Source organism: Paraburkholderia phymatum, assembly GCF_038900715.1.
In the GTDB taxonomy this organism is placed as follows: Bacteria; Pseudomonadota; Gammaproteobacteria; order Burkholderiales; family Burkholderiaceae; genus Paraburkholderia; species Paraburkholderia phymatum_A.
In genome coordinates, this window is sequence record NZ_JAYMRZ010000034.1 from 1 (window position 1) to 82,720 (window position 82,720).

69 protein-coding genes and 1 pseudogene are annotated in these 82,720 nt (G+C 64.3%); 33 read left to right on the plus strand and 37 right to left on the minus strand.

All coding sequences use genetic code 11. The annotated features are described in order from the left end of the window. Positions 1-127 precede the first annotated feature (127 nt). Positions 128-547, minus strand: coding sequence for a PaaI family thioesterase (locus tag VSR68_RS38305; protein WP_342944725.1), 420 nt, complete (start codon positions 545-547; stop codon positions 128-130). A gap of 214 nt (positions 548-761) precedes the next feature. Here VSR68_RS38305 and VSR68_RS38310 point away from each other — a divergent pair, with 214 nt between their 5' ends. Then, positions 762-1,421, plus strand: coding sequence for a ParA family protein (locus tag VSR68_RS38310; RefSeq protein ID WP_342944726.1), 660 nt, complete (start codon positions 762-764; stop codon positions 1,419-1,421). A gap of 76 nt (positions 1,422-1,497) precedes the next feature. Here the strand turns inward: VSR68_RS38310 and panD are convergent, their stop codons facing one another. The 4 genes from panD to VSR68_RS38330 all read right to left on the minus strand — a co-directional run bounded on the left by panD (position 1,498) and on the right by VSR68_RS38330 (position 4,243). Then, complete coding sequence (panD, locus tag VSR68_RS38315) at positions 1,498-1,884, minus strand: aspartate 1-decarboxylase (RefSeq protein ID WP_201659202.1); 387 nt, start codon at positions 1,882-1,884, stop codon at positions 1,498-1,500. 115 nt (positions 1,885-1,999) lie between these two features. Further along, a complete protein-coding gene (gene panC / locus VSR68_RS38320) occupies positions 2,000-2,833 on the minus strand; it encodes a pantoate--beta-alanine ligase (protein ID WP_342944727.1) in 834 nt (277 codons plus the stop codon). 351 nt (positions 2,834-3,184) lie between these two features. Then, positions 3,185-4,057 carry a ScpA family protein gene (locus VSR68_RS38325; protein ID WP_342944728.1) on the minus strand — a complete coding sequence of 291 codons (873 nt, stop codon included), beginning with the start codon at positions 4,055-4,057 and terminating at the stop codon, positions 3,185-3,187. After that, positions 4,058-4,243, minus strand: coding sequence for a DUF3460 family protein (locus tag VSR68_RS38330; RefSeq protein ID WP_342944729.1), 186 nt, complete (start codon positions 4,241-4,243; stop codon positions 4,058-4,060). Between the two features lie 393 nt (positions 4,244-4,636). On the opposite strand from VSR68_RS38330, the gene VSR68_RS38335 reads away from it, so the two are divergent. Both VSR68_RS38335 and VSR68_RS38340 read left to right on the plus strand, forming a co-directional pair. Then, positions 4,637-6,418, plus strand: a complete 1,782-nt coding sequence (locus VSR68_RS38335; protein ID WP_428983683.1) for an autotransporter assembly complex protein TamA — start codon at positions 4,637-4,639, stop codon at positions 6,416-6,418. A 43-nt stretch (positions 6,419-6,461) separates the two neighbouring features. Then, the gene (locus VSR68_RS38340; protein WP_342944731.1) at positions 6,462-10,913 is read left to right on the plus strand and encodes a translocation/assembly module TamB domain-containing protein; all 4,452 of its coding nucleotides are present in this window, start codon (positions 6,462-6,464) and stop codon (positions 10,911-10,913) included. Between the two features lie 68 nt (positions 10,914-10,981). On the opposite strand, the gene VSR68_RS38345 is transcribed toward VSR68_RS38340, so the two are convergent. The 4 genes and pseudogenes from VSR68_RS38345 to VSR68_RS38360 form a co-directional block, all read right to left on the minus strand. Then, on the minus strand, positions 10,982-12,061 hold the full coding sequence (locus VSR68_RS38345) for a hypothetical protein (RefSeq protein WP_342944732.1): 1,080 nt from the start codon (positions 12,059-12,061) through the stop codon (positions 10,982-10,984). 139 nt (positions 12,062-12,200) lie between these two features. Then, positions 12,201-12,848 (minus strand): annotated as a pseudogene (locus VSR68_RS38350) (adhesin); the annotation flags it as partial. Positions 12,849-13,165: 317 nt separating this feature from the next. Next, positions 13,166-15,352, minus strand: coding sequence for a methionine--tRNA ligase (gene metG / locus VSR68_RS38355; protein ID WP_342944733.1), 2,187 nt, complete (start codon positions 15,350-15,352; stop codon positions 13,166-13,168). 672 nt (positions 15,353-16,024) lie between these two features. Continuing rightward, the gene (locus tag VSR68_RS38360; RefSeq protein ID WP_342944734.1) at positions 16,025-16,675 is read right to left on the minus strand and encodes an OmpA family protein; all 651 of its coding nucleotides are present in this window, start codon (positions 16,673-16,675) and stop codon (positions 16,025-16,027) included. A gap of 279 nt (positions 16,676-16,954) precedes the next feature. Here VSR68_RS38360 and apbC point away from each other — a divergent pair, with 279 nt between their 5' ends. The 8 genes from apbC to VSR68_RS38400 all read left to right on the plus strand — a co-directional run bounded on the left by apbC (position 16,955) and on the right by VSR68_RS38400 (position 24,834). Next, positions 16,955-18,043, plus strand: coding sequence for an iron-sulfur cluster carrier protein ApbC (gene apbC, locus VSR68_RS38365; RefSeq protein ID WP_342944735.1), 1,089 nt, complete (start codon positions 16,955-16,957; stop codon positions 18,041-18,043). Positions 18,044-18,272: 229 nt separating this feature from the next. Then, on the plus strand, positions 18,273-18,803 hold the full coding sequence (locus tag VSR68_RS38370) for a superoxide dismutase family protein (protein WP_342944736.1): 531 nt from the start codon (positions 18,273-18,275) through the stop codon (positions 18,801-18,803). Between the two features lie 306 nt (positions 18,804-19,109). Next, positions 19,110-19,679, plus strand: coding sequence for a dCTP deaminase (gene dcd, locus VSR68_RS38375; protein ID WP_087734426.1), 570 nt, complete (start codon positions 19,110-19,112; stop codon positions 19,677-19,679). Positions 19,680-19,762: 83 nt separating this feature from the next. After that, a complete protein-coding gene (locus tag VSR68_RS38380) occupies positions 19,763-22,045 on the plus strand; it encodes an arginine/lysine/ornithine decarboxylase (protein ID WP_152757943.1) in 2,283 nt (760 codons plus the stop codon). Positions 22,046-22,047: 2 nt separating this feature from the next. Continuing rightward, positions 22,048-22,785, plus strand: coding sequence for a lysozyme inhibitor LprI family protein (locus VSR68_RS38385; RefSeq protein ID WP_428983684.1), 738 nt, complete (start codon positions 22,048-22,050; stop codon positions 22,783-22,785). A 293-nt stretch (positions 22,786-23,078) separates the two neighbouring features. After that, positions 23,079-23,759, plus strand: a complete 681-nt coding sequence (locus VSR68_RS38390) for a CsgG/HfaB family protein (RefSeq protein WP_342944737.1) — start codon at positions 23,079-23,081, stop codon at positions 23,757-23,759. 26 nt (positions 23,760-23,785) lie between these two features. Next, positions 23,786-24,154 (plus strand): DUF4810 domain-containing protein, encoded by a 369-nt coding sequence (locus VSR68_RS38395; RefSeq protein ID WP_342944738.1) that lies wholly within the window; start codon positions 23,786-23,788, stop codon positions 24,152-24,154. Positions 24,155-24,156: 2 nt separating this feature from the next. After that, positions 24,157-24,834, plus strand: a complete 678-nt coding sequence (locus tag VSR68_RS38400; protein WP_342944782.1) for a DUF799 domain-containing protein — start codon at positions 24,157-24,159, stop codon at positions 24,832-24,834. Between the two features lie 66 nt (positions 24,835-24,900). Here VSR68_RS38400 and VSR68_RS38405 read toward each other — a convergent pair whose 3' ends face one another. The 3 genes from VSR68_RS38405 to VSR68_RS38415 form a co-directional block, all read right to left on the minus strand. Beyond that, positions 24,901-25,821 carry a bestrophin family protein gene (locus VSR68_RS38405; RefSeq protein WP_342944739.1) on the minus strand — a complete coding sequence of 307 codons (921 nt, stop codon included), beginning with the start codon at positions 25,819-25,821 and terminating at the stop codon, positions 24,901-24,903. A gap of 154 nt (positions 25,822-25,975) precedes the next feature. Next, positions 25,976-27,382 carry an argininosuccinate lyase gene (gene argH, locus VSR68_RS38410; RefSeq protein WP_342944740.1) on the minus strand — a complete coding sequence of 469 codons (1,407 nt, stop codon included), beginning with the start codon at positions 27,380-27,382 and terminating at the stop codon, positions 25,976-25,978. Positions 27,383-27,535: 153 nt separating this feature from the next. Next, a complete protein-coding gene (locus VSR68_RS38415; RefSeq protein ID WP_342944741.1) occupies positions 27,536-28,351 on the minus strand; it encodes a helix-turn-helix transcriptional regulator in 816 nt (271 codons plus the stop codon). A 430-nt stretch (positions 28,352-28,781) separates the two neighbouring features. On the opposite strand from VSR68_RS38415, the gene VSR68_RS38420 reads away from it, so the two are divergent. Beyond that, entirely contained in the window at positions 28,782-29,534 is a 753-nt protein-coding gene (locus VSR68_RS38420; protein WP_342944742.1) for a class I SAM-dependent methyltransferase, read from the plus strand. A 771-nt stretch (positions 29,535-30,305) separates the two neighbouring features. Here VSR68_RS38420 and ppc read toward each other — a convergent pair. Beyond that, complete coding sequence (ppc, locus tag VSR68_RS38425) at positions 30,306-33,374, minus strand: phosphoenolpyruvate carboxylase (RefSeq protein WP_342944743.1); 3,069 nt, start codon at positions 33,372-33,374, stop codon at positions 30,306-30,308. Between the two features lie 365 nt (positions 33,375-33,739). On the opposite strand from ppc, the gene hemC reads away from it, so the two are divergent. The 3 genes from hemC to VSR68_RS38440 are packed head-to-tail and all read left to right on the plus strand — an operon-like array spanning position 33,740 to position 37,970. Further along, on the plus strand, positions 33,740-34,723 hold the full coding sequence (gene hemC / locus VSR68_RS38430; RefSeq protein WP_342944783.1) for a hydroxymethylbilane synthase: 984 nt from the start codon (positions 33,740-33,742) through the stop codon (positions 34,721-34,723). After that, positions 34,723-36,777 carry a fused uroporphyrinogen-III synthase HemD/membrane protein HemX gene (hemDX, locus tag VSR68_RS38435; RefSeq protein ID WP_342944784.1) on the plus strand — a complete coding sequence of 685 codons (2,055 nt, stop codon included), beginning with the start codon at positions 34,723-34,725 and terminating at the stop codon, positions 36,775-36,777. The genes hemC and hemDX overlap by 1 nt, the downstream gene beginning before the upstream one ends. Positions 36,778-36,779: 2 nt before the next feature. Continuing rightward, on the plus strand, positions 36,780-37,970 hold the full coding sequence (locus VSR68_RS38440) for a heme biosynthesis protein HemY (RefSeq protein WP_342944744.1): 1,191 nt from the start codon (positions 36,780-36,782) through the stop codon (positions 37,968-37,970). A 124-nt stretch (positions 37,971-38,094) separates the two neighbouring features. Here the strand turns inward: VSR68_RS38440 and VSR68_RS38445 are convergent, their stop codons facing one another. The 3 genes from VSR68_RS38445 to VSR68_RS38455 all read right to left on the minus strand — a co-directional run bounded on the left by VSR68_RS38445 (position 38,095) and on the right by VSR68_RS38455 (position 41,961). Beyond that, on the minus strand, positions 38,095-39,411 hold the full coding sequence (locus tag VSR68_RS38445) for an MFS transporter (protein WP_342944745.1): 1,317 nt from the start codon (positions 39,409-39,411) through the stop codon (positions 38,095-38,097). 254 nt (positions 39,412-39,665) lie between these two features. Beyond that, the gene (locus VSR68_RS38450) at positions 39,666-40,424 is read right to left on the minus strand and encodes an SDR family oxidoreductase (protein WP_342944746.1); all 759 of its coding nucleotides are present in this window, start codon (positions 40,422-40,424) and stop codon (positions 39,666-39,668) included. A 97-nt stretch (positions 40,425-40,521) separates the two neighbouring features. Then, on the minus strand, positions 40,522-41,961 hold the full coding sequence (locus tag VSR68_RS38455; RefSeq protein ID WP_342944747.1) for an aldehyde dehydrogenase family protein: 1,440 nt from the start codon (positions 41,959-41,961) through the stop codon (positions 40,522-40,524). A gap of 343 nt (positions 41,962-42,304) precedes the next feature. Between VSR68_RS38455 and ppa the strand changes: the two genes are divergently transcribed. Next, positions 42,305-42,832: an inorganic diphosphatase gene (gene ppa, locus VSR68_RS38460; RefSeq protein ID WP_087734441.1), complete on the plus strand. Its 528-nt coding sequence runs from the start codon at positions 42,305-42,307 to the stop codon at positions 42,830-42,832. A gap of 76 nt (positions 42,833-42,908) precedes the next feature. Here ppa and VSR68_RS38465 read toward each other — a convergent pair whose 3' ends face one another. From VSR68_RS38465 to VSR68_RS38475, 3 genes are all read right to left on the minus strand, one after another. After that, complete coding sequence (locus VSR68_RS38465) at positions 42,909-43,238, minus strand: H-NS family nucleoid-associated regulatory protein (protein WP_342944748.1); 330 nt, start codon at positions 43,236-43,238, stop codon at positions 42,909-42,911. Positions 43,239-43,406: 168 nt separating this feature from the next. Next, on the minus strand, positions 43,407-43,715 hold the full coding sequence (locus VSR68_RS38470) for a GIY-YIG nuclease family protein (RefSeq protein ID WP_342944749.1): 309 nt from the start codon (positions 43,713-43,715) through the stop codon (positions 43,407-43,409). A gap of 9 nt (positions 43,716-43,724) precedes the next feature. Then, a complete protein-coding gene (locus tag VSR68_RS38475; protein WP_342944750.1) occupies positions 43,725-44,897 on the minus strand; it encodes a GNAT family N-acetyltransferase in 1,173 nt (390 codons plus the stop codon). A gap of 433 nt (positions 44,898-45,330) precedes the next feature. Here VSR68_RS38475 and VSR68_RS38480 point away from each other — a divergent pair, with 433 nt between their 5' ends. Next, positions 45,331-47,388: an NAD(+) synthase gene (locus VSR68_RS38480; protein WP_342944751.1), complete on the plus strand. Its 2,058-nt coding sequence runs from the start codon at positions 45,331-45,333 to the stop codon at positions 47,386-47,388. A 131-nt stretch (positions 47,389-47,519) separates the two neighbouring features. Next, complete coding sequence (locus tag VSR68_RS38485; protein WP_087734445.1) at positions 47,520-47,858, plus strand: P-II family nitrogen regulator; 339 nt, start codon at positions 47,520-47,522, stop codon at positions 47,856-47,858. A gap of 236 nt (positions 47,859-48,094) precedes the next feature. Here VSR68_RS38485 and VSR68_RS38490 read toward each other — a convergent pair whose 3' ends face one another. From VSR68_RS38490 to VSR68_RS38510, 5 genes are all read right to left on the minus strand, one after another. Then, entirely contained in the window at positions 48,095-49,246 is a 1,152-nt protein-coding gene (locus VSR68_RS38490; RefSeq protein ID WP_342944752.1) for a porin, read from the minus strand. Between the two features lie 575 nt (positions 49,247-49,821). Next, positions 49,822-50,607 (minus strand): ABC transporter ATP-binding protein, encoded by a 786-nt coding sequence (locus tag VSR68_RS38495; protein ID WP_342944753.1) that lies wholly within the window; start codon positions 50,605-50,607, stop codon positions 49,822-49,824. A 30-nt stretch (positions 50,608-50,637) separates the two neighbouring features. Then, entirely contained in the window at positions 50,638-51,351 is a 714-nt protein-coding gene (locus VSR68_RS38500; protein ID WP_342944754.1) for an ABC transporter permease, read from the minus strand. Next, complete coding sequence (locus tag VSR68_RS38505; RefSeq protein WP_342944755.1) at positions 51,348-52,037, minus strand: histidine ABC transporter permease HisQ; 690 nt, start codon at positions 52,035-52,037, stop codon at positions 51,348-51,350. Before VSR68_RS38505 ends, VSR68_RS38500 begins: the two co-directional genes overlap by 4 nt. A gap of 330 nt (positions 52,038-52,367) precedes the next feature. After that, the gene (locus VSR68_RS38510; RefSeq protein ID WP_342944756.1) at positions 52,368-53,144 is read right to left on the minus strand and encodes an ABC transporter substrate-binding protein; all 777 of its coding nucleotides are present in this window, start codon (positions 53,142-53,144) and stop codon (positions 52,368-52,370) included. Between the two features lie 545 nt (positions 53,145-53,689). Between VSR68_RS38510 and VSR68_RS38515 the strand changes: the two genes are divergently transcribed. Next, positions 53,690-54,397 (plus strand): pirin family protein, encoded by a 708-nt coding sequence (locus tag VSR68_RS38515; protein ID WP_342944757.1) that lies wholly within the window; start codon positions 53,690-53,692, stop codon positions 54,395-54,397. 191 nt (positions 54,398-54,588) lie between these two features. On the opposite strand, the gene VSR68_RS38520 is transcribed toward VSR68_RS38515, so the two are convergent. Continuing rightward, positions 54,589-55,140 carry a periplasmic heavy metal sensor gene (locus VSR68_RS38520; protein ID WP_342944758.1) on the minus strand — a complete coding sequence of 184 codons (552 nt, stop codon included), beginning with the start codon at positions 55,138-55,140 and terminating at the stop codon, positions 54,589-54,591. Positions 55,141-55,363: 223 nt separating this feature from the next. Between VSR68_RS38520 and VSR68_RS38525 the strand changes: the two genes are divergently transcribed. Together VSR68_RS38525 and VSR68_RS38530 are read left to right on the plus strand one after the other, a co-directional pair. Next, complete coding sequence (locus tag VSR68_RS38525; protein WP_087734452.1) at positions 55,364-56,089, plus strand: response regulator; 726 nt, start codon at positions 55,364-55,366, stop codon at positions 56,087-56,089. Then, positions 56,073-57,404 (plus strand): ATP-binding protein, encoded by a 1,332-nt coding sequence (locus VSR68_RS38530; RefSeq protein WP_342944759.1) that lies wholly within the window; start codon positions 56,073-56,075, stop codon positions 57,402-57,404. Before VSR68_RS38525 ends, VSR68_RS38530 begins: the two co-directional genes overlap by 17 nt. A gap of 107 nt (positions 57,405-57,511) precedes the next feature. Here the strand turns inward: VSR68_RS38530 and VSR68_RS38535 are convergent, their stop codons facing one another. Continuing rightward, positions 57,512-57,778: a hypothetical protein gene (locus tag VSR68_RS38535; protein ID WP_087734453.1), complete on the minus strand. Its 267-nt coding sequence runs from the start codon at positions 57,776-57,778 to the stop codon at positions 57,512-57,514. 157 nt (positions 57,779-57,935) lie between these two features. Then, positions 57,936-59,615: a diguanylate cyclase gene (locus VSR68_RS38540; RefSeq protein WP_342944760.1), complete on the minus strand. Its 1,680-nt coding sequence runs from the start codon at positions 59,613-59,615 to the stop codon at positions 57,936-57,938. A gap of 694 nt (positions 59,616-60,309) precedes the next feature. Here VSR68_RS38540 and VSR68_RS38545 point away from each other — a divergent pair. Together VSR68_RS38545 and VSR68_RS38550 are read left to right on the plus strand one after the other, a co-directional pair. Further along, positions 60,310-62,064, plus strand: a complete 1,755-nt coding sequence (locus VSR68_RS38545) for an ABC transporter permease subunit (RefSeq protein ID WP_342944761.1) — start codon at positions 60,310-60,312, stop codon at positions 62,062-62,064. Between the two features lie 22 nt (positions 62,065-62,086). Next, complete coding sequence (locus VSR68_RS38550; RefSeq protein ID WP_342944762.1) at positions 62,087-63,430, plus strand: nitrate/sulfonate/bicarbonate ABC transporter ATP-binding protein; 1,344 nt, start codon at positions 62,087-62,089, stop codon at positions 63,428-63,430. A 131-nt stretch (positions 63,431-63,561) separates the two neighbouring features. Here the strand turns inward: VSR68_RS38550 and VSR68_RS38555 are convergent, their stop codons facing one another. The 3 genes from VSR68_RS38555 to VSR68_RS38565 all read right to left on the minus strand — a co-directional run bounded on the left by VSR68_RS38555 (position 63,562) and on the right by VSR68_RS38565 (position 66,133). Further along, positions 63,562-64,080: a hypothetical protein gene (locus VSR68_RS38555; RefSeq protein WP_342944763.1), complete on the minus strand. Its 519-nt coding sequence runs from the start codon at positions 64,078-64,080 to the stop codon at positions 63,562-63,564. Between the two features lie 44 nt (positions 64,081-64,124). Continuing rightward, entirely contained in the window at positions 64,125-64,712 is a 588-nt protein-coding gene (locus VSR68_RS38560; protein WP_428983685.1) for a hypothetical protein, read from the minus strand. A 362-nt stretch (positions 64,713-65,074) separates the two neighbouring features. Continuing rightward, positions 65,075-66,133, minus strand: a complete 1,059-nt coding sequence (locus VSR68_RS38565; protein ID WP_342944764.1) for a sigma-54 dependent transcriptional regulator — start codon at positions 66,131-66,133, stop codon at positions 65,075-65,077. Between the two features lie 510 nt (positions 66,134-66,643). On the opposite strand from VSR68_RS38565, the gene VSR68_RS38570 reads away from it, so the two are divergent. The 6 genes from VSR68_RS38570 (at position 66,644) to otsA (ending at position 71,754) form a co-directional block, all read left to right on the plus strand. Then, entirely contained in the window at positions 66,644-66,961 is a 318-nt protein-coding gene (locus VSR68_RS38570) for a DUF883 family protein (RefSeq protein WP_342944765.1), read from the plus strand. A 71-nt stretch (positions 66,962-67,032) separates the two neighbouring features. After that, positions 67,033-67,290, plus strand: a complete 258-nt coding sequence (locus VSR68_RS38575) for a hypothetical protein (protein WP_342944766.1) — start codon at positions 67,033-67,035, stop codon at positions 67,288-67,290. 316 nt (positions 67,291-67,606) lie between these two features. Continuing rightward, a complete protein-coding gene (locus tag VSR68_RS38580) occupies positions 67,607-69,013 on the plus strand; it encodes a sigma-54 dependent transcriptional regulator (RefSeq protein WP_342944767.1) in 1,407 nt (468 codons plus the stop codon). 459 nt (positions 69,014-69,472) lie between these two features. Further along, entirely contained in the window at positions 69,473-69,730 is a 258-nt protein-coding gene (locus tag VSR68_RS38585) for a hypothetical protein (RefSeq protein WP_342944768.1), read from the plus strand. A gap of 190 nt (positions 69,731-69,920) precedes the next feature. Continuing rightward, entirely contained in the window at positions 69,921-70,133 is a 213-nt protein-coding gene (locus VSR68_RS38590; protein WP_342936428.1) for a hypothetical protein, read from the plus strand. Positions 70,134-70,332: 199 nt separating this feature from the next. Continuing rightward, entirely contained in the window at positions 70,333-71,754 is a 1,422-nt protein-coding gene (otsA, locus tag VSR68_RS38595) for an alpha,alpha-trehalose-phosphate synthase (UDP-forming) (RefSeq protein WP_342944769.1), read from the plus strand. 151 nt (positions 71,755-71,905) lie between these two features. On the opposite strand, the gene VSR68_RS38600 is transcribed toward otsA, so the two are convergent. The 7 genes from VSR68_RS38600 to VSR68_RS38630 form a co-directional block, all read right to left on the minus strand. Further along, a complete protein-coding gene (locus VSR68_RS38600; protein ID WP_342944770.1) occupies positions 71,906-72,496 on the minus strand; it encodes a hypothetical protein in 591 nt (196 codons plus the stop codon). A 198-nt stretch (positions 72,497-72,694) separates the two neighbouring features. Beyond that, complete coding sequence (locus tag VSR68_RS38605; protein ID WP_342944771.1) at positions 72,695-74,137, minus strand: MFS transporter; 1,443 nt, start codon at positions 74,135-74,137, stop codon at positions 72,695-72,697. A 225-nt stretch (positions 74,138-74,362) separates the two neighbouring features. After that, a complete protein-coding gene (locus tag VSR68_RS38610; protein WP_342944772.1) occupies positions 74,363-74,872 on the minus strand; it encodes a YbhB/YbcL family Raf kinase inhibitor-like protein in 510 nt (169 codons plus the stop codon). 264 nt (positions 74,873-75,136) lie between these two features. Then, a complete protein-coding gene (locus tag VSR68_RS38615) occupies positions 75,137-75,583 on the minus strand; it encodes a very short patch repair endonuclease (protein ID WP_342944773.1) in 447 nt (148 codons plus the stop codon). After that, positions 75,583-76,881, minus strand: a complete 1,299-nt coding sequence (gene dcm / locus VSR68_RS38620; protein ID WP_342944774.1) for a DNA (cytosine-5-)-methyltransferase — start codon at positions 76,879-76,881, stop codon at positions 75,583-75,585. The genes VSR68_RS38615 and dcm overlap by 1 nt, the downstream gene beginning before the upstream one ends. 310 nt (positions 76,882-77,191) lie before the next feature. Then, the gene (locus VSR68_RS38625) at positions 77,192-77,515 is read right to left on the minus strand and encodes a hypothetical protein (RefSeq protein WP_342944775.1); all 324 of its coding nucleotides are present in this window, start codon (positions 77,513-77,515) and stop codon (positions 77,192-77,194) included. A gap of 493 nt (positions 77,516-78,008) precedes the next feature. After that, entirely contained in the window at positions 78,009-78,299 is a 291-nt protein-coding gene (locus tag VSR68_RS38630) for a hypothetical protein (RefSeq protein ID WP_342944776.1), read from the minus strand. Positions 78,300-79,135: 836 nt separating this feature from the next. Here VSR68_RS38630 and VSR68_RS38635 point away from each other — a divergent pair. The 4 genes from VSR68_RS38635 (at position 79,136) to VSR68_RS38650 (ending at position 82,464) form a co-directional block, all read left to right on the plus strand. Beyond that, positions 79,136-80,041: a hypothetical protein gene (locus tag VSR68_RS38635; RefSeq protein WP_342944777.1), complete on the plus strand. Its 906-nt coding sequence runs from the start codon at positions 79,136-79,138 to the stop codon at positions 80,039-80,041. 334 nt (positions 80,042-80,375) lie between these two features. Continuing rightward, on the plus strand, positions 80,376-80,714 hold the full coding sequence (locus VSR68_RS38640) for a hypothetical protein (RefSeq protein WP_342944778.1): 339 nt from the start codon (positions 80,376-80,378) through the stop codon (positions 80,712-80,714). A gap of 41 nt (positions 80,715-80,755) precedes the next feature. After that, a complete protein-coding gene (locus VSR68_RS38645; RefSeq protein ID WP_342944779.1) occupies positions 80,756-81,676 on the plus strand; it encodes a hypothetical protein in 921 nt (306 codons plus the stop codon). 200 nt (positions 81,677-81,876) lie between these two features. Next, entirely contained in the window at positions 81,877-82,464 is a 588-nt protein-coding gene (locus VSR68_RS38650; protein WP_342944780.1) for a recombinase family protein, read from the plus strand. Positions 82,465-82,720: the final 256 nt, after the last annotated feature.

Below are 82,720 nucleotides of genomic sequence, written 5' to 3' on the forward strand. Positions count from 1 at the left end.
TGCGTCCGGCCCTGACCAGTTCCACCATCTGCGCCCGAAATTCTGTCGGGTACGGCGTACGAGTCTTGCCCATTTCGGCACCTCCTCTTGAAAAAGAATAGGTGTCCGTTCTTGCGGGTCAATCTCATTAGTACAGCACCATTTGCGTACACCGGAACAGCGCCATCGTCTTGCCGTTCGGATCAGTCACCGTCGCGTCCCACACCTGGGTGCTGCGCCCCAGATGCACGCCCTTCACGACCGCGCGGATCGTTCCTTCCGTCGACGTCCCGAGGAAGTTGCTCTTCAGCTCGACCGTCGTGAAATTGCGCGCGTTGTCGGGCAGATGCGCGAGGCACGCGTAGCCGCACGCGGTATCGGCGAGACCGATCACGGTGGCCGCGTGCAGGAAGCCGTTCGGCGCGAGAAGCTCGCTGCGCACGGTCAGCTCGGCCGTCAGCGTGCTTTCGGCGAGGTCGATCACGCGCACGCCCAGCAAGCCGGGCAGCGTGCCTTTCTGGCGCTCATGGAGCCGGTCGATCGTGTAATCGCTGCGCAGTTTGCTCATAATCCTGGTACTCTCGAAAAAAGGGAGGGAAGCGTCCCTCGGATGCGTAGGGACTTCGACGCGACAGGTTTTGCCGATATTATCAACGGCTGGAATAATCGGCCCACACCGAGCCAAAGCGCCCATGCCGTATCAACGGGCCGCGCAGCGCGGGCGGGCCGGAAGTCGAGCGGCAAACCGGCTGGCAGCGCCAGCCATCTTCCCGGGAGAATTCATGACGGTGATCGTGGTGGCGAATCCAAAGGGCGGTGTGGGCAAGAGCACACTGTCGACCAATCTGGCTGGCTATTTCGCGGCTGAGGGCCAATGGGTCGCGCTCGCCGATCTCGACCGGCAGCAGTCCGCGCATGCGTGGCTCGATCTGCGCCCGGAAACGCTGCCGGCCATCGAAACGTGGCACGTCGATCCGGACGCGCCTGCCAAGCCGCCCAAGGGTCTCGAGCAGGCTGTCGTCGATACGCCCGCCGGGCTGCACGGCAACCGGCTGAACGTGGCGCTGTCGCTCGCGGACAAGGTGATCGTGCCGCTGCAGCCGTCGATCTTCGACATTCTCGCGACCAAGGAATTTCTCGAGCGGCTCGCGAAGGAAAAGGCCGTGCGCAAAGGCGCGATCGAGATCGGCGTGGTCGGCATGCGCGTGGATGCGCGCACGAAGTCGGCGGACCAGCTGCATCGCTTTGTCGAGGGACTGGATCTGCCCGTGCTCGGCTACCTGCGCGATACGCAGAACTACGTGCAACTGGCGGCGCACGGCCTGACGCTGTGGGACGTCGCGAAAAGCCGCGTCGAGAAAGACCTGGAGCAGTGGCAGTCGATCACCGCGTGGCTCAACGGGAAAGGCTCGGGCGGGAAGGGGAGCGGGAAGAAAGGCTGAACGCGGCTTTTCGATCCGATAGCCGCTTCAGCCTTCGTTGCCACCTTTGTTGCCAGCCCCGTCGCTGGCGACCAGATCAGGTCCAGCTTTGCGTCGGCACGTGATCGCGGCTGCCCTTGATAGCGTTGTTTTCGTCGACGAACACGAGATCCGGCTTCCAGCCCGCCTTCAGCTCTTCTTCGTCGACGTTCGCGAACGCCGCGATGATCACGAGATCGCCCAGTTGCGCGCGCCGCGCCGCCGAGCCGTTCAGCGAAATCATGCCGCTGCCGCGCTCGCCCTTGATCGCATACGTCGAAAAGCGCTCGCCGTTGTTGATGTTCCAGATGTCGATGCGCTCGTTCTCGACGATGTTCGCCGCTTCCAGCAGGTTTTCGTCGATCGCGCACGAGCCTTCGTAGTGCAGCTCGCAGTGCGTGACCACCGCGCGGTGAATCTTCGACTTCAGCATGTTGCGTTGCATGGCTAATCCTTTGGCGTTGCTACTGCTTTGACCGCTCTGGCCGCTTGGGGCCACTTGAGGCCACTTGAGGCCGCGTTTGGCCTTGCCCTAGCGCGAACTGGCGCCGCGGTTGAGTTCAGATTTCGAGGTTGTCGATCAGTCGCGTCACGCCGAGCTTCGCGGCGGCGAGCACGACGAGCGGCGCGTCCAGTTCGTGCGCGGCAGGCGCGATCAGGTTCGAGCGCTTGCGGATCGCGATGTAGTCCGGCTTCCAGCCGCGCGAAGCCAGCGACGCCATCGCCTCCTGCTCCAGCTTCGCGAAATCGCGGCTGCCCGACAGCACGGCTTCGCGCACGCGGCCGAGCGTGACCGCGAGCATCGGCGCTTCGGCGCGCTCGGCTTCGCTCAGATAGCGGTTGCGCGAGCTGAGCGCGAGGCCGTCGGTGTCGCGCACGGTTTCGGCGGCGATGATGTCGGTGGGCAGCGCAAACTGCTCGGTCATCGCGCGCACGATCATCAGCTGCTGATAGTCCTTCTTGCCGAACACGGCGACGCGCGGCTGCACGCACGACATCAGCTTCATCACGACCGTGCAGACGCCCGTGAAGAAGCCAGGCCGGAACTCGCCTTCGAGAATATCGCCGAGGTCGTGCGGCGGATGCACGCGGTATTCTTGCGGCTGCGGATACATGTCGCGTTCCGTCGGCGCGAACAGCACGTAGACGTTTTCCTTTTGCAGCTTCTCGATGTCCGCTTCGAGCGTGCGCGGATATTTGTCGAAGTCTTCGTTCGGGCCGAATTGCAGGCGGTTCACGAAGATGCTCGCCACGACCGGGTCGCCGTGCTGGCGCGCGAGGCGCATCAGCGACAGATGCCCTTCGTGCAGGTTGCCCATCGTCGGCACGAAGGCGGTGCGGTTCTGGCCGCGCAACTGGTCGCGCAATTCCTGGATCGAGCTGATGACTTTCATGATCGGGCGGTGTTGTGAGCCATTCGGGCCGCTAACGGCGGTTGGATGGCTCGCGGTTGTCTCGTTTGCGCGAAATGTCGCGCGCTTTCGTGATATCCACGCAGAGCCGGCTGGGCCGGCTTTGAAGCCTTCAAAGCGCGGGATTGTAGTGGATTTGTTGTTGTGGTGCACCAGATCCGGGCGGGGGGTAAACGCCTGGCCTGGCGCCGGATCTCGACCCTGGTTTTGGGGCCGCAGCCGCTGCCGGGAGCGCGTCTGTTGGAGCGCCCAGAAGGCCCTGCTGCAAGTGCGCGGACGGCTACGGCGGGAGTATGACGCAACGCTCGTTCCCCGCGCCGACGACGCCGCCTGTCAGGCCGGCAGGTAAGCCAGCCGCACGTAAATCGGCGCGAACGGCTCGGCCTGCGTGATCTCGATCAACGATTCACGCGACAGCTCGAGCATCGCAATAAAGTTCACGACGACGACGGGTACGCCGCGCGTCGTGTCGAACAACTCCGAAAACTCCATGAAGCGCGCATTCTGCAGCTTGCGCAGGATCACGCTCATGTGCTCGCGCACGGACAACTCCTCGCGCGAAATCTTGTGATGCTGGACGAGCTTGGCCCGTTTGATCACGTCGGCCCACGCGGCGCGCAGGTCGTCCGTGTTCACGTCCGGGAAGCGCGGCGAGATGCTCTGCTCGATGTACACCTCGGCGCGCAGGAAGTCGCGGCCGAGCTGCGGCAACTGGTCGAGGCGCTGCGCCGCGAGCTTCATCTGCTCGTATTCGAGCAGGCGGCGCACCAGTTCGGCGCGCGGGTCTTCCGCTTCCTCGCCCGTGTCCGCCTTCTTCACGGGTAGCAGCATGCGCGACTTGATCTCGATCAGCATCGCCGCCATCAGCAGATATTCGGACGCGAGTTCGAGATTGGTCTTGCGCAGCTGTTCGACATAGCCGAGGTATTGGACCGTCACTTCGGCCATCGGAATGTCGAGCACGTTGAAGTTCTGCTTGCGGATCAGGTACAGCAGCAGATCCAGCGGGCCTTCGAAGGTCTCGAGAAAGACTTCGAGGGCGTCCGGCGGGATATACAGGTCCTGCGGCAGCTTGAAGAGCGGCTCGCCGTACAGGCGAGCGAAAGCGATGCCGTCGACGGTGTCGGGCGTCGAGTCGGTAGCGGGCGTGGCGAGCGCTGCGTCGGACTTTTCCGTTGCGGCGCGGGCCTCGTCGGCGGTGGTCACTTAGAAGTTCTGGTAGTAGACGTACGGCGTCTGTTTTACGCGCGCAGCCTGATTGGACGCGCGTTCGTCGAGGTCGATCGGCTGCTTGTCCCACAAGAGTGAGCGGCCGCGACGCTGCTCTTCCTCCAGAGTGGGCTTTTGCTGCTTCAGTTGGTTCAGGAACTGCGTGATATCCGATTGATACATGGCTCGACGTCCGTGAATGAAGGTGACGGCGCCCGAAAGATGGCCTGGAAGGCGGGGCCGCCGATGCAGAACAGGATTTTACCGCAAGCCCGGGCAGGTCAAGCGAAAAGTCAGCGGAACCGCGAGCGGTCTGTGACGTCCAAGGCGGGCACCCGTGACATGCGTCGGGCATGCGTCACGGTGCGTTTGCACGGGCTGACGTCGCGCGTTCGATAAATTGCGCGCCAGCGCCGATGTGGTCAAATAGCGGGGGTTCCCCTGCGCCTTGACTGGCCGGGTGTCGGCATTCTTCAACAAATCGTCAACAAGAGCCGGAGGTCGTGTTTGGCGGGGTGGGCCATCGAGCGGTCATGCAAACGCCGCACCGAAATCCAGGTACAAGACCGTGCCGCGATGCACCACGCATCGTATGCGGCGGCGCTGCTGCGCGCGTGCGTGTCATGCGGGCTCTGCGTGCTGCTGCTGCTGACGGCTTCGCACGCCCACGCCGCGCGCGCGAAGCCGTCGTTCAAGGTCGACGTCGAGGCGGAGCCGCGCTCGCTGCGCAAGCTGCTTGAAGAGCATCTCGACATTTCCCGCTTCGCGAAACGCGACGACATCTCCGCCGAGCAGTTCGATTTCCTCGTGACGGCGACGCCGCAGCAGGTGCGCGATCTCGCTTCGACGCAAGGCTATTTCACGCCCGTCGTGCGGACCGACGTGCGCACCGTGGACGACAAAAAAGAGGTGCACGTTTCCGTCGATCCCGGCCCGCGCACGACGATCTCGTCGATTTCGCTGTCGTTTCGCGGCCCGGTGCTGACGGAAGACCCCACGCAGGAAAACGCGACGCGTTTTGCTTTCTCGCTGCACGAAGGCGATCCGTTCACGCAGTCGGACTGGGACGACGCGAAGGACGCGGCGCTGAAGGCGCTCCAGGCGCGCCGCTATCTGGGCGCGAAGATCGCGCGCTCCGAGGCGCGCGTCGACCCGCGCACGCACGAGGCGAAACTGTCCGTCACCTTCGACAGCGGCCCGACCTTCACGATGGGCAAGCTTGACGTGTCGGGGCCGCGGCGCTATCCGGAGCGCATCGTCGAGAACGTCAATCCGATTTCGCCGGGCGAAGTCTACGACGTGCAGCGCGTGACGGAGTTGCAGCGCCAGTTGCAGAACACGCCGTACTACGCGAGCGTCGCGATCGACGTCGGCAACGATACGGAAAAGCCGCTCGAAACGCCCGTACACGTGAAGGTCAGCGAGTACCCGTACAACAGCGTGCGCGGCGGCGTCGGCTATTCGACGGACACGGGCGCGCACATTCAGGGCTCGTATTCGTATCTCGACACGTTCGGCGCGGCGTGGCCGTTTTCCGTCGCCGGGCGGCTCGACCAGATCCAGCAGTACGGCGAGGTGAAGCTCGCGATGCCGCCCGGACGCCGTGGCTGGACCAATAGCGCGATTGTGTCGTACACCAGCACGGACGTGTCCGATACGCGCATCTACAGCCTGCGCGCGGGCGTGCAGCGCACGCGCACCTCGCAGTACATCGACTACGCGTACTCGATCCTGTACTACCAGGACCGGCTGGACCAGAACATCCAGGCGCCGACGACGAGCCGCGCGCTCGTGCCCGCCTGGTCGTGGACGCGCCGCAATACCGACGATGTGCTGTTCCCGCGCTCGGGCAACCTGCTGCACGTCGAGGCGGGCTTCGCGGTAAAGGGTTTCCTGACCGACCAGACCTTCATTCGCGGCTATGCGCGCGGCCAGCAGTACGTGCCCGTCGGCGTGCGCGACCTGATCCTGTTCCGCGCGGAGCTGGGCGGCGTATTCACGAGCGGACCGTCGAGCGGCGTGCCGGCGTCGCTGCTGTTCCGTGCGGGCGGCTCGAATTCGGTGCGCGGCTACGGATATCAGAGTATCGGTAACAACGTCGGCGGTTCGATTCTGCCGACCAAGTACCTGGTGACGGGCACGTCCGAGTATCAGCACTGGTTCAACCGCGACTGGGGCGCGGCGGTGTTCTTCGACATCGGCACGGCCACCGATACCTGGGGCGAAAAGGTCTTCTATCCGGGCGTCGGCGTGGGCGCGCGCTGGCGCAGCCCCGTCGGTCCCGTGAACGTCGATCTCGCCTATGGCATTCGCAACAAGAGCGTGCGGCCTTATCTGACGCTCGGCATCGCCTTCTGATTTCCCACTGAACTCACACCGAACCCGATAGCCATTCCCAAGCATGACGACGGACCCATCCGCGAATCCATCAGAGAACTCGCCAGGCGGCAACCCGCCGGGCGGCGAGCCGCCTCGCGGCCCGGATGGGTCCGGCACGCCGCCGCCCGAAAACAAGCCGCGCCGCGGCAGGCGGCTGTGGAAGGCGATCGTCTGGGGGATCACCGTGCCCGTCGTGCTCGTCGCGCTGATCGGCGGCGCGCTGTATGGCGTGTTCGTCACCGAGCGCGGCACCGCTTACGCGTGGCAGGCGGCCGTGAAGCTGCTGCACGGGCAGCTCGAAGGCAAGCTCGACGGCGGCGCGATCGCGACGGGCCTGCACCTGCGCGACGTGCGCTGGCGCAGCCTCGACGGCAGCGGCACCGATATCCGCATCGACCGCATCGACGGGCGATGGGCGCTGTCCGACAAGCCCTGGCGCTTCGTCGTCGATTATCTGCACATCGGCACGGTCGACGCACGCATCGCGCCGTCCACGTCGAAGTCCGAGCCGATGAGCCTGCCCAAGGATCTGCGCGTGCCGCTGCAACTGGCCGTGCGCAATCTGAGCGTCGACAGGCTGATCCTGCACGAAGGCGGATCGACGTCCGAATACGCGCGGCTGCAATTCCACGGGCGCAGCGACGGCCGGCATCACGAGGCGTCCGTCGACCGGCTCGACACGCCGTTCGGCGCGGTGACGGCGGCGGCGAAGCTCGACGGCGTGCGGCCGTTTCCGCTGACGGGCGACGCCGGCTATTCCGGCAAGGTCAACGACGAGCCGGTGCAGGTGCGCGCGCATCTGTCGGGCACGCTCGAAACGCTGGTCGCCGAACTCGACGCAACGGGGATGAAGCTGGCGGGCCATGCGCGCGTCGAGGCGACGCCTTTCGCCGATGTGCCGTTGCAGCGCGCGACGCTCACTTTCGATCACGTGAATCCGCAGGCTTTCGCACCCGGCGCGCCGCTCGCCGATCTCGCCGTGCGTGCCGAGTTGCAGCCCGTACAGCGCGACGCGGCGGGGCATGAGCCAATGCTTGGGGCGGCGAGTGAGGCGGCGAGCGGCGCCAGCAGCGTGGGTGCGGCGAGCGTGGCGGGTCCGGCGGCGACCGCAAGTTCGGCCAGGGCGGCGAGCCCCGCCAGCGTCGCCAGTTCCGCTCATCCGGCAAGCGTAGCGAGCGCCCCCACGCCGGCATCGCAGCCCGGCGCGCGCGCCTTCGCCGTGCAAGGGGCGGTGTCGATCGTGAACGCGAAGCCCGGCTCGATCGACCAGCACCTGCTGCCGTTGATCGACGCGCATGTCGACGTGAGGCTCGACGCGCAGGCACAGCGCCTCTCCAACCTGAACGTGCGGCTCGTGAAGGACGCGACCGTGACGGGCGGCGGCACGCTGACGGGCAAGCGCGGGCAGTTCGATCTGCAAGTGGCGAAGCTGGACCTGAATGCGTTGCAGGCGAGCGTGCGCCCGACGCAGTTCGCCGGGCCCGTTTCGATCCGGCTGAACGACGATATACAAAGCGTCACGCTCGACCTGAACGATCCGAAATCGGCGTTGCGCGCGCAAGGCAAGATCACGCTGGACCCGGCGCGCACGAGCTTCAACGACGTGCGCATCACGTCCGGCAAGGGCCGCATCGACCTGAACGGCGCGATCAAGCGCGACGAGCACTCCACGTACAACCTCAAGGCGACGCTGACGGATTTCGATCCGCTGACGCTGACCACGCAAACGCCGTCGCGCGCGGCGCCGGCCGGCAAGGGTGGCGCAGGAAAGGGCAAGTCGGGTAAAGGCCGCAACACCACGACGAGCGCGCCTGAATCGCCCACGAAGGTACCCACGACGGCACCGACGACGGCGTCGACGAAAGCGTCGTCGAAAGCGTCGGCGAAAACACCCACGAAAACACCCACGAAAACACCCACGAAAACACCCACGAAAACACCCACGACGGCACCCACGAAAACAGCGGCGCATTCACCGGCGAAAGCCCCCGCGTCGCGCAAGATCGAGGCGCGCGTGAACGGCACGCTGTCGGCGGCGGGCGTGCTGGGCCCCGTGTTCACGACGAAAGCCGAGTTCCGCCTCGGCGAAAGCGTCTACGACGGCCTGCCGATGACGGGCAGCGGCACCGTGCAACTGGCCGGCTCGCGCATCCTGCCGAGCCGCGCGAATCTTTCCGTCGCGGGCAATCAGGTCGATCTGCAAGGCAGCTTCGGCGCGCGCGGCGACCGTCTGCGCTTTCACGTCGACGCGCCCGATCTCGAACGGCTCGGCTTCGGGCTCGCGGGTCTCGTCGCAGCGCAGGGCGACGTGACGGGCACGTTCGAGCATCCGAATGTCGCGCTCGACTACAAGGCGGAAAACGTCGTGTTCGCGTCGAACAAGCTCGGGCACGCGGAAGGACACATCGAATTGCGCGATGGCGCGAACGGCGCGATGGTCTTCACGACGGACGCGCGCGACGTCAGCACGGCCGGTGTCGAGCTGAACACGCTCACCGCGCGGCTGAACGGCACGCGCGCGAAACACACGCTCGATGCCGCCGCGAAAGGCACGCTGCAAGGCCGGCCGCTCGACCTGGCGCTGGCTGCGAACGGCAAGCTCACCGACGCGCGCGACGGCACGCACTGGGACGGCACCGTCACGCGCCTGTCGAACAAGGGCACGCCCGCGCTGAACATGGAATCGCCGCTCACCGTGAGCGCGGGCGGCCAGCGCGTGACGCTCGGCGCGACGCGGCTGACGCTCGAAGGCGCGGTGCTCGATCTGAAGTCGTTCGCGCTCGATCACGGGCGCATCCGTTCGGCGGGCACGCTGACGGGCGTATCGGTCGCGCGGATGCTCGAATTGCGCCAGGAGTTCACTGGCGTGCCGTCGACGCTGAAAACCGATCTCATCTTCGACGGCAACTGGGACTTCGCGCTCGCCGACACGGCGACGGGTCATATCGAGCTGAAGCGGCGCGGCGGCGACATCACGCTCGAAGTGGGGCGCGGCTACGCGCCCGTCGGCATCGGCGACGTCGCCGTGCGCGCGGACTTCAGCGGCGGCAATCAGCTGAACGCGACCGTGCATGCGCTGGCGAGCCGCATCGGCGTGGTCGACGCGTCGGCGCATACGACGCTCGTGCCGCGCGACGGCGTGCTGACGCTCAATCAGGAAGGGCCGCTCACGGGCAGCATCAACGCGAACGTGCCGTCGCTGAAGACGACGGGCGGGCTGTTCGGGCCGAGCTATCTGCTCGACGGCCATCTGGCGCTCAAGCTCGCGCTCGGCGGCACGGTCGCGAAGCCGAACCTGTCGGGCTCGCTGATCGGCGACGGACTGTCGGCGACGCTCGTCGACCAGGGCGTGCAGTTGAAGGACGGCGTGGTGCACATCGCGCTCTCCGAAAATCTCGTCGATTTCCAGCAGGTCGAGTTTCATGGCGCGTCGGGCACGCTGCGCGCGACGGGCCGCGTGCGGCTCGACAACGCCGAGCCCGATCTGACGGCGAACATCATCGCGGACAAGCTCGAACTGTTCGCAGCGCCGGACCGGCAGCTGACGATGTCGGGCAGCGCAAGCGTGGCGAATGCGGGTGCACAAGGCGGACTCGCGATCAACGGCAAGTTCGTCATCGATCACGCGTTGTTCGACATGCCCGAGAAGGGCGAGCCGCGTCTCGGCGACGATGTCGTGGTCGTGCGCGCGGATGGATCGGTGGCGGGCGGCAAGCCGCAGGAAACCGGCAATTCGAACAAGCCGGTCGGCGCGTTTGCGCCGCGCGCGAACATCGATATCGATCTGGGCCAGAAATTCCGCTTCCGCGGCCAGGGCGCGGACGTCGGCCTGCGCGGCACGATCACCGCGTTGAGCGCGCCGAACATGCCGCTGCGCGCGGTCGGCAACGTGCGCGTCACGGAAGGTTCGACCTATACGGCGTTCGGCCGCAAGCTCGGCATCGAAAACGGCTTCTTCACGTTCAACGGGCCGGTCGCGAATCCCGGCATCAACATTCTCGCGATGCGCCGCAACCAGCAGGTCGAGGCAGGCGTGCAGGTGACGGGCACGATCCAGTCGCCCGTCGCGAAGCTGGTGTCGGAGCCGAGCGTGCCGGACAACGAAAAGCTCTCGTGGCTGCTGTTTGGACACGGCACCGACCAGGGCAACAACGTCGGCCAGCAGAGCACGATGACGACGGCGCTTGCGCTGCTCGGCAGCGCCAGCGGCAAGCGCATCGCGCAGGAGTTCGGGCTCGATGAATTCTCGATCGGCCGAAGCGAGGTGGGGCTGACCGATCCGCAGGTCGTGATGGTGTCGAAGGCGATCAGCGAGTGGCTCGTGATCGGCTATGAACAGGGCCTGCAGTCGGCGAGCAACGCGATCAAGGCAACCGTGAACCTGACGCGCTACTGGTCGGTGGCCGCGTACGGCGGCACGTTCCAGGGGATGGACTTGCAGTACACGCGGCGCTTCGACAAGCTGCGGTGGTGATCAAAAAAAGGCCGGCACGCTGTACGAGCGGCCGGCCGTTTCGAGAGCGGACAGTTGGCGGCGATGCGTCAGCGCGCGTCTGCCTGCCGTTGCGCATTTACCAGCGCCTGCACGATCCGGCCGAACGCCTCGGGCCGTCCCTCGAAAATCCGCTCGACCGCCTTTTCTTCGATCAACCGGCGCCGCAGCATCTCGCGTTCGGCGTGCTGCGTGGCGAGCCGCACGGCGGCGCGCACGTATTCGTCGATCGAATGCGTGGTCAGCCACGCGGGCATGCCCGCGCGTCCGAAAAGGCCGCTGTCGATATGCTCGAAGACTTCGGCGCCGCACAGATTGACGCCGGGCAGACCGAGCGTGAGCGCATCGACGATGCCGTTCGTATTGCCGAACGGAAACGGGCTCACGAACATGTCCATCGTATTGATGATCTTGAGGTAGGCCGGATAGCCCATCCCGCCGTACACCAGCACGTTTTCGCGCGGCAGTGCCGCCTCGATCAGCCGGCGCACGTAGGCGATATCGAGACCTTCGGCCCACGACGTCATGAAATGGAAGCGCACGGGAATCCCCGCCGTTTCGATGATCCGCCGGCACGCGCCGAGAAAGCGCGGATTGAGCTTCATCGCGCTCGCGGTGACGGCGATGTCGATGAACTCGCCGCGCTCGGGAATGCCAGGCGTGATGTCGGTGAGCAGTTTCGACGGCACATACGGCTGGCCGTCCTTCGGCAGGCGCATCAGCTTTTCGCTGAAGCACGCGGGATCGCCGACGAAATCTTCCTCGACGCTCACGTAGTCGATGCACGACGCGTGCATCGTCGCCGGATGGCCGAGCGCTGCGATCTGTAGCGGCGCGACGCGCACGTTCGTCATGAAGATCGTGTGCGGGAACATGCCGACGCTCGGCATGTACAGCACGGCGGGCGGATTGTCGCGCGCGAAGTTCTGCACCTGCCGCACGATCTCGCCGACATATTCCGGATGCTCGAACGGAATGAATCGGTCGAACACGGCGCGGCCTGCTTCGTCGACGTGCTGCGCCTCGCCGAATGCGACGACTTCGAAGCGCTCGCGCGCGGCGAGCATCGTGCGCGAATGCGTGCGATAGATCGAATGGCCGCCGTTGAACCATTCGAGCACGACGATCATCAGCGGCTTGCGCTCGGCCTGTTCTTCCGGCGCGGGCGCGCGCGACGTCCGCCTCGTGGGCGAGCAGACCGAGCGAGTCGAGTTTCCTGCGCACGAACTGGCTGATGCCGCGCTTCATCGCATGACGGTTCGGCAGATCGGAATAGCTGCAATGCATGTACGCGCCGCAGACGGCCGCGCCCGGCAGATCGTCGAGGTCGTCGATGGTTTCGAGCGCGCCGGGCAGCCATTCGATCAGGCGCTCGCGCTTTGCATGCGCCGCCGGCGAGATCACGACGGCCGAACCCACGATCGACATGCCGAGGCCCGTCGCGAGCACCGGCTCGCTCCTGGCCAGATCGGCCAGATCGATTTCGTACTGCGATTCGACCGTGTACAGAACGATCTGCTTTCTGATCAGCGCTTTCGCGCTGTCGGCATCGTCCGACGATGGCGCGTGTTCGAGCAGCGCGCGCAGGATGTGATCCGTGCTGCCGTAAGCCGACGCGACGAACAGCATGTTGAGCCAATGACGGCTCGTGAAAAGCTGGTTGAACTGCTTGTCGCTCAGGCGGAATTGCGGATCGGCGAGGAGCGTCGTGAGGGCGTCGGCGATGCGTTGCAGCGTCGCGGCTGCTTCCTTGCTCGCCGGAAGATTCGGATCGGCGAATGCCAGGTCGACGCCCGGCAGCCGGCTGCGGTTCGAAATGAGTGTGTTGATCAACACGATCAGCGCTTCGTGCGCGGCGTCGTAGTCACGGGAAGCAACGAGGGCTTCGAACTGGTCGAGGGAGAATTCAGTGCTCATGTCGGTGGTCGATTCGGGATGACGAGGGGCTGTGTCGTCGCGTTGAGATGCCCGCTCTGAAACGCTTGTCGCGTCAGCGGAAACGCCGGCAGTCGGGCGTCCGACAAACCGATCGCAATTTTCGAAGAATTCGATTGAGCTGAATGTAGGAACACTCTTATTTTGAGAAAGGATTCGGCTGCGGAAGCTGTTCCGTCTCGGCTTGCGTGGTCTTGCGCGGCCCGTCACCGCTGCCGGAGCCAGGACGAAAAAAAAGCACGTCCGAAGACGTGCTTTCGTGTACGGCGTGATCGCGCCAAAAGCGCGATGTGCTCGCGTTACTTGACGCGCATGCCGGGCTTCGCGCCGCTGTCCGGCTCGAGCACGTAGATGCCCGGCTCGGCCTTCTCGTCGGCGGCCGATGCCGCGAGCACCATGCCTTCGGACAAGCCGAATTTCATCTTGCGCGGCGCGAGGTTCGCGACCATCACCGTCAGCTTGCCGACCAGCTGCTCGGGCTGATACGCCGACTTGATGCCCGAGAACACATTGCGCGTCTTTTCTTCGCCGACGTCGAGCGTCAGTTGCAGTAGCTTGTCCGATCCTTCGACCGCGCGGCAATCGACGATCTTCGCAATGCGCAGATCGATCTTCGCGAAATCGTCGATCGAGATGATGCCGCTGTCGTCGGGCTTTGCGTGCGCGTCGCCGTGGGTGGCTGCCGTCGCTTTCGCGTGCGCCTTGGCCTTGGCCTGCGCCTGAGTCTTGTCGGCTTCGGCCGCCGCGCCAGCCGCCGGCTGCAGCGAGCTGCGGTTCGCGGCGAGCAGCGCCTCGATCTGCTTCGGATCGACGCGGGTCATCAGGTGCTTGTACGCGTTGATCGCGCGCGCGGAACTCAACGGCTTGTCTGCATCCGTCCATGTCAGCGGCTTGACGCCGAGGAACGCCTCGGCCGCTTCGACGACCTTCGGCAGCACCGGCTTGAGCGCCAGCGACAGCAGACGGAACGCTTCGAGCGACACGCTGCACGTCTCGTGCAGCGCGACGGCGTTCGCCGGGTCCTTCGCCTGATCCCAAGGCTTGGCTGTATCGACGTATGCGTTCACGGAATCGGCCAGCTCCATCGTCAGGCGCAGCGCGCGGCCGTAGTCACGCGCTTCGTAGTGAGCGGCGATCTGCGGAATCGCTGCGCGCAGCGACGCCAGCAGCGGATGCTGCATCGCGCTGTCCTGCACGCGGCCGTCGAAGCGCTTGATCAGAAAGCCGGCTGCGCGGCTCGCGATGTTCACGTACTTGCCGACGAGATCGCTGTTCACACGCGCCTGGAAGTCCTCGAGGTTCAGGTCGATGTCTTCCATCGTGCTGTTCAGCTTGGCCGCGAAGTAGTAGCGCAGCCATTCCGGATTCATGCCCGTTTCGATCACGCTGTTGGCCGTGATGAACGTGCCGCGCGACTTCGACATCTTCGCGCCATCGACGGTCAGGAAGCCGTGCGCGAACACGTTGGTCGGCGTGCGATGGCCGGAGAATTCGAGCATCGCGGGCCAGAACAGCGTGTGGAAGTACAGGATGTCCTTGCCGATGAAGTGATACTGCTCGGCCTTCGAGCCCTTCTTCACCCAGGCGTCGAAATCGACGCCGCACTTTTGCGCGAGATTGCGGAAGCTCGCGTAGTAGCCGACGGGCGCATCCAGCCACACGTAGAAGTACTTGCCCGGCGCGCCCGGAATCTCGAAGCCGAAGTAGGGCGCGTCGCGCGAGATGTCCCAGTCGGCGAGCTTGGCTTCGCCCGCGTCGCCGAGCCATTCGCGCATCTTGTTGGTCGCTTCCTGCTGCGCGAGGCCGCCGACCCAGCCGCGCAGGAACGACTCGCAGCGCGGGTCCGACAGCTTGAAGAAGTAGTGCGTCGAAGTCTTCTTGATCGGCGTCGCGCCCGACACGACCGAGTACGGGTTGATCAGCTCGGTCGGCTGGTACGTCGAGCCGCACACTTCGCAGTTGTCGCCGTACTGGTCCTTCGCGTGGCACTTCGGGCACTCGCCCTTGATGAAGCGGTCCGGCAGGAACATTTCCTTGACGGGGTCGTATGCCTGCTCGATATCGCGCGCTTCGATCAGGCCGGCCTCCTGCAGCGCCGTGTAGATCGACTCCGACAGCACGCGGTTCTCTTCGGAATCGGTCGAGTAGTAGTTGTCGAACGAAATGCCGAAGTTGTCGAAGTCGCGCTTGTGCTCCTGCCACACGCGGTCGATCAGCTGCTTCGGCGTGATGCCTTCCTGTTCCGCCTTCAGCATGATCGGGGTGCCGTGCGTGTCGTCGGCGCCGACGTAGTAGACCTCGTGCCCATGCATTCGCAGCGCGCGGACCCAGATGTCCGTCTGGATATATTCGACCAGGTGGCCGATATGGATTTGCCCGTTCGCGTACGGCAGGGCAGACGTGACGAGGATCTGGCGGCGGCTCTTGGGCGCGCCGGCGGCGGTGAGGTCCGCGGATTGAACCGCGGTGGCGTCGGTTGCTGACATGTGGGTTCTATGGACTGGCGGAAGGTACGGGCGGCCGTCAATACGTCAACGCGGACGGCGCTGCGCCCAGGACCACACGGGCGGGGTGTCCGCTCGAGCAGCTCGGGTTGTCGAACGCGGCTTCGCGGATTGTCGTCGCGCGTAAAACCGGCCCGAATCGCCGATTTTACCAGCGTGGACCCGTGGAGGCAGCGCGCGGGTGAGCGCGGGCATTCGGTTGCAATCTGGCGGCGAGGCGGTGGCGATGCGTGTCGCGCTGAATTGCGTGCGTGAACTACGCAGAGAGGAGTCGCGTCGCGCTCGCACTGGATGCATCACACAGTCGAGCGCATGCGACCAGGATCGCGATGCACGCATTTGCGGTGCGCGGCTTTATGCGGAAGGGGACGGGAAAGCAGGCAAAAAAAACCGGGGCTATGGGCCCCGGAGCAACAACGACAAGAGGAGAATGGTGACGCGGCGGCGTCGCCGCACGCGTACCGTAAAGACAGACAGCGGAATTTCAGAAGAGTTCGAAAAAATTTTCGATTCGCTTGTGCGGTCCGCTGCGAGGCGCTTCGGGGCTCATCGGGGCCGCTTTCCGCCTGATCCTGCGCGTAGGCCTTCCGCTCCCGCACGAACCCGTCTGAACAGGGCTCTGCGACGCAGAAGCCCTTCCTTTCCCCACTGTCCTTATTGCGCGTGCTGCGCCATTGCGCGCAGATAGATTTCGACGCGGCGGTTTTGCGCACGGCCCGCTTCCGTGTTGTTGTCAGCGATCGGCTGGTTCGCGCCCATGCCCGAAGCCGACAGGCGCTGCGACGCGACGCCGTCCTGCGCCAGCGCGTTCGTCACGCTTTGCGCGCGATTGACGGAGAGCGTCTGGTTATAGGCCGGTTGGCCCGTGCTGTCGGTGTGGCCCACGACTTGCGCAACCACTTCCGGATTCTGGTTCAGCGTTTGCGCGACCTGCGTGAGCACAGGTGCGAACGACTGCTTGATCGCGTAGCTGTTCGTATCGAACGTGACCGAGCTCGGGATGTTCAGCTTGAGCGAGCCGTCCGGCTGCTCGCTGATCTGCGTGCCCGTGCCCTTCGTCGCGCCCGACAGCTTGTTCTTGATGTTCTGCCAGTTGTAGCCGGTGACGCCGCCGACGGCCGCGCCGACGCCCGCGCCGATCGCCGCGCCCTTGCCGCCGCCGAAGATCGCGCCGAGTGCGGCGCCTGTGCCCGCGCCGACACCCGTGCCGACGGCCGTATTGGTGCCCTGCTGGGTTGCGCAGCCGCCGAGCAGCGCGCCAACGACAGCCAACGCCGACAGGCGCGTCATGATTTTTGCATTCATTTTGAGTCCTCTTGAGTAAGACTTGGTAAGACGGTCGACACACAGATGCAGGGCCCGCGATCGCGCCGATAGCCAGAAAGGGTCTTCCGGCAAGCCCCGGCGCCAGACACTACAATGACGACTGAGTCAGCGACGATTCGGCCCTATAGCAAACTTGCGCGGCAAGCGTGCCAATGAGACAGGTTTTAGGCAATGCCGGCTAACAATTTCTTTCAATATTTCCGGCGTGTCGCGCATCCTTCGATCGCGCGCCACGCCGAGCGTTCCCACGGAGACTCAATGAGCATCGATCGGGCTTTGATAGACGCGGCCCTCGCAGCCATCACCGACCCCAACACGCAGCGTCCTTTCGCCGCGGCTAAAAATTTCAAGAACGTCACCGTCGATGGTGCCATGGTCAGCGTCGACGTGGTACTCGGCTATCCGGCCAGGCGCCAGTTCGACACGATCCGCGCGCTCGTCGCCGATGCGCTGCGCGGCGTGCCGGGCGTCGCCGAAGCGCGCGTGCAGGTATCGCAGGACATCGCCGCGCATACGGTGCAGCGCGGCGTGAAACTGTTGCCCAACGTGAAGAACATCGTGGCCGTCGCGTCCGGCAAGGGCGGCGTCGGCAAGAGCACGACGGCCGTCAATCTGGCGCTGGCGCTCGCGAGCGAGGGCGCATCGGTGGGCATCCTCGATGCCGACATCTATGGCCCGTCGCTGCCGATGATGCTCGGCATCGAAGGCCGTCCCGAGTCGCCCGACGGCCAGTCGATGCACCCGCTGACGGGCCACGGCCTGCAGGCGAACTCGATCGGCTTTCTGATCGAGCAGGACAACCCGATGGTGTGGCGCGGCCCGATGGCCACGTCGGCGCTCGAGCAACTGCTGCGGCAGACCAACTGGAAGGATCTCGATTATCTGATCGTCGACATGCCGCCGGGCACTGGCGACATTCAGTTGACGCTGTCGCAGCGCGTGCCCGTGACAGGCGCCGTGATCGTCACGACGCCGCAGGACATCGCGCTGCTCGACGCGAAGAAGGGCTTGAAAATGTTCGAGAAGGTTGGCATTCCGATTCTCGGCATCGTCGAGAACATGGGCCTGCACATCTGCTCGAACTGCGGCCACGAAGAGCATATCTTCGGCTCGGGCGGCGCCGAGCGGATGTCGAAGGAGTACGGCGTCGACGTGCTCGGCAGCCTGCCGCTCGACATCGCGATCCGCGAGCAGGCCGATTCGGGTCATCCGACGGTGGTCGCCGACCCGGATGGCCGCGTCGCCGAGATCTATCGGACGATTGCCCGCAAGGTCGCGATTCACATCGCCGAGCGTTCGCGTGACATGAGCTCGAAGTTCCCGACCATCGTCGTGCAGAACACGTAAGACGCACCGCGTCGCCCAACGCGCGATCGGGACGTCGTGCAGCGGGCGGCGGCTCGCGGCGCAGAGCGCGGCACGATCCGGCCGGGCCGGCCAGGCCAGCCGGTCGAACAAGTATTCAGAAGGCGGGTTGAAAGGGGTCTGAATGCGGGCCCGCTCGCGGTATCATGTCGGCTTCATCAGGTCCGGCAACGCGGTCGCGGGGACGGCCGGCGCTCGACAAGAGGATCGCATGAGAAAACGAATCGGCGGCGAGGCGATCAAGACGAGCATCGTCCTGGCTGCGACCTGTGTCCTGTTATCGGGGTGCAGCTTCCTTAGGCCGCAGGAGAAGCGCGCAGACGCGCAGTTGGTGCCGACGCTCGGCAACAACGCGCGCGGGATGGTCACGTTCATCGAGCACTCGGACGGCGTTCAGGTGACCTACAACCTGACGGGGCTGCCGCCCAACAGCGATCACGCGCTGCAGGTCCACGAGCGCGGCGACTGCAATTCCGCCGACGGCTCGGGCGCGGGCGCCATATTTGCGCCGGCGGCGGAGCGCCTGAAGATCGGCACGCGCGTCGAAGGCGATCTCGGCAATATTCACGCTGACGCAGCGGGCGTGGCGGCGGGCTTTATCGTCGCGCCGGACGTATCGCTCGACGGCGTGCGCTCCGTGATGCAGCGCGCCGTGCTGCTGCATCGCGACGCGTCCGATCCCTACGCGTATCCGCAGCACGGCGCCGGCCCCGCCATCGCATGCGGGCTGATCCGCCCGTAACTTCCTGTCGTTCATCAGTTGCGCTCGCGCATCGCGCGTCGTTGCGCCGCACTGGCCAATCGTTTGCGCAGCGCGCAAATTCATCGTTCTTCGTCCGTACTCCCTAGCCATCCAATCGGACGTCAGCCGCGGCGTTTTTTCCGGTGAACGCACGAAGCGAAGCGCGTGAGCCGACGCGATACACGCCGCATCGGGCACGCGTGCCGTGATCGCGTAAAATAAGCGCCTTTCGTCCGGCGGCGCGCGCTCCGTGAGCGGCGCGCGAGCGTCAGCCGGCCCGACACAACCCGTCAGCAGCGTTCACCTATGAGCATCAAATCCGACAAGTGGATCCGGCGCATGGCCGAAGAGCACAAGATGATCGAGCCGTTCGCGCCGAATCAGGTGCGCGCGACGGAAGACGGTCGCAAGATCGTCAGCTATGGCACCTCGAGCTACGGCTACGACATTCGCTGTGCCGACGAATTCAAGATCTTCACGAACATCAATTCGACGATCGTCGACCCGAAGAACTTCGACGAGAAGTCGTTTGTCGATTTCAAGGGCGACGTCTGCATCATCCCGCCCAACTCGTTCGCGCTCGCGCGGACGGTCGAATATTTCCGCATTCCGCGCAGCGTGCTGACGGTGTGCCTCGGCAAGTCGACCTACGCGCGTTGCGGCATCATCGTCAACGTGACGCCGTTCGAGCCGGAATGGGAAGGGCACGTCACGCTCGAATTCTCAAATACGACACCATTGCCTGCGAAAATCTACGCGAACGAAGGCGTTGCGCAGGTGCTGTTCTTCGAAAGCGACGAGATTTGCGACGTATCCTACGCGGATCGCGGCGGCAAGTACCAAGGTCAGCATGGCGTGACGTTGCCTAAGACGTAACGATAACGCGCATTGAATCACCTGCTATCCAGGTGACCGCTGCGCAGCACTAAGCAGCGGTCGTTCTTTTTGGAGAATCGCCCATGAAGTTTCGTTTTCCCGTCGTCATCATCGACGAAGATTTCCGCTCCGAGAACATCTCCGGTTCCGGCATCCGGGCGCTTGCCGAAGCTATCGAGAAAGAAGGCGCGGAAGTGCTGGGTCTCACGAGCTATGGCGATCTGACCTCGTTCGCGCAGCAGTCGAGCCGCGCGTCGTGCTTCATCCTGTCGATCGACGACGACGAGCTGCTGCCGTACGTCGAGAACGGCGACGACCAGGTGCCCGAACTGGCGCCCGCGATCATCGACCTGCGCGCGTTCGTCGCCGCCGTGCGCCGCCGCAACGCGGACATCCCGATCTTCCTGTACGGCGAAACGCGCACGTCGCGGCACCTGCCGAACGATATCCTGCGCGAGCTGCACGGCTTCATCCACATGTTCGAGGACACGCCGGAATTCGTCGCGCGCCACATCATCCGCGAGGCGAAGGTGTATCTGGATTCGCTCGCGCCGCCGTTCTTCAAGGAGCTGGTGCAGTACGCGGACGAAGGCTCGTACTCGTGGCATTGCCCGGGCCACTCGGGCGGCGTCGCGTTCCTGAAGAATCCGCTTGGCCAGATGTTCCATCAGTTCTTCGGCGAGAACATGCTGCGCGCGGACGTCTGCAATGCCGTCGACGAACTCGGCCAGCTGCTCGATCACACAGGGCCTGTCGCGGCGTCGGAGCGCAACGCGGCGCGCATCTTCAGCGCGGACCATCTGTTTTTCGTGACCAACGGCACCTCCACGTCGAACAAGATCGTCTGGCACGCGACCGTCGCGCCCGGCGACATCGTGCTCGTCGACCGCAACTGCCACAAGTCGATCCTGCACGCGATCACGATGACGGGCGCGATCCCCGTGTTTCTCACGCCGACGCGCAATCACTTCGGCATCATCGGCCCGATTCCGCGCGACGAGTTCAAGCCGGAAAACATCCGCAAGAAGATCGAAGCGAATCCGTTCGCGCGCGAGGCGCTCGCGAAGAATCCGAACCTCAAGCCGCGCATCCTGACGATCACGCAGAGCACGTATGACGGCGTGATCTACAACGTCGAGATGATCAAGGACCTGCTCGGCGACATGCTCGACACGCTGCACTTCGACGAAGCGTGGCTGCCGCACGCCGAGTTCCACGAGTTCTATCAGGACATGCATGCGATCGGCGCGGGCCGTCCGCGCACGGGCGCACTCGTGTTCGCGACGCACTCGACGCACAAGCTGCTCGCGGGCATCTCGCAGGCTTCGCAGATTGTCGTGCAGGACTCCGAGAACAGCACGTTCGACCGCCACCGTTTCAACGAGGCGTATCTGATGCATACGTCGACGAGCCCGCAATACGCGATCATCGCGTCGTGCGACGTGGCCGCCGCGATGATGGAGCCGCCGGGCGGCACGGCGCTGGTCGAGGAATCGATCGCGGAAGCGCTCGACTTCCGCCGCGCGATGCGCAAGGTCGATGCCGAATACGGCGACGACTGGTTCTTCAAGGTGTGGGGCCCGGAAGAGCTCGCGGAAGAGGGCATCGGCTCGCGCGACGACTGGATGCTGCGCCCGAACGACCGCTGGCACGGCTTCGGCGCGCTCGCGGACGGCTTCAACATGCTCGACCCGATCAAGGCGACGATCATCACGCCGGGCCTGGACGTGGACGGCGAATTCGGCGAGACGGGCATCCCCGCCGCGATCGTCACGAAGTACCTGGCCGAGCACGGCATCATCGTCGAGAAGACGGGCCTGTACTCGTTCTTCATCATGTTCACGATCGGCATCACGAAGGGCCGCTGGAACTCGATGGTCACGGAGCTTCAGCAGTTCAAGGACGACTACGACAACAACCAGCCGCTGTGGCGCGTGCTGCCCGAGTTCGTCGCGCAGCATCCGGCGTACGAGCGCATCGGCTTGCGCGATCTGTGCGAGCAGATTCACAGCGTCTATCGCGCGAACAACATCGCGCGCCTGACGACCGAGATGTACCTGTCGAGCATGGAGCCCGCGATGAAGCCGTCCGATGCGTTCGCCAAGCTCGCGCACCGCGAGATCGACCGCGTGCCTATCGACGAACTCGAAGGCCGTGTCACGTCGATCCTGTTGACGCCGTATCCGCCGGGCATTCCGCTGCTGATTCCGGGCGAGCGCTTCAACAAGACCATCGTCAGCTATCTGCGTTTCGCGCGCGAGTTCAACGAGCGCTTCCCGGGCTTTCATACGGATATCCACGGCCTCGTGGGCGAAACGATCAACGGGCGCATCGAGTACTTCGTCGACTGCGTGCGCGACTCGTGATCATGAAGCAGGCACCGCGCTTCGGACTTCGGCGTCGTGCGCGCGCGGCTGCATGCGCGGCGCTGCTGGGCGTGCTCGCGTCGCTCGCCGCGCTGACGTTCGCGCCCGCTGCGGCGCGCGCGGAAGCGGCGGCGGCCGACCCGATCGACGCATCGATGCGCATGTGTCTCGCGCGCGCGGACATGTCTTCGGCGGCGGGGCAGGTGCATTGCACGGACACGGCGCGGCTCGCGTGGCAGACATCGATGGACCAGTCGTTCCAGCAGGTGCTCGCGAAGGTGCCCGACGCGCAGCGCAAGAAGTGGCAAGAGAGCCAGCGCCGCTGGCAGGCGTGGCGCGACGCCGACGGCAAGCTGCTCGCGGCCGTGCTCGCCACGACGCAGGGCACCTCGTATCAGATCGCCGGCGCGGACATGCAGTTGCAGCCCGTGCGCGACCGCGCGCTCGCGCTGCGCACCGTCGCGGCGAACGCGGGCAAGCAGGACCCGAAGACGCGTCCGCGCGCGTGTTCGTTCGACGCGCAATGCGAGCACGCGATGTTCGATCTGAACCGCTACTACCGGCGTCTGCATGCGAAGCTGCCCGCGCATGCACGCTCGACATTGACGCGCGCGCAACGCGCGTGGACCGCGTATCGCGACGCGACCGTTCCGCTGATGGACGCGCGCACGCAAATCGACATCATCGGCGCGCGCGTTGCGCTGTTGAAGCGCATGGGCGATACGGCCGGCAACGATTGAGTCGCGCTGTCGCCAGCATCGCATTCCTTCCAGTCTCCAGGTTATTCATCCGGCAGGCGCATCGCATTGCGCCTGCTGACGTTTGCCCATGCCATGCCGCGCGGCTTCGCGTGACATGCGCGCATCGTGACGATGCGCAAATCCCTTCATGCGCCGAATGACAGTTTTTTAAAGTTGCAGGTGCAAGTGCCGGTATCTTTCGTCTCGCTATCAGAGCGACCGACGCAAGCGCGGCACACCGCCCGATCCGGAAGGCCGCTCGTAGCGCGAGTCATTCTTTGAACGGGACCAACATGTCGAAACCATTCACACCTTGCGCATTGCTCGTCGCAGTATTGGCCGCCGCGGCACTGGGCGGATGCGCGACCGAGGCGTCGCGCTCGCTGCCGACGCCCGAGGTCAGCAGTGCAAACGTACCGCACGCCGGCAAGCCGGTGCCTGTCGCCGTCGGCAAGTTCGACAATCGCTCGAGCTATATGCGCGGCATCTTCTCCGACGGCGTCGACCGAGTCGGCAGCCAGGCGAAGACGCTGCTCGTCACGGCGTTGCAGCAGAGCCGCCGCTTCTCGGTGCTCGAGCGCGACAACCTGAGCGAAATCAGGCAGGAAGCGCAGATCGCCAACAAGGCGCAGCAACTCAAGGGCGCCAACTATGTGATCACCGGCGACGTGACCGAGTTCGGTCGAAAGGAAGTCGGCGACCAGCAGCTGTTCGGCATTCTGGGGCGCGGCAAGAGCCAGGTCGCCTACGCGAAGGTCAGCCTGAACATCGTCGATACGACGACGTCGGAAGTGATTACGTCCAGCGAGGGCGCCGGCGAATACAGCCTGTCGAACCGCGAGATCATCGGCTTTGGCGGCACCGCGTCGTACGACTCGACGCTCAACGGCAAGGTGCTCGATCTAGCCATCAAGGAAGCCGTGAATCACCTCGTCGAACAGGTCGACGCGGGCGCGCTGCAGGCAGCGAAGTAACACCACCCATCACGATCAACAAGAACATGTCGAAGCGATTCAATTGGCGGACCGGCTTTGCGCTGCCGGCCGCGGCAGCGTGCGCGCTGTTGTCCGCGTGCGCGAGCACGACGAGCAGCGTCGCGCTCTATCAATGGGACGGCTATCAGCCGCAAGTCTACGAGTACTTCAAGGGGCAAAAGAGTCCGCTCGAGCAGATCGATGCGCTCGAAAAGGCACGTCAGCAGATTCTCGCGAAGGGCGCATCGGTTCCGCCGGGCTTCCATGCGCATCTCGGGATGCTGTACGCGAGCGTCGGCAAGAGTCAGGAAGCGAAGCAGGAACTGCTCGCCGAGAAGCAGTCGTTTCCCGAGTCGTCGACGTATATGGACTTTCTGTTGAGCAAATTCCAATGACCATGAAGCGCTTCTTTTCATTCAAGCTGATCGCCGCGCTGTCGGTGCTGTTCACGTTGACGGCATGCGTCGCCCACGCGCCCCGCCAGGCCGACTACACCGCGTTCCGCAACAGCAAGCCGAAGACGATTCTTGTGCTGCCTCCCGTCAACAACACATCGGATGTGAGCGCCACGTACGGCATGCTGTCGCAGATGACGATGCCGCTCGCCGAGGGCGGCTATTACGTGGTGCCCGTCGTCGAGATGGATGAGACGTTCAAACACAACGGCCTGACCACTTCGAACGACATCCAGAGCGTCACGCCCGACAAGCTGCGCAGCATCTTCGGCGCCGATGCGGCGCTGTACACGACGATCACGCAGTACGGTTCGAAGTTCATGATCGTCGACAGCACGACGGTTGTGACAGCCGGCGCGAAGCTCGTCGACCTACGCTCGGGCGACACGCTCTGGCAGGGCACGGCAAGCGCGACGGGCAAGGAACTGGGCAATAACTTCAGTGTGAATACGGGTGGACTGATCGGCGCAATGGTGCAGGCGGCCGTCAAGCAGGTCGCGCATTCGCTCGCGGACGAATCGCATGACGTAGCGGGACTGACGAGCCGCAAGCTGCTGTCGAGCGGCGGCCCGAACGGCCTGCTGTATGGTCCGCGTTCGCCGAAGTACGGCACGGACTAACGTCGTCGTGACAAACGCGCGCGCCTGGTGTCGCCGGCGCGTGTTTCATCGAAGCATGCTCACGCGTTACGTGAGCAGATAGTCGTCCTTCAAACCCGCGCTGTGCAACGAAGGCTGTGCGAGCAGATCGCGGGCGGCGTCTTCGATGGTGGCGGAGAGCGCATCGAGTGCCAGGTCGTTGTCGTCGGTGCCGAATGGCTCTTCGATCTGCGATGCGATCGCGTCGAGCGCCATGAACGTGTACGCGACGAACACGGAAAAGATCGGCGTGAACGCACCGACGCTCTCCACGAGGCCGAACGGCAGCGCTGCGCAGAAGAAGTACACGGTGCGGTGGATCATCACCGAATACGCGAACGGCAGCGGCGTCGACACGATCCGCTCGCAGCCGCCGATCACATCCGACAGTCCGTTGAGGTTGCGGTCGATCGCGTGAACCGTCCACGCGTCGAGCTTGCCGTCGCGGGCCTGACGCTGCACCCATTCGCCGAGCCAGAGCAGGATCGTCGCGGGACGATAGCGCGACATCATGACGCGTTCGAAGAGCGCTGTGTCGAGCCTTTTCGACAGGTCCTGCGACGGATCGGTGCCTCTCAGCTGATGACGCAGCGCATGCGCAAACGCGCCCAGCACCTGTACGAATTCATGCGTGTCGTTCGCGGAAATCTGTGCGGATGGCAGCGTCAGCACCTGACGCGTGAGCGAGCGCGTTTCGTTGAGCAGCTGTCCCCAGAGCTTGCGCGCTTCCCAATAGCGGTCATAGCTCGCGCTGTTCCGAAAGCCGAGAAAGATCGCGAGCGCAATGCCGATCAGCGAGAACGGCGTGGTGCTGACGTTCACGTTGATATGCAGCACGTGAACATGCACGGCGAGCGCGACGATCGAGATCAGCAGAATGAGGCCGAGGCGCGGCAGCAGTTCGGGCAGGACGGAGCCGCGCCACGCGAGCAGCATGCGGAACCAGTGGAGTTGCGGGCGGATGATCATGACGATGTGAGTCCTGTGCGGGCAATTGCATCGTGATGGTATCGAATGGTGCCGGCCTTTGCTCTGCGTGGCGGAGCTCATCAGAAACGAAAAAGGCGAATCCTCGTCAGAGAATTCGCCTTTGGCACAAAGCAAACAGAACCCGAAGAAGCGCTTAGTTCATCGCCGCCCGCGCAGCCGCAATCGCCGCCCGCACCTGATCCGGCGCAGTGCCGCCAGGATGATTGCGGCTCGCCACCGAGCCTTCCAGAGTCAGATAAGCAAACACATCGTCGCCGAGCAGCGATGCGACGTTCGGCAGCTCGGCCTTCATCTCGTCGAGCGAAAGATCGGCGAGATCGCAGCCGCGCTGATCGCAGATGCGTACCGCGTGCGCCACCGCTTCGTGCGCGTCGCGGAACGGCAGGCCGCGCTTGACGAGATAGTCGGCGAGATCGGTCGCCGTCGAAAAGCCTTGCAGCGCGGCCGAGCGCATCGCGTCGGGCTTGACCGTGATGCCCGCGACCATTTCGGCGAAGATGCGCAGCGTATCGGCCACCGTATCGACGGTATCGAACAGCGGCTCCTTGTCTTCCTGGTTGTCCTTGTTGTACGCGAGCGGCTGGCCCTTCATCAGCGTGAGCAGCGCCATCAGATGGCCGTTCACGCGCCCCGTCTTGCCGCGCGCGAGCTCGGGCACATCCGGGTTCTTCTTCTGCGGCATGATCGACGAGCCGGTGCAGAAGCGGTCCGCGATATCGATGAAGCCGACGCGCGGGCTCATCCACAGCACCAGTTCTTCCGAGAAGCGCGATACGTGCGTCATCACGAGCGCCGACGCCGCCGTGAATTCGATCGCGAAGTCGCGGTCGGATACGGCGTCGAGCGAGTTCGCGCAAATGCCGTCGAAGCCGAGCGTCTTCGCGACGGCATGACGGTCGATCGGATAGCTCGTGCCCGCGAGCGCCGCCGCGCCGAGCGGCAGACGGTTCACGCGCTTGCGGGTGTCGAGCATGCGCTCGGCGTCGCGCGAGAACATTTCGACGTAAGCGAGCAGGTGATGGCCGAACGTGACCGGCTGCGCGACCTGCAGGTGCGTGAAGCCCGGCATGATCGTAGCGGCGTTCTTGTCCGCGAGGTCCAGCAGCGAGACGCGCAGATCCTTCAGCAGATCGCCGATGCGGTCGATTTCGCCGCGCAGCCACAGGCGGATATCGGTCGCGACCTGATCGTTGCGCGAGCGGCCCGTGTGCAGACGCTTGCCCGCATCGCCGATCAACGCGGTGAGGCGCGCCTCGATGTTCAGGTGCACGTCTTCGAGATCGAGTTGCCATTCGAACTCGCCGCGCTCGATTTCACCCTTGATCTGCGCCATGCCGCGCTGGATCGCAGCGAGGTCGTCGGCGCTGATGATCTTTTGCGCGGCCAGCATCGACGCGTGCGCAAGCGAGCCTTCGATGTCGACGAACGCGAGACGCTTGTCGAAGAAAACCGACGACGTATAGCGCTTGACGAGTTCCGACATCGGCTCGGAGAAGCGAGCCGACCAGGCTTCGCCTTTTTTATGCAGTTGGGACGTCATGGTGATGGGCAGTGTGCGAGGTGAAGACGCGGACGGCGCGGCATCGCTGCGCCGCCTCGGGAAGACATCGATTTTAACACCCGCCGAGCGGCGAACCTTGCGGCGCGGCTTGATGAGCGGATCAGGCAGATAGCGTGGACGACGACGCGGAGATCATTCTTCGCGCACGAGCACGACGAGCTTCAGGTCTTCGCGATGCGCGGGCTTGAACGTGATCTGGTTGTAGACGACATGGCCGTCGCGCGGATGGTTGAACTGGCGCTGGCCGCCTTCGCGCTCGTTGACGTCCTGCGACGCCCAGAAGCGCGCAAACGCGTCGCTTGCCGCCGACAGCGAATCGATCAGCGTGCGCGTGGGCGCGTCGTTCTGGTGGCGGATCGAATCGGCGCGATACTCGGCGGCAAGGCGGCGCGCGCGGATTTCCCAGTCGACGATCAGGCTGCGCGCATCCGGGGAGAGAAACGTGTAGCGCAGCAGATTGCGGTCATGTTCGCCGTCGAGCCAGCCGACGAACAGATCGGCGGCCGGCGCGTTCCACGCGAGCGCCGTGAACTGGCGGTCGAGCACGTAGGCCGGCGCGTTCACGAGCTGGACGGCCTTGAGCAGCATCGCGGGGGCATCGGCGGCGGCGGGGTCGGGCTCGGCCGGATCGCGCTGGGCGGCCAGTTCGAACAGATACGCGCGCTCGGCCCGCGACAGCTGCAGCGCGACGGCAATGCGCGCGAGCGCATCGGCGGACGCAGAGACAGGCCGTCCCTGTTCGATCCACGTGTACCAGGTGGGGCTCACGCCGCACAGCTGGGCGACTTCTTCGCGGCGCAGGCCGGGCGTGCGGCGGCGCGGGCCGGGCGGCAGGCCGACGGCTTGCGGCGACAGGCGCTCGCGATGCGCGCGGATGAACTCGCCGAGCGCGCGGGCGGGCGATGCATCGAGGGGCGGGGCGGAATCGGCGGGAGACGGCGTGGTCATGTTGCGGACTGCGGTGGCTAGTAATCTCGATACCAGAATAATCGCTTGACTTGTACCGGTACAGGGCGGGCTCTATTGTAGCGACTGGAACGGAGCGTGCGAATACGCGGGCTCGTTCCAGTCCTCGACTATGAGCGTCGCAGACAACCCTGAAAGGGCTGCAAGCATTTGCATGAGACGGGTAGAGCGCTGACGCGTCAGCTTGGGTCGACAATTTTCGTCAACGTTGTATGGGACGGGAGTAAGGCGCTGAGGCGTCAATTCCCGTCGACTAATTGGTATGGGACCGGAGTAGGCGCTCCGCATGGGGCTGGAGTAAGTGCTAAAGCACTCACTCCGGCCGACAGCTAAAGCGCCAATTCCGGTCGACTACTTTGTATGGGACCGGAGTAGCCGCTAAAGCGCCAACTTCGGTCGACAGGAGCACACGATGAAGCATCACGAACAGGTGGCCGATGCGTTCGGCTCGACAGCGGCCGCGTATCTGACGAGCCAGGTGCACGCGACGGGTGCGGACTTGCAGGCCCTGGCGGCGGCCGTCTCGGCGACGCCGGGCGCGTCCGTGCTCGACATGGGGTGTGGGGCGGGGCACGCGGGTTTTGCCGTTGCGCCGCACGCCGGGTCCGTCGTCGCGTATGACATCGCGCCACAGATGCTGGCCACCGTCGACGCCGCCGCGCGGGAGCGCGGGCTGTCGAACATCCGGACCTCGCGGGGCGCGGCCGAGAAGCTGCCGTTCGCCGATGCTTCGTTCGACTGGGTGATCAGCCGGATGAGCGCGCATCATTGGCACGACGTGCCGCTGGCGCTCGCCGAAGTGCGGCGGGTGTTGAAGCGAGGCGGGCGTGTGCTGTTCATCGACATTGCCGGCAGCGATCATCCGTTGCTCGATACGCATCTTCAGGCAGTCGAAGTTTTGCGCGACGCTTCGCATATCCGCGACTATCGCGTGGACGAGTGGCTCGCATTTTTCGCCGCCACCGGGTTTTCCGCGGTCGTGCGCGAGCGGTGGCGCCTGCCGATCGAATTCGCTTCGTGGGTCGCGCGGATGAGGACGCCCGAGGCGCGCGTCGCTGCGATCCGCTCTGTCTGGGCTTCGGCGCCGGATGAAGTGCGCGAATACTTCGATGTGCAGGACGATGGGTCGTTCAAGCTCGATGCGTTGATGATCGAGGGGTGTTGAGTTTTTTTTGTCTGCGACGGCTTTTTCGGTTTTTGTGGCTTGCTGCCGGCATCCGCGATGCGCCTCGCGGCGCGGGCGTTGCCCCTGTGCGGGGCGGCACCTACTTTTCTTTGCCGCCGCAAAGAAAAGTAGGCAAAAGAAAGCGGGCTCACACCGCCAGCCCTTGACGTTTACCCACGGGCTCTCAACGTCCCCATCCTACATGCGGCAATGTGCCAGCTCATGTTCGTTGCCAACGCGCCAGCTAAACGCCTCACCCGCTTCATGCACGTGTGGCACGGCTAACGGTATCGAACGTTTCAGCGCAGCATGTCGGTAGTGAATGAAGTTGTTGTGTCGTACAGGGCATCGCCCTCACTTGAGCCGCATCGCGTGGCGAGGGTTTCCCGTGCGGTGCGAATGCCTACACACAGTTTGCCGCAAAGGGGCACCGGCTATTCGATATCGCGAGCCGCGATGCGGGTGCGTGAAGCAGGTGAGGCGCTTGAGCAGTGCGCTGGCAACGAATGCAAGCCAGCACACTGCCGCATGAAACACGGGGACGTTGAGAGCCCGTGGGTAATCGTCAAGTACTGGCGGTGTGAGCCCGCTTTCTTTGCTTACTTTCTTTGCGGCGGCAAAGAAAGTGAGTGCCGCCCCGCACAGGGGCAACGCCCGCGCCGCGAGGCGCATCGCGGACGCCGGCAGCAAGCCATAAAAACCAAAAAGCGGTCGCAGACAAAAAAGAAAAAGCGGCGAATCAAAAAAGACCCGCCGCCCGCAGGGCAAAGATTAACCAGTATTCCTCAATCCCGCCGCAATCCCATTGATCGTCAAATGAATCCCGCGCCGAACGCGCAGGTTCGTATCCCCGCCGCGGTGCCGCTTCAAAAGCTCCACCTGCAGGTGATTCAACGGATCGAGATAAGGGAAGCGGTTCTTGATCGAGCGCGCGAGCAACGGATTATCGGAAAGCCGTTCCTTCCTGCCCGTGATCTCGGTAAGCACATTCGACGTCCGCTCCCACTCAGCGACGATGCGCTCGAACACATGCTTGCGCAGCTTCTTGTCGGTGACGAGCGCCGCATAGCGCGACGCCACCGCGAGGTCCGTCTTCGCGAGCACCATGTCCATGTTGGACAGCAGGGTCGAGAAGAACGGCCACGTCTTGTGCATCTTGCGCAGCAGGTTCAACCGGCGCTCGCGCTCCATGTTCGAGTCGGACGCGTCGAGCCATCCGGCGACGGCGCTGCCGAACCCATACCAGCCCGTCAGCAGCAACCGGCATTGCCCCCATGAAAAGCCCCACGGAATTGCGCGCAGGTCCTCGATCTTGCGTTGCTTCGGGTCCTGCAGCTTGCGCGACGCCGGCCGGCTGCCGATGTTCAGCTCGGCGATCTCCGAGATCGGCGTCGACGAGAAGAAGTAGTCGGTGAAGCCCGGCGTCTCATAGACGAGCGCGCGGTACGACGCCATCGCGGCGTCGGAGAGCGTCTGCATCGTCTCCTCGAAGTCGGGCAGCTGCGCGGGCGCATTGCCGTGCGGCAGCAGCGAGGCTTCGAGCGTCGCGGCAACGACCGTCTCCAGATTGCGCCGGCCGATCTCCGGGTTGCCGAACTTGCTCGCGATCACTTCGCCCTGTTCCGTCAAGCGGATCTGGCCATCGACGGTGCCAGGCGGCTGCGACAGGATCGCCTGATACGTCGGGCCGCCGCCGCGTCCGACCGTGCCGCCGCGGCCATGGAACAGACGCATCGTGATGTTGCGCTCGTTGAAGAGCGACACGAGCGCAAGCTCCGCGCGATACAGCTCCCAGTTCGACGTCAGGAAGCCGCCGTCCTTGTTGCTGTCCGAATAGCCGAGCATCACTTCCTGCTCTTTGCCCTGGTGCTCGATGATCGCATCGATGCCCGGCAGCGCGAGCAGGTCGCGCATGATGTGCGGCGCGTTGCGCAAGTCGGGAATCGTCTCGAAGAGCGGGATCACCATCAGGCCGGCGCGCGCCGGATCGACGGGATTGCCGAGCGAGCCTTGCAGCAGCCCCGCTTCCTTTTGCAGCAGCATCACTTCGACGAGATCGCTCACCGTCTCCGTGTGCGAAATGATGTAGTTGCGCACCGCGCGCGCGCCGAACTTCTCGCGCGTCACGCGCGCCTGTTCGAGCACGCCCAGTTCGCTCTTCACGAGATCCGAGTACTCGACGTACGGCGAGCGCAACAGGCGCGGCTGCGACAGTTCCGCGAGCAGCACGCGCTGCTTGTCCGCTTCGGGCAGCGCGGCGTAATCGCTTTCGACACCCGCGCGGCGCAGCAGCTCGGCGATCACCGCTTCGTGAATGTCGGAGCTTTGGCGCAGGTCGATGCTCGCCAGATGGAAGCCGAACACTTCGGCCGCGCGCGTCAACGGCGACAGTCGCGGCGTCGCGAGCGACGCGCCGTGATGCTCGGCGAGCGACTCGATCAGCACGTGCAGATCGCGCACGAACTCCGAAGCGTCGCCATACGGGATCGCGCGAATCTTCGGCACGCCGGGGCCCGCGCTGCGCACGGGCACGACGCCTTCACCGAGACGCACGCGCGCGCTCGCGGCAAGGCGCGTGTAGATGCCGATCAGCGCGCGCCGGTACGGCTCGTCGGTGCGATGCGGCGAGTGATCGGGCGAGGCGTCCGCGAGCGCCTTCACCGCGTCGCTTGCGCCCGCCAGCAGATTCGACACCGACAGCTCCGCGCCGAGCTTGTGCACCTGCTCCAGATAGTGCTCGAAGATCACCGCAGCCTGGCGCGTGATCGCGTTTTCGAGCGTTTCGCCCGTGACGTTCGGATTGCCGTCGCGATCGCCGCCGATCCAGCTGCCCATCTGGAAGAAGGACGGCAGGCGCGCGTCGAGGCCGTGCTCGACCAGCGCTTCTTCGATATCGGCGTAGAGCGCGGGAATCTCTTCGAGGAACGTCGCGCGGTAGTACGACAGCGCGTTCTCGATTTCATCGGCGACGGTCAGGCGCGAATCGCGCAGCATGCGCGTTTGCCACAGCGACGTCACGCGCGCGCGCAGCAACGAGTCGTTCTGCAGGCTCTCGCGCGCGGTCAGCGGCTGGTCGCGCTCGGCGAGGAGCCGCGCGATGTCGTGCTGCGCGTCGAGAATGCTCTTGCGCTGCACTTCCGTCGGGTGCGCCGTCAGCACGGGGACGATCAGCGCGTCGTTGAAGAACTGCTGCAAGACGGGCGTCGCGGCGGCGTTCGCTTCGACGAGACGGTCGAGCGCGTGCGCGACCGTGCCCGGCTGCGACGTCGAGCCGGCCAGATCGTGAATGCGGTGCCGGCGGTTGCGATGGCGGTCTTCGGCGATGTTCGCGAGATGCGAGAAGTAGCTGAACGCGCGCACGACGCTCACCGTCTGCTCGGGCGACAGCGCGCGTAGTTTCTTTTCGAGCGTCTGCGCGGCGACGCTGTCGTCCTCGCGGCGAAAGCGCACCGCGTGCTGGCGAATCGTCTCGACCACGTCGAACACTTCGTCGCCTTCCTGCTCGCGCACCACGTCGCCGAGCAGCCGCCCCAGATAGCGGATGTCCTCGAAGAGCGGCTGGTCCTTGTCCTCACGCGTGCGGGCGTTGTCTTTCAGTGGCGCGGCCTGCTGCTTGCTGCCGCCGTTGTTCTTGATTCGTTTCGACAGGCTGTTGGCGGCCGCCTTGGCCGCCTTGGTCTTCGTGGATTTGCCGGTCTTGCCGGATTCGAGGGCTTGCGTTGCTTTCAGGGCCTTCGCGGCCTTGACAGCCTTGACGGCGGAAGCGGCCGATGCGGCGTTTGCAGCGTCGGGCGAGGCAGTGTTGCGGCGGGCAGGGCGCGCCGATCCGGAAGACGTCACGATGTTTCCTCAGGAAAGCCAGGGTCTAAAGAATGTGGACTGCAACTTCGGTTACTGCGGGGAACTGCGCTAAAAGCCTGTCAACGAAGCGGCGCGCGATGGAGGAAGGGCCGGTTGTGCGTGCTGCGCCGCATTAGATGATCGCGCATGCGGCGCATCGACGCGCGAACGACCGTGCTCGGGCTTCTGGCGGCCACGCAAGTCACGAATCGATACGGCTCATGGAGCAGTCCGCTGCCGACACCGTGCGCGAACCCGTCTCCTCCATCGAACTGCTTCGGCATGGCCGTGCGGCCAGCGAGAGGTTGCCGAAGCGCGTGCTAACATTGTTTGTTATCACATCCCGTCGTTCAATGACTCAATCAATGAATTCCGAGACGCTTGCGCTCACGCCGCCCACTACGCTCGTCATCGCGTCGCGGGAAAGCCGCCTTGCAATGTGGCAGGCCGAGCACGTGCGGTGTGCGCTGCACAAATTATATCCATCTTGCGACGTAAAAATCCTCGGAATGACGACACGCGGCGATCAGATTCTCGATCGCACGCTGTCGAAGGTAGGCGGCAAGGGGCTGTTCGTGAAGGAGCTGGAGAACGCGCTCGCCGACGGCCGTGCCGATCTCGCCGTTCATTCGCTGAAAGACGTGCCGATGGAACTGCCCGAAGGCTTTGCGCTGTCCACCATCATGGAGCGCGAAGACCCGCGCGATGCGTTCGTCTCGAACCAGTACGACACGCTGGCCGCGCTGCCGCCCGGCAGCGTGGTCGGCACGTCGAGCCTGCGCCGCGAAGCGATGCTCCGCGTGCGCTATCCGGAACTGATCGTGAAGCCGCTGCGCGGCAATCTCGATACGCGGCTCGCCAAGCTCGATCGCGGCGACTACGCGGCCATCATTCTTGCCGCCGCAGGGCTGAAGCGTCTCGGTCTCGCCGCGCGCATCCGTTCGCTGCTCGATCCCGCCGATAGCCTCCCCGCCGCGGGCCAGGGCGCGCTCGGCATCGAGATTCGCGCGGACCGCGCGGACCTCGCCGCGTGGCTCGCGCCGCTGCATCACGAGCACACGGCCGCCGCCGTCGAAGCGGAGCGCATGGTGTCGCGCGCGCTCGGCGGCAGTTGCGAAGTGCCGCTCGCGGCCTACGCGATCTGGCATGACGGCGCGCTGCATCTGCGCGGCATCGTCGCGACGCCCGACGGGCAGCGCGTGCTCTCCGCACAGGCCTCGGCGCCCGCGCCGACCACGGGCGCCGCGCTCGAACTCGGCCGCGAAGTCGCGAGGCAGCTCGAAGCGCAAGGCGCGCTGGACATCGTCCGCGCGCTGAGCACGGCGGCCGGCCCGGCGAATGCCCCGTGATGGCGGCCGGCTCGAATCCGACATCCGCTGATTCCCCGTCGACGGACGGCGCAGGCCCGTCGCGCGGCGCGCACCTGAGCGTCGTGCTGACGAGGCCGGCGGGACAGTCCGATACGCTCGCCAAGCTGCTGCACGACGCGGGTGTCGCGACCGTCGAATTTCCGCTGATCGAGATCGCGCCCGCCGACGACGAAGGCCCGCTGCGCGCGGCGCTCGCGTCGCTCGACCGGTACGCGCTCGTCGTGTTCGTGTCGCCGAATGCCGTCGACTACGCGTTCGCGCGCCATGACGCGATATGGCCGCATGCGCTGCCCGTCGGCGTCGTCGGTCCGGGCAGCGTCGCGGCGCTCGCGAAGCACGGCGTCGAAGCGCCCGCATACGCGGTGATCAGCCCGGGCGCTTCCGCCGACGACAACGATGGCGCGCGCTTCGACTCCGAAGCGCTGTACGCGGCGCTCGAAGCGTCGCTCGGCGAGAACGCATTCGAAGGCAAGCGCGTGCTGATCGTGCGCGGCGACGGCGGCCGCGAGTGGCTCGCCGACCGTCTGCGCGAAGCGGGCGCCGAAGTCGAGACCGTCGCGGCTTACCGGCGGCTCGTGCCCGAGCCGTCGATCGGCGCATGGTCGCGCGTTCATGCGCTGTTGTCCGGCGAATCGAAGATGCCGCACGCGTGGCTCGTGACCAGTTCCGAAGGCGTGCGCAATCTCGGCGAACTCGCGAATGACCATCTGACCGTCAGCGAGCAAGCGCAACTGAAACGCGCGATGTTCGTCGCGCCCCATCCGCGCATCGCGGAAACCGCGCGGGGATTGGGTTTTGATAGCATTACGGTGTCCGGTGCGGGCGATGAACGTATCGCGCGCACGCTGTTGTCCCTCGCTGTTCCTCCCGAAGTTCAACCGGTCCAGTCCAACCCGGCACAAGAACGCATGACTGATACCAACGCATCCACGAATCCCACGCCCAACTCCGCGCCGCGGCCCGCCACCACGCTGCCGCCGAATCAACCCTTTACGCCTTATGAAATGCAGCAACCGAAACGCGGCAAGGGCACGGGGCTGCTCTGGGTCGTCATCGCGCTGGTGCTCATCGTGGCCGTCGCGGGCGGCCTCGCGCTGAACCGCAGGGTGATCAAGCTCGATCAACAGCTGTCGCATCGCCAGCAGGCCAACGACGCGTCGACTGCCGAGCTGCGCGTGAAGACGGAGCAGGCCGTCGCGACCGTGCAGGCCGCGAACGCGCAGATCGCGCAGCTCGAAGGCAGGCTCGCCGACGCGCAGAACTCGCAACAGGCGCTGCAGCAGCAATACGCGGATCTCGCGCGCAATCGCGACGACTGGACGATGGCCGAAGTCGGCCAGATGCTGTCGAGCGCCAGCGAGCAGTTGCAGTTGACGGGCAACACGCAGCTCGCGCTCTTCGCGCTGCAAAGCGCGGACACGCGCCTCGCCGCCTCGGATGGCGCGCAGGCGCTGGCCGTGCGCAAGGCGATCGCGCAGGACATCGACAAGCTCAAGTCCGCGCCCTCGACGGATCTGACGGGCCTCGCGATCAAGCTCGACAATGCGATCGACCAGGTCGACCAGCTGCCGCTTTCCGGCGAGGCGCCCATCGCGCACGCGACGCCGCGTGCGGCCGAGCCGAAGGACGTCGACCGCGTCGCGGCCGCTACGGGCGAGCCGAAGTGGAAGGTGTGGTGGAACCAGTTCGTGACGGGCGTCGGCCAGCAGCTGACCAGTCTCGTGCAGGTGCGCCGCCTCGATCACGCCGACACGATGCTCGTGTCGCCGGATCAGGGCTACTTCCTGCGCGAGAACCTGAAGCTGCGTCTGCTGTCGGCGCGACTGGCGCTGCTCGCGCGTAACCAGACCACGCTCAAGTCCGATCTCAAGGCCGCGGACGACGCGCTCGCGCGTTACTTCGACGCGTCGTCGAAGAAAGTCCAGAACGCGCGCGATCTCGTGAAGGAAGTCGATCAGGGCTCGGGGACCGTCGAAGTGCCGAACCTGAATACGAGCCTGCAGGCCGTGCATCAGTACCGGAACCGGGGTTAATCATGGCGCTGCGTGGACTTCTCTGGCTCGCATTCCTGTTCGCGATCGCCGTCGTGCTTGCGCTCGTCGGGCGCTTCGACACCGGCCAGGTGCTGCTCGTCTATCCGCCGTATCGCGTCGATATTTCGTTGAACCTGTTCGTCGTCGGCCTGATCGTCACGTTCATCGTGATGTATGTGCTGCTGCGCATCGTGCGCAACATCTGGGGCATGCCGCGCCGCGTGGCCGCGTACCGCGCGCGTCAGCGCGTCGCGAAGGCGCATTCGGCGTTGCGTGACGCGATCGCGAATCTGTATGCCGGGCGCTTTTCGCGCGCCGAAAAGGCCGCGCGCGATTCGCTCGCGAATCCCGACAACAAGGGCGCGGCGGGCCTGATCGCGGCGAACGCCGCGCACCGGATGCACGAGTACGCGCGCCGCGACGAATATCTCGCGCAGATCGATGCAACCGACTGGCAGGATGCGCGTCTGATGGCGACGGCCGACATGCGCGCCGATGGCCGCGATGCCGATGGCGCGCTGCTCGCGCTCACCGAAATGCAGTCGCAGGGCGGCCGCCGCATTCACGCGCAGCAGATCGCATTGCGCGCGCAGCAGCAGTTGAAGAACTGGGGCGAAGTGCTCAAGCTCGTGAAGACGCTCGAAAAGCGCGAGGCGATTCATCCCGCCGTGGCCGTGCGTCTGCGTCAACTGGCGGCGGAAAACCTGTTGCGCGATCGCCGGCACAATGCCGACGCGCTGCTCGAACTATGGCATTCGCTGACGCCGACCGAGCGCCATTCGCCGCGCCTCGCCGATCTCGCGGCCGAGTTGCTGGTTGCGCTGAACCGTCCGCAGGAGGCGCGCAAGATCGTCGAGGATGCGCTCGCGCAGAACTGGGACGCGCGTCTCTTGCGCCGCTATCCGGATACGACGGGCGGCGACGCGCTGCCGTTGATCCAGAAGGCCGAAGGCTGGCGCAAGGAGCGCCCCGACGACGCCGATCTGCTGTTCACGCTGGGCCGTCTGTGCCTGCATCAGCAGTTGTGGGGCAAGGCGCAATCGTTCCTCGAACAGGCGCTCAAGCAAGCCGATAACGAGACGCTCAAGATCCGCTCGCACCGTGCGCTCGCGCGTCTGCACGAACAACTGGGCGATGCTTCGAAGGCAAGCGAGCACTATCGCGAGAGCGCGTTGGCGATGAATATCGTCTGATGGGCTGAACGGCTCGGGCCGCAGCTAGTGCAGATCGCGCGGTAGCGCAGATATAAAAAACCCTCGGTGACTGCGTAGTTACCGAGGGTTTTTTCTTGCGTGAAGCGCCGAGAACGGTGCGCGCCTACTTGTTCACGAGCCGCGCAGGCACGCTGATCGCGAGCAGTCCGCCGAGAATCATGAACGCGGCGAGCATGTACATGCCGGAGTCGGTGGTGGAGGTGATCTGCTTGAGCCAGCCCACCGCATACGGGCTCAGGAAGCCCGCGAGATTGCCGATCGAATTGATCATCGCAATGCCCGCCGCTGCACCCGTGCCCGCGAGGAACGACGTCGGCAGGCTCCAGAAGAGCGGCAGCGTCGTGATGATGCCCATCGTCGCGAGCGTGAGCGCGGCCATCGCGAGCGTCGTATCGTGCGCCCAGACGACGGACAACACGAGGCCGAGCGCGCCTGCGAAGCCCGGCAGCGCGACGTGCCAGCGGCGCTCGCGCGTGCGGTCGGCGCTGCGCGCGACGAGCACCATCGCGATGACGGCGGCGGCGAACGGAATCGCCGAAAGCAGGCCGATCATGAACGCATCGGTGACGCCCGTCGACTTGATGATGGTCGGCAGCCAGAAGCTCACGCCATACAGGCCCATTACGAACGAGAAGTAGATCAGGCTCATCAGCAGCACGCGCGGGCTCATCATCACCTTGCCGATCGAGTGATCCTCTTTCGTCGCCTCTTCGGCGGCGATATTGCGTTCGAGCAGTTCGCGCTCCTGCTCCGTCAGCCACTTCGCCTTCGAAATGCGGTCGTCGAGCACGACGAACACCAGAATGCCGACGATCACCGACGGTATGCCTTCGAGCAGGAACAGCCACTGCCAGCCATGCCAGCCGTTCGCACCGTTGAACGCCTTCAGGATGTAACCCGAGATCGGCCCGCCGACGACGCCCGAAATCGCGATGGCCGTCATGAACCATGTGGTCATGCGCCCGCGCCGGTGCGCCGGATACCAGTAGGTCAGGTACAGGATGATGCCGGGGAAGAAGCCCGCTTCCGCGAGACCGAGCAGAAAGCGCATCACGTAGAACATGGTGGGCGTGGTGACGAACATCGTCAGCATCGAGATGATGCCCCACGACACCATGATCCGCGCGATCCACACCCGCGCGCCGACGCGGTGCAGGATGATGTTGCTCGGCACTTCGAAGATGAAATACCCGATGAAGAAGATGCCCGCGCCGAAACCGTAGACGGCGTCGGAGAGGCCCAGGTCGGTGCTCATGCCGAGCTTCGCGAAGCCGACGTTCACGCGGTCAAGATACGCGACGACATAGCTGAGCATCAGAAGCGGCGTCAGACGCCAGGCGACTTTCCTGTAGGTCGCCTCTTCGAAAGTGGAAGGCGCGCCCGCGCCGGGATGGTGAAGCGGATTCGCAGGACTGGACACGCGTGTCTCCTATCGACCAGCGTTGGCGCTTGGCGCCTTACGCCGGTCCTATGTAAAGCTCGTTATTGTGGAAATGACGTACCGCCGTTCGCGATTCTAAACGTTCAATGCGCGCTGAAAAGCCGCTTGACGTCGGGGAAAACACCGAGTTATCAATGACTAACGCGCCTCTCGCAGCACGGCGGCAGTACGGCGCGCGGCGTGCGCCCGCGCATGGCCGGAACATCCTGCGCGGACGCACGCTGCATTCGCCGCTATACGCAGCGTCCGCCGTCCACTTCGAGACACACGCCCGTGATGAACTCCGCTTCGTCCGACGCGAGATAGAGCGCGGCGTTCGCGATGTCCTGCGGCGTCGAGAAGCGGCCGAGCGGAATGCCGGCCAGAAACTTCTGCCGGTTCTCCGGCGTGTCTTCGACGCCCATGAACTCCGTCAGCAGGCCCGTCTCGCCTATCACCGGGTTCACGCAGTTCACGCGGATGCGGTCAGGCCCGAGCTCGACGGCAAGCGCCTTGCTCGCGACGATCACGGCGCCCTTGCTGCCGTTGTACCAGACGAGGCCTGGGCGCGGCCGCACGCCCGCCGTCGACGCGATGTTGACGAACACGCCGCCGCCTTGTTCGCGGAAGTACGGGACGAACTCGCGCACGCTCCAGTAAATGCTCTTCACGTTGACGGCGTACACGCGGTCGAACTCGGCTTCCGTGACTTCGAGCACCGGCTTGTTCCGATGCGTGGTGCCCGCGTTGTTGACGACGATCTGCACGCTGCCGAAGTCTCCGATGGCGGCGGCGCGCAACGCGCTCCAGTCGTCCGCGCGTGTGACGTCGCCCGCGACGGCAATCGCCTTGCCGCCCGCCAGCGCGATCTCGCTCGCGACGCGCTCGGCCGCCGGACCGTTCAGATCGTTGACGACGACGTTCGCGCCTTCGCGCGCGTACGTTTTCGCGATGCCTTCGCCAAAGCCCGAGCCGCCGCCTGTGACGATGGCCGTTTTGCCTGTCAGCCGCATGATGTCTCCTCTGTCAATGGGAGTGAGGGCTGTTGCCCTTGCTCCCTGTCCATGAAAGATGGTTGCTGTTGTTGTGCGAATCGATTGGGGTTGCGCGTCAGCCGTGCTTGATTGCGACGGTCTTCAGCACCGTGAAGCCGTACAACGCTTCGAAGCCTTTCTCGCGGCCGTGTCCCGAATGCTTGACGCCGCCGAACGGCAACTCGACGCCGCCGCCCGCGCCATAGTTGTTGATGAACACCTGCCCCGAGCGCACACGTCTCGCGATGCGCAACTGGCGTGCGCCGTCGCGCGTCCAGATGCCCGCGACGAGGCCGTACTGCGTGCCGTTGGCCAACGCGAGCGCTTCGTCTTCGTCGGTGAACGGCAGCGCGGCGAGCACCGGGCCGAACACTTCTTCACGCGCGAGCCGGTGCGTGGGCGGCACGTCGCGCAGCAGGGTCGGCGCCTGATAGAAGCCGTCTTCCGGCGCCTCCGCGATCACTTCGCCGTGCGCCGCCATCGGGACGCTGTCGTGCTGTGCGTCCGACAGGAAGTCCCATACGCGGCGCTGCTGCTTCGCGCTGATCAGCGGTCCGCAGTCGAGATCGGCATGCGCCGGACCGACGCGTAGCTCGCTGAACGCCGTCGCGAGCCGGTCGAGCAGCGGCTCGTAGATGCTCCGCTCGATCAGCACGCGGCTGCCCGCCGAGCAGGTCTGCCCGGCGTTCTGCACGATCGCGCTGACGAGCGTGGGCAGCGCGGCATCGAGGTCGGCATCGGCGAAGACGATTTGCGGCGACTTGCCGCCCAGCTCCAGCGTGACGGGCACGTGGTTTTCGGCGGCCATCTGCGTGACGAGCTTGCCCGTTTCGGGCGAGCCGGTGAACGAAATGTGGTCGATGCCGGGATGGCGCGCGAGTGCCGCGCCTGCTTCGTGCCCATAGCCCGTGACGACGTTGAGCGCGCCCGCCGGCAGGCCCGCTTCGGCAGCGAGTTCGGCGACGCGCAGCACAGAGAGGCACGCGTCCTCGGCGGGCTTCACGACGCACGCGTTCCCCGCGGCAAGCGCCGCGCCCACGCTGCGCCCGAAGATCTGCATCGGATAGTTCCACGGCACGATGTGGCCCGTGACGCCGTGCGGCTCGCGGATCGTGAAGACGGTGTAGCCGTTCTGGTAGGGCAGCGTTTCGCCGTGCAGCTTGTCGGCGGCGCCTGCATAGAACTCGAAGTAGCGCGCGAGCGCGGCCGCGTCGCCGCGCGCCTGCTTGAGCGGCTTGCCCGTGTCGCGCGCTTCGATCTGCGCCAGCTCTTCGTGGCAGGCGGCGACGAGCATCGACAGCCGGTACAGCAGACGGCCGCGTTCGGCTGCGCTGGCGGCGCCCCACGCGCCGTCGTACGCGCGGCGCGCGGATTGCACGGCGGTATCGATGTCGGCGGCCGTGCCGCGCGCGAGCGTGGTGAACGGCTGGCCGTCGGAGGGATCGACGACGGGGATCGTCTCCCCACCCGATGACGCGGCCCAATCACCGCCGATGAAGTGTTTCGCTTCTTCCACACATGCTCCTTGCCTGAGGCGACAGAGGACGACCCACGAAAAAACGGGACAGCGGACGACGATGGCCTTGCGCGCATGACGGGCACAACGGATCCGTCGATCAGGACTGGCAGCGCGCGCGATGCGCGGCGACTAAAGACGGATGCCCGCACTACGGGCACGTCGCGAACGGAAGCCGCCAGTCGTAAGACGATTATCGCGCCGATCGCCACGAGGGTGTCATTGGCCGATTGGCTATAATGGCGCATTCCGCAGTGTCCGGGTTGCGGCGCCGCGTTCCGTATCGCGAACGCAGCGCGCGCCGCGCGCCATCTTTCACATTTCATCCTGATCAGAGAGCGCCATGAGCTTCAATCACGTCCCCCCTGGTAAAGACCTCCCGCAAGACTTCAACGTCATCATCGAAATTCCAGCGCAAAGCGATCCGGTGAAGTACGAGGCGGACAAGGAACTGGGCATGCTCGTCGTCGATCGCTTCATCGGCACGGGCATGCGTTATCCCGCGAACTACGGCTTCATTCCGCAGACGCTGTCGGGCGACGGCGACCCCGTCGACGTGCTCGTTATCACGCCGTTCCCGCTGCTGGCCGGTTCCGTGGTGCGCGCACGTGCGCTGGGCATGCTGCAGATGACGGACGAATCGGGCGTCGATGCGAAGCTGATCGCCGTGCCGCACGACAAGATCTGCCCGATGACGGCGGATCTGAAGTCGATCGACGACGTGCCGCAATACCTGAAGGATCAGATCAAGCACTTCTTCGAGCAATACAAGGCGCTCGAGAAGGGCAAGTGGGTGAAGGTCGAAGGCTGGGCGGGCGTCGATGCCGCCCACAAGGAAATCAGCGAAGGCGTCGCGAACTACAAGAAGTAATCGGCGCGCTGAAAGTCTGTTGGCAAAACGCTCCTTCGGGAGCGTTTTGTTTTTTGGGCGGCGACGCGGCGCGCCCTTACTGTGGACGCACTGTCGCGAGCCGCGTGCCGGCAAACGGGTCCTGGCGCCAATCGACGGTCGGGCGAGCCGCCGCTTTGGACCGCGTGGCGCGCTTCTCGATGGCGAAGTGCTCCATCGACTGACCGGCGCTGACGGCCTGGCTCAGCCACTGCGGCAGATTGCCTTTGCCGTCCCACGTATCGCCGGAAGCGCTGCGAAAGCGCGCCGATTTCTGGCGTGTGCGCTCTTCGGCGAGTGCCGCCGTGAGATCGGTGATCTTGATGCCGACTTGCGCCATGCGGCGGCGCAGATACGCAATCATGCTGTCACGCTTACGCTCGTCCATTTGCTTTCCCCTTGAGGTTGCTGCCAGGTAGAGGCACTGCGTCGGTATTGGTTCGGTGTGGGGAAGTATGCTTTCGGGTCAGAGGCGCGTCGAGGCGCGATTGTTGAAAACACTGTTGCTGCGCGGACAACGGCGCCTTCACGTCGGTTTCCAGATAAGGCTTCTGGATCACGCTTCCTCGGCGTCCGGCGCCTCTGCTTCGCTCGGCGCGGGCAGCACGGATTCGAGCGTCCGCATGCCCGACGCCAGCTCCCGCTTCTGCGCGGGCGCGAGCTGCTTGACGCGGTATTCGGCACGCAATGCGCTCGACCGGTCGGCGAGCTCGAACGACGCGAGCAGGCGCACGGGCTTGCGCGAGCGCGTGTAGCGCGCGCCCGTGCCGTTGCAGTGCTTGTCGAAGCGCGCCGCGACGTCGGTGGCGATGCCCGTGTAGACGCTGCCGTCCGAGCATTCGATCAGATACAGAAACCACGGCATCGCGCGCGCCTAGTCCTTGAACGGGTTGTGTTCGCGCAGTTCGTCGACGTACGCGTGGATGTGATTCTTCTCGCTGTCGAGAAACCGCGCGACGGCATCCGAGAACGCCGGATGCGCGAGCCAGTGCGCCGAGCGCGTGACGGTCGGCATGAAGCCGCGCGCCATCTTGTGCTCGCCCTGCGCACCGCCTTCGAACACGCCGAGCTTCCGCTCGATGCAGAATTCGAGCGGCTGGTAGTACGCGGTTTCGAAGTGCAGGCAGGGCACGTGTTCGAGCGCGCCCCAGTAACGCCCGTAGAGCGTGCCGCCCGCGTTTGCGCCGTCGCGCTGATAGACGACGAGCGAGCTGGCAATCGGCTTGCCTTCGTATTCGGCGATCACCAGCATCAGATTCTCGGGCATCGACGCACCGATCATCCGGAAGAAGTCGAGATTCAGATACGGACTCGAAAAATGCTCGCGGTACGTCTGCCGATAGCACTTGCTGAAGAAGCGCCATTCGGCGTCGCTGATGTCTTCGCCGAGCACGCGGCGAAACGTGATGCCCGCCTCGCGCACCTTGCGTCGTTCGGCGCGGATGTTCTTGCGCTTCTTCTGTTCGAGCGTCGACAGGAACTCGTCGAAATCGCGATAGCCTTCGTTGATCCAGTGGAACTGCACGCCTTCGCGCTGCATCATGCCGAGGTCCGTCAGCACCTGCGCTTCCGTTTCGGTGGGGAAGAGCACATGCAGCGACGACACGTCGGCCTGCTCGGCGAACGCGACCAGCGTGGCGGCGAGATGGCGCAGCGCGTGCTCGTCGGCGGCGATGAGGCGCGTGCCCTGCACGGGCGTGAACGGCACCGCGCACAGCAGCTTCGGATAGTAGGGCAGGCCGTTGCGCTTGTACGCGTCGGCCCATGCCCAGTCGAACACATATTCGCCATACGAGTGGCCTTTCGCGTAGACGGGCGCGGCCGCGGCCAGCTTGCCCGTGCGCGGATCGGTCAGCGTGACGAACTGCGGCGCCCAGCCCGTGTCCGCGACGGCGCATTGCGTCGCGTGCAGCGCGCTCAGGAATTCATGGCGCAAGAAAGGCGTCGGTTGCGCCTGCTGGCTGAGCAGCGCGTTCCACTCGGCGGCATCCACTTCGAGCGGCGAAGCGAGAATGCCCGCGCGGTAATCAAAACGTTCCTGGTTCAATCTGTTCGACCGTTGGCGATACTGTTGGCGCGTTCGCGTGGGCTCGCGACCCGACAGGACGGAGTGATGCCGATATGCGGGTGCTGCGCGCGCGGGACCCGTTCGCCTCGTTGCAACGGCGATTCGATGACAAGGCGCTTACTCCACCGTGTTAACTCCACCGCGTCCACCGCGGCGCGACGAACGGCCATGTTAATGCAAATGCGTGCGCGAAGTGCGCGGCGCGGTCTTCGCGGCGGGCGCGGCGATTGCGCGAAGGCTTGCGCGCACGCGATCGAGACCTGGAATGCGCTTACCGCTTATCATCTACGCTGTTCGATAGCAGCCGTATCGCGTGACCGCCTAGTCGTCCGATCGGTCCGGTCCAATCCATTCATTCGATCCGCTCGATCCGTTCAATTGGCCGACGCACGCGCCCGAAGGAATCTCTGACATGAAAGGCAATTTCTTTAACCTGTATTCGCATCGCTTTGCGCGCGTCGCGGTGGGCGTGCCGCGCTGCCGGGTGGCCGACCCCGCCTTCAACGCCGACGAGACGCTGAAGCTCGCGCGCGAAGCCGCCGCAAAGGGCGCGGCGCTCGTCGCGTTTCCCGAACTCGGCCTTCCCGCCTATACCTGCGACGATCTCTTTCATCAGGGTGCGCTGCTCGATGCATGCAAGACAGCGCTGGCAAAGATCGTCGACGCGTCGAAGAAGCTGTCCGCCGCGCTGATCGTCGGCATGCCGCTGAAGGTGGACCACAGCCTGTTCAACTGCGCGGTGGTCGTCGCGCGCGGCGCCGTGCTGGGCGTGGTGCCGAAGAGCTATCTGCCGAACTACGGCGAGTTCTACGAAGCGCGCCAGTACACGCCCGCCGACAGCGCCGTCGCGCGCGAGATCGATCTGCTCGGCGAGCGCGCGCCGTTCGGCGCGTCGTTGCTGTTCGAACTGACGGACGTGCCCGACTTCCGCTTTCACGTCGAGATCTGCGAGGACGTGTGGGTGCCCGTTCCGCCGTCGTCGTTCGCGGCGCTCGCGGGCGCGACGGTGCTCGTGAACCTGTCGGCGTCGAACATCGTGGTCGGCAAGTCGGGCTACCGGCATCAGCTCGTCGGCCAGCAGTCGGCGCGCTGTCTCGCGGCGTATCTGTACACGTCGGCGGGCCGCGGCGAATCGTCGACCGATATGGCGTGGGACGGCCAGGCGTTGATCTGCGAAAACGGCGAGATGCTCGCCGAGTCCGAGCGCTTTCTCGACGACTCGCACGTGATCTTCGCCGACGTCGATCTCGAGCGGCTCTCGCACGAACGCATGCGGCAGACGACCTTCGGCATGTCGGTGCAGCGTCACAAGGAAGAAGTGGCGAAGTTCAGGATCGTGCGCTTCGCGATCGATCACGATACGTCGCGCGCATTGCCGATCGAGCGCGAGGTCGAGCGCTTCCCGTATGTGCCCGCCGATACGCGGCGCCGCGATGAGCGCTGCAACGAGGTCTACAACATCCAGGTGCAGGCGCTCGTGCAGCGGCTGTCGGCGTCGGCTATCCAGAAGGTCGTGATCGGCGTGTCGGGCGGGCTCGACTCGACGCATGCGCTGCTCGTCTGCGCAAAGGCAATGGACCGTCTGAAGCTGCCGCGCACGAACATCATCGGCGTGACGATGCCGGGCTTCGCGACCAGCGACCGCACGCTGAATCAGGCGCGCGAGCTGATGGAAGTGGTGGGCTGCACGTCGATGGAAATCGACATCCGGCCAAGCTGCGAGCAAATGTTGAAGGACCTCGGCCATCCGTATTCGGCGGGCGAGGCGAAGTACGACATCACGTTCGAGAACGTGCAGGCGGGCGAGCGCACGAACCATCTGTTCCGCCTCGCCAATTTCCACAACGGCATCGTGATCGGCACGGGCGATCTGAGCGAGCTGGCACTCGGCTGGTGCACGTATGGCGTCGGCGATCACATGTCGCACTACAGCGTGAACGCCAGTGTGCCCAAGACGCTGATTACGCACCTCGTGCGCTGGGTTGCGGAGACGGGCGCGATCGGCAAGAGCGGTTCCGGCACGCTGCTCAACATTCTCGCTACCGAGATCAGCCCGGAGCTGGTGCCCGGCAAGGCGGCTGGGGCGATTGAACAGAAGACCGAGTCGTTCATCGGGCCCTACGAGTTGCAGGACTTCAACCTGTACTACATCCTGCGCTACGGCTTCGCGCCTTCGAAGGTCGCCTACCTCGCGCTGCACGCATGGCGCGACAAGGAGAAGGGCGGCTGGCCCGAAGGCGCGCACGTCGCGCGCAACGAGTACGACCTCGCCGCGATCAAGCGCAATCTCGGCATCTTTTTGTGGCGCTTCTTCAAGACGAGCCAGTTCAAGCGGAGCTGCGTGCCGAACGCGCCGAAGGTGGGCTCGGGCGGATCGCTGTCGCCGCGCGGCGACTGGCGCGCGCCTAGCGATTCGGAAGCGACCGTCTGGACCGATGATCTTGCAACGGTTCCGGATAAAGCCGCCTGAAATCCGTCGTTATCTGACGCCGCGTGCGCGCCGCTGCGCGCGGCGTCGTGCCCATGCTGGCAACGTGTGCAGCGCGGCGTAGAATCTAACGCATCTGAACCTTCCTTTTTCGAACCGAGACGAGGCCTGCCATGAAACGCATCACCGCCATCATCAAACCGTTCAAGCTCGACGAAGTCCGCGAAGCGCTCGCCGAAGTCGGCCTGACGGGGCTGACCGTCACCGAGGTCAAAGGCTTCGGCCGTCAGAAAGGACATACCGAGCTGTATCGCGGCGCCGAATACGTCGTCGATTTTCTGCCGAAAGTGAAGATCGAAGTCGTGGTCGCGAACAACCAGACCGATCAGGTGATCGATGCGATCATCGGCGCGGCGCGCACGGGCAAGATCGGCGACGGCAAGATTTTTGTCGCGGATGTCGAGCGCGTGATCCGCATTCGCACGGGTGAGGAGAACGAAGCGGCCGTGTAAGCCGCTCGCGCGCGTCTTGCTTTGCGAGCGTCGCGCGTCTCGTTGGACCGCGCGCCGGCGTTGCACTGCGCCGGTGCTTCGATGCACGAGCGGAGTGCCTTAGCTTCGGCCCGGAACTTCGCCGTCTGCGCAAATAAAAAAAGGTGCGACACCCTTTCGGACATCGCACCGATACGCGCCTCTCGCAGCAGCGTGAAAACCGTTTCCGTTAAAGCTTTTCTGTTTGCACCGTTCGATTAGAACGAGTGCTGGATACCTGCATACACGCCCGACTGGCTGTGACCCGGCAGCGGGTTGTCGGTTGCGACTGCCGTACCCGCGTTGTTCGCGTTCAGGCCGAAGTTAGCAGCCTTGCTGTTCTGGGTCGTTGCGATCTGAATGTCCAGCAGCGTGCGCTTCGACAGGTTGTACGAGCCGCCGATCGTGTAGATCGTCGCATTGCCGCCACCATTGTTGGCATTCACGTGGTAGACGGCCGCGATCAGCGCTGCTGCCGGCGTTGCTTGCCACGTCACGCCACCCCACTCGTGATCGAGCGTGGTCGGCTGGCCCGGCAGAACGTTCGTTGCGCCCGACGAGCGGATAGCCTGGTACGCAGCCTGAACCTTGAACTGGCCGAGGAACACGTTCACGAGAGCCGAGTATTCGCGCGATGCTGCGAACACGCCGCCTGCTGCGTTGCCCGTGTTGATCAGACCCGTTTGCGGGCCGTACAGGAAGCCGTTAGCCGGGTTGCGGATTTCGTCATAGATACCGCGAACCTGGAACAGCGACGAAGTGTAGGTCACTTGCGCACCGGCTTCGCGGCCTTGCGGCGTCGTGCCGTTACCGTTCCAGTTCGTCGCGTTCGACAGCGCGTATTGACCGTAGAAGTCAAAGCCTGCGATCTTCGGCGACTGGTAAGCGACGTTGTTGCTCGACTGCGGCCAGTTGCGGCCACGCACCAGCGATGCCGACGACCAGTTCGACTGACCGAACGGGTCGAAGTCCCACACGCCGTTCGAGATGAACAGCATGCGGCCCATCGTGAACGTACCGTATTGGTTGTTCGCGAAGCCGACCGTCGCCCAACGATTGAAGAGACCGCCGCCGCCAGGGCCTGCGCCCGTCATCGTGTTGAACGAGCCTTCCAACTGGAACACGGCCTTGGTGCCGCCGCCCAGATCTTCAGCGCCCTTCAAGCCCCACAGGCTGGTACCCCAGTCGCCGCTCTCAGCGCGGAAGCGGTGCGTGCTGCTCTGCGCGGCACCCGCTGCGTTCGGGTTCGTCGGCACACCCGTCATGTACTCCAGACCAGCGTCCAGACGCCCGTACAGCGTCACGCTGCTCTGTGCGTGTGCGGCAACGCCGAAAGTCAGCAGCGCTGCGGCAGCCAAAGCTTTCTTCATCTTCTCCTCCATACCCTGTCAAAAAGTAAAGCCAGTACTGCGAGTGGTGCCCGGACGCCAGCGGCGCCGAGCAGGAATCCCTTTCTGGGAGATGGGCGGGTGATCGGTTGTTTTGTCGATACAGCTTCGTGGCTGTCTGATCGTCACGCCGATCTCTCTCGCGACCGGTATCTCCTGTTCGTTTTGAAGTGAAACTACTTTTCTTGAACTTTGTTTTGCTACTTTCGTTACTAATTTAGCAAAATACCCCTCGGTTGGCGAATAAATTAGCGATGCTCGGTAAAGATGTCTCTAAATTGCAATACCACTGTGAGACAAGTGGCGCGACGAGGGCTTCGAACAGGGCTCCAGGCCTTGTCCGACAAGGGAAGCACGGGTGTTAACGAGTGGTGTCAAGGATTGCCACTATTGACGCGATAAATCGTCCGGAGTAGAGGCGTTCCGGAGCGTGGGTGGCGCAGATGTTGGGATGCCGAAGCTTTGATGCGGCGCAGGCGGGACAGTGAGGCGTCACGAGGGCAATAAAAAGGGCGCCGGTAAGCGCCCTGTAATACTACATAAACTACATCGCAGAACTATTTCAGACTGCCCGACAGGAACTGCTTGAGGCGGTCACTCTTCGTGTTCCTGAACACTTCGTCGGGATGGCCTTCCTCTTCGACGCGTCCCTGATGCAGGAACATCACGTGGTTCGACACGTTGCGCGCGAACGCCATCTCGTGCGTGACGACGATCATCGTGCGGCCTTCCTCCGCGAGCGTCTGCATGACCTTCAGCACTTCGCCGACCAGCTCGGGGTCGAGCGCGGATGTGGGCTCGTCGAACAGCATCACGTCGGGGTTCATCGTCAGCGCGCGGGCGATCGCCACGCGCTGCTGCTGGCCGCCCGACAGATGCGACGGGTATTGCTTCTCGAGGCGCGGCGCGAGGCCCACTTTCTCCAGATATGTGCGGGCGCGTTCCTCGGCATCCTTGCGCGACATGCCCAGCACGTGCAGCGGCGCTTCGATGACGTTTTCGAGCACCGTCATGTGCGTCCACAGGTTGAAGTGCTGAAACACCATCGACAGTTTCGTGCGCATCCGTTGCAACTGCTTCTGGTCCGACACGCGCAGCGCGCCTTGCTTGTCCTTCTGCGTGCGGATCTCCTGGCCGTCGACGAAGATGCGCCCGGAGTTCGGCTGCTCGAGAAAGTTGATGCAGCGGAGCATCGTGCTCTTGCCCGAGCCGGACGAACCGATCACGCTGATCACGTCGCCGCGGTTCGCGCGCAGCGTGACGCCCTTGAGAACTTCATTGTCGCCGTACTGCTTGTGCAGGTTGTCGACGAAAAGCATTTGCTGTGTGGCTTGAGTGTTCATCGGTTTCCTTGACTTGCTTATTCGCCGTACTTACTTGCCTTGCGGGCGCAGATAAGCGAGCCAGCGGCGCTCGGCGCGGCGGAAGAGCCAGACGAGCGAGAAAGAAATGATCAGGTAGAGCAGGGCGGCGATGCCGAAAGCGTTGAACGACTGGTACGTCGCCGAGTTGACGTCGCGCGCGATCTTCAGGATGTCCGGCACGGTCGCCGTGAAGGCGACGGTGGTCGCGTGCAGCATCAGGATCACTTCGTTGCTGTAGTACGGCAACGCGCGGCGCAGCGCTGACGGCAGGATCACGCGGCGATACAGCGTAAACTGCGACATGCCATACGCGCGCGCGGCTTCGATTTCGCCATACGCCGTCGCTTTGATCGCGCCCGCGAAAATTTCCGTCGTGTACGCGCAGGTGTTCAGCGTGAACGCGAGCAGCGTGCAATGCATGCCGTCGCGAAAGAACGCGTTGGTCAGCGCGTTCGAGCGAATGATTTCGAGGCTGTAGAGGCCCGTGTAGCAGAGCAGCAGTTGCACGTACAACGGCGTGCCGCGGAAGATATACGTATACAGCCACACTGCGCTCGCGAGCCATTTCTTCTTCGACACGCGCGCGACGGCGAGCGGTATCGACAGACAGAAGCCCAGGCCGATCGACACGACCAGCAGCCACAGCGTGATGACGACGCCCGTGAAGCGGTAGCCGTCGGTGAAAAGATAGTTGCGCCAGTATTCCTGGATCAGCTCGATCATAGTTCCGCCTTGCGCACGCCAGTCGAGTAGCGTTTTTCGAGGTACATCAGCACGAAGTTCGACACTGTCGTGATCACCAGATAGATCGCGCCGGCCATCAGCGTGAAGAAGAAGAAGCGCAGCGTGCCTTTGCCGGCGTCCTGTGATGCCTTGACGACATCCGCGAGACCGATGATCGACACGAGCGCCGTCGCCTTGACCATCACCTGCCAGTTGTTGCCGATGCCGGGCAGCGCGAAGCGCATCATCTGCGGGAACATGATCCGTGAGAACACTTGCCAGGCCGTCATGCCGTATGCGGCGCCCGCTTCGAGCTGGCCGCGCGGCACCGCGAGGAACGCGCCGCGGAAGGTCTCCGTGAAATACGCGCCGTAGATGAAGCCGAGCACGGCGACGCCGGCGACGAACGGATCGATGTCGATCTGGTCCCAGCCGAGCATGTCGGTGAGATTGTTCAGCCAGATCTGGATGCTGTAGAAGAGCAGCAGCATCAGTACGAGATCGGGGACGCCGCGCACGAGTGTCGTGTAGAGGGTGCCGATACCATACGACAGGCGGTTTTTCGACAGCTTCGCTGCCGCGCCGAGCAGACCGAGCAGGAACGCCAGCGCAAGCGACAGGATCGCCAGCTTGACGGTCTGCACCGTGCCGGCAAAGATGAGCGGGCCGTAGCCTTGAAAGAACATAGTGAGTCCTTGACGACGCTCCCGCGCGCCGCGAAAGACGCGGAACGCGTGCGCTGCGGCGGGTCGCGCGAAGGCCGATGCGATATCGCCTTCGATGTCTCCCATGCGGCGCACAGCATCCCGCTGTGCGAATCATGACTGCCTGGCCGTTGCCGGCCGGCAGCGCGTTTTCCAGCTTGTTTGTTACTGCCTGTTTGCTGCTGTGCTTGTTTGCTACTGCTTGTTTGCTGCTTTGTCCGACTGTATTACGAAGCCCGGCGACGGGCCCATCCGGGCCTGTCCCGAGCCTTTGCTGCGCGATGCCGGCGCAGACGGCTCGCCCATCGAAGCCTAGCGGCTCTGATAAATATCGACGTCGAAGTACTGCTTCTCGAGCCGCTTGAACGTGCCGTCCTGATGGATGTCGGCGAGCGCCTTGTTGAGCTTCGCCTTCAGCTCGCCGTCTTCCTTGCGCACGCCGATGGCCGTGCCTTCGCCGATCGTCTTCGGGTCCTTCACTTCCGGGCCGGCCCATGCGAAGCCCTTGCCGCGCGGCGTTTTCAGAAAGCCGGCGTCGGCCTGCAGTTCATCCTGCAATGAGGCGTCGAGGCGCCCCGTCGCGAGATCCGCGTACACCTGATCCTGGTTCTGATACGGCACGATCGTCACGCCCTTGGGCTCCCAGTACGCCTTCGCGTACGCTTCCTGCGTCGTGCCCTGCTCGACGCCGACGTGCTTGCCCTTCAGCGATTCAGCCGTCGGCAGAAGCGGCGAGCCCGCCTTCGCGATCATGCGCGCGGGCGCGTCGAACAGCTTGTCGGAGAAGTCGATCTGCTCGCGGCGCTTGTCGGTGACGGTCAGCGACGACACGATGATGTCGTACTTCTTGCCCTTCAACGCCGGGATGATGCCGTCGAAATCCTGTGGAATCCACACGCACTTGACGTTCATCTTCGCGCACAGCGCCTTCGTCACATCCACGTCGAAACCGATCATCTGGCCATTCGGCGCCATCGATTCGAACGGTGGATAACTGGCGTCGACCCCGATGCGCACGGTTTTCCATTCTTTTGCCATAGCCCCCGTGGCCATGACGGCGAGCGCTACGCACAGTGCGAGCTTCTTCATGTTTCTCCTGACTTCCCGATCGCCGCGGTGCCGTCCCGCGCCGGCGACCGCCCGCTGGTTGCCGGCCGTCGCCATTCTAGGCGGACAAAATAATGCTGCCCGGATTCGGGGCAAATTGACCGGCTTTGCCGCCGGTCCATTGGCCCGAGCCGCCTGCTGCTTGCCGGACTCATTCCCCACCCGGGCGGCCGCGAGGCGTGCTCCCCTTGCTGTCCGGCGGCGCGCGCCATGAGCGGCGATCCGTCCGGACGCGGCACGCGCGTCGACCCTTTCCAAAAAGCGCGGTATTTTACCCGAAGCCGGGCGTGGTGCCAGTAGCAATCGTGTGGCAGCCGTGCCGAAAAAGCCCTTTGCCGCCAGAGACATGCGTGCGCGGCGCGAGATCCCGGCACGCGCGCGGATGTCGTCGCGGCCGATGCGGCACGCATTGCGCAGCCGTTGTCATTGCCGTCATTTGCGGAACGATGCGGTGCGGCGGCGGCGATTGTTCCGGGCGCGCGTAGCCCATACATTCCCGTCATCGCCAATTTTCACGGGAGAGTCACATGATCACGATTCGCCGCTCCGACGAACGGGGCCACGCCAACCACGGCTGGCTGGACTCGAAGCACAGCTTCTCGTTTGCCGATTATTACGATGCCGAGCACATGCATTTCGGCCCGCTGCGCGTGATCAACGAGGATCGCATCGCGGGCGGGCAGGGCTTCGGTACGCACGGGCATCGCGACATGGAAATCGTCACGTATGTGCTGGACGGCGCGCTGTCGCATCGCGACAGCATGGGCAACGGCTCGACGATCCGTCCCGGCGACGTGCAGCGCATGAGCGCCGGCACGGGCGTGATGCACAGCGAGTTCAACGCGTCGCAGGAAGACCTCCTGCATCTGCTGCAGATCTGGATCATCCCGAAGCGCGCCGGCGATCAGCCAGGCTACGAGGAAAAGCGCTTCAGCGATGCGGACAAGCGTGGCCGTCTGCGCGTCGTCGTGTCGCCAGACGGGCGCGACGGCTCGGTGACGATTCACGCCGACGCATCGATCCACGCGGGCCTTTTCGACGGCGCGGAGCGCGCCGAGCATGCGCTCGCAGCGGGGCGCGAGGCGTATGTGCACGTCGCGCGAGGCGCGCTGACGGTGAACGGCGAAGCGCTGAAGGCGGGCGACGCGGCGATGATCGTCGATGCGTCCGTGGTCACGCTCGAGAACGGCGAGGGCGCCGAGGTGCTGCTGTTCGACCTGGGGCAGTTGCGTTAAGCGCCGGCCGTCGGCGGGTGTTGTCATCCGCGCGTTCGCCGCTTTCGCGCTTTTGCCGGTCGATCGATGAGAAACGCCACGGGAACATCATTCCCGTGGCGTTTTCTTTTACGTGTAGCGCGCGATGCTCAGCGCGCGGCAAGGGCGGCCGACCGCGCCTCCCTGCGCGACGCGTCACGAACGGTCGACGCTTACGGCTTCACGGCCGAAGCCGCCGCGTCGCCGCGATGCTTCTCCCAACGCTCGTGCATCTTCTCGTGACGCTGCTCCATCTTCGCGAAGTGCTGCTTGAGCGTGGTGCTGACGGTTGTCTTCTGCTGGTCGTTCAGGCCGTTGTAGAAGTTGAGCCACGCTGTTGCCGTCTGCTCGCGCAGTTGCGCGTCCTTCTGCTCGATCTGCTGATGCGCGGCGTGCATCGCGTTCAGGTCGAGGATCGGTTGCTGCTGCATCTGCTTGAACTGCTGACGCATCTGCTCGTGGTTCGCGCGTTCCGCTTCATGGCTTTGCTTCATCGTGTCGAGCGCGGCCTGCCATTGCTTTTCCTGGTCAGCGTTCAGCTTGAGCTGGCCGTGCAACTGGTTCAGGTCCTTCATGAAGTGGCCGTGATGCCAGCCGGGACCGCCGGGACCCATGCCGCCGGGACCGCCGGGGCCACCCTGGGGCTGCGCGGCGAACGCGGACCCGAGACTCAGTGCGAGCGATGCAGCGGCGACGGCGAGAAAGCGTGATGTTTTTTTGGACATTACAGTGCTCCTTGATGACTAGCCGACGATGCCGCCTGTCTCGAAGGTGGACGGGCGTGCATTCGGTAAGGCACAGCGTAGAGGGATCGAACGGTGGGCGTGTTACGCGTATCCTTGCGGAAGTTACGCGACATTACGTGTGCCTTTCGCGGTAACACCCCGTAACCCTTTAGGGGGTCAGTTGGGTCGAATAGCCGTCGGGGTGCGCGTTACACTTCAAACCATGGCTACTCAAATTCTTGTCGTCGATGACGACGTCGAACTGCGCGATCTGCTGCGCGATTACCTGGCCCGGCAAGGCATCGAGGTTTCGGTGCTGCATGACGCCAGTTCCCTGGAACGCCGCATCGAGCGCGAGCGTCCCGACCTGATCGTGCTGGACCTGATGATGCCAGGCGTCGACGGGCTGACGGCGCTGCGCAAGCTACGCGCGTCGGGCGACGATATCCCCGTCATCATGCTCACGGCGCGCGCCGACGACGTGGACCGTATCGTCGGCCTGGAACTCGGCGCCGACGATTACCTCGGCAAGCCGTTCAATCCGCGTGAGCTGCTCGCGCGCGTGCAGGCGGTGTTGCGACGCCGCAAGACGCAGCCGTCGGCGGCCGCGCCCGAGCAGCGCGAGCCGTTTTCGTTCGGCCGCTTCACGCTCGATTTCCAGTCGCGCACGCTGCATCAGGAAGGCAAGCCGCTCACGCTGTCCGGCAGCGAATTCGCGCTGCTGAAGATCTTCGTCAATCACCCGATGCGCACGCTCACCCGCGAGCGCCTGCTCGAACTGCTGCACGGTCCCGAATACGACGGCACCGACCGCGGCATCGACGTGCAGGTCTGGCGCCTGCGCCGCATCCTCGAAACCGATCCGTCCGTGCCGCGCTTCATCCAGACCGTGCGCGGGCGCGGATATGTGTTCGTCCCCGATGGCGAGCAACATGCGTCGTCCAATTGATTCGCTGTTCGGAAGGCTGGCGCTGCTGGTCGTCTGCGTGCTGCTGCTGTCGCATTTCGCGTGGTATCTGCTGGTGCGTTTCGAGCGCAACCAGTTGCAGACGCGTTATGCCGTCGAAGAAGCGGTGTTCCTCGTCGATGCCGTCCGCGATCACGTAAGGCGCGAGCCCGACCAGCCGCTGCCGTCGCGCGTGCGCCTCGTCGATCCCGCCAGCAACGACGTGCCGCCCGACGCGTCGAACCTGCCCATGCCGCTCAACCGCTTCCTCGACGACGTGCGCGACCGCATGCCGACTTCGACGCAGGTGCGCATCGGCACGCCCGGCAAGCCGCCCACGTTATGGGTGCGCTCGGCGAGCGACGCGAGCTGGATTGTCGTGCCTGTGCAGCCGCTGCGACCGCCGCGGCCGCTCGACCGGATGGTGTTGTGGCTCGGCATCATTTTCTCGGCCGGCGTGATGGCGGCGCTCTTCGCGGCGTGGCAACTGCAGCAGCCGCTGCGCTCGCTCGCGCAGGCCGTCGCGCGCTTCGGGCGCGGCCTGCCCGTGCCGCCGTTGCGCGAGCGCGGGCCGCGCGAACTGCGCCAGTTGACGCACGGCTTCAATCAGATGGTCCAGGAAGTCGAGCGCACGGAGCACGACCGCGCGGTGATGCTCGCGGGCGTCGCGCATGACTTGAAGACGCCGCTTGCGCGTCTGAGGCTGCGCGCCGAAATGATGGACGAGCCGAAGATGCGCGACGGCGTCGTGCGCGACGTCGATTCGATGACGCATATCGTCGAGCAGTTTCTGGTGTTCGCGCACGACGGCGCGGATCGCAGCGAGCCCGTCGAAGTGGATGCGCAATGCGAGCGCGTGGTGCGCAGCTATCGCGCGGTATCGTCGGGCGTGCCGACGGTGCAGACGGACTTGCGCGCCGGTCCCGGTTTCATGCTGCCCGCCGCGACGCTCGACCGCATCCTGTCGAATCTGCTCGACAACGCGCATGCGTATGGCGCGCCGCCCGTTGTCGTTTCCACGGCGCGCACGCCGCGCGGCTTCACGCTGACCATCAGCGACAGCGGCAGCGGCATTGCCGCGCAGGACCTGATCAACGCGAGCCGTCCGTTCGTGCGGCTCGATCCCGCGCGCGGCGGCAATGGCCATAGCGGCCTGGGGCTCGCGATTGTCGAGCGGCTCGTGCGGCGCGCGGGCGGCGAATGGCAGATCGGCAACAATGACGCCGCAACCAACGGCGGGCGAGGGCTGCGCGTGCAGATGACGTTCCCGCTGGAATCGGAGTCGCGCGCGACGGCGGCCTCGGAAAGCGTGTGGTGATTCGCTGCGCCGGGTGAGAAGGATCGACGGAAATGGATGGGTATCGACGGGCGGTAACGCCCGTCATTCCGTTCACGCGTGCTGCACGCGAGGCGAGAGGCTTCCGCCTATTCGGTGAAGAGCGAGTTGAGCGCGGCGGCCGCTTCGCTGTCGACGGTGTTCCACGTGACCGTGTCCGCCTCGAAGATGTAGTGCGTCGTGTACTTGCCAAGACGCGCCAGAATTTCTTCCTGGATCACTTCCGGCGCGACTTCCAGTTTCAGATACCACGCGGTCGACGACAGGCGCGTCTGAAACGCGCCGTACTCTGCCAGCAGATGATCGAATGCGTCTGCGTCCTGATCGCGGCAGACGATGACCAGATTTCCCTTCATGCGAACCTCCGGGGGAGCGTACAGCGGTGATCACAACCTTCGTTCGAAAGTCGATGATACCTGCTTGCGCTTCGCTTGCCCGGCGGCTTCGACACAGCGATGCGGGCCGCATGGCCCGCGAACGGACTGTGCGTGCCCGACCACGCATTTCAGACGATCACCAGACGCTGGCGGACGCGCGTGCGGGCGGCGCGGTATCGTCGGGCGGAACGGCTTCGCTGCGATCGCGGCCACCCTGTTTCGCCGTATAGAGCGCCTGGTCGGCGCGGCTGACGATGCGCTCCGGCAAGTCCTCCTGCGACAGCTCCGTGATGCCGATGCTCACGCTCAAGCCCACCGACGGAGGCAGCTTCGTCGACGGCATCGACTTGAGCCTCACGCGCAGGCGCTCGACCACTTCGAGTCCCGCGCCGAGCGCCGTCGCGGGCAGCAGAATGCCGAACTCCTCACCGCCCAGCCGTCCGATCGCGTCGCCGCCACGCAGCTCGCTGCGGCATGTATCGACGAAATGTTCGAGCGCGCGGTCGCCCGCCGCATGGCCGAAGCGGTCGTTGATCTGCTTGAAGTGATCGAGGTCGGCGATCGCCATGCAGAGCGGCTCGCCCGCCGCGTGCGCGCGGTCGATCTCATGGCGCAGCAGGTCGAGGAAATAGCGCCGCGACAGCGCGCCCGTCAGCGCGTCGTGGCGGGCCTCGGCGGACAACAGCGTATTGGCCGACTGCAACTGTTCGGCGAGCACACGCGTCGCGCGATGGTGGCGCCGCTCGCGCAGATACGACACGGTGATCACCCAGGCCAGCGCGACGGTGCCCGCGAGCGTCAGGAACACGAGCATGTGATCGCGCTTGTGATTGCGCATCAGCTCGGGCCACGCGGCGAGCGGGTCGACGAGATGCGCGGAGAGCCCCGAGTTCAATCCTTCGCGTGACTGGTAGAGCGTCGGGATCGGCTGGCCGGGCATGTCGAACAGCTGCTCGGCGATCTCGGGTGGCACCCACGGCGCATCGCGGCGCACTTGCCCCTTGACGGCCCGGATCTGCACGGGCTGGAAATGGTCGCGGTGATAGGTGCTCATGCGCTCGGCCTCGCGCATCTGCGTGACGCGCGAGTTCGGCATCGCCTGGCCTTCGAGCGCGGCGTTGTGCGCCATGATGATCACGCCGTTGTCGTCGGTGACGAAGGTGCCCGCGTGCGCGACCCAGTGACGCAGCCGCGCAATGCCGACCTTCGCGACGATCGCGCCGACCAGCAGGCCGTCGTCATAGACAGGCGCGGAAATGAAGATGCCCGGCTCGCCGCTCGAGCGGCCCACGCCATACGCTTCGCCGAATGCGCCGAGCAGCGCGTTGGTCAGATAGCTGCGCGAGCGCATGTCGATGCCGACGAACGACTGCTGGTTCTGCGCGTTGCTCGAGGCGACGCATAGTCCGTTCGCGTTGACGAGCCAGATGATGTCGAGGCCGGAGAAGCCCTGGGCGTCGCGCAGAAAACCGTCGATGCCCGCCAGCTCGGGCGATTTCAACAGCTCTTCCCGATGAGCGGGTTCCCCGTCGACGCCTGAAACGGCATAATTCTGCGAATGCGTCAGCGCCTGCTGGATCACGCCGAGTTCGGCCATCGTGGCCGGTATGGCCCGTGACATCGCCAGGTCGCTCGCGATCACTTCGGCCATGTTGTAGACGATCGAGCCGGACATCTGCCGCTGCTGGCGCAAGGCGGCATCCAGTTCTTGCTGTACCATCCGGTCCGCGACCAGGCCGGATGCGAACCAGCATGCGATCACGACCAGTATGAAACTGGCCGGTCCCGATGCCTGGCGCAAGATTGTCCTTTTCATCGACCCTCTGATCCGTCTGACTGATTCATGCAACAAAGCCTTTCGTTGCAACGCGCCGGCGCTGGGCCGTTCCTGTCGATCTTTTCCGTGCGCCGCACGGACCCAGGATAGATGCGCCGGTCCGCCGTCCTCGTTGCTGGCAGCCTGCTGGATACGCCGCTTCCAGATTTTAACCGTCGTGCGGCAAGGCGCCAGTCAGGATTTGCTCGCTTGAAAGTCCCGTGTGGTCTTTAACGGCCTGGAAACGGACTTTCTGAATAGCGCGGCGCGATTCCAATGTGGCTCGCGCGCGACGGTTCGCGAGCATGCGCGGGAGGCGCCGCGCGGCTCGCTGCTTACAGATGCATTCCGAGAACCATTCAGCGTGACATTTGAATGTCAACGGTTGTTTCTGTCACACAGGTTGTAGTAGTGTCGTGCCGTCCAAAACGAGGAAAGCTCGCCGTTCTGCCGGCGACGGCCCGCGCAACCGATTGCGCCGGCCGTGTGCGCAGGCCGGCATGGGGCGCCGCGCAACGTCATCGTTGCCGGCCAATGCGTACCAACGCCAACGATCTACCGCGCATTAGCGTTTTGTCATGCCTGATTTCCGCTTTCCGGATCGAAACTCGGACCGCCGCGCCGCGTGCCCCGCGGGCGTAACCATGATGGCTCGCGGCAAGCTCGCGTTCCCGCACGACGGGAGGGCCGCCTGATGGATGTGTTCGGCTTCAGCCTCAACCGTACCGCCAACGCGTCGGCGTGGCGGGTACTGCCCAACCGCTGGGACTTCATTGCGTTTCCGTTGATCATCTGCGTGATCGCGATGGCGGCCATCGGCTTCCACCAGACGATGGCGCCCATCTCGACGCTCGAGGCGAAGCCGATCTCGCTCGATCCGTCGAACCTGCCCGAATACGCGCTGCGCACGACGCTGCGCATGCTCGCCGCGATGGTCGCGTCGCTCGTCTTCACGCTGGTCTACGGGACGCTCGCCGCGAAGAGCCGCCGCGCGGGCCAGGTGCTGGTGCCGATTCTCGACATCCTGCAGTCGGTGCCCGTGCTCGGCTACATCTCGTTCACGGTGACGTTCTTCCTCGCGCTCTTTCCGTCGCGCGTGCTGGGCGCCGAATTGGCCGCGATCTTCGCGATCTTCACGAGCCAGGCGTGGAACATGACCTTCAGCTTCTATCAGTCGCTGCGCACGGTGCCGCGCGATCTGGACGAAGTGTCGAAGGGCTTCCATCTGACGTCGTGGCAACGCTTCTGGAAGCTCGAAGTGCCGTTCTCGATGCCGGGCCTCATCTGGAACATGATGATGTCGATGTCGGGCGGCTGGTTCTTCGTCGTCGCATCCGAAGCGATCACGGTCGGCAATCACACGATCACGTTGCCGGGTGTCGGTTCGTACCTGGCGCAGGCGATCTCCGAGCGCAACCTGCACGCGATCGGCTGGGTGATCCTCACGATGACGGTCGTGATCCTCGCATACGATCAGCTCCTGTTCCGTCCGCTCGTTGCGTGGACCGACAAGTTCCGGATGGAGACCACGAGTTCCGGCGACGCGCCCGAGTCGTGGCTGCTCGACCTGATTCGCCGCACGCGGCTGATTCACCGTCTGCTCGTGCCGATCGGCTGGATGTTCGCGAGAGCCGCGCGTATTCCGATCCGCTGGCCGAGCATGCGTCCCGTGAAGTTCCCGAAGCCGGCGAGCGAGACGTCGTCGAAGGTCGGCGACATCGTGTGGGCCGTGATCCTCGTCGTGGTCACGCTGTATGTCGTATATCGCGTCATCGAGTATGTGCGCACGGGCGTGACGCTCGACGAGGTCGGCCATGTGTTCCTGCTCGGCCTCTTCACGCTGTTGCGCGTGACGCTGCTGATCGCGCTCGCGTCGGTGGTGTGGCTGCCCCTCGGCGTGCTGATCGGGCTGCGTCCGGCGCTCGCCGAAAAGATCCAGCCGCTCGCGCAGTTCCTCGCGGCGTTCCCTGCGAACCTGCTGTTCCCGGTGTTCGTGATCGTCATCGTCAGGTTCCAGCTGAATCCGGACATCTGGCTCTCGCCGCTGATCGTGCTCGGCACGCAGTGGTATATCCTGTTCAACGTGATTGCGGGCGCGAGCGCCTATCCGAACGACTATAAGGAAGCCGCGAAGAATTTCCGCATTCGCGGCTGGCAGTGGTGGCGTCAGGCGATGCTGCCGGGCGTGTTCCCGTACTACGTGACGGGTGCGATCACGGCCTCGGGTGGCGCGTGGAATGCGAGCATCGTTGCCGAGGCCGTGCAGTGGGGCAATACGAAGGTCGCGGCGCATGGGCTTGGTGCGTACATCGCGCAATACACGGCCGCCGGCGACTATCCGAAGATCATTCTGGGCATCGCGGTGATGTCCCTGTTCGTGTCCCTGTTCAATCGTGTGTTGTGGCGTCCGCTGTATGCCTATGCCGAAAGCCGTCTGCGGCTCGATTGAGATTCATTGAAGGCAAAACGCGATGCAAAACCCTAAAGCCGTTACCGCCACGCCGATCCAGACGCCGCCGATGCCGCCGCGTCTCGGCGAAGAAATTCTGCGCGTCAAGGACGTGTGCCGCGGGTTCAACAAGACGCAGGGCGAACTGCTCGTCCTCGACGACGCGAACCTGTCGCTGCGCGAAGGCGAGATCGTCGGTCTGCTCGGTCGTTCGGGCTCGGGCAAGTCGACGCTGTTGCGCATCATCGCCGGGCTGATCGAACCGACGGACGGCGAAGTGACCTATATGGGCAAGCCGCTCAAAGGTCCCGCCGAAGGCGTCGCGATGGTGTTCCAGACGTTCGCGCTGTTTCCGTGGCTCACCGTACTGCAGAACGTCGAGGCGGGTCTTGAAGCGCTGGGCGTCGGGGCGCGCGAGCGCCGCGAGCGCGCGCTGGCCGCGATCGATCTGATCGGTCTCGACGGCTTCGAGAACGCGTATCCGCGCGAGCTGTCGGGCGGCATGCGTCAGCGCGTGGGCTTTGCGCGTGCGCTCGTCGTCGATCCGACGTTGCTGCTGATGGACGAGCCGTTTTCCGCGCTCGACGTGCTGACGGCCGAAACGCTGCGTACCGATCTGCTCGATCTATGGACGCAGGGCCGCATGCCGATCAAGTCGGTGCTGATCGTCACGCACAACATCGAAGAAGCGGTGTTCATGTGCGACCGCATTCTCGTGCTGTCGTCGAATCCGGGCCGCGTGATCGCCGAGATCAAGGTGCCGTTCAAGCATCCGCGCAATCGTCTGGACCCGGCGTTCCGCCGCCTAGTCGACGACATCTACGCGAAGATGACCGCGCGCCAGAAGGACGAAACGACGAAGAAGGGGCTGGAGCTGCACAGCTGGCTGCCGCACGTGTCGACCAACCTGATGGCGGGTCTGATCGAGATGCTGGCGGCCGCGCCTTACCACGGCCGCGCGGACATGCCGGAAATCGCGCGCTCGCTGCATCTGGAAGTGGACGACCTGTTCCCCGTCGCCGAAGTGCTGCAGCATCTGGGCTTCGCCGACGTGCGCGAGGGCGATATTTTCCTGACGCCGCCCGCGCGCGTGTTCGCCGAGTTCGGCACGCAGGAGCGCAAGATGATGTTCGCCGAGCATCTGCTGCATCACGTGCCGCTCGCGGCGCGGATCAAGAAGGTGCTGAACGAGCGTCCGGGACATCGCGCGCCGCGCGTGCGCTTCGAGCAGGAGCTGGAAGACTTCCTGTCCGACAGCGCGGCGGAGGAGACGCTCGATGCCGTCATCAACTGGGGCCGTTATGCCGAGATCTTCTCGTACAACGACCAGACGGAAATCTTCAGTCTCGAGGACGTCGAGTCCTGATCTTGCGTGTCTGCGCTCCCGATCGATTCGGGCGCGCGCAAATGCAGAAGGGGAGCCGAGGCTCCCCTTCGTGTTGATGCAACGCGTCCGCGTCACGTCGTGATCGTGCGACGGCGCGAGTCAGCCGATCGTCACTGCAGATTGCCCCAGCGTTCGACAGCCGGTTCCGCCGATGCCCACTTCCAGTACTTGTTGTCCTGCTGGCATGCGGCGGCCGTGTACCAGTAGACCTTAGAGTCGGGCTTGTCGCCATCGACAACAGAGAACACGAACTCCTTGCAGATCGCGAGCGACGAAGCGAACGCGCGCGTCACGCGCACCTGGCCGTGGCCGTTCTCGATGGGCAGCGTGTGCTTGACGCTCCAGTCGCGCGTTTCGCCGACGGGCATCGCGCCCGCGAGCGCCGCGATCATGTTCTGCTGATCCGAATGCATGACGCGCATATACCGCGCGACGGCTTCGTCGGTGGCCGCTTGCACCGCGATGCCGACGCCGATGCCCACGGCGGGATTCGCCGTGACGAGCCCCGTCGCGGCGCCTGCGCCCGCGCCCGCCGCTGCGCCGACGGAGTACGAACTGCAGCCGCTCATGAGCGTCAGCGCGCCGACGCACAACGCGCCGGCGAGCGCGAGCCGGGCGGACGCCGTCATGCGCAGCCGACGATGCAGTGCCCGCTTGTGTGTCGAGCGCGCGATCATTGCAGCGAGCCCCAGCGTTCCGTCGCAGGTTCGGCCGACGCCCACTTCCACGCAGCGCCGTCGCGGCAGATCGACGCGACATAGAACGCGCTCGATGCGGGCACGTTCTTGGTCGCGGTCTTGTCGACGGAGAAAACGATCTCCTTGCAGTCGAGCTCGCCCATGCTGATCGTGCGGCTCACGGTCACGCGGCCGTGCTCGTCGTCTTCGAGCGGCACCGAATGCGTGATGCTCCACGGCGCGACGGCGCCCACCGCGAGCGGGCCTGCCGCGATTGCAATGCTGTCCTGAGTATTGCGGTGGATGATGCGCTCGGAGTACTGGACGCCCGCGCGCGCCGCGGCGACGGCGCCAAGGCCGATGCCCGTTGCGACGGCTGCGTTGTTGGTGACATTGCCGGCGATCGCCGCGCCGGCGATACCGGCGCCCGCCGTCGCGCCTTCCGTGTAGAGCGAACTGCAGCCGCTCAGTGCCGTCGTGACGGCGACGGCGAGCGTGGCAATCAGCGTGGCGCCCGGAAAGATTGAACGCCGCATCGTTGCGGGCTGCGCCGTGTGCGCTTTGCGGTGCATGGCTTTTTGCATTTTCTGGTCGTGGCTCCTGCTCGTGCCTTCGATGCGCGAACCGCGCCGGCGAAGGACGGACTGCGTCTGATTTTTACGCAGCGGCATTGTGCAGGATGCCTTTTGTAATTGGCATAGGGAAAGTGCAAGCAATTGCAAAAGATGCTGCGGGGCTGCCGTCTTTCTGCTTGATTTGCTCTAGCAGTCCGCATGCCCGGACGGGCCGCGCAGCGTCGCCGCCAACGCGCGGACATGCGCGGTGCGTGGGGAAGTATCGCCTGTGAATGAGTGGCAGGGAGATGCCGCGAGGCGCGATAGATGAGCGTGCAACGAAGCGCGCGAGTGTGGCGCGGCACGCGATGCATCACGTGCCGCGTCGCGTGTCACGATTCGTCGGGATTCGAATCTTCGTCGCCGTATGCGCTGAGTCGGTTGTACAGCGTCTTGAGACTCACGCCGAGCGCCTTGGCCGCGCGCCGCTTGTCGCCGCCGCAGTATTTCAGCGTGCCGAGAATGATCTGCTTTTGCGCATCGGCGAGCGGCGTGCCGATCCACACGCTCATCGAATCGCCGAGCGTGACGGGCTTCTTCACGCGCGACATCAGATGCGGATGCGGCAATTCCACGGCCTTCTCGGCGAGAATGAACGCGCGATACACGGCGTTCTTCAGTTCGCGCACGTTGCCCGGCCATGACCACGTGCGCAGCGTTTCCATCGACCGCTTGCTGAAGACCTTGTTCGTGCCTTCCTGGCGGTTGAGCTCATCGAGGAAATGCATCGCGAGCAGCTCGCGGTCGCCTTCGCGTTCGCGCAGCGGCGGCGCGCGCAGCGGGAACACGGCGAGCCGGTACATCAGGTCCTCGCGCAAACCGTTTTCCTTCACGGCGACGGCCGGGTCGCGATTGGTCGCGGCGATCACGCGCACGTCGCCGCGAATCAGCTCGGTGCCGCCGACGCGATAGAACGTGCCCGTTTCCAGCGCGCGCAACAGCTTGACCTGGCGCACGGGGGCCATCTCCGTCACTTCGTCGAGGAACAGCGTGCCGCCGTTCGCGTGCTCGAAGTAGCCGATGCGGCCTTGCACCGCGCCCGTGAAGCTGCCTTTCTCGTGGCCGAACAGTTCGGCTTCGATCAGTTCGTCGGGAATCGCGCCGCAATTGACGGCCACGAACGCGCCGTCCTTGCGCGCGCTGTGCTCGTGGATCGTGCGGGCGATCAACTCCTTGCCCGTGCCCGATTCGCCGATGATGAGCGCGGTCGCATCCGTCGCCGCCACGCGGTCGATCTGCTCATAGAGATCCAGCATCACCGGCGACGAGCCGTACAGCACGCCGTACGACTTCAGTCCGGGGACGCCTTCCGCCGTGCGCTGCTTGCCCTGTGGCGCGGGCGCGCTGCCACCGGCTTCCGCAGCAGGCGAGTCCAGATCGGTTGACGGCATAACCAAGGGTGTCCTGTGCAATTTCGGGTGAGTGTCTGAATGGCGCAGGCCAGTATCGACTGTGTTGACTGCTCTGTTAGTGGGTCCACTATCTCATAAAAGGCAATTTAACCATTGGCGCACCATATCCGGCAAGGCGCGCGCAAATTTGGCATTCGCTGAAAATGGGCAGGCTTTGGCGGACGATGGGCGTGAGATACCGGAAAAACTTGCGTCTGTCATGCAATCTTCCGGCAACTTTGTCTGTATTTGCTCGCCTTGTATGTATCTTGAAATCAGCGGCGAGGCGGAACTCGACGGGCAGGCGTGGATCGCATAGGGATGGCCGGGTACGTCCGTTGCAAGACACCGCAAAGGGTGAGCAGACGCGCGCCGGAGGTCGAGCCGGCGACGCGCGCCACGCGTGGCGGTGAGCGCAACGAGGCTCCTTCACGACGCCCCGCTGACCCCCACCGGAACCGTCCGTCGGCCAATGAGACAGACCGGTCCCGCGCCGGAAAGGAGATTGCAATGACAGAAACGACCGAGCAGCTCGCATTGGGCAAGCAGAAAATTGTCGAGGATCTCAGGGTGCTGTTGACCGACTCGGAAGAAATGCTGCGGCTTGCGGCGACCGTTCCGGGCGAGGGCCTCGATGCCTTGCGCGATCGGTTGCGCACGCATGTCGATACGTTGCAGGCGGCGCTCGGCGATGCGCAGACTTCGGCGCATCGGCGCTACCGCAGCGCGACGGTTCAGACCGAGCGCTACGTGCGCCAGAACCCGTGGCAGTCGCTCGGTATCGCGGCGGGCGTCGGCTTCGCGCTCGGCTTGCTCGCGTCGCGTTGATCGGCGTTCATGAAAGCTGTCGGGCGCACTGACGACGCCCCCGTCCCCATTCACGACAAAAGGAGTTCAAGATGGCACGACCCACAATCGGCATATTCGGCGCTCTGTTCGCAGTGGGCAGCGTACTGGCCTGGCGCTGGGTGCAACGACAGCGCGGCTCGCAGCAGCCGATGGCGCGCGATCTGACACGCTGGGAAGGCGAAGGCGGCTCGGTGACGGATTCAGAGCAGCCGCCTGGCGCGCAAATGGCGCCGGCAGCGCATCTGCGCGGCGGCAACGGCGCGGATCACAGCGCGAGCGGCGACGCATGGCCGTTTCCGCGCGGATGATCCCGCTGCCGTTTCCACGGCCGCGACCGGTCGCGCACGCGCCATGCGCCTGTTGGCCAACTGCCGATATTTTTTCGGTATAAAGCCGTATAATGATCAAAAACCACAACAATATATGGCTTTGACGGCAAAATTTACGGAAATTGTTGCGCAGATGCGTTAAGTCGGAAAGTTTTTCCGATTCGAGCGTCCGGCGTCGCGACGCAGGCAGTAAAGGCCTGGAATCGCAGCGCGCGGGCGTTTTCGTCGTCGCAACTTTCTGGCGAACGCAGGCTGTGCGTGTTCACTACCAGTACTTTCGAGCTTTCCACACGCGATGCCACATGTATTGATTGTCGATGACGATCCAAGTACCCGCGATGCGCTTGCGGCGATCATCGCGGAAGACGGGCTGACGACGGCTACGGCGAGCGACCTGCGCGAGGCGCGCATCCAGCTCGTGCGGCAGATGCCCGATGTCGTGTTCACCGATCTCAAACTGCCCGACGGAACGGGCGTCGACCTGTTCGAGGATCTCGATCCGCGTTCGGGCGTCGAGTTCGTCGTAATCACGGGTCACGCGACGGTTGAATCGGCTGTGAGCGCGCTGAAGATGGGCGCCGCCGACTATCTGGTGAAGCCGATCAACATGCAGCGCGTGAAGTCGATTCTGAGCCGCCTGCCGCGCGCCGGCGATCTGAAGGCCGAGATCGGCACGCTGCGCGGCGAGTTGCGCCGCATGGGCCGCTTCGGCCTGATGCTCGGCAACTCGTCCGTGATGCAACAGGTGTACGACCAGATCAGCCGCGTCGCGCCGACGGCGGCCTCGGTGATGCTCGTCGGCGAATCGGGCACGGGCAAGGAAGTGGCCGCGCAGACGCTGCATCAACTGAGCCTGCGCCGCAAGCATGCGTTTCTCGCGGTGAATTGCGGCGCGATCTCGCCGAACCTGATCGAATCGGAGATGTTCGGCCACGAGCGCGGCGCGTTCACGGGCGCGGACCGGCAGCACAAAGGCTATTTCGAGCGCGCCAACGGCGGCACGCTGTTCCTCGACGAAATCACCGAAATGCCGATCGAGTTGCAGGTGAAGCTGCTGCGCGTGCTGGAGACGGGCATGTTCATGCGCGTCGGCACGACGAAGGAAATCGAAACGGATGTGCGCCTGATCGCCGCGACGAATCGCGATCCCGAGCAGGCGGTGCTGGAAGGCAAGCTGCGGCTGGACCTGTATCACCGGCTCAACGTGTTCCCGATCAGCCTGCCGCCGCTGCGCGAGCGCGGCAAGGACGTCGAACTGCTCGCGCAATCGTTCCTCGACGATCTCAACGAGCAGCACGGCACGAAGAAGCACTTTCCGCCCGCCGTGCGCGAGATGCTGCTGTCGTATCCGTGGCCGGGCAACGTGCGCGAGCTGAAGAACTACGTGCAGCGCGCGCACATCATGTCGAGCGCCGATTCGGACAGCACGGCGACCGTGCCGCTGCAGATTTCGCTGTCGAAGCCGACGGCGGGCACGGCGATCACGATTCCGTTCGGCACGTCGCTCGCCGAAGCCGACCGTCAGCTGATTCTGGCCACGCTCGAGCAGTGCAGCGGCGTGAAGACGCGCGCCGCCGAGATTCTCGGCATCAGCCTGAAGACGCTGTACAACCGGCTCGTCGAGTACGGCAACGACGCCGGCCGCGCCGACGGCGACGATGTCAACGATGAACCGCAGGCGCTCGGTAAGGCGGACGTGTGAGCGGGGCTGAGGGGCGGGCCGGTCGGTTGGCTCGCTCAGTCGCCGCTGAGTCAGCGTGACTCAGTCAGCCCGCTTATTTGCCGCTCGGTCAGTCCGCTCAGTCAGGCCGTTGAGTCAACCTGGCTCTGTGAACCCGCTTGGTCAGTCCGCGCTTGGTCGGCCCGCTTATTTGCCGCCCGGTCAGTCCGCTCAGTCAGGCCGTTGAGTCAACCTGACTCTGAACCCGCTTGCTCAGTCCGCGCTCAGTCAGTCCGCGCTCAGTCAGTGCGCTCAGTCAGGCCGCTGAATCAACCCGACTCAGTCAGCACGCTCATTCGACCGCTCAGTCAGCCGCTCAGTCAGTCCGATCATCCTCGCCGCACGGCGGACCGCGTCCGAACGGCACAGGCTTTGCTGAATTCAGTTCGACAGTTGCATCGCACGAGCGAGACGACAGCGAACGAAAACAGGGAGTCCAATATGCCGGATTACGACGCCGTTCACGATCTGCACGCGCATCGCCCCGATCCCACCACGCCTGATATACCCGACACGCCCGACCCCGAGCAGCCGCCCGACCCCGGCCAGCCGCCGGAGCCGGGCCAGCCGGACACGGTGCCCGATCCGACGCGCGAGCCTGTCGAACCGGACACGCCGCCCATCGGCGATCCGCCATCGCAACCCTCGCAGACGCCGCATACGCGCCCCGGCGCCGCGCTGCATGACGGCGCGTCATGAAAAACATCGCCGTGAGCGCCGCCGCTCGCAGGCATGCGCGGCGCGAGTGCAATTGCCGGGCCTGAGAGATGTATCTGTTACAAAACCGGCGAACTTTTTACCGGCAAATTACGTTCGTCGGCCTAGACTAATGTGATGCGGCCCGAGCGACCCCACGCCCGGGCAGCGGCCTTCCCTGGAGGCGTCCATCATGAGACATCCCGCATTGCGGCGCTCCGCGCGCCATTCGAAGCGCGATCAGCGCCCAGCCGGCGGCACGGGCAATCAACCAGCGACACCCGACCCGGCGCACGAGAACCGCGCCGCGCCCGACGCTCCGCCGGACGGGGAACACAACCAGGGCGGCACACGCCAGGAAGGGCTGGATTATCAGCGCGATCTGGGCTCCGAGCAGGACTCCTGACGCACCTTTCCGGCTGGTCCGGGCTCATCGGCAGAGCGAATAATTTGCTGCGCGCACTCGCGTGCGCAGCGTGTTTTTACTTGTTCGTCACATTTACATACATTTTTATTCCGTGAATTTGCGCAATGCGGCATGGAATTTGCGTACCGTCTCTCGGTGTATCACCGCATGTAAGTCAACTGAATGAGGTGGAGCCGCAATGAGCAGATTGATCGTAGTTTCAAACCGCGTCGCGCCGACTCAGGAAGGACGCCCCGCAGCGGGCGGTCTGGCGATCGGGGTGCTGGATGCCCTAAAGGAAACGGGAGGTGTGTGGTTCGGGTGGAGCGGCGAAATCGCCGCCGAGCCCTCGTCGCCCGTCATCGAAAAGCAGGGCAACGTGACCTATGCGACGGTGGGCCTGACCAAGCGCGACTACGACCAGTACTACCGCGGCTTTTCGAATGCGACGCTGTGGCCGACTTTCCACTATCGCAACGACCTGTCGCGCTATGACCGGCAGGAATACGCGGGCTACTTGCGCGTCAACGCGTCGCTCGCGCAGCAACTGAAGGAGCTGGTGCGGCCGGACGACATCATCTGGGTCCACGACTATCACTTGCTGCCGTTCGCGCGGTGCCTGCGCGATCTCGGCGTGAAAAACCCGATCGGCTTTTTCCTGCATATTCCGTTTCCCGTGCCCGAAGTGATGCGCACGGTGCCGCCGCACGAAGAGCTGGTGAAGTCCATGTGCAGCTATGACGTGGTCGGGTTTCAGACGGACGCGGACCGGCAGTCGTTCGTCGATTACATCGAGCGCGGCAACCACGGCACGCTCAGCGACGAGAACATGGTCCACGCGTATGGCCGGTTCCTGAAAGTCGCTGCCTATCCGATCGGCATCTATCCCGACGCGATCGCGAAAGCCTCCGAGCAGTTCAGCGACCGCAAGCAGGTCCGCAGCCTGCGCGACGCAATGCGCGGCCGCAAGCTGATCATGAGCGTCGACCGGCTCGACTATTCGAAGGGACTCGTCGAGCGTTTCCAGGCGTTCGAGCGTCTTCTGCTGAACGCGCCCGGCTGGCATGGCCGCGTGTCGCTCGTGCAGATCGCGCCGCCGACGCGCTCCGACGTGCAGACCTATCAGCGCATTCGTCAGAACCTGGAAGGCGAGGCGGGGCGCATCAACGGACGTTTCGCGCAACTCGACTGGACGCCGATCCAATACCTGAACCGCAAGTACGAACGCAATCTGCTGATGGCGCTGTTCCGCCAGTCGCAGGTCGGCTACGTGACGCCGCTGCGCGACGGGATGAACCTCGTCGCGAAGGAGTATGTCGCGTCGCAAGACCCCGCCGATCCTGGCGTGCTCGTGCTGTCGCAGTTCGCAGGCGCCGCCGAGCAACTGCCGGGCGCGCTGGTCGTCAATCCGTTCGATCTGTCGCAGATGGCCGAGGCGCTGGAGCGCGCACTGTCGATGCCGCTCGCCGAGCGCCAGGCGCGTCACGCGGACATGATGGCGCCTCTGCGCGAGAACAACCTGTCGGTGTGGCGCGATACGTTCCTTGCGGACTTGCGGCACGTCGCGACGGCTTCATCGGTGACGGAGAAGGCGGTCAAGCGCGCCGACGTCACGGCATGACGTGATCGGCGCCATAGGTATGCAATAGGTGCGCGATAGGTGCGAGACGTGTGGTACGTGCGAAACGCGGCGCGCCATGCGCGCCTGCAACACGCGCACGCGGAAGCGGCAGCCCATATCGGCTGCCGTTTTCTTTTCCAGCCAGCCGGGCTCAGGCCTGCTGCTGATTGAGGTCGGTGAGCGGCACGGGCGTCTGGCGCGGATCGAAATCCGCCCATTTGCCGCGCTGCCAGCGGCCCGTCGCACGCTCGATGTCCGCGCCGCCTGTTTCACGCAGGATGCGCGCGGCCTCCATCTGATTCTCCGGGCACACGTGCACGGCGACGAGCACACCCGAATTGCGCAGCTCGTGATGCACGACGTCGTGATGCTCGTGCGGACCGCTGCGCGCGTGCACCATCCTGCCGACGAGCGCGCCCAGATACGCACCCGTACCCGCCGCGATCACGACGACAGGCATCGACGCCGCGAACGCCGTGAACACCGCGACGCCGATCACGGCGCCCGCGACCGCGCCGATCGTCACCGCGTGGTGATGGCGATGCAGCGTCGGCGACGGCGCGCTCGAAATCGTGGGCGGTGCGCCCGCGTGTTCGTCGAGCGGATGGCGCGCGTGCTGGCCGCGCGGATTGACGAAGAACAGCGTGACGTCTTCCCCGAGGAAGCCGTTGTCGAAGAGCTTCTGTGCTGCGTCTTCGGCGGCGGGGAACGTGGTGAAACGTCCAGCGACGATGAGTGACATGGCGCCCCCTATCGTTCAAAGGCCAAAGCGAAAGCTCCGCCCGCCGTCGCGACGGACGGCGGCGGGTCATAACCTTCGACTACAAGAATAGGCGCAAAGTGCGGTGACGGAAGGCGCTCGCGCGTAAACGGCGGGATGAAGCGGGGCGGCGGAAGAAAGGGCGCAATCCGAAAGAGCGCGATGACTCACACCCCGAAACTATCCCGCTGGCGTCGCCGTGCCCTGCTGCGTCACGCGCATCGTGCTGACGACGGACGCCACCGCCGAAAAGCCCGCCGCCAGGTAGAGCGAGATCACGGGGCCATGCTCCGGCGAGACGCCGAACACGAGTGCGACGAGCGCCGAGCCGAGCGTTTGCCCCGTCAGCCGCGCCGTGCCGAGCATGCCGCTCGCGCCGCCGCTGCGATGGCGCGGCGCGGCTGACAGCATCGTCCGGTTGTTGGGCGACTGGAAGAGGCCGAAGCCCGCGCCGCACAGCGCCATGCGCCACACGATATCGCCGGCTGTCGGGTGCGCGCCGAGCGTCGCGAGGAGCACAAGGCCGACGGCGAGCGTCGCGAGCCCGGCGCCGCCCAGCCAGCCCGCCGAAATCCGGTCCGACAGCACGCCCGACAGCGGCGCGGCAGCGACGATCACGAGCGGCCACGGCGTCATCAGCAAGCCGGTTTCCACTTGCGACATGCCGAGATGGTTCTGCAGCAGGAAGGGCAGCGACACGAACGCCAGCATCTGCGCGCAGAACGAGCACACCGACGTGCAGACCGACAGCCCGAAGATCGGAATCTTCAGCAGATCGACGGGCAGAAGCGGCGCGGGCTGCGTCAGTTGGCGCCGCACGAAGAAGTAGCCGATCACGACCGCCGCGATCAGCTCGACGGCGACGAAACCATACCGTTCGCCGTGTCCGAGCCCGTCGACGGCGAAGATCAGCAGGCCGAACACGAACGCGTTCATGATCGCGCTCGGATAGTCATACGGCGACGGATGGCGTTCGTTGCGCGGCAGCGCGCGCAGGCCCATTGCGATCGCCGCAATGCCGATCGGCACGTTGATCGCGAACAGCCACGGCCAGGGCGCGACCGACAGCACGCCCGACGCCACGGTCGGCCCGACGGCCGACGAGATCGCCACGACCATCGCGTTGATCGCGATGCCGCGCCCAAGACGCGCGGGCGGATAGATCATCCGCACGAGCGCCGTGTTCACGCTCATGATGCCCGCCGCGCCGAAGCCCTGGATCACGCGGGCGAGTGCGAGCATCGGCAGAGAGCCGGACAGCGCGCAGCCGAGCGATGCAACCGTGAACAGCATCATCCCGCTCAGATAGACGCGCCGGTAGCCGATCCGATCGCCGAGCGACGACAGCGGCAGCAGCGAGATCGTCACCGACAACTGGTATGCGTTGACGATCCAGATCGAACTCGCGGCGCTCGCATGCAGATTGCGCGCGATGGTCGGCAGCGCGACGTTGGCGATCGCGCTGTCCAGCACGGCAAGCGTGATGCCGAGCGCGACGACGAGAATCGCCCAGTAGCGTTGCGGCAGCGGCAAGCCGAGTTCGGCGTCCGGCGCGGACGACGTGGCGGCAGAGACGGGCGCGCCAGAAGCGTTGTGGTTGTCCCTCGAAGAAGATGCTTGCATTGTGTTGTTGTGATGGACGGCGGCGCGGCCGGGCATGGCCGCCTGCATGGCCGCCGGTAGAGTCCAGGTTACGGTTCCTGTCGTCGACAGGACGATGCGCGACCGCGCCGGCCCTGCATGAAGCTCGCGTTGCGCGCGGCTTTCACGCCGGATCATGCGGGCCGCGCGGTGAAAGCGCGGGCGAGGCAAAGCGCGGCGACGCCTTTGTCTTGCACGCGCGCAACGTCACTTCAGTTCGTACAGACCGGTGTACGTCGCCGAATCGATTTCGTTGAGGTGAGTCATGAAGCGCGCAACCGCATTCGTCGTATCGGCGGAAAGGGGCAGGTTCGCCACTTTCAGCGCGTGAACGCGGTAGATGTAGCGATGCGGCTTGTCGCCGCGCGGCGGCGCAGCGCCGCCGAAACCGACCGAGCCGTAATCGTTGTGGAACTGCAGCGCGCCTTGCGGCAGCAGGCTGCCGTCGGCCTTGCCGGCGTTGCGCGGCAGCGAGCGCGTATCGGCGGGAATGTTGACGACGACCCAGTGCCAGAAGCCGCTGCCCGTGGGCGCGTCGGGATCGTAGACGGTGAGCGCGAAGCTCTGGGTGTCGGCGGGCGGCGACTCCCATTGCAACGCCGGAGAGACGTTCTCGCCGTCGCCGTCGACGCCGAACGACTTGTCGTTCATCTCCTGCGCTTTCGGCATGAAGCCGTTGGTGGGAAAGTCGTCCGACCAGATTCGGAAATCAGCCATCGTGTGCCTCCTTCAGGGGTGGTTCCAGGATTGGACGGAAGCCGCTGAGAGACCGCTGGAGAGCGTTCAGCGGGCCAATCGAGTGTAGCACCGGCGCCTTGCAACGTTCGCCGACGAGGGCAGCGGGTGGTGTCGCTGGCGATGCGGCAAATCGCACGGCAAATGGCGCGGCAAGCGGTGCAGAGCGGTGCAACAAGCGGCACAGCAAGCGGCACAGCAAGCGGCACAACAAGCGGCGCAACAAGCGGCGCAACAAGCGGTGCGTCAGGCGCGTTCCTCGTGCAGCGGCGCGTCGCCATGCAGCCAGTCGATCAGGCGTTGCAGAACACCGTCGATATCCCGGTTCGCTCCGCGCAAGGCGCATTCCCACACCGTCGCGACGCGCCAGCCGCCATCGAGCAGCGCGGCTTGGGCCTTCGCATCGTTGGCGCGATTGCGGCCGATTTTTTCGCGCCAGAAGTCCGGGCGCGTCTGCGGCCATTTGAAGAGATGACAATCGTGACCGTGCCAGAAGCAGCCATGCACGAAGATGACGGCGCGGTAGCGCGGCAGCACGATGTCGGGGCGGCCGGGAAGATCTCGCGCGTCGAGCCGGAAGCGGAAGCCGCGCCGATGCAGCAGGCTGCGGATCAGGATCTCGGGCTTCGTGTTGCGTCCGCGAATGCCGGACATCATCCGGCTGCGCGTGGCGGCGTCGACGATGTCGATCATCAGGCCGCCAGCTCCACCGCGCCATCGGCGTGCGCCGCGCGCGTGAGCGCCAGCACGTGCGGCAGCATGATGCGCGAGACTTCGCGCATCACGGGCACGACGACGCTGTTGCCGAACTGGCGATACGCCTGCGTGTCGCTGACGGGAATGCGGTATGTGTCGGGAAAGCCCATCAGGCGCGCACATTCGCGCGGCGTCAGACGGCGCGGGCGCTGCCGCTCGCCCTGATAGACGAGAATCTCCGAGCCGTCCTTGTGATACCGCGCCGACAGCGTGCGCGTTACGCTTTGCGGATACGCCATCCCGTAGCCGAAGCCGTTGCCCGCCGCGCGATGCTTGTCGGCGTAGCTCTTCAGGTAGCTCCAGAGCTTGGGCGTCAGCGTGTATTTCGGCTGAACGTGGCGGGCGGCGTGGTCGAAGAAACGCTCGCCATCCCACGGCAGGACGGGCTCGGTGCCGTCCGTCCTGTGCAGGATCGACGCGAGACGCGGCCCTTCTTCGGGCAGCCGCAGATCATCCCACGTGAACGATGTCTTGCCGCGAAAGCCGACGATGATGATCCGCTCGCGATGCTGCGGCGTGAAATGCGCGCCGTCGATCACGCGGTAGTGAACTTCGTAGCCAAGCTCGTCGCGCAACGTTTGCAGGATCACGTCGAATGTGCGGCCCTTGTCGTGCGACAACAGGTTCTTCACGTTTTCCAAAAGAAACGCAGCCGGCCGGCGCGCGGCGATGATGCGCGCGACGTCGAAAAAAAGCGTGCCCTGTGTTGCGCACTCGAAGCCGTGCGGGCGGCCGAGCGCGTTCTTCTTGCTGACGCCCGCGATCGAGAACGGCTGGCACGGAAAGCCGCCGAGCAGGATGTCGTGTGCGGGGACGTCTTCGGCGGGAAAGGTGACGATGTCGCCGATCAGCGTGTGTTGCGCGGCGTCTTCCCGTTGCGCGGGCTCGTCGCGGAAATTCTCGCGATACGTCTTCTGCGAGAAATCGTTCCACTCGCTCGTGAACACGCACTGCGCGCCGTGCGTCTCGAAGCCCATGCGGATTCCGCCGATGCCCGCGAACAGATCGATGAAGCGCAGGCACGAATGATCGCCCGTTGACGGTGAGGTGCGTTGCCCAGCCGTGGAATACAGCAGCGCGCGCAGCGACGGTTCGAGCATGGCGGGGCAAGGCGTTTCGCCTTTCTCCCAGCGGCGCACCGTCTTGATGTCCTTGCCGACATGCGCGGCGATTTCTTTTTGTGTGAAGCGGGTGCGCGCCTGCTTCAGCAGGTCAAGCGGCGAAGCCTGGGTCACTGGAGTCCTTGCTGGGTATTTTTGCGGACATTATGGCCTATGAATGTCCCCAATTTGCGGTCGTTGCGCGGTCGGCGGAGAAAATACCCAGCTTGAATGAACTGACGGCGTCGATGCTGCCGGCAGGGGACAGCCCCGGCGGCGCGCCAGCTCGCGCTGTCGCCGTGCCGCCGGGTGTTCGCGCTGCCGCGAGCAGCGTCGTGGATGGACGCGCGTCGCGCGTCAACCAACGTCAAATGCGCGAGGCGCGTTGACCCTGCGGCTGGGCGGCCAGCCGCTTGTGGTCACACTCGTCGTCGCACTCGCGCGCTCAGCGGCGGCGGCGCACGCGATGGCGGTTCGCGTCGCGCGAGGCCGCGGGCTGCGCGGCGGCCGCCGGCAGCGGCGCCAGTTCCTTCGCGCAGAGGTCGTCGAGTTGCAGCAGCAAGTCGTCGATTGCGCAAAGTTGCGAGTTGGTCAGATGCTCGGCTTCGAGCAGCTCGAAGAGCCGCTTTCGCCAGTAGGCGGCTGGGAAAATTGCCCCACCCAGGTCGCCGTGCATTGAAGGCCGCATGACGCGGGCAATGTGCGCGATGTCCTGATCGATCAGAGTCGATTTGAACGATCCCGCCGATGAAGTGAGGAAGTTGTCCATGCCCCGCACTACGGCAGGGGCCGGGAAAACTTTAGAGCTCTGTGGAAATATTTTTTTCGTTCCGGCCGGCGCGCCGATGTGGACGGCGTTCGCCTGCGTTGACCGGTCAACTCATGTCAGCGCCAGCGCAAGGCTGCACGTGAGCACGACGATCATCAGGCCGGCGGCGACGGCGAGGTTGTACGGGTAGGGCATCTCTTCAACCTGACGTATCGGAGGAGTGACGCAATGATATGAGGACGCCGCCCGCGCGTCCTCAGACAAATAGCGGGTTAGGTTGGAGAGCGCACACTGGCCGGCGGCGCGCACGATTCGGGGAGGGGCAAACAGGCGGGCGTCGGACTCAGGATGGCGTGGATGACTATTTCACGTCGCCTCGCGCCGGGGATGGCCAAGGTTAACCGCGTCGCGGTCGCGGTTGGTTCGCTGCGTTATGGGGCTGATGCCAGCGCGTCTTGGCGGCGCACTGGGCAGCGCGCCGCTCGGCGATGCGTCAGGCGGGCTTGTCGGGATTGGCCGGATTCGTCGGACTGGCGGGCGGCTGGGCAGCAGCACCTTCGAGGAATCGCCGTGTCGCTTCGAACGATTGCAGCATCTGCTCCGGCCACGGCGTTTGCAGCATTACCGCCTGATGATTCTCGAACGCCGAGTTCAGCAGCTTCGACAGTTCGGGCGAACTCAGATGGCGCAGCAGCACGCTGACGGCGATCGCCGTCGCCTGGCTTGCGCCCGCCGTTTGCAGTTCGGAAGCGGTGAGGGCGGCGATTTGCTTGTTGATGTCCATGGAAAGTGTCCTTCGTAGTCTTGGCGCGTTGCGCAAAGTGCGTGATTTTGTCACGGACGGTCGGTACCGACCGGACGCGGCAGTCCGCGAAGCCGCCGCACGATCCGCGCCACGCCTTCCTCTGCAGCGCCCCATCCCTTTTTGCTATCAAAAAGGGAATGGTGTTTTGGCAAATCCGGTGATTCTCTCTGCGCCGCGAGCCGGTAGACTCAAGCTAGATATTTCGCTTTGGAAGCCAATCATGCTCGTTACCTTCTTTGTGCTCTGGCCGTTGGCGGCTGCATCGCTGTTCGCGCTCGCCCGATTCTTCGATCGCCGGGACCAGCAGCAGCTGGCGACGGTTCGAATCTCGCGGCGACGCTAGACGACGCATTGCTGTCCAAGTTTCGGCGTCCGATGCGACGCCGGCGTTGCAGCCAACAAAAAACCCGCACAGCGTGAGCCGTTGCGGGTTTTTTATTGGGGCGCCTTCCGTCACCGAACTGGTGTCTGGTCCCCCCGACAGGCAAAAAGGAATCGAATCCAGACCGGCCCTGAAGCGCGAGACCCAAGTCTAGCAAGGCTCTGTGGGGAGTGGCAAGCGCCCCTGCGCGGCCCTGTGGTACAGCATGCGGGCGAGTTGTGGTACAGCCAGCGCCGCCCCGCGCCCCTACAGGAGGTTGTCTCTTCCGGTGAACCGTATCCCATTTCCTAAGACTGCGTCGCTTCGACGGCAAGTGATCTATCATTACTTCGTTTCATCACAACAATGGCGTGAGTAAGACCCACGACGGCGTTCACTTGCTTTGGATGCTTGCCACGCACCCGATGAGCGTGTCTTGTTAGCCCAATCCTCTATGATTAATTTCATCGCCAAACGAGTATGGCCCGCGATCGTAGTCATTTCGACTATAGGCGGCGCTATCGCGTTCTTTCAGTGGACAATGGAGAGAGATGAGTATGCCCTTGAGGTGAGGGTTTTGAGTGGCGAACTTCAATTCACCCCCAATGGAAAAAAAGCGAATCCGGCTTACTTGCTGAAGGTCTTGATTAAAAATTCAGGTCGCCGAGGATTACCTCGAGATTACATTTACAAGCCAGTAACAATTCTGCTCGAAGGGCCAGGTTCGGTAGTGGATGTCAGCTCGTCTGATCCCAATACGAGGCACGACCAACACTCAGTGTCATTCCTGTGGGATTTGCTCAACCCAAACGACACGATAAATACCTCAGTATTCTATACGGCCCCCGATAAAATTAAGGTTTCCGGCCTGATCAGGGATGTCGAGAAAATTAACTGTATAAATGAAGTCGAAAATCCCTCTGCAAAAGTCAGAATTCTATCAATTGGTCTTGTCTGGCTTCTGCTGTTGATTTATTCAATGCTGGCGACGATTGACGCCACATTTCTTGTGCGTCACGATGTTAAGCTCCAGAGGGTTTTTAATATGACGCGCGAGCTTGATTCAACTGGGCCGATAAATAAGGATGAGTTTGTCTCTAGACTTGGAAAACTGTACGAGGATTACTACAATTCAGTGCCGGTTTTATTTGTAAAGCCAAAGAATTTCGTTAGCCAGGTTTCAGACGCATGGGACTCTTCCGTTAATGAAGGCGGGGATTATCGCAAGACAGTCAAGGATAGAATTATCAGTGACGCGAGATATGCAAATCTTTACAGCATTCGACCTTCAAATATAGTCGTCGGACCGCTATTGTTCGGATTTTGCTTTATAAGACTCGTTATTGCATTAATCGCATAGTCGCGTTACATCCACGGAACTTCACAGACTGGGCGCGGCCGCTACCGGGCGGTGACCCTTCTGGAAAAATATACCCCCGCATTCTGCGGAGACTCCCCGGGGGCTATAGGGGGTACCTTTGTCCAATGGGTCTTGAGATTTTCTGGCGACTTCCCTCACGCACAAGGCTCAACAACAACGAACAACCGAGAGCCTTTAGCGGTCTTTTTGAAGAGCCTCGGAAAGGCGCATAGGGGGTACCTGATTCCACGCGGCCCGAGATAAACTCTGACGAAACGCGCGAGGATCGACACGTGCCGCCAAGAATCACAACAAGGACCGGGAAACAAGAAACATGAAAGCAAGGGGATTGTTCGTTTCGCTTATCGTGTGCCTGTCTTGGACAGCTATCGAGGTAGATGCCGTAACGCTTCGTGGTGATCGTAGCTGCGGGCAATGGACGGAGGCGCACCAGTCTCCCGACACTTCCGTCGGTAGCATTGCGACAGAGGGCTGGGTTATCGGCTATCTGTCCGCTGTTGCAACTGAGAGGCGCAAAGATTTCATTGTGGGCACCGACAACGAGTCGATTTTCCTGTGGGTCACCAACTACTGCCGCGCCAATCCGCTTGACTACGTCGACGACGCGAGCAATCGACTCGCAGCAGAACTGATAAGACGCAAAGGCTTGTGAGGGAACACGCCAGTGCATAAGAACATCCGTGCCGGGGAACGATGCTAGAAACTCTCAAAGCGACGCTGATGCAGCAGTGGGTAACCATCGCGCGGTGGGTGGCCATTATTGTGTTTGTCTGGCTGTTGCTCGATGTGCTTCGCGATTACTTGAAGGGTGGGGTAGAAAGAAGGATTGTATCGGCGAGATGGCGCACGTTGACGCGCAAGGGGTTCAGGATCGCCCCAGATCCGAAGGAGGGCAGACGGCGACGCAGACTGCTTGACCGGCTTTCGAGGCATCCGGCGATTCTGGTAATCCTAGGTTTTCTGTTGACGGGGGGGTTGGGTACCTGGGTAACCCATCTGTTGGATCAGCAGCAACGGGAACGCGAGGCTATTGTAAAAAGCATGGACGACCTTCGGGCATCTATGGACGACCTGAGCGCCGCATTCAGCGACTATTTCTATCGGTCAATTGCCTTGATTAACTTACGGGAGTCGGGGGCGACGCAATCCCAGCTTTCCCCGCTGCTGGCAGAGTATGAAGCAGCGCACTACAAATGGGAGCAGCGCCTCACTGTAGATGGGCCGAATATCCAGGAGCGCTACCCCGCATCTGAGAACGACGTTTCTGCAGCGGTGATTATTGGGAGCTTGAAGGCAGCGTCCGGCTTCGTAGATGACTGCATCCAGCGCGGCACGCTCCGCGAACGCAAACCGACGGTGCGCGGCAGGGTTAACAAGGTTGTCTGCACGGACACATCCGCTTTAGCGGAAATCACAGCGGATGACCGCCTCGTGGCGACGGGCGTGTGTGTAAATTTGTTCATGATGATGATGCGCCCCGATCCGAAAAACGACTTTGCAGTCACACGCATCAGCGACATCGTGCGCGAGTCCACCGCGAAACAAGTTCGAGACTACTGCGATGTTCGAAGATTATTGGGTGTCGTAGACGCGGCTGGCCATGAGCGCCGCTGAGACCTGGGGCCGAGACGGAGACCACGGTTTCCGTTGTCACTCAACCCTGCCTCTATACCTGTCGCGACCTGTCACAAGTAGTAAGTCGTGACAGTCCCTGTGGAACCCATGCAGCACTCCTGTCAAAAGTCCTATTGACTGATTATGATAGTACAGTCATAATCCAATTCAACTTATGACAGTATCTGACGGGGGAACACATGGCACGCATCGCTTACTACCGCGTCTCGACTCGAGACCAATCTATCGAATCGCAACGCGCCGCCATGGGCGGAAACTTCGACAAGGAGTTTAGCGACAACGGCGTGAGCGGGACCGTGGTCGCCATGGAGCGTCCGGGGTTCAAAGCCTGTGCCGACTACCTCCGCGAAGGCGACACCCTCCAAGTGTTCGCGGTCGACCGCTTGGGCCGCGACAGCATCGACGTACAGACCACGGTTCGCGACCTGCGAGCCAAGGGCGTGATCGTCGACGTCCACGGGTTGGGTCCGATTGTCGGCGACGCTGGCGAACTGATCCTCGCCTTGCTGGCCCAGGTAGCGCAGATGGAGCGTAACCGTATCGTCGCCCGTACTGATGCCGGTCGCGAGCTTGCCAAGCAAACCCTTGCGACCACCGGGAAGACCCACAGGGGCAAGGCCAGCTTGGGTCGACCGGTCCAGCATGATGCAGCCGCCATTGCCGCGTGGTCCTGGGAGAACGGCAGCATCACCAAGGCTGCAGAACACTTCGGGGTCAGCGAGGCGACCGTTAGCAGGGCACGCCGAGCTTTCCCGAAGAGCGCATGAGCGGGGCAGAGCAGACCGAAGACATGGTGTATGTGATTGACGCGACTAGCGGCCCTTCGGGGCCGTTTTGCATTGGTGGTAATAGTTGTTGTGTTCTTATAACACTGCTTTTAAACCGTCGGACGGGATTTGGGCGGCGACAATTATCGTGGCCGGTCGTTGACGTTTGTTTTGGCCGGTGGTGAGGAGTCGCAGGCGGCGTAGCCGCCGGAGACGACGAACCACCGGCGGCGCCGCGTCGGCGGGGCAATAGGAT

Coding starts and splice junctions, on each gene's coding strand:
- VSR68_RS38605 (WP_342944771.1), bottom strand. CDS start 74,137: ATGCAAGCATCTTCTTCGAGGGACAACCACAACGCTTCTGGCGCGCCC.
- VSR68_RS38335 (WP_428983683.1), top strand. CDS start 4,637: ATGCACCACGCATCGTATGCGGCGGCGCTGCTGCGCGCGTGCGTGTCA.
- VSR68_RS38525 (WP_087734452.1), top strand. CDS start 55,364: ATGGCTACTCAAATTCTTGTCGTCGATGACGACGTCGAACTGCGCGAT.
- VSR68_RS38415 (WP_342944741.1), bottom strand. CDS start 28,351: ATGACCACGCCGTCTCCCGCCGATTCCGCCCCGCCCCTCGATGCATCG.
- VSR68_RS38515 (WP_342944757.1), top strand. CDS start 53,690: ATGATCACGATTCGCCGCTCCGACGAACGGGGCCACGCCAACCACGGC.
- VSR68_RS38385 (WP_428983684.1), top strand. CDS start 22,048: ATGAAGCAGGCACCGCGCTTCGGACTTCGGCGTCGTGCGCGCGCGGCT.
- VSR68_RS38520 (WP_342944758.1), bottom strand. CDS start 55,140: ATGTCCAAAAAAACATCACGCTTTCTCGCCGTCGCCGCTGCATCGCTC.
- VSR68_RS38635 (WP_342944777.1), top strand. CDS start 79,136: ATGATTAATTTCATCGCCAAACGAGTATGGCCCGCGATCGTAGTCATT.
- hemC (WP_342944783.1), top strand. CDS start 33,740: ATGAATTCCGAGACGCTTGCGCTCACGCCGCCCACTACGCTCGTCATC.
- VSR68_RS38310 (WP_342944726.1), top strand. CDS start 762: ATGACGGTGATCGTGGTGGCGAATCCAAAGGGCGGTGTGGGCAAGAGC.
- VSR68_RS38645 (WP_342944779.1), top strand. CDS start 80,756: ATGCTAGAAACTCTCAAAGCGACGCTGATGCAGCAGTGGGTAACCATC.
- VSR68_RS38565 (WP_342944764.1), bottom strand. CDS start 66,133: ATGCCGTCAACCGATCTGGACTCGCCTGCTGCGGAAGCCGGTGGCAGC.
- VSR68_RS38480 (WP_342944751.1), top strand. CDS start 45,331: ATGAAAGGCAATTTCTTTAACCTGTATTCGCATCGCTTTGCGCGCGTC.
- VSR68_RS38530 (WP_342944759.1), top strand. CDS start 56,073: ATGCGTCGTCCAATTGATTCGCTGTTCGGAAGGCTGGCGCTGCTGGTC.
- VSR68_RS38370 (WP_342944736.1), top strand. CDS start 18,273: ATGAGAAAACGAATCGGCGGCGAGGCGATCAAGACGAGCATCGTCCTG.
- VSR68_RS38550 (WP_342944762.1), top strand. CDS start 62,087: ATGCAAAACCCTAAAGCCGTTACCGCCACGCCGATCCAGACGCCGCCG.
- VSR68_RS38490 (WP_342944752.1), bottom strand. CDS start 49,246: ATGAAGAAAGCTTTGGCTGCCGCAGCGCTGCTGACTTTCGGCGTTGCC.
- VSR68_RS38585 (WP_342944768.1), top strand. CDS start 69,473: ATGCCGGATTACGACGCCGTTCACGATCTGCACGCGCATCGCCCCGAT.
- VSR68_RS38340 (WP_342944731.1), top strand. CDS start 6,462: ATGACGACGGACCCATCCGCGAATCCATCAGAGAACTCGCCAGGCGGC.
- metG (WP_342944733.1), bottom strand. CDS start 15,352: ATGTCAGCAACCGACGCCACCGCGGTTCAATCCGCGGACCTCACCGCC.
- VSR68_RS38400 (WP_342944782.1), top strand. CDS start 24,157: ATGAAGCGCTTCTTTTCATTCAAGCTGATCGCCGCGCTGTCGGTGCTG.
- otsA (WP_342944769.1), top strand. CDS start 70,333: ATGAGCAGATTGATCGTAGTTTCAAACCGCGTCGCGCCGACTCAGGAA.
- VSR68_RS38500 (WP_342944754.1), bottom strand. CDS start 51,351: ATGATCGAGCTGATCCAGGAATACTGGCGCAACTATCTTTTCACCGAC.
- VSR68_RS38510 (WP_342944756.1), bottom strand. CDS start 53,144: ATGAAGAAGCTCGCACTGTGCGTAGCGCTCGCCGTCATGGCCACGGGG.
- VSR68_RS38650 (WP_342944780.1), top strand. CDS start 81,877: ATGGCACGCATCGCTTACTACCGCGTCTCGACTCGAGACCAATCTATC.
- panD (WP_201659202.1), bottom strand. CDS start 1,884: ATGCAACGCAACATGCTGAAGTCGAAGATTCACCGCGCGGTGGTCACG.
- apbC (WP_342944735.1), top strand. CDS start 16,955: ATGAGCATCGATCGGGCTTTGATAGACGCGGCCCTCGCAGCCATCACC.
- VSR68_RS38470 (WP_342944749.1), bottom strand. CDS start 43,715: ATGCCGTGGTTTCTGTATCTGATCGAATGCTCGGACGGCAGCGTCTAC.
- VSR68_RS38625 (WP_342944775.1), bottom strand. CDS start 77,515: ATGGACAACTTCCTCACTTCATCGGCGGGATCGTTCAAATCGACTCTG.
- panC (WP_342944727.1), bottom strand. CDS start 2,833: ATGAAAGTCATCAGCTCGATCCAGGAATTGCGCGACCAGTTGCGCGGC.
- VSR68_RS38505 (WP_342944755.1), bottom strand. CDS start 52,037: ATGTTCTTTCAAGGCTACGGCCCGCTCATCTTTGCCGGCACGGTGCAG.
- VSR68_RS38640 (WP_342944778.1), top strand. CDS start 80,376: ATGAAAGCAAGGGGATTGTTCGTTTCGCTTATCGTGTGCCTGTCTTGG.
- VSR68_RS38305 (WP_342944725.1), bottom strand. CDS start 547: ATGAGCAAACTGCGCAGCGATTACACGATCGACCGGCTCCATGAGCGC.
- VSR68_RS38600 (WP_342944770.1), bottom strand. CDS start 72,496: ATGTCACTCATCGTCGCTGGACGTTTCACCACGTTCCCCGCCGCCGAA.
- VSR68_RS38495 (WP_342944753.1), bottom strand. CDS start 50,607: ATGAACACTCAAGCCACACAGCAAATGCTTTTCGTCGACAACCTGCAC.
- VSR68_RS38330 (WP_342944729.1), bottom strand. CDS start 4,243: ATGTATCAATCGGATATCACGCAGTTCCTGAACCAACTGAAGCAGCAA.
- hemDX (WP_342944784.1), top strand. CDS start 34,723: ATGGCGGCCGGCTCGAATCCGACATCCGCTGATTCCCCGTCGACGGAC.
- VSR68_RS38545 (WP_342944761.1), top strand. CDS start 60,310: ATGGATGTGTTCGGCTTCAGCCTCAACCGTACCGCCAACGCGTCGGCG.
- VSR68_RS38345 (WP_342944732.1), bottom strand. CDS start 12,061: ATGATCGTCGTGCTCGAATGGTTCAACGGCGGCCATTCGATCTATCGC.
- VSR68_RS38485 (WP_087734445.1), top strand. CDS start 47,520: ATGAAACGCATCACCGCCATCATCAAACCGTTCAAGCTCGACGAAGTC.
- VSR68_RS38555 (WP_342944763.1), bottom strand. CDS start 64,080: ATGACGGCGTCCGCCCGGCTCGCGCTCGCCGGCGCGTTGTGCGTCGGC.
- VSR68_RS38380 (WP_152757943.1), top strand. CDS start 19,763: ATGAAGTTTCGTTTTCCCGTCGTCATCATCGACGAAGATTTCCGCTCC.
- VSR68_RS38390 (WP_342944737.1), top strand. CDS start 23,079: ATGTCGAAACCATTCACACCTTGCGCATTGCTCGTCGCAGTATTGGCC.
- argH (WP_342944740.1), bottom strand. CDS start 27,382: ATGACGTCCCAACTGCATAAAAAAGGCGAAGCCTGGTCGGCTCGCTTC.
- VSR68_RS38575 (WP_342944766.1), top strand. CDS start 67,033: ATGGCACGACCCACAATCGGCATATTCGGCGCTCTGTTCGCAGTGGGC.
- VSR68_RS38360 (WP_342944734.1), bottom strand. CDS start 16,675: ATGAATGCAAAAATCATGACGCGCCTGTCGGCGTTGGCTGTCGTTGGC.
- VSR68_RS38450 (WP_342944746.1), bottom strand. CDS start 40,424: ATGCGGCTGACAGGCAAAACGGCCATCGTCACAGGCGGCGGCTCGGGC.
- VSR68_RS38465 (WP_342944748.1), bottom strand. CDS start 43,238: ATGGACGAGCGTAAGCGTGACAGCATGATTGCGTATCTGCGCCGCCGC.
- VSR68_RS38615 (WP_342944773.1), bottom strand. CDS start 75,583: ATGATCGACATCGTCGACGCCGCCACGCGCAGCCGGATGATGTCCGGC.
- VSR68_RS38395 (WP_342944738.1), top strand. CDS start 23,786: ATGTCGAAGCGATTCAATTGGCGGACCGGCTTTGCGCTGCCGGCCGCG.
- VSR68_RS38580 (WP_342944767.1), top strand. CDS start 67,607: ATGCCACATGTATTGATTGTCGATGACGATCCAAGTACCCGCGATGCG.
- VSR68_RS38540 (WP_342944760.1), bottom strand. CDS start 59,615: ATGAAAAGGACAATCTTGCGCCAGGCATCGGGACCGGCCAGTTTCATA.
- VSR68_RS38560 (WP_428983685.1), bottom strand. CDS start 64,712: ATGCAAAAAGCCATGCACCGCAAAGCGCACACGGCGCAGCCCGCAACG.
- VSR68_RS38440 (WP_342944744.1), top strand. CDS start 36,780: ATGGCGCTGCGTGGACTTCTCTGGCTCGCATTCCTGTTCGCGATCGCC.
- VSR68_RS38420 (WP_342944742.1), top strand. CDS start 28,782: ATGAAGCATCACGAACAGGTGGCCGATGCGTTCGGCTCGACAGCGGCC.
- ppa (WP_087734441.1), top strand. CDS start 42,305: ATGAGCTTCAATCACGTCCCCCCTGGTAAAGACCTCCCGCAAGACTTC.
- VSR68_RS38590 (WP_342936428.1), top strand. CDS start 69,921: ATGAGACATCCCGCATTGCGGCGCTCCGCGCGCCATTCGAAGCGCGAT.
- VSR68_RS38535 (WP_087734453.1), bottom strand. CDS start 57,778: ATGAAGGGAAATCTGGTCATCGTCTGCCGCGATCAGGACGCAGACGCA.
- VSR68_RS38570 (WP_342944765.1), top strand. CDS start 66,644: ATGACAGAAACGACCGAGCAGCTCGCATTGGGCAAGCAGAAAATTGTC.
- VSR68_RS38405 (WP_342944739.1), bottom strand. CDS start 25,821: ATGATCATCCGCCCGCAACTCCACTGGTTCCGCATGCTGCTCGCGTGG.
- dcd (WP_087734426.1), top strand. CDS start 19,110: ATGAGCATCAAATCCGACAAGTGGATCCGGCGCATGGCCGAAGAGCAC.
- VSR68_RS38630 (WP_342944776.1), bottom strand. CDS start 78,299: ATGGACATCAACAAGCAAATCGCCGCCCTCACCGCTTCCGAACTGCAA.
- VSR68_RS38610 (WP_342944772.1), bottom strand. CDS start 74,872: ATGGCTGATTTCCGAATCTGGTCGGACGACTTTCCCACCAACGGCTTC.